The organism is Nocardioides sp. SR21 (assembly GCF_022761125.1).
GTDB lineage: Bacteria > Actinomycetota > Actinomycetes > Propionibacteriales > Nocardioidaceae > Nocardioides.
Window position 1 is genome coordinate 225,892 of the sequence record NZ_JAKWJR010000006.1, and the last position, 113,085, is coordinate 338,976.

Annotated in this window: 106 protein-coding genes, 1 tRNA gene, 1 pseudogene and 1 riboswitch (2 of these 109 cut by a window edge); of the genes and pseudogenes, 38 read left to right on the forward strand and 70 right to left on the reverse strand. The window is 72.1% G+C overall.

All coding sequences use genetic code 11. The features are described 5' to 3' along the window. Positions 1-212, forward strand: partial view of a hypothetical protein gene (locus tag MJ604_RS13295; RefSeq protein ID WP_243058939.1) — the 3' end only. 403 nt of this gene lie to the left of the window's left edge; the window shows 212 of its 615 coding nt (coding positions 404-615); the start codon falls outside the window, past its left edge; its stop codon occupies positions 210-212. 39 nt (positions 213-251) lie between these two features. Here the strand turns inward: MJ604_RS13295 and MJ604_RS13300 are convergent, their stop codons facing one another. Beyond that, positions 252-515 carry a DUF4031 domain-containing protein gene (locus MJ604_RS13300; protein WP_243058940.1) on the reverse strand — a complete coding sequence of 88 codons (264 nt, stop codon included), beginning with the start codon at positions 513-515 and terminating at the stop codon, positions 252-254. Then, the gene (locus tag MJ604_RS13305) at positions 512-1,219 is read right to left on the reverse strand and encodes a copper homeostasis protein CutC (protein WP_243058941.1); all 708 of its coding nucleotides are present in this window, start codon (positions 1,217-1,219) and stop codon (positions 512-514) included. The genes MJ604_RS13300 and MJ604_RS13305 overlap by 4 nt, the downstream gene beginning before the upstream one ends. A gap of 73 nt (positions 1,220-1,292) precedes the next feature. Here MJ604_RS13305 and MJ604_RS13310 point away from each other — a divergent pair, with 73 nt between their 5' ends. Further along, positions 1,293-1,637: a hypothetical protein gene (locus MJ604_RS13310; RefSeq protein WP_243058942.1), complete on the forward strand. Its 345-nt coding sequence runs from the start codon at positions 1,293-1,295 to the stop codon at positions 1,635-1,637. A 29-nt stretch (positions 1,638-1,666) separates the two neighbouring features. Here MJ604_RS13310 and MJ604_RS24275 read toward each other — a convergent pair whose 3' ends face one another. Both MJ604_RS24275 and MJ604_RS24280 read right to left on the reverse strand, forming a co-directional pair. Continuing rightward, a complete protein-coding gene (locus tag MJ604_RS24275; RefSeq protein ID WP_243059091.1) occupies positions 1,667-2,167 on the reverse strand; it encodes a GntR family transcriptional regulator in 501 nt (166 codons plus the stop codon). Between the two features lie 9 nt (positions 2,168-2,176). Next, positions 2,177-2,626 (reverse strand): annotated as a pseudogene (locus MJ604_RS24280) (GntR family transcriptional regulator); the annotation flags it as partial. Between MJ604_RS24280 and MJ604_RS13325 the strand changes: the two are divergent. Genes MJ604_RS13325 through MJ604_RS13340 form a run of 4 tightly spaced genes read left to right on the forward strand, consistent with a single transcriptional unit; the run spans position 2,583 to position 7,433 of the window. Next, positions 2,583-3,356: an ABC transporter ATP-binding protein gene (locus tag MJ604_RS13325; protein ID WP_243058943.1), complete on the forward strand. Its 774-nt coding sequence runs from the start codon at positions 2,583-2,585 to the stop codon at positions 3,354-3,356. The pseudogene MJ604_RS24280 and the gene MJ604_RS13325 sit on opposite strands and share 44 nt — an antisense overlap. Before the next feature lie 10 nt (positions 3,357-3,366). Further along, positions 3,367-5,907 carry an ABC transporter permease gene (locus MJ604_RS13330; RefSeq protein WP_243058944.1) on the forward strand — a complete coding sequence of 847 codons (2,541 nt, stop codon included), beginning with the start codon at positions 3,367-3,369 and terminating at the stop codon, positions 5,905-5,907. Between the two features lie 37 nt (positions 5,908-5,944). After that, positions 5,945-6,553 carry an alpha-ketoglutarate-dependent dioxygenase AlkB gene (locus MJ604_RS13335; RefSeq protein ID WP_243058945.1) on the forward strand — a complete coding sequence of 203 codons (609 nt, stop codon included), beginning with the start codon at positions 5,945-5,947 and terminating at the stop codon, positions 6,551-6,553. 22 nt (positions 6,554-6,575) lie between these two features. Continuing rightward, positions 6,576-7,433: an aldo/keto reductase gene (locus MJ604_RS13340; protein ID WP_243058946.1), complete on the forward strand. Its 858-nt coding sequence runs from the start codon at positions 6,576-6,578 to the stop codon at positions 7,431-7,433. A gap of 135 nt (positions 7,434-7,568) precedes the next feature. Here the strand turns inward: MJ604_RS13340 and MJ604_RS13345 are convergent, their stop codons facing one another. Further along, a complete protein-coding gene (locus tag MJ604_RS13345; protein ID WP_243058947.1) occupies positions 7,569-8,132 on the reverse strand; it encodes a LemA family protein in 564 nt (187 codons plus the stop codon). A 37-nt stretch (positions 8,133-8,169) separates the two neighbouring features. Next, positions 8,170-9,936: a DUF2207 domain-containing protein gene (locus MJ604_RS13350; protein ID WP_243058948.1), complete on the reverse strand. Its 1,767-nt coding sequence runs from the start codon at positions 9,934-9,936 to the stop codon at positions 8,170-8,172. 69 nt (positions 9,937-10,005) lie between these two features. Here MJ604_RS13350 and MJ604_RS13355 point away from each other — a divergent pair, with 69 nt between their 5' ends. Beyond that, complete coding sequence (locus tag MJ604_RS13355; RefSeq protein WP_243058949.1) at positions 10,006-11,349, forward strand: MFS transporter; 1,344 nt, start codon at positions 10,006-10,008, stop codon at positions 11,347-11,349. Here the strand turns inward: MJ604_RS13355 and MJ604_RS13360 are convergent. The 19 genes from MJ604_RS13360 to MJ604_RS13450 form a co-directional block, all read right to left on the reverse strand. Further along, positions 11,330-12,052, reverse strand: a complete 723-nt coding sequence (locus MJ604_RS13360; RefSeq protein ID WP_243058950.1) for an SRPBCC family protein — start codon at positions 12,050-12,052, stop codon at positions 11,330-11,332. The two genes, MJ604_RS13355 and MJ604_RS13360, sit on opposite strands and share 20 nt — an antisense overlap. Then, complete coding sequence (locus MJ604_RS13365; protein ID WP_243058951.1) at positions 12,052-12,906, reverse strand: xanthine dehydrogenase family protein subunit M; 855 nt, start codon at positions 12,904-12,906, stop codon at positions 12,052-12,054. The genes MJ604_RS13360 and MJ604_RS13365 overlap by 1 nt, the downstream gene beginning before the upstream one ends. Then, positions 12,903-15,335, reverse strand: a complete 2,433-nt coding sequence (locus MJ604_RS13370; RefSeq protein ID WP_243058952.1) for a xanthine dehydrogenase family protein molybdopterin-binding subunit — start codon at positions 15,333-15,335, stop codon at positions 12,903-12,905. The genes MJ604_RS13365 and MJ604_RS13370 overlap by 4 nt, the downstream gene beginning before the upstream one ends. Next, positions 15,332-15,817, reverse strand: a complete 486-nt coding sequence (locus tag MJ604_RS13375; RefSeq protein WP_243058953.1) for a (2Fe-2S)-binding protein — start codon at positions 15,815-15,817, stop codon at positions 15,332-15,334. Before MJ604_RS13375 ends, MJ604_RS13370 begins: the two co-directional genes overlap by 4 nt. A gap of 30 nt (positions 15,818-15,847) precedes the next feature. Then, on the reverse strand, positions 15,848-17,158 hold the full coding sequence (locus tag MJ604_RS13380) for an FAD/NAD(P)-binding protein (protein ID WP_243058954.1): 1,311 nt from the start codon (positions 17,156-17,158) through the stop codon (positions 15,848-15,850). 31 nt (positions 17,159-17,189) lie between these two features. Continuing rightward, entirely contained in the window at positions 17,190-18,419 is a 1,230-nt protein-coding gene (locus tag MJ604_RS13385) for a transcriptional regulator (protein ID WP_243058955.1), read from the reverse strand. Between the two features lie 34 nt (positions 18,420-18,453). Continuing rightward, entirely contained in the window at positions 18,454-19,506 is a 1,053-nt protein-coding gene (locus MJ604_RS13390) for a S9 family peptidase (RefSeq protein WP_243058956.1), read from the reverse strand. A 2-nt stretch (positions 19,507-19,508) separates the two neighbouring features. Next, entirely contained in the window at positions 19,509-19,838 is a 330-nt protein-coding gene (locus tag MJ604_RS13395) for a cupin domain-containing protein (protein WP_243058957.1), read from the reverse strand. Then, positions 19,835-20,962: an XdhC/CoxI family protein gene (locus tag MJ604_RS13400; protein ID WP_243058958.1), complete on the reverse strand. Its 1,128-nt coding sequence runs from the start codon at positions 20,960-20,962 to the stop codon at positions 19,835-19,837. The genes MJ604_RS13395 and MJ604_RS13400 overlap by 4 nt, the downstream gene beginning before the upstream one ends. Continuing rightward, on the reverse strand, positions 20,955-22,052 hold the full coding sequence (locus tag MJ604_RS13405) for a VWA domain-containing protein (protein WP_243058959.1): 1,098 nt from the start codon (positions 22,050-22,052) through the stop codon (positions 20,955-20,957). The genes MJ604_RS13400 and MJ604_RS13405 overlap by 8 nt, the downstream gene beginning before the upstream one ends. Next, a complete protein-coding gene (locus tag MJ604_RS13410; protein WP_243058960.1) occupies positions 22,049-22,921 on the reverse strand; it encodes a MoxR family ATPase in 873 nt (290 codons plus the stop codon). The genes MJ604_RS13405 and MJ604_RS13410 overlap by 4 nt, the downstream gene beginning before the upstream one ends. A 14-nt stretch (positions 22,922-22,935) precedes the next feature. Next, a complete protein-coding gene (locus MJ604_RS13415) occupies positions 22,936-23,478 on the reverse strand; it encodes an NTP transferase domain-containing protein (protein ID WP_243058961.1) in 543 nt (180 codons plus the stop codon). Further along, positions 23,475-24,110, reverse strand: a complete 636-nt coding sequence (locus MJ604_RS13420; protein ID WP_243058962.1) for a hypothetical protein — start codon at positions 24,108-24,110, stop codon at positions 23,475-23,477. The genes MJ604_RS13415 and MJ604_RS13420 overlap by 4 nt, the downstream gene beginning before the upstream one ends. Further along, positions 24,107-24,622, reverse strand: coding sequence for an RNA polymerase sigma factor (locus MJ604_RS13425; RefSeq protein ID WP_243058963.1), 516 nt, complete (start codon positions 24,620-24,622; stop codon positions 24,107-24,109). The genes MJ604_RS13420 and MJ604_RS13425 overlap by 4 nt, the downstream gene beginning before the upstream one ends. A 269-nt stretch (positions 24,623-24,891) precedes the next feature. After that, positions 24,892-26,517, reverse strand: a complete 1,626-nt coding sequence (gene groL, locus MJ604_RS13430; RefSeq protein WP_243058964.1) for a chaperonin GroEL — start codon at positions 26,515-26,517, stop codon at positions 24,892-24,894. A gap of 213 nt (positions 26,518-26,730) precedes the next feature. Continuing rightward, positions 26,731-27,609, reverse strand: a complete 879-nt coding sequence (locus MJ604_RS24285) for a RimK family alpha-L-glutamate ligase (RefSeq protein WP_243058965.1) — start codon at positions 27,607-27,609, stop codon at positions 26,731-26,733. Positions 27,610-27,632: 23 nt separating this feature from the next. Continuing rightward, the gene (locus MJ604_RS13440) at positions 27,633-28,655 is read right to left on the reverse strand and encodes a LacI family DNA-binding transcriptional regulator (protein WP_243058966.1); all 1,023 of its coding nucleotides are present in this window, start codon (positions 28,653-28,655) and stop codon (positions 27,633-27,635) included. A gap of 224 nt (positions 28,656-28,879) precedes the next feature. Next, the gene (locus tag MJ604_RS13445) at positions 28,880-29,692 is read right to left on the reverse strand and encodes an SGNH/GDSL hydrolase family protein (protein ID WP_243058967.1); all 813 of its coding nucleotides are present in this window, start codon (positions 29,690-29,692) and stop codon (positions 28,880-28,882) included. Positions 29,693-29,770: 78 nt separating this feature from the next. Next, entirely contained in the window at positions 29,771-37,960 is an 8,190-nt protein-coding gene (locus tag MJ604_RS13450; RefSeq protein ID WP_243058968.1) for a carboxypeptidase regulatory-like domain-containing protein, read from the reverse strand. A gap of 168 nt (positions 37,961-38,128) precedes the next feature. Here MJ604_RS13450 and MJ604_RS13455 point away from each other — a divergent pair, with 168 nt between their 5' ends. The 3 genes from MJ604_RS13455 to MJ604_RS13465 are packed head-to-tail and all read left to right on the forward strand — an operon-like array spanning position 38,129 to position 40,010. Beyond that, on the forward strand, positions 38,129-38,473 hold the full coding sequence (locus MJ604_RS13455; protein WP_243058969.1) for a YciI family protein: 345 nt from the start codon (positions 38,129-38,131) through the stop codon (positions 38,471-38,473). After that, on the forward strand, positions 38,470-38,820 hold the full coding sequence (locus tag MJ604_RS13460) for a YciI family protein (protein ID WP_243058970.1): 351 nt from the start codon (positions 38,470-38,472) through the stop codon (positions 38,818-38,820). The genes MJ604_RS13455 and MJ604_RS13460 overlap by 4 nt, the downstream gene beginning before the upstream one ends. Positions 38,821-38,858: 38 nt before the next feature. Continuing rightward, positions 38,859-40,010: an RNA polymerase sigma factor gene (locus MJ604_RS13465; protein ID WP_243058971.1), complete on the forward strand. Its 1,152-nt coding sequence runs from the start codon at positions 38,859-38,861 to the stop codon at positions 40,008-40,010. A 74-nt stretch (positions 40,011-40,084) separates the two neighbouring features. Here the strand turns inward: MJ604_RS13465 and MJ604_RS13470 are convergent, their stop codons facing one another. From MJ604_RS13470 to MJ604_RS13495, 6 genes are all read right to left on the reverse strand, one after another. Then, the gene (locus tag MJ604_RS13470) at positions 40,085-40,363 is read right to left on the reverse strand and encodes a MoaD/ThiS family protein (RefSeq protein WP_243058972.1); all 279 of its coding nucleotides are present in this window, start codon (positions 40,361-40,363) and stop codon (positions 40,085-40,087) included. A gap of 14 nt (positions 40,364-40,377) precedes the next feature. Then, positions 40,378-41,652 carry a threonine synthase gene (thrC, locus tag MJ604_RS13475; RefSeq protein ID WP_243058973.1) on the reverse strand — a complete coding sequence of 425 codons (1,275 nt, stop codon included), beginning with the start codon at positions 41,650-41,652 and terminating at the stop codon, positions 40,378-40,380. 11 nt (positions 41,653-41,663) lie between these two features. Next, positions 41,664-41,813: riboswitch (SAM riboswitch) on the reverse strand. Between the two features lie 103 nt (positions 41,814-41,916). Then, positions 41,917-44,238: an endopeptidase La gene (gene lon, locus MJ604_RS13480; RefSeq protein WP_243058974.1), complete on the reverse strand. Its 2,322-nt coding sequence runs from the start codon at positions 44,236-44,238 to the stop codon at positions 41,917-41,919. Between the two features lie 54 nt (positions 44,239-44,292). Next, the gene (gene otsB / locus MJ604_RS13485; protein ID WP_243058975.1) at positions 44,293-45,132 is read right to left on the reverse strand and encodes a trehalose-phosphatase; all 840 of its coding nucleotides are present in this window, start codon (positions 45,130-45,132) and stop codon (positions 44,293-44,295) included. Between the two features lie 28 nt (positions 45,133-45,160). Continuing rightward, a complete protein-coding gene (locus MJ604_RS13490; RefSeq protein WP_243058976.1) occupies positions 45,161-45,649 on the reverse strand; it encodes a LytR C-terminal domain-containing protein in 489 nt (162 codons plus the stop codon). A gap of 1 nt (position 45,650) precedes the next feature. Beyond that, positions 45,651-45,944 (reverse strand): DUF3263 domain-containing protein, encoded by a 294-nt coding sequence (locus tag MJ604_RS13495; RefSeq protein ID WP_243058977.1) that lies wholly within the window; start codon positions 45,942-45,944, stop codon positions 45,651-45,653. 69 nt (positions 45,945-46,013) lie between these two features. Between MJ604_RS13495 and MJ604_RS13500 the strand changes: the two genes are divergently transcribed. Beyond that, positions 46,014-47,027 (forward strand): Gfo/Idh/MocA family protein, encoded by a 1,014-nt coding sequence (locus MJ604_RS13500; protein WP_243058978.1) that lies wholly within the window; start codon positions 46,014-46,016, stop codon positions 47,025-47,027. Between the two features lie 5 nt (positions 47,028-47,032). Here the strand turns inward: MJ604_RS13500 and MJ604_RS23915 are convergent, their stop codons facing one another. The 4 genes from MJ604_RS23915 to MJ604_RS13520 all read right to left on the reverse strand — a co-directional run bounded on the left by MJ604_RS23915 (position 47,033) and on the right by MJ604_RS13520 (position 51,580). Further along, positions 47,033-48,787: a hypothetical protein gene (locus tag MJ604_RS23915; RefSeq protein WP_279235923.1), complete on the reverse strand. Its 1,755-nt coding sequence runs from the start codon at positions 48,785-48,787 to the stop codon at positions 47,033-47,035. A gap of 38 nt (positions 48,788-48,825) precedes the next feature. Next, on the reverse strand, positions 48,826-49,470 hold the full coding sequence (locus MJ604_RS13510) for a response regulator transcription factor (protein WP_243058979.1): 645 nt from the start codon (positions 49,468-49,470) through the stop codon (positions 48,826-48,828). Then, positions 49,467-50,768: a sensor histidine kinase gene (locus MJ604_RS13515; protein ID WP_243058980.1), complete on the reverse strand. Its 1,302-nt coding sequence runs from the start codon at positions 50,766-50,768 to the stop codon at positions 49,467-49,469. The genes MJ604_RS13510 and MJ604_RS13515 overlap by 4 nt, the downstream gene beginning before the upstream one ends. Positions 50,769-50,860: 92 nt before the next feature. Beyond that, positions 50,861-51,580, reverse strand: a complete 720-nt coding sequence (locus tag MJ604_RS13520) for an SDR family NAD(P)-dependent oxidoreductase (protein ID WP_243058981.1) — start codon at positions 51,578-51,580, stop codon at positions 50,861-50,863. A 102-nt stretch (positions 51,581-51,682) separates the two neighbouring features. Between MJ604_RS13520 and MJ604_RS13525 the strand changes: the two genes are divergently transcribed. The 6 genes from MJ604_RS13525 (at position 51,683) to MJ604_RS13550 (ending at position 57,911) form a co-directional block, all read left to right on the forward strand. Further along, the gene (locus MJ604_RS13525) at positions 51,683-52,126 is read left to right on the forward strand and encodes a nuclear transport factor 2 family protein (RefSeq protein WP_243058982.1); all 444 of its coding nucleotides are present in this window, start codon (positions 51,683-51,685) and stop codon (positions 52,124-52,126) included. A gap of 14 nt (positions 52,127-52,140) precedes the next feature. Continuing rightward, positions 52,141-53,577 (forward strand): trehalose-6-phosphate synthase, encoded by a 1,437-nt coding sequence (locus tag MJ604_RS13530; RefSeq protein ID WP_243058983.1) that lies wholly within the window; start codon positions 52,141-52,143, stop codon positions 53,575-53,577. 9 nt (positions 53,578-53,586) lie between these two features. Continuing rightward, positions 53,587-54,792, forward strand: a complete 1,206-nt coding sequence (locus MJ604_RS13535; protein ID WP_243058984.1) for an alpha/beta fold hydrolase — start codon at positions 53,587-53,589, stop codon at positions 54,790-54,792. 112 nt (positions 54,793-54,904) lie between these two features. After that, entirely contained in the window at positions 54,905-56,239 is a 1,335-nt protein-coding gene (locus tag MJ604_RS13540; protein ID WP_243058985.1) for an MFS transporter, read from the forward strand. Then, positions 56,236-57,663 carry an aminotransferase class V-fold PLP-dependent enzyme gene (locus tag MJ604_RS13545; RefSeq protein WP_243058986.1) on the forward strand — a complete coding sequence of 476 codons (1,428 nt, stop codon included), beginning with the start codon at positions 56,236-56,238 and terminating at the stop codon, positions 57,661-57,663. Before MJ604_RS13540 ends, MJ604_RS13545 begins: the two co-directional genes overlap by 4 nt. Further along, complete coding sequence (locus MJ604_RS13550) at positions 57,660-57,911, forward strand: hypothetical protein (protein WP_243058987.1); 252 nt, start codon at positions 57,660-57,662, stop codon at positions 57,909-57,911. The genes MJ604_RS13545 and MJ604_RS13550 overlap by 4 nt, the downstream gene beginning before the upstream one ends. Here MJ604_RS13550 and MJ604_RS13555 read toward each other — a convergent pair. Genes MJ604_RS13555 through MJ604_RS13565 form a run of 3 tightly spaced genes read right to left on the reverse strand, consistent with a single transcriptional unit; the run spans position 57,908 to position 60,098 of the window. Then, a complete protein-coding gene (locus MJ604_RS13555) occupies positions 57,908-58,819 on the reverse strand; it encodes a carbohydrate kinase family protein (protein ID WP_243058988.1) in 912 nt (303 codons plus the stop codon). The genes MJ604_RS13550 and MJ604_RS13555 overlap by 4 nt on opposite strands. Next, positions 58,816-59,457: a class II aldolase/adducin family protein gene (locus tag MJ604_RS13560; protein WP_243058989.1), complete on the reverse strand. Its 642-nt coding sequence runs from the start codon at positions 59,455-59,457 to the stop codon at positions 58,816-58,818. Before MJ604_RS13560 ends, MJ604_RS13555 begins: the two co-directional genes overlap by 4 nt. Next, the gene (locus tag MJ604_RS13565) at positions 59,454-60,098 is read right to left on the reverse strand and encodes a TetR/AcrR family transcriptional regulator (protein WP_243058990.1); all 645 of its coding nucleotides are present in this window, start codon (positions 60,096-60,098) and stop codon (positions 59,454-59,456) included. The genes MJ604_RS13560 and MJ604_RS13565 overlap by 4 nt, the downstream gene beginning before the upstream one ends. Positions 60,099-60,155: 57 nt before the next feature. Here MJ604_RS13565 and MJ604_RS13570 point away from each other — a divergent pair, with 57 nt between their 5' ends. Both MJ604_RS13570 and MJ604_RS13575 read left to right on the forward strand, forming a co-directional pair. After that, entirely contained in the window at positions 60,156-61,622 is a 1,467-nt protein-coding gene (locus MJ604_RS13570) for an FAD-dependent oxidoreductase (protein WP_243058991.1), read from the forward strand. Next, positions 61,619-62,635: an SMP-30/gluconolactonase/LRE family protein gene (locus MJ604_RS13575; RefSeq protein WP_243058992.1), complete on the forward strand. Its 1,017-nt coding sequence runs from the start codon at positions 61,619-61,621 to the stop codon at positions 62,633-62,635. Before MJ604_RS13570 ends, MJ604_RS13575 begins: the two co-directional genes overlap by 4 nt. An 81-nt stretch (positions 62,636-62,716) precedes the next feature. On the opposite strand, the gene MJ604_RS13580 is transcribed toward MJ604_RS13575, so the two are convergent. Together MJ604_RS13580 and MJ604_RS13585 are read right to left on the reverse strand one after the other, a co-directional pair. Then, on the reverse strand, positions 62,717-63,082 hold the full coding sequence (locus tag MJ604_RS13580; RefSeq protein WP_243058993.1) for a hypothetical protein: 366 nt from the start codon (positions 63,080-63,082) through the stop codon (positions 62,717-62,719). Positions 63,083-63,163: 81 nt separating this feature from the next. Then, entirely contained in the window at positions 63,164-63,676 is a 513-nt protein-coding gene (locus MJ604_RS13585) for a helix-turn-helix domain-containing protein (RefSeq protein ID WP_243058994.1), read from the reverse strand. Positions 63,677-63,741: 65 nt separating this feature from the next. Between MJ604_RS13585 and MJ604_RS13590 the strand changes: the two genes are divergently transcribed. Genes MJ604_RS13590 through MJ604_RS13600 form a run of 3 tightly spaced genes read left to right on the forward strand, consistent with a single transcriptional unit; the run spans position 63,742 to position 65,711 of the window. Further along, entirely contained in the window at positions 63,742-64,194 is a 453-nt protein-coding gene (locus tag MJ604_RS13590; RefSeq protein ID WP_243058995.1) for a PaaI family thioesterase, read from the forward strand. Between the two features lie 10 nt (positions 64,195-64,204). Then, positions 64,205-64,897 (forward strand): uracil-DNA glycosylase, encoded by a 693-nt coding sequence (locus tag MJ604_RS13595; RefSeq protein WP_243058996.1) that lies wholly within the window; start codon positions 64,205-64,207, stop codon positions 64,895-64,897. A 37-nt stretch (positions 64,898-64,934) separates the two neighbouring features. Further along, a complete protein-coding gene (locus MJ604_RS13600) occupies positions 64,935-65,711 on the forward strand; it encodes a dioxygenase (RefSeq protein WP_243058997.1) in 777 nt (258 codons plus the stop codon). A gap of 291 nt (positions 65,712-66,002) precedes the next feature. Here the strand turns inward: MJ604_RS13600 and MJ604_RS13605 are convergent, their stop codons facing one another. The 4 genes from MJ604_RS13605 to MJ604_RS13620 are packed head-to-tail and all read right to left on the reverse strand — an operon-like array spanning position 66,003 to position 71,188. Next, a complete protein-coding gene (locus MJ604_RS13605) occupies positions 66,003-66,953 on the reverse strand; it encodes an aldo/keto reductase (RefSeq protein ID WP_243059092.1) in 951 nt (316 codons plus the stop codon). A gap of 28 nt (positions 66,954-66,981) precedes the next feature. Further along, the gene (locus tag MJ604_RS13610; protein WP_243058998.1) at positions 66,982-67,923 is read right to left on the reverse strand and encodes a DUF1214 domain-containing protein; all 942 of its coding nucleotides are present in this window, start codon (positions 67,921-67,923) and stop codon (positions 66,982-66,984) included. 58 nt (positions 67,924-67,981) lie between these two features. Next, positions 67,982-69,541, reverse strand: coding sequence for a succinic semialdehyde dehydrogenase (locus MJ604_RS13615; RefSeq protein ID WP_243058999.1), 1,560 nt, complete (start codon positions 69,539-69,541; stop codon positions 67,982-67,984). Positions 69,542-69,559: 18 nt separating this feature from the next. Further along, a complete protein-coding gene (locus tag MJ604_RS13620; protein WP_243059000.1) occupies positions 69,560-71,188 on the reverse strand; it encodes a GMC family oxidoreductase in 1,629 nt (542 codons plus the stop codon). A gap of 102 nt (positions 71,189-71,290) precedes the next feature. Here MJ604_RS13620 and pdxY point away from each other — a divergent pair, with 102 nt between their 5' ends. After that, positions 71,291-72,142 carry a pyridoxal kinase PdxY gene (gene pdxY, locus MJ604_RS13625; RefSeq protein ID WP_243059001.1) on the forward strand — a complete coding sequence of 284 codons (852 nt, stop codon included), beginning with the start codon at positions 71,291-71,293 and terminating at the stop codon, positions 72,140-72,142. Positions 72,143-72,176: 34 nt separating this feature from the next. Here the strand turns inward: pdxY and MJ604_RS13630 are convergent, their stop codons facing one another. From MJ604_RS13630 to MJ604_RS13640, 3 genes are all read right to left on the reverse strand, one after another. Beyond that, complete coding sequence (locus MJ604_RS13630; RefSeq protein WP_243059002.1) at positions 72,177-72,932, reverse strand: sulfotransferase; 756 nt, start codon at positions 72,930-72,932, stop codon at positions 72,177-72,179. A gap of 1 nt (position 72,933) precedes the next feature. Then, a tRNA-Thr gene (locus MJ604_RS13635) sits at positions 72,934-73,006 on the reverse strand. 30 nt (positions 73,007-73,036) lie between these two features. Then, the gene (locus tag MJ604_RS13640; protein ID WP_243059003.1) at positions 73,037-73,759 is read right to left on the reverse strand and encodes an SDR family NAD(P)-dependent oxidoreductase; all 723 of its coding nucleotides are present in this window, start codon (positions 73,757-73,759) and stop codon (positions 73,037-73,039) included. Positions 73,760-73,916: 157 nt separating this feature from the next. On the opposite strand from MJ604_RS13640, the gene soxR reads away from it, so the two are divergent. The 3 genes from soxR to MJ604_RS13655 are packed head-to-tail and all read left to right on the forward strand — an operon-like array spanning position 73,917 to position 77,359. Next, positions 73,917-74,366, forward strand: coding sequence for a redox-sensitive transcriptional activator SoxR (gene soxR / locus MJ604_RS13645; RefSeq protein WP_243059004.1), 450 nt, complete (start codon positions 73,917-73,919; stop codon positions 74,364-74,366). After that, entirely contained in the window at positions 74,363-76,147 is a 1,785-nt protein-coding gene (locus MJ604_RS13650) for a glycoside hydrolase family 13 protein (RefSeq protein ID WP_243059005.1), read from the forward strand. The genes soxR and MJ604_RS13650 overlap by 4 nt, the downstream gene beginning before the upstream one ends. A gap of 9 nt (positions 76,148-76,156) precedes the next feature. Then, a complete protein-coding gene (locus tag MJ604_RS13655) occupies positions 76,157-77,359 on the forward strand; it encodes a DUF4032 domain-containing protein (protein ID WP_243059006.1) in 1,203 nt (400 codons plus the stop codon). Here the strand turns inward: MJ604_RS13655 and MJ604_RS13660 are convergent. From MJ604_RS13660 to cysS, 10 genes are all read right to left on the reverse strand, one after another. Beyond that, positions 77,356-77,895: a hypothetical protein gene (locus tag MJ604_RS13660; protein ID WP_243059007.1), complete on the reverse strand. Its 540-nt coding sequence runs from the start codon at positions 77,893-77,895 to the stop codon at positions 77,356-77,358. The genes MJ604_RS13655 and MJ604_RS13660 overlap by 4 nt on opposite strands. Positions 77,896-77,906: 11 nt before the next feature. Further along, entirely contained in the window at positions 77,907-79,463 is a 1,557-nt protein-coding gene (locus MJ604_RS13665; protein WP_243059008.1) for a choice-of-anchor P family protein, read from the reverse strand. Continuing rightward, the gene (locus MJ604_RS13670) at positions 79,460-80,170 is read right to left on the reverse strand and encodes an ABC transporter ATP-binding protein (protein WP_243059009.1); all 711 of its coding nucleotides are present in this window, start codon (positions 80,168-80,170) and stop codon (positions 79,460-79,462) included. Before MJ604_RS13670 ends, MJ604_RS13665 begins: the two co-directional genes overlap by 4 nt. Next, the gene (locus MJ604_RS13675) at positions 80,167-80,934 is read right to left on the reverse strand and encodes an ABC transporter ATP-binding protein (protein ID WP_243059010.1); all 768 of its coding nucleotides are present in this window, start codon (positions 80,932-80,934) and stop codon (positions 80,167-80,169) included. The genes MJ604_RS13670 and MJ604_RS13675 overlap by 4 nt, the downstream gene beginning before the upstream one ends. Further along, positions 80,915-82,870 (reverse strand): ABC transporter permease, encoded by a 1,956-nt coding sequence (locus MJ604_RS13680; RefSeq protein ID WP_243059011.1) that lies wholly within the window; start codon positions 82,868-82,870, stop codon positions 80,915-80,917. The genes MJ604_RS13675 and MJ604_RS13680 overlap by 20 nt, the downstream gene beginning before the upstream one ends. Before the next feature lie 4 nt (positions 82,871-82,874). Next, positions 82,875-84,314: an ABC transporter substrate-binding protein gene (locus MJ604_RS13685; RefSeq protein ID WP_243059012.1), complete on the reverse strand. Its 1,440-nt coding sequence runs from the start codon at positions 84,312-84,314 to the stop codon at positions 82,875-82,877. Between the two features lie 90 nt (positions 84,315-84,404). Next, entirely contained in the window at positions 84,405-85,841 is a 1,437-nt protein-coding gene (locus MJ604_RS13690) for an ABC transporter substrate-binding protein (RefSeq protein ID WP_243059013.1), read from the reverse strand. A gap of 77 nt (positions 85,842-85,918) precedes the next feature. Beyond that, positions 85,919-87,418, reverse strand: a complete 1,500-nt coding sequence (locus MJ604_RS13695; protein ID WP_243059014.1) for a metallophosphoesterase — start codon at positions 87,416-87,418, stop codon at positions 85,919-85,921. Positions 87,419-87,420: 2 nt separating this feature from the next. After that, on the reverse strand, positions 87,421-88,365 hold the full coding sequence (rlmB, locus tag MJ604_RS13700) for a 23S rRNA (guanosine(2251)-2'-O)-methyltransferase RlmB (RefSeq protein WP_243059015.1): 945 nt from the start codon (positions 88,363-88,365) through the stop codon (positions 87,421-87,423). A gap of 69 nt (positions 88,366-88,434) precedes the next feature. Further along, on the reverse strand, positions 88,435-89,811 hold the full coding sequence (gene cysS, locus MJ604_RS13705) for a cysteine--tRNA ligase (protein WP_243059016.1): 1,377 nt from the start codon (positions 89,809-89,811) through the stop codon (positions 88,435-88,437). A gap of 22 nt (positions 89,812-89,833) precedes the next feature. On the opposite strand from cysS, the gene MJ604_RS13710 reads away from it, so the two are divergent. Continuing rightward, positions 89,834-90,976 carry a C39 family peptidase gene (locus tag MJ604_RS13710; RefSeq protein ID WP_243059017.1) on the forward strand — a complete coding sequence of 381 codons (1,143 nt, stop codon included), beginning with the start codon at positions 89,834-89,836 and terminating at the stop codon, positions 90,974-90,976. Positions 90,977-90,991: 15 nt separating this feature from the next. Here the strand turns inward: MJ604_RS13710 and MJ604_RS13715 are convergent, their stop codons facing one another. From MJ604_RS13715 to MJ604_RS13725, 3 genes are all read right to left on the reverse strand, one after another. Next, positions 90,992-92,029 carry a hypothetical protein gene (locus MJ604_RS13715; RefSeq protein WP_243059018.1) on the reverse strand — a complete coding sequence of 346 codons (1,038 nt, stop codon included), beginning with the start codon at positions 92,027-92,029 and terminating at the stop codon, positions 90,992-90,994. A 154-nt stretch (positions 92,030-92,183) separates the two neighbouring features. Beyond that, positions 92,184-92,912 (reverse strand): SDR family NAD(P)-dependent oxidoreductase, encoded by a 729-nt coding sequence (locus tag MJ604_RS13720; protein WP_243059019.1) that lies wholly within the window; start codon positions 92,910-92,912, stop codon positions 92,184-92,186. Further along, complete coding sequence (locus MJ604_RS13725; RefSeq protein ID WP_243059020.1) at positions 92,912-94,480, reverse strand: molybdopterin-dependent oxidoreductase; 1,569 nt, start codon at positions 94,478-94,480, stop codon at positions 92,912-92,914. Before MJ604_RS13725 ends, MJ604_RS13720 begins: the two co-directional genes overlap by 1 nt. Before the next feature lie 31 nt (positions 94,481-94,511). On the opposite strand from MJ604_RS13725, the gene ispF reads away from it, so the two are divergent. Then, positions 94,512-94,985, forward strand: a complete 474-nt coding sequence (gene ispF, locus MJ604_RS13730; RefSeq protein ID WP_243059021.1) for a 2-C-methyl-D-erythritol 2,4-cyclodiphosphate synthase — start codon at positions 94,512-94,514, stop codon at positions 94,983-94,985. Positions 94,986-95,089: 104 nt separating this feature from the next. Here ispF and nirD read toward each other — a convergent pair whose 3' ends face one another. After that, the gene (gene nirD, locus MJ604_RS13735) at positions 95,090-95,416 is read right to left on the reverse strand and encodes a nitrite reductase small subunit NirD (protein ID WP_243059022.1); all 327 of its coding nucleotides are present in this window, start codon (positions 95,414-95,416) and stop codon (positions 95,090-95,092) included. A gap of 68 nt (positions 95,417-95,484) precedes the next feature. Between nirD and MJ604_RS13740 the strand changes: the two genes are divergently transcribed. Further along, on the forward strand, positions 95,485-96,156 hold the full coding sequence (locus MJ604_RS13740; RefSeq protein WP_243059023.1) for a 2-C-methyl-D-erythritol 4-phosphate cytidylyltransferase: 672 nt from the start codon (positions 95,485-95,487) through the stop codon (positions 96,154-96,156). Here the strand turns inward: MJ604_RS13740 and MJ604_RS13745 are convergent. Beyond that, entirely contained in the window at positions 96,143-96,697 is a 555-nt protein-coding gene (locus tag MJ604_RS13745; protein WP_243059024.1) for a 2-C-methyl-D-erythritol 4-phosphate cytidylyltransferase, read from the reverse strand. The genes MJ604_RS13740 and MJ604_RS13745 overlap by 14 nt on opposite strands. A 72-nt stretch (positions 96,698-96,769) precedes the next feature. Next, positions 96,770-97,255, reverse strand: a complete 486-nt coding sequence (locus tag MJ604_RS13750; RefSeq protein ID WP_243059025.1) for a CarD family transcriptional regulator — start codon at positions 97,253-97,255, stop codon at positions 96,770-96,772. A gap of 146 nt (positions 97,256-97,401) precedes the next feature. Here MJ604_RS13750 and MJ604_RS13755 point away from each other — a divergent pair, with 146 nt between their 5' ends. The 3 genes from MJ604_RS13755 (at position 97,402) to MJ604_RS13765 (ending at position 99,624) form a co-directional block, all read left to right on the forward strand. Continuing rightward, positions 97,402-98,184: a UbiA family prenyltransferase gene (locus MJ604_RS13755; protein WP_243059026.1), complete on the forward strand. Its 783-nt coding sequence runs from the start codon at positions 97,402-97,404 to the stop codon at positions 98,182-98,184. 116 nt (positions 98,185-98,300) lie between these two features. Continuing rightward, entirely contained in the window at positions 98,301-98,861 is a 561-nt protein-coding gene (locus MJ604_RS13760; RefSeq protein WP_243059027.1) for a hypothetical protein, read from the forward strand. A gap of 19 nt (positions 98,862-98,880) precedes the next feature. Then, positions 98,881-99,624 carry a phosphoglyceromutase gene (locus MJ604_RS13765; protein ID WP_243059028.1) on the forward strand — a complete coding sequence of 248 codons (744 nt, stop codon included), beginning with the start codon at positions 98,881-98,883 and terminating at the stop codon, positions 99,622-99,624. Positions 99,625-99,706: 82 nt separating this feature from the next. Here the strand turns inward: MJ604_RS13765 and phoU are convergent, their stop codons facing one another. Beyond that, on the reverse strand, positions 99,707-100,363 hold the full coding sequence (gene phoU / locus MJ604_RS13770; RefSeq protein WP_243059029.1) for a phosphate signaling complex protein PhoU: 657 nt from the start codon (positions 100,361-100,363) through the stop codon (positions 99,707-99,709). A 120-nt stretch (positions 100,364-100,483) separates the two neighbouring features. Between phoU and MJ604_RS13775 the strand changes: the two genes are divergently transcribed. The 4 genes from MJ604_RS13775 to MJ604_RS13790 all read left to right on the forward strand — a co-directional run bounded on the left by MJ604_RS13775 (position 100,484) and on the right by MJ604_RS13790 (position 103,939). Next, positions 100,484-101,629, forward strand: a complete 1,146-nt coding sequence (locus MJ604_RS13775; protein WP_243059030.1) for a cell wall metabolism sensor histidine kinase WalK — start codon at positions 100,484-100,486, stop codon at positions 101,627-101,629. After that, entirely contained in the window at positions 101,626-102,303 is a 678-nt protein-coding gene (locus MJ604_RS13780) for a response regulator transcription factor (protein WP_243059031.1), read from the forward strand. Before MJ604_RS13775 ends, MJ604_RS13780 begins: the two co-directional genes overlap by 4 nt. 326 nt (positions 102,304-102,629) lie before the next feature. Beyond that, the gene (locus MJ604_RS13785) at positions 102,630-103,571 is read left to right on the forward strand and encodes a DMT family transporter (protein WP_243059032.1); all 942 of its coding nucleotides are present in this window, start codon (positions 102,630-102,632) and stop codon (positions 103,569-103,571) included. 17 nt (positions 103,572-103,588) lie between these two features. Next, entirely contained in the window at positions 103,589-103,939 is a 351-nt protein-coding gene (locus MJ604_RS13790; RefSeq protein WP_243059033.1) for a DUF1304 domain-containing protein, read from the forward strand. On the opposite strand, the gene MJ604_RS13795 is transcribed toward MJ604_RS13790, so the two are convergent. The 3 genes from MJ604_RS13795 to MJ604_RS13805 form a co-directional block, all read right to left on the reverse strand. Further along, on the reverse strand, positions 103,907-104,416 hold the full coding sequence (locus MJ604_RS13795; RefSeq protein ID WP_243059034.1) for a YbjN domain-containing protein: 510 nt from the start codon (positions 104,414-104,416) through the stop codon (positions 103,907-103,909). The genes MJ604_RS13790 and MJ604_RS13795 overlap by 33 nt on opposite strands. Then, positions 104,413-105,645, reverse strand: a complete 1,233-nt coding sequence (gene mshA, locus MJ604_RS13800) for a D-inositol-3-phosphate glycosyltransferase (RefSeq protein ID WP_243059093.1) — start codon at positions 105,643-105,645, stop codon at positions 104,413-104,415. The genes MJ604_RS13795 and mshA overlap by 4 nt, the downstream gene beginning before the upstream one ends. 96 nt (positions 105,646-105,741) lie before the next feature. After that, the gene (locus MJ604_RS13805; protein ID WP_243059035.1) at positions 105,742-106,104 is read right to left on the reverse strand and encodes a hypothetical protein; all 363 of its coding nucleotides are present in this window, start codon (positions 106,102-106,104) and stop codon (positions 105,742-105,744) included. A gap of 36 nt (positions 106,105-106,140) precedes the next feature. Between MJ604_RS13805 and MJ604_RS13810 the strand changes: the two genes are divergently transcribed. Continuing rightward, a complete protein-coding gene (locus tag MJ604_RS13810; protein WP_243059036.1) occupies positions 106,141-106,890 on the forward strand; it encodes an SDR family oxidoreductase in 750 nt (249 codons plus the stop codon). Between the two features lie 13 nt (positions 106,891-106,903). Beyond that, positions 106,904-107,593: an aspartate/glutamate racemase family protein gene (locus MJ604_RS13815; protein ID WP_243059037.1), complete on the forward strand. Its 690-nt coding sequence runs from the start codon at positions 106,904-106,906 to the stop codon at positions 107,591-107,593. Between the two features lie 108 nt (positions 107,594-107,701). On the opposite strand, the gene MJ604_RS13820 is transcribed toward MJ604_RS13815, so the two are convergent. The 3 genes from MJ604_RS13820 to MJ604_RS13830 form a co-directional block, all read right to left on the reverse strand. Further along, on the reverse strand, positions 107,702-111,619 hold the full coding sequence (locus MJ604_RS13820) for a hypothetical protein (protein ID WP_243059038.1): 3,918 nt from the start codon (positions 111,617-111,619) through the stop codon (positions 107,702-107,704). 143 nt (positions 111,620-111,762) lie between these two features. Further along, positions 111,763-112,236: a PPOX class F420-dependent oxidoreductase gene (locus MJ604_RS13825; RefSeq protein WP_243059039.1), complete on the reverse strand. Its 474-nt coding sequence runs from the start codon at positions 112,234-112,236 to the stop codon at positions 111,763-111,765. Between the two features lie 30 nt (positions 112,237-112,266). Beyond that, positions 112,267-113,085: the end of a hypothetical protein gene (locus MJ604_RS13830; RefSeq protein WP_243059040.1), read on the reverse strand. The gene runs 996 nt beyond the window's last position; the window shows 819 of its 1,815 coding nt (coding positions 997-1,815); its start codon lies off the right edge, out of view; the stop codon is at positions 112,267-112,269.

Below are 113,085 nucleotides of genomic sequence, written 5' to 3' on the forward strand. Positions count from 1 at the left end.
CGGCACAGCGGTACGCGGAGTACGTCGCCGCCGTGCGCGAGGAGTACGCCCACGTCCCCGACGACCTCTTCGCCCTCGGCCGCTCGGCGGTCCTCCGCGACCTGCTCGCCAAGCCACACCTGTTCCACACGGCGTACGCCCGGGCCTCCTGGGAGGACGCGGCGCGGGCGAACGTGGCGGCGGAGCTGGCGACCCTGGCGGATACTCCCTGACGTTTCCGGGGTTCCACGCGCGATCTCACCCCGGAAACGTCAGGGAGTACCCGACTTGCGGCGCCGCAGACCGGCCGCGACCAGGCGTGAGACGAGCTCGCGGGACCTCACCGGGACCGCGCCGGCGGCGACCATGTCGTCGTAGTACTCGGCCGGCACGTCGTAGTGGTCGCGGTCGAAGCCGCGCTCGGGGATGCCGAGGCGGGCGGCGAACGCGTGCAGCTCGTCGTACGACGTGTCGCTGGCCAGGTGCGACCACAGGCGTCCCCGCGAGGGCACCTGCGGCGGGTCGATGAGGATCATCCAGCGGTGCGCGCCGCGCGCTCTACCGACGAGTCGAGGAGCAGCCGCCACGACCGCACGTGACCCGCGTCGACGTAGGCCTTGTACGACGATCCCGGGCGCGCCTGGCGCCCGAGGTGGAACTGCCGCACCCCGGCGCGCACGAACCACGGCACCTGCTCGGCGAGCAGGCCGCCCCCGGGCATCAGCCGGCGCGCGACGGCCGGGTCGGCGGCCAGCGCGAGCAGCTCGTCGTACCCGACGTCGAGGCCGCGCGGCGAGCCGGCGGAGCAGACCGCCAGCAGGTCGGGCAGGCCGGCGAGGTAGCGCCACGAGCGGCGCAGGTCGAGGGTGTCGTCGACGGCGCGGCCGAACGTCCAGGGCACGCCCGGGAGCTGCCCGGCGAGGTAGGCGCACGTGTCCGTGTCGACCTCGAGGTCGGCGTCGAGGAAGCCGAAGGAGACGCCGGCGGCCCCGGAGCCGAGGTAGTCCTCGGCGAGCCCGACCAGCCGCGTCATCTCGCCGCCCGTCGTGCTCCAGGTGTCGTTCAGCCGCAGTGTGACGAACACCGGCAGGTCGGTGTCGCGACAGACCCCGGAGACGAGCGCAGGCTCGGGCGAGAGGCCCTCGGGCGTGGAGAGGTGCAGACGGTCAGCGCCGCCCTCCTCCGCGCCGGGGGCGTCGCGCGGGTCGAGGACGGCGACCTCGAGGAGCGCCGGACCCATACCAGCACTGTAGGACCGGGGGCGCGTCGTACGACGGCGGCGCGCCACTTGTCCCGGGGGCCATGATGGGGGAATGGACAACGGCCTGCTGTTCGACGCGCGCGCTCGCGTGCTCGCCGACCTCCAGGCCCGACAGCACGCCACGGCCGCCGCGGTGTCCGCGTTGGAGGACGCCGTCGCCCAGCGCAAGTGGTGGGCCGAGCAGTGGCCCGAGGGCGAGGCGTACGTCGCCGGCCTGGTCGCCCAGGACGTCCAGGACGCGCTCTTCGAGACCGTGGGCCGATGGCCGCTGTGCACCGACTGCGGTGCGGACGCGCCGGTGCACACGCTCTACATCCAGCCCGACCTCGGCGGCCCCGACCCCGTGTGGGTGTGCGAGGAGTCCGGGGACGTCGTGGCGCCCCTGGGTGGACTGTGAACGCTGACGCGTCTCAGCGATCAGTACAGCTAGCCCTCTGCTCCGACCTGGAGCCACATCGTGTACCGATCGGCCCGGTAGACCGTCCGCGAGACCTCGATGATCTTCTCGCCCACCAGGCCGCGGCGCGAGTGCCGCAGCACCGGTACGCCGGGGTCGGTCTCGAGCAGCTGCGCCTCGTCGGCGGTGGCCACGTCGGCGTTGATCGAGTCCTCGGCCCACGACGGGCGCAGCCCCCGGACCTCGAGCGCGTCGTACAGGCTCGTGGGCATCCCGCTCTGCAGGAAGCCGGGGATCAGGACCTCGTTGAGGTACGCGTCCTCGAGGCACATCGGCACCCCGTCGGCCCGGCGCAGCCGGCGCCAGTGGATGACGGCGTCGCCCTCGGTCAGGTTCAGCGCCCGGGCGACGCCGGGACCTGCCTGCTCCCGACGCGCGAGGAGGGTCTGCGACTCGGCCAGCAGGCCGCGGCGCGCCATCTCCTCGGTGAAGCTCGTCAACCTGCTCGCGGCGCGCCGCGGGCGGGCCACGAAAGTGCCCCGCCCGGGAATCCGTTCCAACAGCCCTTCAACCACCAGGGCATCCATCGCTTGCCTCACCGTCATGCGGGCGACCCCAAAACGATGCACCAGCTCACGCTCAGAAGGTGCAGGTGAACCGGGTGCCGCCCCCGTGACGAGAGTGCGCACGTATTCACGCACCTGAACGTGCTTCAGCGCACGCCCCTCAGTCACCAGCAACTCGTCCACAGAGCGAACTCTAGGCAGGATTAGACCAGCGCGTCCCCAAATCGGACGGAACGTTGACGTACTGAGGAAATCCTCAGTTCGGCAACGACGCAATTCAACGTCGAATTCGGGACCATTTCGGACCATTTCGAGCCAATTCGGGGCCTCAGGGGTGTCCCCGATGGCGGCCGTCGGTGACCTCCGGCAGGCTTGCCCCATGACCAGCGAGACGTCCTCCCCCGCCCCGGCCGCGCGCGCCATCGACCTGCGCAAGACCTACGGCTCCGGCGACTCCGCCGTGCACGCCCTGGCCGGCGTGACCCTCGACCTGGAGGCCGGCCGGTTCACGGCGATCATGGGCCCGTCCGGCTCGGGCAAGTCCACGCTGATGCACTGCATGGCGGCCCTCGACACCCCGTCGTCGGGCGCGGTCGAGGTGGGCGGCACAGACCTGGGCCGGCTCAAGGACAAGGACCTCACGGCGCTGCGCCGCGAGCGGATCGGGTTCGTCTTCCAGGCGTTCAACCTGATCCCGACGCTCACCGCGTCGGAGAACATCCTGCTCCCGCTCAACCTCGCCGGGCACAAGCCCGACCAGGAGTGGCTCGACACCGTGATCGAGGCCGTCGGCCTGCGTGACCGTCTCGGCCACCGGCCCACCGAGCTGTCCGGTGGGCAGCAGCAGCGCGTCGCCTGCGCCCGGGCGCTGGCGAGCAAGCCCTCGATCGTGTTCGCCGACGAGCCGACCGGCAACCTCGACAGCACGTCGGGCGCCGAGGTGCTCTCGTTCCTGCGTCGCAGCGTGGACGACTTCGGCCAGACGGTCGTGATGGTCACCCACGACGCGGTCGCCGCGTCGTACTGCGACCGCGTCGTGTTCCTCGCCGACGGCCTGGTCGTCGACGAGATCCGCAACCCCAAGCGCGAGCAGATCCTGGAGCACATGACACGCCTGCAGGACCTCGCCGCCGCCCGCACCACGCAGGCCTGAGGGGCGCGACGTGCTCAAGCTGACCCTGCGCAACCTGCTCGCCCGCAAGGTGCGGCTGGTGATGAGCGGCCTGGCGATCGTGCTGGGCGTGGCGTTCCTGTCGGGCGTCCTCGTCTTCAGCAACGGCCTGTCGTCGACGTTCGACAGCATCATCTACAGCTCCACCCCCGACGGCGTCGTGCGCGCGGAGCAGACCGCGTCCTTCGAGGCCGGGCCGACGCAGACCACCCAGACCCTCTCCCCCGAGGTCGTGGCCGAGCTCGAGGAGCTGCCCGAGGTGGCCCGGGCCGACGGTGACGTCGTCGGCATCGGGATGAGCCTGCTCGCCTCCGACGGCACGCTCGTCGGCGGCACCGGCGCCCCCACCTTGGCGTTCAACCACACCGACGGCCCGAACATGGCCGGTGAGCCGCCGATGCTGCTCAGCAGCGGGCGCTGGCCGGCCGCGGCCGACGAGATCGTGCTCGACGACGCGGCCGCCGACAACGGCGACTACGACCTGGGCGACGAGGTGAAGCTGCTCGCGCCGTTCGGGGACTCCGAGCGCACGGCGACGCTGGTCGGCACCGCGGAGTTCAACGGCGGCGGTACGGCCGGCGCGACCCTGCTGGTGTTCAGCACCGAGGGCGCGCAGGACCTCTTCCTCGACGGCGCCGACGCGTTCCACCAGGTCTCCCTCACCGCCGCCGACGGCGTCACCCAGGAGCAGCTCGCCGAGGCCGCCGACACCGTCGCCCCCTCCGGCTTCGAGGCGGTCACCGGCGACCAGGTCGCGGAGGAGTCCCAGGACGCCGTCGGCCAGTTCCTCGACGTGATCTCCACGTTCCTGCTGGTGTTCGCGATCATCGCGGTCATCGTCGGCGGCTTCATCATCGTCAACACGTTCACGATCCTGGTCGCGCAGCGCAGCCGTGAGCTCGCACTGCTGCGCGCCCTCGGCGCATCGCGCCGCCAGGTGACGCAGTCGGTGCTGCTCGAGGCGGTCGTCATGTCGGCGGTCGCCGCGACCGTCGGCATCGGGCTCGGCTGGCTGCTGGCGCGCGGCCTGGCCGCGCTCTTCCGCGCGGTCGGGCTCGACATCGCGAGCGACGCGCTGACGCTCGACGCCGGCTCGGTCATCATCAGCTACGTCGTCGGCGTCGGCGTCACGCTGGTCGCCGCCTTCCTGCCGGCCCGCCGCGCCGGCAAGGTCGCCCCCGTCGCGGCGATGCGGGCCGACTCGGCGCCGGCGCGCGACTCGCTGCGCCGCCGCACGATCATCGGCGGCGTCCTGATCGCGGTCGGCATCGTGTTCGCGGTCATCGGCATCACCGGCGGCCCGGGGCCCGACTCGCTCTGGGTCGGCATCGCCGCCGGGATCTGGATCCTGACCGCAGCGGCGATCAGCTCGGTGATCGGCCGACCCGTCCTGGTCCTGTGCCGCGGCCTGTTCGGCCGGCTGTTCGGCACCACCGGCAGGCTCGCGGGGGAGAACGCGCTGCGCGATCCCCGGCGTACCGGCGCCACGGCGTCGGCGCTGATGATCGGGCTGGCCCTGGTCTCCACGATCGGGGTGCTCGCCACCTCGCTCAACGCCTCGGTCGACGACGTCGTGGACGAGGAGTTCACCTCCGACTTCCTGGTGCAGAGCACGAACTTCCTGCCGTTCTCGACCTCGGTCGGCGACGACCTGGAGGCGGTCGACGGGGTGGCCACAGTCAGCCGGCAGCAGTGGACCGGCGCGCAGGTGGACGACTCGACGGTCTTCGTGACGGGCAACGACGCGGCGTTCGACGACATCTACGAGCTCGACATGGTCGAGGGCCGCCAGCAGCTGCAGGGCAACCAGGCTCTGGTGACCACCGGCTTCGCCGACGACCACGACCTCGAGGTCGGCTCGCCGCTGACGCTGACGTTCCTCGCCGGCAAGTCGCTCGACCTCGAGGTGGCCGGGATCTTCGAGGGCAGCGAGACCACCGGCGACGTCAGCCTCCCGCTCGACCTGCTCGCCGACGCCGGGGTGCCCCGCCAGGACACCAGCCTGAGCATCATGCTCGAGCCGGGCGCCGACGCGGTCGCGGTCGGCAACGCGCTGGACGAGGCGGCCGAGGCGACCCCGATCGTGGCGGTCTACGACAAGCAGGAGTTCGCCGAGTCGATCCGTGACCAGATCAACCAGCTGCTCTACATGATCTACGGCCTGCTCGCGCTGGCGATCGTGATCGCGGTGATCGGCATCGTGAACACGCTCGGCCTCTCGGTCATCGAGCGCACCCGCGAGATCGGCCTGCTCCGGGCGATCGGCATGAGCCGCACCCGGCTGCGCCGGATGATCACCCTGGAGTCGGTGGCGATCGCGGTCCTCGGCGCGGTGCTCGGCATGGTCATCGGGGTGATCATCGGCGTGCTGCTGCGACAGGCGCTCAAGGACGACCTGACCAGCCTCGGCCTGCCGCTGGGCCAGCTGCTCGTGTTCCTCGTGATCGCCGTGGTGGTCGGCGTGCTCGCCGCGATCCTGCCGGCGATCCGCGCCTCGCGGCTCAACGTGCTGGAGGCCATCGCCACGGAATGACCTTCCGGTCGAACATCTGTTCGATTATGATCCGTGCATGGACTTCCAGGGCACGCTGTTCGAGGCGCCGCCGGCGCCCGAGGTCGGATCCGTCGAGCGCACGACGCTCAGTCGGGGCGCCTGGATCGACGTCGCGCGCTCGTGGCTGCCGGAGGCCGACGACGTGTTCGAGACGCTGGTCCGCGACGTCCCGTGGCGCGCCGAGCGGCGCCAGATGTACGACCGCGAGGTCGACGTGCCCCGACTCCTGCACACGTACGGCGTCGGCGACCCGCTCCCCCACCCCGCCCTGGCGCGGGCCCGGGGAGCGCTGACCGCGCACTACCGCCCGGAGCTCGGGGAGCCGTTCGTGACCGCGGGCTGCTGCTACTACCGCGACGGCCGCGACAGCGTGGCCTGGCACGGTGACACGATCGGCCGCGGCAAGACGCAGGACACGATGGTCGCGATCGTGTCGCTCGGCGACCCACGCCGGCTGGCGCTGCGGCCGCGGATCGGCGGCGCCTCGATGTCGGTCGAGATGGGCCACGGCGACCTGCTGGTGATGGGCGGTTCCTGCCAGCGCACCTGGGAGCACGCGGTGCCCAAGGTGGCGCACGCCGGGCCGCGGATCTCGGTGCAGTTCAGGCCGCTCAATGTCTTTTGACGGGGACTGCTAGGCATGGGGCATGACAACTGCACACGCATCCGGCACCTTCGCGATCGCCGGCGACCTCCCCGTCGTCCGGCTCGGGTACGGCGCCATGCAGCTCACCGGCCCCGGTATCTGGGGTGAGCCCCGCGACGCCGACGAGGCGATCCGAGTCCTGCGCCGAGCCCTCGAGCTCGGCATCACGTTCATCGACACCGCCGACTCCTACGGCCCCGAGGTCTCGGAGCGGCTGATCGGGGAGGCGCTGGCGCCGTACGCCGACGACGTGGTCATCGCCACCAAGGCCGGGCTGACCCGGCAGGGTCCGGACATCTGGACCCAGCTCGGCCAGCCGGCGTACCTGCGCCAGCAGTGCGAGATGAGCCTGCGCCGGCTGAAGCTCGAGCGGATCGACCTGTTCCAGCTGCACCGCATCGACGCGAACTTCCCGCTGGAGGACCAGATCGGGCTGTTGCTCGAGCTCCAGCAGGAGGGCAAGATCCGCCACATCGGGCTGTCCGAGGTCAGCGTCGACGAGATCGAGGCGGCCCGGAAGATCGCGCCGATCGCGACCGTGCAGAACCTCTACAACCTCGCCGAGCGTCGCTCCGAGGACGTGCTCGACCACTGCGAGCGGGAGGGCATCGGCTTCATGCCGTGGTTCCCGCTGGCGACCGGGCAGCTCTCGAAGGAGGACGGTCCGCTCGCGAAGGCGTCGGCCGAGCACGGCGCCACGCCGTCGCAGCTGGCTCTCGCGTGGCTGCTCCGCCGCTCGCCGGTGATGCTCCCGATCCCGGGTACGTCGCGGGTCGCGCACCTCGAGCAGAACACCGCGGCCGCGGAGATCGAGCTGACCGACGCGGAGTTCGACGCGCTCACCTCGTCGGTCGGGTAGCGAGCGCCAGCGAGGCTACCGAGACCGCGACCGAGGTCTCGATACGCCGGTCGCGAGCCGTGCCTCGCTCGCGCGGCTACTCGACCTGGCTGCTGCGTCCCGGTCTCCCGAGCAGGCTCGGGAGACCGGGGCAGCTCAGAACTCCACGGACGGGGCGACGTCCTGGCCCTCGGGGGCCTCGTAGAAGTCGCGCTTGTGCACGTTGGCGATGCCGGTGAGGAACATCCACGGGATCGTCTGGGTCAGCTTGTTCAGGGTCGCGACCGCGTCGTTGTAGTACTGGCGGGCGAACGAGATCTGGTTCTCGGTGTCGGCGAGCTGCTTCTGCAGGTCCAGGAAGTTCGTGTTCGCCTTGAGGTCCGGGTAGGCCTCGGCGACCGCGTTGACCTTCACCAGCGCCTGGCTGAGCTCGGCGTCGGCGGCGGCCTTGGCCGGGACGTCGTCGCCCTTGGCCGCGGCGGCGACGGCGGCGCGTGCCTTGGTGACCTCCTCGAACACGCCCTTCTCGTGGGCGGCGTACCCCTTGACGGTCTCGACCAGGTTCGGGATCAGGTCGGCGCGGCGGGTGAGCTGCACGTCGATGCCACCGAGCGCCTCCTGGGCGCCGATGTCGGTGGTGCGGAGCTTGTTGAAGCCGACGATCACGAACGCCACCAGGGCGATGATCACGACGACGACGACGATGATTCCGACGATCATGTGGACCTCTCAGTTGGGTTGACGCAAGTCTGGGGGACTACCAGGAGCCGCCGCCACCGCCGCCACCGCCGCCACCGCCGGAGAACCCGCCGCCCCCGCTGGAGGAGGACGACGACTTCTGGGTGGCCTCGTAGGACGAGATGGCCGAGCTGACGGTCGACTCGAACGAGTCGACCATCGAGGAGACCGCGCTGCCGGCGTACGCACCGGTGTAGGCGTGGCCGAAGTACGTCGGGACCGGCGGCTCCTCGCCGACCTCGATGCGGTACTTGCCCGCCCACTCGTCGGCGCAGCCGAAGGCCACGGCCCACGGGATGTAGGCGGTGTAGAGCTCCTTGCGGCCGGAGAAGTCGAAGCGCTCCTCCGCCGACGGCGTGGAGAGGATCCGGCGGAAGCCGCCGGCCTTCGACCACACGTCGCGCCCGGCGCGGGTGCGCCGGGTGGCGGCCGTCGCCCGGGCCATGCCGGCACCGAACACCGCGAACAGGCCGGGGATCAGGGCGATCGCGCTCATGTTCAGCGGGTTCCAGAACGCGATGACCGGGACCAGGATGAAGGCGCCGATGATGACCAGGGTGCCCTTGCCGCCGAGGCCGCTGGTCTCCATCAGCCCGGCGCCGGACGCCCAGGACCGGGTGTCGCTCTCGAAGCTGGCGATCTCGTTCTTGAGCCGCTTGCCGCCCTCGACGTCGTTCGGCCGGGCGGCGAAGGACGTGCCCGGGCCGCCGAGCAGGTGCGCGACGCCGGAGGTGACCTCGTCGAGGCCGGCCCAGCCCTGGGCGCCGTTCTTGTCCGTGATCGTCCACCCCGCGCCGTCGTGGTCGAGGTCGATGGCGCCCTTGTCGGCGGCGTACATCAGCGTGGCGACGTACTGCTGGGTGTCGACCTCCTCGGTGACGAGGTACGCCGCCTGCGCGGGCCCGATGCCCTCGGGCGGCGTGTACATCAGCGGGAACTGCGGGTCGGACTCGTCGGTGCGACGCACCAGCACGAAGCCGAGGAGGCCGGCCCCGACCGACAGCACCAGCACCAGGCCGAGCAGGAACACGTTGGTGCCGAGCACCGGGTCGAGCTCGGCGCGCCACGGCAGCTCCTTGCCGGGTGCCGGCGTACTCATGTCGAGCCCGACCTTGATCGTCACCGGGGTGTTCGGCGAGAGCGCACCGGTCTGCACGTGCAGCGTGTCGGTGCCCGCACCCTCGGCCTTGCAGCCGCCCCGCTGACCGGCCCCGACGGCGCACTGGATCGGCTTCTCGGCGGGCACCGGGAGGTGCACGGTGAGGTCGCTCTGCTGGATCGGCTGCAGCCAACCACTGGGGATCAGGTTCCAGTAGAACTGGGTGTCGGCGCCGGTGGTGCCCTCCTCGAGCACCCCGTCGATCTCGTAGCTGATCTCGTAGACGTGCTCACCGGTGGACACCGTCGAGTTCGGATCACCGATCCGCACGAGGACGTAGCGACCGCCTCGATCGTTCTTGCTGATCTCGACGGGGACGTCGCCGCCGTCCATCGTGACCGCGATGTCGCGCGGGATCCGGCGCGCGTTGAGAGCGCTCGCGTCCGACTTGTCGAAGAACCGGAAGATCCCGTGCCGGCCACCGATCGGGAAGTCGACGGTCAGCGTCTCGACGACGCTCATGTCCCCCTCGTCGTCGATGTCGAAGTCCGCGACGTACGACGTGATCGACGTCGGTTCGCTGACCGGCTCGTCCTCCTCGAGGCTCTCGCCCCACAGCATCGCCGGGATGAGCACGACGAACGCGACGAGGAGGAGGGCGACGATCGTGCCCACGAGACGCTTCATGGTGCGGAGCCTAGGGCCTGCCGGATATCGACGTGCGGCCCGTCGGTGGCGCTTGGGACACTGGTCCAGATGTCCTCGCAGCCTGCCGCCAAGCCCACCCTCCGCTCCTTCTGGCACGACCTCCCCCGCGAGGGGAAGCTGCTGCTCTCGGTGGTGGTGTTCGAGTTCATCGGCACCGGCCTGGTGCTGCCGTTCCACGTGGTCTACCTGCACGAGATGCGCGGGTTCGACCTGGGCGTGGTCGGCCTGATGCTGGGCCTCTCACCGCTGATCGGCTTCCTGGTCACCGGGCCCGGCGGCTGGGCGATCGACCACTACGGCGCGCGCCGGATCCTGATGGCGGCGCTGGCGCTGCAGGTCGTGTCCAACACGCTGCTGGCGTTCGCGGCGACCGAGGCGACCGTGGTGATCGCGCTGATGCTCGCGGGCGCCGCGTTCGGCGTGACCTGGCCCGGGTTCCAGTCGCTGATCGCGACCGTCGTACCGGTCGAGCTGCGGCAGCGCTACTTCGGCGTGAACTTCACCCTGCTCAACCTCGGCATCGGGATCGGCGGCATCGTCGGCGGGATGTTCATCGACGTCGAGCGGCTCGCGACGTTCCAGGCGATCTACCTCGCCGACGCGGTCAGCTACGTGCCCGCGCTGATCCTCATGGCGGTGCCGCTGCGGCACGTCGCCGGCCGGGTCGTGCACGACCACGAGGACGGTCCGCCCGAGAAGGTCTCCTACCTCGCCGTGGCCCGCCGCCCCGCGGTCGCGACCCTGATGCTGCTGAGCTTCGTGTCGTCGTACGTCGGCTACTCCCAGCTCAACGCCGGGATGCCGGCGTTCGCCCGCGCGGTCGGCGAGGTGTCGACCCGCGGCCTCGGGCTGGCGTTCGCGGCGAACACCCTGGTGATCGTGGTGCTCCAGCTGTTCGTGCTGCAGCGCATCGAGGGCCGACGCCGCACGCGCGTGATCGCGGTGATGGGCGTCGTGTGGGCGGGCTCGTGGATGCTGCTCGGCGCGACCGGGCTGGTGTCCGGCACCATCGGCGCGACGCTGCTCGTCGCCGCGTGCGCGTCCGTCTTCGCGTTCGGCGAGACGCTGCTCCAGCCGACGATCCCGGCGCTGGTCAACGAGCTCGCGCCCGACCACCTGCGCGGGCGCTACAACGCGCTCAGCTCCGGCACGTTCCAGCTCGCCGCGATCATCGCCCCGCCGATCGCCGGGCTGATGGTGGACCACGGCCTCAGCGCGCTCTACATCGCCACGCTCGTCGCCGGCTGCCTGCTCTGCGGCGCGATCGCGATCTTCCGTCTCGAGCCGCAGCTCAGCCCCGAGGTCAACGGCGTGCGCAAGCGCCCGGCCGAGCCGGGGCCGGGCGAGTTGCCGCCCGAGGCCGCGAAGACGATCAGCGCCGCGACCGACTGACCACCCACCACAGCACGAGCAGCCCGGCCACGACACCCGCCGCCGGCTTCCAGTAGCTCCTGGCGAGCACCGGCAGCACCGTCGCGCCCAGGTCCAGCGAGTCGTCGGCCGACGGTGGCGGTGAGGCCGGTGGGGCCGGTGGGGCCGGTGGCGGATCCGCGAGGTGCTTCGGGGCCGGCGGTTTTTCGGGTACTCCCTGACGTTCCCGGGGTTCCGAGGACGTTTTCGGCCCGCTTTCGTCAGGGACTACCGCCTCAGACCCACTGGCGAGACGCTGCTCGAGGCACTGCACGAACTGCCCGAGCAGCTTGTCGGAGACGTCCTGCATGACACCGCGGCCGAACTGGGCGGGCTTGCCGGTGATCGACAGGTCGGTGACCACCTCGACGTCGGTGCCGGTGCCGGCGGCCGCCATGGTCAGGGTGACCTTGGCGCCCGCCGTGCCGTTCCCGCGCTTGTCCTTGCCCTTGGCGTCGACCACGAAGCGGTGCGCGGCGTCGTCCTTCTCGACGAACGTCCCGGAGCCGTTGTAGACCAGGGCGATCGGGCCGAGCTTGACCTTCACCGATCCCGAGAACGTGTCCCCCTCGACCGACGTGACCGCGGCGCCCGGGAAGCACTCGGCGACCGACGCGATGTCGGCGAAGTGCGCCCAGGTCTCGTCGACCGAGGTGGGGACCGTGAAGCGGTGCGTGAGGTCCATCAGCTACCCGCAGCCGCCAGCAGCGCCCGCCGGGTCAGCACGCCGACCACGTGGTTCTTGTACTCCGCGTCGCCGTTGAGGTCCGAGGGCGGGTTGGTGCCCTCCGCGGCCCGCGCCGCGGCCGTGCGTACGGCGTCCTCGCTCGCGGGCTGGCCCGCGATCGCCTCCTCGACGCCGCGGGCCCGCAGCGCCGTCGAGCCCATGTTGGCGAACCCGACCCGGGCCTCGGCGATCGTGCCGCCGTCCATCCGGACAGTCGCGGCGACCGACACGATCGGCCACTGGTGCGCGACCCGGACCATCTTCTCGTAGTGCGCTCCCCAGCCGGTGTGCTTGGGGATCCGCACCTCCGTCAGGATCTCGTCGTCGCCGATCGCGGTCTCGAAGAGGTCGATGAAGAAGTCGTCGGCCGCCACCGTCCGGGTGCCACCGGACCCGGCGATCACGAACTCCGCGCCGAGGCAGAGCACCGGAGCGCCGAGGTCACCCGCGGGGTCGGCGTGGGCGAGCGCGCCGCCGAACGTGCCGCGGTGCCGGATCTGCGCGTCGGCGAGGTGCCCGACCGCCTTGCTGATCAGCGCCGCGTGCTCCTGGACCAGCGGGTCGGATCCGACCACCGAGTGGGGGGTCATCGCGCCGATCACGATCGCGTCGCCGTCGTCGCGGATCCCGCGCAGCGACTCGATCTTCCTGAGGTCGATGATCCACTCCGGCGCGTTGAGCCGCATCCGGAGCACCGGGAGCAGGCTCTGCCCACCGGCGATGATCTTGGCCTCGTCGCCGTACTGCGCGAGGGCCGCCAGCGCCTCCTCGACCGAGCTCGGCGCCACGTAGTCGAACGCTGCGGGGATCATGCGCCCTCTCCTTCCGCCTCGAAGTGCGGCATCGCCGCTTCTGTCGTCGCGCCGCCCTTGCCGCCGGTCCGGATCGCCCGCCACACCCGCTCCGGCGTGCACGGCATCTGGATGTCGTTGACCCCGAAGTGGCGTACGGCGTCGACGACCGCGTTGACGACGGCCGGTGTCGAGGCGATGGTCCCGGCCTCGCCGACGCCCTTGGTCCCGAGCGAGTTCGTGGTGCTCGGCGACGTCGTGTGGTCGATGTCGAAGGTGATCGTGTCGGCCGCGGTGGGCAGCAGGTAGTCGACGAACGAGCCCGACACCAGCGTGCCGGAGTCGTCGTACACCGCCTCCTCCCACAGCGCCTGCGCGATGCCCTGCACCAGGCCGCCGTGCACCTGCCCGGCGACGATCAGCGGGTTGATGATGGTGCCGATGTCGTCGACGCAGACGTACTTCCGCATCGTCAGCGCACCCGTCTCGGTGTCGACCTCCATCGCGCACAGGTGGGTGCCGTGCGGGAACGAGAAGTTCACCGGGTCGTACGCCGCGTCCGAGTCGAGCGTCGGCTCCACGCCGTCGGGCAGGTTGTGCGCCGCGAACACCGCGGTCGCGATCTCGGCGATGCCCAGCCCCTGGTCGGTGCCGCGCACCGAGAACCGGCCGGCCGCGAAGTCGATGTCGTCGATCGACGCCTCGAGCAGGTGCGCCGCGATCGGCTTGGCCTTCTCGATCACCTTGTCGGCCGCGCGGACCACCGCCTCGCCACCGACGACCAGCGACCGCGACCCGTAGGTGTCCAACCCACGGGGTGCGACCTGGGTGTCGCCGTGCAGCACCTCGACGTCCTCGAACGGGACGCCGAGCCGGTCCGCCACGATCTGGCTGAACGCCGTCTCGTGGCCCTGGCCGTGCGCGGACGCGCCGGTCACCACCTCGACCTTGCCGAGCGGTGTCATCCGCACGTTCGCGTGCTCCCAGCCGCCCGCGCCGTAGTCGAGGGTCCCGAGCACCCGGCTGGGCGCCAGGCCGCACATCTCGGTGAACGTCGAGATGCCGATGCCGAGCTGCACCGGGTCGCCGGAGTCGCGACGCTGCTGCTGCTCGGCGCGCAACGCGTCGTACCCGAACATCTCCTTGGCCTTCGCGGTCGCGGCCTCGTAGTTGCCGGTGTCGTACTCGAGCCCGCACACCGTGGTGAACGGGAACTCCTCGTGCTTGATCCAGTTCTTCTCCCGGATCTCGAGCGGGTCGACGCCGACCTCGACGGCGAGCTCGTCCATGATCCGCTCGATCGCGTACGTCGCCTCCGGGCGGCCGGCGCCACGGTAGGCGTCGGTCCAGGTCTTGTTCGTGAGGACCGTCTGCACCGCGAAGTGGTACGCCGGGAACTTGTAGATCGCGTTGAACATGAACGCGCCGAGCACCGGCACGCCACCGCCGACGATCGCGACGTACGCGCCGAGGTCGGCGAGGAGCTCGACCTTGAAGCCGGTGACGGTCCCGTCCTTCTCGGCCGAGAGCGTGAGCTTCTGCCACTGGTCACGACCGTGGTGGCCGCTGAGCAAGGACTCGGAGCGGGTCTCGGTGTACTTCACCGGCTTGCCGAGCCGGCGCCCGACCGCCCACGCGATCCACTCCTCCGGAGTGACCTGGAGCTTGCCGCCGAAACCGCCGCCGACGTCCGGCGCGATCACCCGGATCTTCGACTCCGGCACGCCGGTGGTCGCGGCCAGCGCGAAGCGCACGATGTGTGGGATCTGGGTCGCGGAGTACATGACGTACTGCTCGCCGGTCGGGTCGACCACGACGGAGCGCGGCTCCATGAACGCGGGGATCAGCCGCTGCTGGCGGTACTCCCGCTCGATCACGATGCCGTCGGTGCGGGCCTTGGCGATCGCCTCGTCGGCGCTGCCGCCGGTGCCCGCCTCGGCGGAGTCGAACACCCAGTACGCCGACTTGTTCGTGCCGAGGTCGGGGTGGGCGATGGTCTCGTCGGCTGCGGCCTTCTTGAGGTCGAGCGCGGCCGGCAGCTCGTCGTACTCGACGTCGACGAGCTCGGCCGCGTCGCGCGCCTCCGCGGCGCTGCGGGCCACGACGACGGCGACGATCTCGCCGGCGAACGCGACCCGGTCGCTGGGCATCGGCGAGTGCCCGGGCGTCACCTGGTCGGGCGTGATCGGCCAGGCGTTGATGCAGACGCCGAGCTCCTCACCGAAGTCGGACCCGGTGAGCACGGTGACGACGTTCGGCGCGGCCTTCGCGGCGCTGGTGTCGATCGACGTGATGTTCGCGTGGGCGAACGGGCTGCGCACCATCGCGAGGTGCAGCATCCCGGGGAGCACGATGTTGTCGGTCCACCTGGTGCGCCCGGTGATCAGCCGCTGGTCCTCCTTGCGGCGCCGGTCCCGGCCGATCTCGTTCTCGACCTCGGTGGCGGTCATGACGTCGCCCCCGCAGTGCTGGATCCGTGGGAAGCCGCGTGCTGAACCGCGCGCACGATGTTGTGGTAGCCGGTGCAGCGGCAGAGGTTGCCCTCGAGCCCCTCGCGGATCTCGTCCTCGGACGGGCTCGGGTTGGTGTTCAGCAGGTCGATGCTCTGCATGATCATCCCGGGCGTGCAGAAGCCGCACTGCAGGCCGTGGCACTCGCGGAACGCCTCCTGCACCGGGTGCAGCCGGCCGTCCTGCGCGAGGCCCTCCACGGTGGTGACCTCACCGCCGTCGGCCTGCACAGCAAGGACGTTGCACGACTTCACGCTCGTGCCGTTGAGGTGGACCGTGCACGCGCCACAGTTGCTGGTGTCGCAACCGATGACGGTGCCGGTCTTGCCGAGGCGCTCCCGCAGGTACTGCACCAGCAGCAGGCGGGGTTCGACGTCGTCGGAGACCTGGGCTCCGTCGACCGTGAGGGTGATCCGGGTCATGCACCCGCACGCTAGAAGCGTGCGGGTTGGCTACACGTTGGCCCGGAGCACCAACCGGGCGACCTCGGCCGCCTGGGTGCGGATCTCCGGGATCGCGGTGGACTCCCAGAGGATGCCCTTGCGCGGCGGGCCGACGGCGAAGAGACCGGGGACGACGGCGCCGTCCGCGCCGATCACCTCGCCCTCCGGGGTCGCGTCGAGACCGAGACGCAGCGGGTCCGGCGCGACCAGGCCGCGGGCCTGGAGGGCCTGCAGCAGCGGGTCCGCGGAGCGGCTGATGTCGGTGAGCGGTCCGGTGCAGTTCACGACCGCGTGGGCGGTGTCGACGTCGACGCTGCCGATCCCGCCGTCGGCGACCGTGAGCCGGCCGTCGCGCTGGTAGCCGCGGATCCGCTCACCGACCTCCGGCGCCATCCGGTGCCGGCGTACCTCCCAGTCGCGGGCGTACGTCGCGAGGAACCGCTGCCGCTCGGCGTGGTCGAGCCGGCGCCAGACCGACTGGGTCTGCGGCCGCAGGCCGTCGACCACGTTGCGCCAGTCGACGCCGTGCGCGCGGGCCGCGTCGATCTGGCCGCGCACGAGGGCGGCCATCGCGTCGGCGGTCAGCGGGCCGTCGGGGACGTCGGTGACCCACGCGGTGGACTGCTGCTCGATGTGGGCGAACGGGAGCAGGCCGTGCCGGCTGACCATCACCGCGCGCCGCCGCGGCTCGTCCTCGAGCAGCGTGATCACGGTGTCGATCGCGGTGAGGCCGGTGCCGACCAGCACCACGGTCGCGTCGCCGGGGAGGGCGCGGATCGCGGCGAGGTCCCACGGGTTCGCGATGTAGCCGGGGTGCCCGACGAGCTCGCCGAGCTCCTGCGGGGTCTGGTTGCCGTACGCGAGCACCACGGTCGCCGCGGTGGTGACCCGGTCGCGGGTGCGCACCTCGAAGCCGCCCGGCACCGGCACGATGTCGTCGACCCGGCCGGCGGTCATCGAGAGCCGGTGGTCGGCGACGTCGGCGAGGGTGTCCTGCAGGTAGTGGGCGTACTCCATGCGCGGCAGGAACCCCAGCGGGTCGGGGTCGCGGCCCGCGCGGACGGTCCAGTCGAGCAGGTCGGACGGGACGTCGGCGTAGGCGCTCATGTGCCGCGCGCGCACGTTGAGCAGGTGCCGCGGGTCGGAGGTGCCGTAGGCGATGCCGCGCCCGAGCACGCCGGTCGCCTCGTGCACCGTGACGCTCAGCCCGTCGTCGGGGTCCTTGAGCAGCTGGAACGCCGTGAGGACGCCGCTGGCGCCACCGCCGACGATCGCGATGGACTCGCGGCGGGCGGTGGGGACCTGTTCGACAACCGACATGAGGTAAGTCTAGAGAACAACTCCGCTTATCTCACTGTCGGGCCGCAGCGAGCCTCCCCTTGAGCAGCGGTACGGCGGGGTGGGGGGTGCCCGCGAGCCGCGCCAGGCAGACCTCGACGACCTCGGTGTCGTACGGCGCCAGCTCGACGTAGCGGACCACGGCGTCCGGCTGGGGGTCGGCGAGCAGCGCCTCGCGGACCGCGACCGCGACGTACTCGGCGAGCTCGGTGAGCGCCGGGGAGTTGGTGCCCGGGAGCAGGTCGCCGCCGTACGCGTCGACGGCCGCGGCGACCCGGCCGCTGCGCAGCAGGCCGAGCACCAGGTCGACGTCGGTGGTGACCGGCATCATCAGCCGGTAGGGGCGCGAGCTGAGCTGGCCGCCGAGCGCCGAGCGCAGGTGGGAGACCTCGGCCTTCAGCGTGGAGAGCGTGACGGCCTGGTCGCCGTAGACCAGCGCGTGCAGGTGCTCCAGCGACAGGCCCTCCGGGTGCAGGGCGAGCAGCGCGAGCACCTCGGTCTGGCGCCGGTTGAGCAGCAGCCGCTGGCCGTCGAGCCAGGTCTCGGCGGTGCCGAGCAGCCGCATCGCCAGGCCCGGCTCGGCGGCCTCGTCGAGCAGGCCGGCGCCGTGGTGGGAGGTGGGCATCGCGGCCTCGATCAGGCGGGCCATCACCCGCGCGGTCGCCAGCCCGATCGGGTGGGTGCGGTCCCAGGTCGTCGACAGGTCGATGACGCCGAGCTGCGCGCCGGTGACCGGGTCGTGCACGGGCGCGGCCCAGCAGACCCAGTTGTGCACGATCGGCGCGTAGTGCTCGGCGCTGAACACCATCGCGGGCGCGTCCAGCCGGTTGGCGAGGTCGAGCGCGTTGGTGCCGACGCTCTGGTCGTCCCAGCGCCCGCCGGCCACGAAGTTCACGGTCTCGGCCTTGCGGCGCATCACGCGGCCGCCGTACGTCCAGAGGATCCGGGTCTGCGGGTCGGTCACCGCGACGACGAGGTCGCCGTCCTCGGCGGTACGACGGAGCTCGGCCTCGACCCGCTCGACCGCGGTCTCGAGCGGGGAGCCGCGCCAGTACGCCGCGGTCTCGGACTCGTCGGCCAGCGGCGCCTCGCGGACGTCGGTGGAGATCGCGGCCTCGGAGCGGGTCCAGCTGGTCAGGATCTCCGGGCGGACCAGCGCCTCGGCGTCGTCGCCGTGCTCGACGAACGTGCTCCACGCCCGGACGGCGTCCATCCGGCGGGCTTGGAGCTCGCTGCGGGCCATGCCGACGAAGGTAGCACCGGGGGCGTGACGCGGATCACACGTCGAGCTGGGCGCGGAGGAACCGCACGGTCCGGACGATCGAGTCCTGCCAGCGCGCGTAGAACGTGTGGTCCTCGCCCGGGTACTCCAGCAGGGTGCTGTCGACGCCGGCCTCGTCCAGCAGCCGCTGGGTGGTGCGCGACCAGGCCGGTGGGCAGGTGCCGTCGACCTCGCCGTGGTGGATGAGGACCGGCTCGGTGATCCGGTCGAAGTAGGTGCGCGAGGACAGCTGCGTGTAGACCGCCTGCGGTGGGCGGCCGAACCGGTCGTACAGCGAGGCGACCGCCTCGGGCCGGTTCGGCTCGGTGAAGTGCCGCAGGTTGTCGAGGTAGCGCGAGCTCACACTGGCGTAGATCACCGCCGCATCGACCAGCCCGGGCGCCGCGACCAGCGCGTTGAGGGTGACCCCGCCGCCCATCGACCGGCCGACCATCGCGGTCTTGTCGTCGTCGACGTACGGCAGCTTCTCCAGGGCCAGGACGGCGTTGATGCTGTCCTGCGCGTACGCCAGCCGCAGCTCGCGCTCGAGGTCGGTGGCCGCGTCGCCGGCGGCGTGCCCGCGGTAGTCGGTGTGGAGCACCACGAACCCGGCGCGCGCCAGCCAGTCCTGCTCCCGCGCCATGCCCTGGCCGGTCACGTAGATCGACGGCTCGAAGTAGCCGTGGTTGAGCACGACGGCCGGGAACGGTCCCTTCCCGCGTGGGCGGAGCAGCACGCCGGAGACCACCGTGCCGTTGCTGCGGTACGTCACCTGGTAGCGCGTGTAGGCGTCGGTGGCGTACTCCGTGCGCAGGATCCGCAGCCCGCGGCCGTCGAAGTCGGCGCGCATCAGGTTCGGCAACGACGGACTGTCGGTGCGCGGTGGCAGCGTCGTCTCCTGCTCGGTGGGGGTGGGGGGCTGGGTGGGGCCCGAGGAGGGCTCGGCCGACGACGGACTGACCGACGACGGACTGACCGGCGGCGCCGGGTCTGCGGTCGGCTCGGCCGGGTCGGACGACGAGCACGCGGACAGCACGAGCACCAGCACGAGCGCCGGTGCGAGCCGCATCGTCAGTCCGCGAGCCGGTTCGCGACGGTGAGCAGGACCGCCGCGTCCTCGAGCGCCTCGAGGTCGTGGCGATGCGGCGGGATCAGCAGGAAGTCGCCGGCGCCGCCCTCCCAGGTGTCGTCGCCGGCGTGCAGCCGCACCCGGCCGCGCAGCACCTGGAGCGTCGCCTCGCCCGGGCTCTCGTGCTCGCCGAGCGACCGGCCGCCGGCCAGGGCGATCAGGGTCTGGCGCAGGTGGTGCTCGCGCCCGCCGTGCACGGTGACCGCGCTGCGTCCGCTGCTGTGCTCGCGGGCGATCGCGAGGTGGTCGTCGACGAGGTTCGAGAGGTTCATGCGAGGTCCTTGTGGATGCGTCCTGGAAGGGTGCCGAGCCGTTCACCGGTGCCGCCCCAGCGGCCGGCGATGATCTCCGCGGCGATGCTGATCGCGGTCTCCTCAGGCGTGCGTGCGCCGAGGTCGAGACCGATCGGGCTGGAGAGCCGCTCGATCTCCTTGTCGTCGACGCCGGCCTCGCGCAGCCGCGCCAGCCGGTCGTCGTGGGTGCGGCGCGAGCCCATCGCGCCGACGTACGCCACCTCGGGCAGTCGTAGGGCCACCTCCAGCAGGGGTACGTCGAACTTGGGGTCGTGGGTCAGCACGGTGATGACCGTTCGACCGTCCACGCGGCCGGCTTGTGACTCCGCGGTGAGGTAGCGGTGCGGCCAGTCGACGACGACCTCGTCGGCCTCCGGGAACCGGCTGTTCGTCGCGAACACCGGCCGGGCGTCGCACACGGTCACGTGGTAGCCGAGGAAGCTGCCGACCCGGGCCACCGCGGCCGCGAAGTCGATCGCGCCGAACACCAGCATCCGCGGCTTGGGCGCGAACGCCCACACGAACACCCGCATCCCCTCACCGCGGCGCTCGCCGTCCGGGCCGTACGTCAGCGTCGCGTTCGACCCCGACGCCAGCAGCCCGAGCGCGTCGTCATGGACAGCGTCGTCGGTGCGAGACGAACCGAGCGACCCGGCGATCGGCTGGTCCGGACGCACGACGAGCCGCCGCCCCAGCCAGGCCGGGTCCGGGTGCTCGATCACCGTGGCCAGCGCGACGGGCCGGCCGGCGTCGATGTCGTCGGCGATCCCACCGAGCTCGGGGAACGTCTCGCGGCTGACCTTCTCGACGTACACGTCGAGGATGCCGCCGCAGGTCAGCCCGACGGCGAACGCGTCATCGTCGGAGACGCCGTACCTCTCCAGGACCGGTACGCCGGACCCGACCACGGACTCCGCCAGGTCGTAGACCGCGCCCTCGACGCAGCCGCCGGACACCGAGCCGACGGCGGTGCCCTCGGGCCCGACCAGCATCGAGGCGCCGGCCGGACGGGGCGCGGACTGGAACGTCGCGACCACGGTGCCGACGCCGACGGTCTCCCCGGCCCGCCACCACGCGATCAGCTCGGGCAGCACGTCACGCACGTGAGATCACCTCCGACAGCTCGGCGAACGTCGCCAGCGAGTGGCCGGCGACGAAGTCGTCGCAGTACGGCAGCGCAGCGAGCACGCCCTGCTGCACCGGCTCGTAGCCGCTCTTGCCGCGGTGCGGGTTCACCCACACGACGCGGTGCGCGATCCGCTGCAGGCGCGCCATCTGCTCGCCGAGCAGCACCGGGTCGCCGCGCTCCCAGCCGTCGCTGAACACCACGACGACCGCGCCACGCGCCATCCCGCGCTGGCCCCAGCGGTCGAGGAAGAAGCGCAGCGTCTCACCGAGCCGGGTGCCGCCCGACCAGTCGGGCACGGTCTCTCCCGCGGCGATCAGCGCCCGCTCGGCGTCCCGCATCCGCAGCGCGCGGGTCACGTGGGTGACTCGGGTGCCGACGGTGAACGTCTCGACGCCGGCGTACGCCTGCGTGAACCGGTGCGCGAGGCGCAGCAGCGCGTCGGCGTACCCGCTCATCGAGCCGGACACGTCGACCAGCAGCACCACCCGACGCGGTCGGACGCCGCGACGCCGCCACGCGATCTCGGCCGGCTCCCCCATCCGCCGCAGCGACGAGCGCAGGGTGCGCGACGCGTCGACCTGGCCGCGGTGCCAGCGCTGGTGGCGGGCGGTACGCCGCAGCGGCGGGCGCGGCCGCAGGGTCGCGAACATCGCCGCGAGCCGGTGCTTCTCCCCCGCGGTCAGCGACGCGACGTCGCGATGGCGCAGCACCTCGGTCTCGCTGGCCATCGCCCGCACGACCTCCTCGTCGCTCGCCTCGCCCTCCCCGGACTCGTCGGTCGCGGGCAGGCTCGACTGCACCGGCACCGCCGGCTGCGCGGGCCGCGAGCGCGGCAGCCCGTCGCGCGCGTTGAAGTAGGCGTGGAACACCTGGTCGTAGCGCGCCAGGTCGTCCGGTCCGGCGCACAGCGTCGCCCGGCCGGCGAGGTACGTCGCACGCGGGTCGTCGGCGCCGAGCTCGGCGACCGCCGCGAGGTAGCCCTGCGAGCGGTCCTGCGTGACCGGGACACCCGCGGCGCGCAGCGCGCGGGCGAATCCGAGGAGCACCTCGTCGGGCTGCCTCATGGCCGCAGCATCTGGTCCAGGGCGTGGCGGACCCGCTCGGAGTCCTCGCGGTACTTCACCAGCGCGCCGAGCGTCGCCGCCGCGGACGCGAGGTCGATCTCCGTGGTGCCGAGGTGGTGCAGCGAACGCGCCCAGTCGAGCGTCTCCGCGACCCCCGGCGGCTTCTGCAGGTCGTCGCGGGCGCGCAGCTGCTGCACGAGCTCGACGACCTGGCGGCGCAGCGTCTCGGACACCTCCGGCGCCCGCGAGCGCAGGATCTCGACCTCGCGCTCGAGGCCCGGGTGGTCGATCCAGTGGTAGAGGCAGCGCCGCTTCAGCGCGTCGTGCAGCTCGCGGGTGCGGTTGGACGTCAGCACCACGATCGGCGGCGTCGCGGCGCGCACGGTGCCGAGCTCGGGGATCGTCACCTGGTACGTCGACAGCACCTCGAGCAGGAACGCCTCGAACTCGTCGTCGGCCCGGTCGACCTCGTCGACCAGCAGCACCGCCGGGCTGTCCTGCAGCGCCTGGAGCACCGGACGCGCGAGCAGGAACCGGGCGTCGTACAGGCTCTTCTCGGCCTCCTCCACGTCGGCGCCACCGGTCGCCTCCAGCGCCCTTAGGTGCAGGATCTGGCGCGGGAAGTCCCAGTCGTACAGGGCCTGCGTCGCGTCGATGCCCTCGTAGCACTGCAGCCGCACCAGGGGCAGGTCGAGGCTCTCCGCGATCGCCTCGGCGAGCGCGGTCTTGCCGGTGCCGGGCTCACCCTCGAGCAGCAGCGGCCGCTGCATCCGCAGGGCCAGGAACGCCACCGTCGCCAGCGCGTCGTCGGCGAGGTAGCCGGTCTCGTCGAGGCGGGCGGCGACGTCGGCCGGTGACGCGAGGTCCATACGACCCAGGCTACTCAGGGGGTGTCGGCGTCCCGCCCCGTCGCGAGGTCGACACACTCGACCAGCTCGACGTCGCGGGCGGCGAGGTAGCCCTTCGCCCCCTCGTCACCGTCGGCCTCGGCGGCCACGGCCGCCCAGTGGTCGCGGCCGAGCACGACCGGGTGGCCGGGCCTCCCCGCGTACGTCGCGCGCCGCAGGGTGCTCGCGACCGGCGGCGGGTCGAGGAGGCGGCGTACGACGTCCGCCGTGACGTCCGGCAGGTCGACGAGCATCAGCAGGACGGCGTCGGCGTCGGAGGTCTCGGCCGCTGCCAGCCCCGCGCGGAGCGAGGCCGACATGCCGTCCTGCCAGTCCGCGGCGACGACCGCGCTCGCACCGGTGCCCTCGAGCAGCGGCAGCGCCTCCTCGGCGCGGGCACCGAGGACCACGGTCACCGGGGCGCAGCCGCCGTCGGTCAGCACCTGCACGCCGCGGACCAGCCAGCCGGGCACGAGCGCCTTCGGCATGCCCATCCGCGAGCCCGCGCCCGCGGCCAGGAGCAGCCCGTCGACCGTCACCCGGCGAACGCTCGGGCGTAGATGGTCGCGAGCTCGTCGGAGTACGCCGCGCTGAAGCCGCACAGCGTGACCCGTCCATCGGTCGCGGAGACCAGGTAGCGGCCGCCGTCCTCGAAGCTCACCGCGCTCAGCAGCAGCTGCATGTCGGCCGACGGCGCCTGCACCTCGACGGTGTCGGTGGGGTCGCCGGCGTACCAGGTGGTCGGCGTCAGCGTGACCGTGCTGCCGTCGATGCCGGTGACGGTGCCGTCGAAGGCGACGGTCTGCCCGGCGAGGACCTCGGCGCTCGGCACCATGCACTTGGCGGCGTACGCCGCTTCCTGCGGCGCCGACAGCACGGTGACCGTCGGGTCGCTCACTTGGACGGGGTCGACCGCGACCGGCGTGGTCGAGTCGTCGTTCAGCTGCAGGAACGCGAAGATCCCGACCCCGGCGATGATCACGGCCGCCGCGGCCGCCACCAGCCAGGTGAGCGGGCTGCGGTCGTGCGTGCCGGTCTCGCGGTTCTCGGTGGTGAGCTCGGTGCTCATGACGTCCTCCAGGAGTCGGGCCACCCGCTCGGGGTCGGCCGGCGGCAGGGAGGCAGCCGGGTCGGACGCCTGCAGGCGGTGCAGCAGCTCGTCGTCGTTCATGGCCTTCTCCCCTCTCTCGACTCCTCATGTCCGGCAGCGGCCCCACTCTTTCGCAGCCGGTCGGACAACTTCTGCTTCGCGCGGGTGAGCCGGATGCTCGCGGCGTTCGGCGTGATGTCGAGGACCACCGCGATCTCGGCGGGCGTCAGCTGCTCCCACGCCCAGAGCCGGAGCAGCTCGGCCTCCTCGGGCCGCAACGCGGCGAGCGCGTCGTGCAGCGCCTGGTCGTCGGGTGGTCCGGGATCCTGGGGCTGCGCCATGATCCGCGCCGCCACCCGGTCCTGACGGCGCGCGGACCGCTGGGCGTTGTGCAGGCAGTTGCGCGCCACGGCGTACACCCACGGCAGCGGCAGCTCCGGCACCTCCTCCACGCGGCGCCAGCAGACCAGCAGCGTCTCGGCCAGCACGTCCTCGGCGGTGTCGGGGTCGGTGCGGCGCGCGAGGTAGCGGCGGACCGGCTCGATCAGGGCGGGCGCGAGCTCCTCGAAGCGCTCGCGTCGTGACTCGTCCATGCCCACGCCGTAACCCTGCCACGGCGGGACTCATGCATCCGGGATCGGGTCGTCCGCCTCTCGCGGGGTCATACACCGGCCTCAGGCGGACAACCCAGATGCCGAACGGCCCCAGTCCCGGAGGACTGGGGCCGTTCTGATGATTCTGTTGCAAGGACTGGGTTTCGAGACGCGTCGCTCGTTCCGGACTTCGTCCGGCCCGAGCCGACGCTCCTCAACCTTGTCCCTGGCTTGGTCCTGGCCGGCTTCGCCGGCCCGGACCAGGGGGACTAAAAGTCCATGCCGCCCATGCCGCCGGACGGGTCGCCCATGGGGGCGGCCTTCTCCGGCTTGTCGGCCACGACGGCCTCGGTGGTGAGGAAGAGCGCCGCGATGGAGGCGGCGTTCTGCAGCGCGCTGCGGGTCACCTTGGCGGGGTCGATGATGCCGGAGGCGATCATGTCGACGTACTCGCCGGTGGCCGCGTTCAGGCCGTGACCGGCCGTCAGGTTGCGCACCTTCTCCGCCACGACGCCGCCCTCGAGACCGGCGTTGATCGCGATCTGCTTGAGCGGGGCCTCGGTGGCGAGGCGGACGATGTTCGCGCCGGTGGCCTCGTCGCCCGACAGGTCCAGCTTGTCGAACGCGGTGGCCGCAGCCTGCACCAGGGCGACGCCGCCGCCGGCGACGATGCCCTCCTCGACGGCCGCCTTCGCGTTGCGAACGGCGTCCTCGATGCGGTGCTTGCGCTCCTTGAGCTCGACCTCGGTGGCCGCGCCGACCTTGATCACCGCAACACCGCCGGCCAGCTTGGCCAGGCGCTCCTGCAGCTTCTCGCGGTCGTAGTCGGAGTCCGACTTCTCGATCTCGGCACGGATCTGGTTGACGCGACCAGCGATCTGGTCGGCGTCGCCCGCGCCCTCGACGATGGTGGTCTCGTCCTTGGTGATGACGACCTTGCGGGCCTGGCCGAGCAGCTCGATGCCGGTCGACTCGAGCTTGAGGCCGACCTCCTCCGAGATGACCTGGCCGCCGGTCAGGATCGCGATGTCCTGCAGCATGGCCTTGCGGCGGTCACCGAAGCCCGGGGCCTTGACGGCGACGGACTTGAAGGTGCCACGGATCTTGTTGACGACCAGGGTCGACAGCGCCTCGCCGTCGGTGTCCTCGGCGAGGATCAGCAGCGGCTTGCCGGACTGCATGACCTTCTCGAGGAGCGGCAGCAGGTCCTTGACCGACGAGATCTTCTGGTTCGCGATCAGGATGTACGGGTCCTCGAGGACCGTCTCCATGCGCTCCGGGTCGGTGACGAAGTACGCCGAGATGTAGCCCTTGTCGAAGCGCATGCCCTCGGTGAGCTCGAGGTCGAGGCCGAAGGTGTTCGACTCCTCGACGGTGATGACACCTTCCTTGCCGACCTTGTCCATCGCCTCGGCGATGATCTCGCCGACGGTGGTGTCAGCGGCGGAGATCGACGCGGTCGCGGCGATCTGCTCCTTGGTCTCGATGTCGATCGCCATGTTCGACAGCTGCTCCGACACGGCGGAGACAGCGGCCTCGATGCCGCGCTTCAGACCCATCGGGTTCGCACCCGCGGCGACGTTGCGCAGACCCTCGCGGACCATCGCCTGGGCGAGGACCGTGGCGGTGGTGGTGCCGTCACCCGCGACGTCGTCGGTCTTCTTCGCGACCTCCTTGACGAGCTCGGCACCGATCTTCTCGTACGGGTCCTCGAGCTCGATCTCCTTGGCGATGGACACACCATCGTTGGTGATCGTGGGGGCGCCCCACTTCTTCTCGAGCACGACGTTGCGGCCCTTGGGGCCGAGGGTGACCTTGACGGCGTCGGCGAGCGTGTTCATGCCACGCTCCAGGCCGCGCCGGGCCTCCTCGTTGAAAGCAATCAGCTTCGGCATAACTCCTGCGATTCCTCACGCTTAGAGTTCGTGGATCCGGCTCGATGGGTTGCCCGCGACGGACGACCCTGCTGACCCGGCGAACCCTTTCTCGCCGGCGCGGAGGGCCTCAACTGGCACCGATCCGGTTGTCACTCTCATGACGAGAGTGCCAGCGTCATGTTTAGCACTCGACCCTGGCGAGTGCAAGCGGCGGGGTGGGCCCCACGGGCCTCACCAGGTCCGCGGGACCGCCCGATTCGCGATCGCCTCGGCGAAGGGCAGCGCGTTGAGCGGGAGGACGTCGAGGTAGAGGCCGGGCTCGGTCAGCTCGACCTCGCTCACCACCAGCTTCCCGTGGTGGCGCATCATGTCGACGCGGCCGTAGACGACCTCCGCGCCGAGCAGGTCGACGACGGTCGCGATCGCGTCGGCCGCGAGCAGCGCCGCCTCCGAGCTCAGTTCGACCGAGCGCGCCGTACCCCCGAACTGCTCGTGCACCCGGATGTCGGTGGTGCTCGGCAGCTTCTCGACCTGGCTGACCGGGTGGCCGCCGATCACGAACACCGAGGTCTCGCCGTCGTGGTGGATGGACTCGACGAGGGGCTGCACGATCCACGGACCCTGGTGGCCGTCGGGCTGCGGCAGCCAGACCCGGCCGTCGGAGACGACCTCGATGTGGCGGCCGCCGGCGCCGACGCGCGGCTTCACCACCGACAGCCCGAACCGGTCGGCCGCGGCGCGGACGTCGAAGACGGTCTCCGCGGCGACCGTCGGCACGACCGGCAGTCCGGCGTCCTGGAGCTCGACCAGGTACTGCTTGTCGGTGTTCCAGCGGAACACGTGCGCGCCGTTGAGCAGCGCCGGGCCGACCCCGGAGGCCCAGCCGAGGAACTCGCCGAGGCGGGTGTCGTAGTCCCACGTGGACCGTACGGCGATCACGTCGGCCGCGCCCCAGTCGACGGACAGGTCGTCCCAGACGACCCAGCGGCCCTCCAGCCCGTTCGCCTCGAGGGCGCGGTCGAGCGCCGCGTGCCCGGGCTCGCCCTCGGCCCACTCCTTGCTGGTGACGAGCAGCACGAGGGGTGCCGTCGCCTCGACGTTCTGCTCCACGGGCACGACCCTAGGGGCCCGGCTCAGCTGCTGTCGCGGACGACCAGATAGGTGGGCAGCATCCGCCCGGGCCGGTCGGCCTCGGGATCGGTCATCGTCTCGAGCAGCAGCGCGACCATCTCGCGGCCCATCTGCTCCGGCGACTGGTGCACGGTGGTCAGCGGCGGGTGGGCCGAGAGCGCGACCGGCGCGTCCTCGAAGCCGACGACCGCGACCTCCTCGGGCACCTGGCGCCCGGCTTCGCGCAGCGTCTGCAGGGCCCCCAGCGCCATCAGGTCGTTGGCGCAGAAGACCGCGTCGACCGCCGGCTCCCGGTCGAGCAGGGCGCGCATCGCCGCGGCCCCGCTCTCCTGGCCGAAGTCACCGCGCTCGACGAGCCGCTCGTCGACCTCCCGGCCGGCCGCCGCGAGGGCGGCGGCGTACCCCTGGAAACGCGAGGAGCCGGCGACCATGTCGGCCGGCCCGGCGATGGTGGCGATCCGCGCACGGCCGCGGTCGACGAGGTGTGCGACCGCCAGCCCGGCGCCCTGCACGTTGTCGACGTCGACGAAGCCGCTCGTGACGTTCTCGTTCGCGCGACCGCCGACGACGACCGGCAGGCCGTGCGCGCGGATCCGGTCCGGCAGCTCGTCGTCGTCGTGCAGGGAGAGCAGCAGCACCCCGTCGACGTGCTGGCGGGTGAGGTACTCGTCGAGGGCGCCGCGCCGCTCGGAGGCCTGGGCGAGCAGCAGCACCAGCTGGCGGCCGGCGTCGCCCAGCGCGGCCCCGATGCCGCGGATGATGCCGGCGAAGAACGGCTCGCCGAAGACCCGCTCCTCGGACTCCGCGATCACCAGCGCGACGGCGTCGGTACGCCGGGTCACCAGCGCCCGGGCGTTCGCGTTGGGGACGTAGCCGAGCTCGGCGATCGCGTCCTCCACGGCCTGCCGGGCGCGCTCGGAGACCTTCTCCCCGCCGTTGATGACCCGGGACGCCGTCCCGCGGCCCACGCCCGCGCGCGCAGCGACCTCCTCGAGCGTCGGTCGGGGGCGCGGGGTGCGGTTCATGGGCGTCAGTATGCCGTCGGCGAGGGGGTTCGGAGATCGAACGACAGGCCCGGGACGTCGAGGAGTTCCCGGGCCTGCCGCACGGATGGGCCCGCCCACGAACCGCCGTTCAGGGCGGGTACTCCCGGACCCTCCGTCGAGACCATCGCGCGGTCCACTCCTCGTCGGAAGATCGGATGTGGGAGCGTTCCCACCGCTCACTCTGGGGCCTCCCGTGACCGCTGTCAAGCACCCGGCCGGCGATGTCCGTACGGCAGCTCGTCGCGCAGCCCGAGCGCAGCGAGCACCGACGGCAGCAGCGCCTTGGCGGTGCGCTTGTAGCCGACGCCGCTCGGGTGGAACCGGTCGAGGCTGAACATCTCGTCGGGGTTCGTGATGAAGAACGGCCCGACCACCTGCGCCAGCGAGACCGCGTGCGCGCCGGCCCGCACCGCGGCCGCCTCCTGGGCGATCGCGAGCTGGCGCGAGGCCCGCGACCCGAGCGCGCGCAGCGGCTGGGGCACCGGCGTCAGCGCGCCCAGGTCAGGGCACGTCCCGACTACGACGCCGGCCCCATGCGCGCGGAGCTCGGCCACCGCGGCCTCGAGGTGCTGCACCGACTCCGCGACCGGCACCCGGTGGGTGACGTCGTTCCCACCGACGACGATCACCGCGACGTCCGGGCGGTACGCCGGTGGCAGCAGCGCGAGCTGCCCGCCGAGCATCGACGACTCGGCGCCGACGCGCGCGACGGTCCGCAGCCGCACCGCACGGTGCGACTCCTTCGCGAGGCCGCGCGCGAGCCGCCCGCCGAGCGTGTCCTGGGGCCGGTCGGCGCCGAGCCCGGCCGCGATCGAGTCGCCGACCAGCAGCAGCTCGATCGGAGCGCCGTACTTCTTCTTCCAGGTGCGGTCGGCGTCCGGGGCGGTCTCGCCGTACGGCTTGCCGATCAGCGCCCGCGCGATCGCGGCCTGCCGGTGCAGCAGCAGCCGGACCGCCCCGGCGCCGGCCAGGGCGCCGGCCGCAGCCACCGCGATCGTGCTGCTCGTGCGCCTCATGCCTGCAGTTGAAGCAGAGACCGGTGAACGGCCGTCGCCCCGGCGCAGAAACCGGGGCGACGGCCGGACCAACGGGCGTCAGCCCGTGGCCACCGCGAGACCGTCGACCCGCACCACGGCGTGGCGCGAGACCACCACGATCCGCACCGTGCCCGACCTCGGGCTGTCGAACGCCCGCAGCGGGACCACCGGGCGCCGCCAGACCGTGGTGGCGAGGTTGACGGTCCCCACCCGGTCGCGGCCCAGGTAGACCGCGACCTTCCCGTGACCGAACCCGCGGGAGACGACCAGCGCCAGCGCGGTCGCGTCCTCGACGCGCGCGGTCAGGGTGGCGCCGCGGGCCGAGGTCTCCGTGAGGGTCCCCTGGAAGGAGCTGTCGCTGTGGCGACGCTTCCAGGCCTTGTTCCCGGCCAGCGCGCGGTCGTCCCGCGGCACCGTCCAGGTCGTCGTGGCGGGCGTCGGGTCCAGGTCGCCGTCCGCGTCGCGGGCCGCGACCGTGAACGTGTGCGTCCCCGACCGGAGCGCGGACAGGTTCGCGCCGGTCCCGTCGCAGGCACGGGTGACGCCGTCCAGCTCGCAGACGTACGACGCGCCGGTCGCCGCCCACGCCATCCGGGCGACCCGACTGGCGACGTACCCGGTCGGGGCCGTCATCAGCACGGTCTCCGGCGCGATCGCGGACGGGACCACCGCGTCGGACGGCGCGCTCGCCGGCCCGGTGCCCACCTCGTTGCGCGCGGTCACCGTGAACGTGTACGCCGTGCCCGGCGTCAGGCCGTCGACCTCCGTCTCCGTGCCGTCCACGGTCAGCTGCTGCCCGCTGGGCTGCACCGTCACCAGGTAGTCGAGGATCTCCGCGCCGTTGTCGTCCGGCTCGGACCACGAGACCGACGCCCTCCGCTCCCCCGCCTCGGCGGTGACCTCGGCCGGCGCGTCCGGCACCTCCTTCTCCGGGTCCTCCTGGTCGTCCGGGTCGCCCGGGCCGCCCGGGCCGCCACCGCCGCCGGTGACCGGCACCGTCAGCGTCGTGGCGTAGGGCTCACCCATCATCCGGCCGCTGTAGTCCGCGACCGCGTCCACGGTCACGGTGACCCGGCTGCCGCCCGGCAGCGTGGCCGCCGGCGTGAACCGCAGCCCCCGCTGGAGCGCGGCGTCGCCGTCCCCGGTGGTGGAGCCGAGAGCGGTCCACGTCCCCGGCACCTCGGCGCCGTCGGCGTCCACGACCGTCAGCGAGCGGTCGGCGGTGGCGCTGCGGACCAGCCGGTCGAAGGACACCTCGACCCGGCCGTCGCGCAGCACCGATCCGGTCACGTGCGGCAGCCCGTCCTTGACCATCGACACGTCGACGTCGAGGTGCGGCGGCAGCACGCGGAGCACCCGGCTGTACGCCGGCCGGTAGCCGTCCTTGGTGAAGGCGACCTTCCACCAGCCCTCCGGGACGTCCCATCCGTAGCGGCCGTCGTCGTCGGTGGTCTGCGGGTTGGTCTGGCCGAACCACTCGGCGTCCCAGGCCGTCCACGGCCCGTCCTCGGACGGAGCGGTGAGCAGGGTCGCGGTGACGCCGGGGATCCGGACCGACCGGGCGCCCTCGTAGACGTAGCCGCTCGGGTCGTAGATCCAGACCGGGTCGGCGACCGGCGGCCGCGGCGGGTCGGGGCGGACCCACTTCTCCTTGTCGCGGCAGTCCGGGTCGGTCTCGATGTCGAGCGCAAGCGCGTTGATCGCCTTGTCGATCTGCGCGCCGATGACCTTGTCGAGCACGACGCCGAGCACGCCCAGGGCGACCGTGCCGAGGCCGAACGTCGCGGGGCCGAACACCACCGAGCCGACGTTGAACAGCGCGCCACCGACGTCCGCCGCGACCGCCGCCGCGAGGATGTTCTGGGCGCGGTCGTCGTACGCCTTGATCTTCTCGACCGAGCACTGGCTGGTGAGCTTCAGCGCGTTGGCGAGCTTCTCGTACTTGTCGCCGGCGCCGAGGGCCGAGAGCAGGGAGTCCAGCGTCGTGGTGCCGTTGAACGCGAGCTGGAAGCCGACCCGCGCCACGCCCACCGAGCCACCGGCGGCCGCCGTCGGCACCGCCTCCGGACCGACGGCGTCGCGCAGGATCTTCGCCAGCGCCTGACCGAAGTCCGAGTCGTCCTCGGCCGCGATCCGCGCGCCGACGCCCGGCAGGTCCGCGAGCGGGACGAGCATGCTGAAGCTCAGCGTGCTGCCCGACCGGGTCGACGTCACGCCGTACGCCGGTGCACCCGTGGCCTGCCGCAGCGCGACGTCCTCGGCCGTCGGGGTGTAGGTCTCGCGGGTGACGGTCAGCGTCGAGCGGACCGAGCCTCCCGCGATCGACGGGATGCTCATCCGGAACGAGCCGGTGCGCGGAGCGGTGTCGGTCTCGACCGGATGCTCGACCTCGCTCAGCTCGAAGCCGCTGAACGGCGCCGGGATCGAGTCGCGCACCTCGCGCTCGGTCTGCTCGGGATCGCGCAGGTCGACCGGCTTCGGGATGCCGTCGAAGTCGACGCTGATCGGCCCGGCCACCCGCGAGGAGCGGAGCGTGGCGACGAAGACGCCGTCGGTGCGACGGACACCCGGGACCCGGGTGGCGCCGATGAGCACGTCCGCGCGGGACACCCGGCTCGGGTCGTCGAAGGTCACCTCGACGCGCAGGTCCTGGTACGGCACGAACACGAACGGGAACCGGGCGACGCCGTCGATCGGGTCGAACGTGATCCGCCGGCCGTTCGGGAAGTCCCCGTCGAGCTGGTAGAGCGACACCTTCGTGATCGTCGGCAGCGTCACGTCGGCGATCACGTCGTGCTCGGCGAAGAACCGCTCGCCGTCGACGACGGTCTCGGCGACCAGCTGGTGCAGCGTCCGGGTGCGGGCCTGCTCGACCAGCGGGACGGTCGCGGACCAGTAGCCGCCCGGCCCGGCGACCGCGGTCCCCACTGGGACGCCACCATCGGAGATGGTCACGGTGCGACCGGCAGGAGCCCTTCCGTTGAGCGGGATCCGCGTCCCACCCGTCGTCGCCGGCCCGGTGATCGTCACCGAGACGACCGGCACCGTGGCCGGCTCGAGCGGCTCACCGATGACGCTCCCGGCAACGGGGTACCGCAGGTCGACCCGCCCCGGCAGCGCGGTGGCTGCGGACCCGGCACGCAGCCGGTACCGGAGCGACCCGGTGCCGTCGGCCGCGACCGCGCCGAGCTCGACGTCGACGTACCCGTCGCCGGCGGTGTTCGGGACCGGTCGGCCGTCGACCACGATGCTGTCGGGGACCAGCGTGGTGTCGGCGGGTACGGCGATCCGCGCGGTCACGTCGGAGAGCGCGGTGCCGCGGTTGCGCCACGAGGCGCGCATCTCGACGTCGCCGCCGGGCAGCACGTCGGAGCGGCTCGCGAGCACGACGTTCTCCGTGCCGGTGAAGTGCGTCCGGTTGCCCAGCGCCACCTCGCCGAGGTCGACGCTGTCGTCGTCGACCCCCACCGAGAACGTGCGGCTCGCGGTGAGGTCGCCCTTGCTCACCTCGAGCAGGTAGCTGCCCGCGGTGGGCACCCGCTCGGTCAGCACGGAGCGCGGTCGCAGACCACCGGCGACGTACATCCGGCCGGTCGGCAGCACCTGGTAGACCGCCACCTGGGCATCGGTCACAGGGGTCCCCGCGCCGTCGACGAGACGCATCGCGACGTCGACGCCCGGGCCGGCGTGCATCTCGACGGTCGGCGTCCTGTCGCCGGCGGTGAGGGTGTGCGCGACGCAGGTGCGCTGCAGCTTCGCCTCGTTGCCCTGGATGCACCAGTTGAGGACCTGGCCCGGCATCGCGTTCACCGTCACCGTCGCGGACTCGTCCTCGGTCCGCGGCTCCGCCGGGTGACCGAGCGAACGGCCCTGCAGGACGAGCGTCATGCCGTAGTGGACGGCCGTGCGCCAGTCGAGCGGGATCGGCCCGGTCTCCGAGCCGGCGCCCGCCGGGCGGGTGAACAGCCGCAGCGAGACCGTGAACTCGCGCGGACCGCTCAGGGTGAGGTCGCGCTCACGAGCGCCGCCGGACAGGTCGACCTCGGCCGTCTCGCGCAGCTGGCCCGAGCGGGCGACCAGGGACCCTGGAGCACGCAGTGCCTCGAGCTCGTAGCGCCCGTCGGCGCCGGCGGTCGTCGTGCGGGTGATCGGCGCCCCGTGGTGCGTCTGGGTCAGCACGACGGTCGCGCCGGGGGCGGGCTGGCCGTCGTCGTAGCGCACGACGCCGGTGAGGGCGGCGCGCGGCGCGGGGGTCGCGAGGACCTCCACGCGGTTCGCGCCCGCGGTCATCGTGAGCGTGCGGCGGACGTCGGCCTCCAGGAGGTCCTGCGCGTCGTACTCGACGTCCACGTGGACGCGCTGGCCCTCGTACACGTCGCGGAACTCGGTGGTCGCGTCGTACATCCGGCGCGCGCCGAGGTGGTCGCCGGTGTCGGCGTCGGTCAGCTGGACCAGGGAGCCCTTCGCCGCCACGACCGTGAGGGTCGCGGGCAGGACCGGCCGGAGGGTGACCGCGGTCGCGAGACCGTCGCGGACCTGCAGCGCCGAGCGCTCGGCGGCGGTGCGACCGCGGCCGTCGACGACCTGCACGGCGAGGTCGGTGGCCGGCCGGAGGTGCTCCAGCACGATCACCTCGCCACCGGCGACGACGTCGGCGTAGGACTGGCGGGTGGCCTCGCTGGACACCTGGACGTGGCCGCCTGCGAGCGAGCCGGCCGGAGCGTCGATCGTCAGGACGACCGGGGAGCTCACGGCGATCGGCGCGCGGTTGCTCGCCTTCTGCAGGCTGCCGCCGTGACCGTCGGACACGGTCGCGACCATGCCGACGATGCGCGAGACGCCGTCGACGAGCTCGAAGCCGCCGCGGTAGGTGCCGGGCGCGCCGCCGGCCTCGGTCAGCGGCACGACGGACGTGACCGTCCGCGGCTCGGTGAGCAGCTCGTGCTCCTCGTCGTACCAGGAGCGGTGCTCGACGGCGACGTTCACGAGCCGTCCGGGCTCGGCGGTCGCGGTGATCGCCGCGGTGCTGCCGCGGCGGGCGAGCTCGGTGCGGACCGACGGGACCGTCGGGACCGTCCAGGTCACCGACCCGAGGGTGAGCGCACCGGTGGTGACGGTCGCGCGCTCGGTGAACGGGCGGACGGTCTCGCCGGTGCGGGTCAGGAGCTGGAACGAGTACGCCGTGCCCGCGGCGAGGCCGCGCTCCTGCGCGGACGTCGCGGTCGCGGACAGGGCACGCTCGTCGACCTGCACGTCGCCCAGGTAGGTGCGCAGCAGCAGCTCGTCCGCGGCCGGTGCCGCCTCCCACGCCAGGTCGACGACGCCGCCGGGGCGCGCGGTGAGGTCGAGCGGGCGGAGCTCGGTCGACTCCTCGGGCAACGTGCGCACGGTGACCGACGGGCCGTCGGTCGACGCCGCCGCGCGGCCGTCGACGGCCTGCACGGTGAACGTGTACGACGTGTCCGGGCTCAGGTCGGAGACGCGCAGCTGCCGGGTGCCGGCGCCGGTGGCGCCGACGAGCGCGTCGCCGCGGAACACCCGGTAGCCCGTGACGCCGACGTTGTCGGTCGCCTGGGTCCAGTGCAGGCGCACCGAGGTCACGCCGATGTCGCCGGCGTCGGCGGTGAGCGCCGCGTCGTCGGGCCACTGGGGCGCGACGTTCTCACCGAGCGCGAGCACGACGGACGAGCCGGCGGTGCCGCTGAGGTCCTCGGAGCGGGTGCCGAGCGCGAGCACGGAGAAGTCCGAGGGCGCGCTGACCGACTCGACGCCCTCGCGGGCCGGGCCGCCGCTGGGGGCACGGGAGACCATCTCGGCGTCGTCGTCGGCCACGTCCACGACCCAGGCCTGCTCGTAGGTCTCCTCCGGCACGCCGCCGAGGCTGGTCATCAGCACCTCGGTGCCGGTGCCGCTGAGCTCGAAGACGCGACTGCTGGCCGACTCGGGGTCGTTGCCGAAGTCGAACGGGTCGAGAGCACGGTCGGTGCCGGCGGCGCGGTCGGCCACCCGCACGCGGGTCAGCCACTGGTCGTAGCTGCCCGGCTCGACGAGGTGCACGACGTCGGCGTACGCGACGACGCTGCCGTCGTCGCTGAGCGACGGTGCGCCGCCGGTGCCGTTCCACCCGTCGACGCCCTCGCTGAAGGGACGCAGCGGGTCCTCGGCACCGGTGGCCAGGTCCTGCACGTGCAGGTTCCAGGCGCCCTCGTCGAACTGGATCCACGCCAGCGTGCTGCCGTCGCGACTCAGGGCGTGCTCGGTGACCTCGGAGCTCTGCAGGCCGAGGAGCCGGCGCGAGGTCTCGGCGCCGCTGCTGTCGAGGTCGACGACCGCGACGTCACGCCAGTAGGTGTCGTCGGTGACGCCGGAGACGCCCAGGGCGAGCCGGCGTCCGTCGCCGGAGAGCGCGAGGTTCGCGCCCTCGAAGTAGCCGTCCGCGGGCGGGACCAGGCGGGTGAGGGTGTCCGAGGCGCGGTCGAGGACGAACGCGTCCGCCGAGCCGTCCTCGTCGCCCTCGACCAGGCCGTCCTGGCCGGTCACGAACGCGACGGTGCTGGCGTCGTCGTCGAGCGCGACCGTCCAGTCCGGGCTGATGACCGTGCCGCTCGGTGCGAGCAGCGGCTCGTCGGTGCCGGCGATCCGGTCGTGCAGCACGATGCCCTCGAAGTCACCGGCGAGGCACTCACAGCTCTCCGCGAGAGTGCGGCCCGCGACCACGGTGCCGTCGTGGCTGATCTCCGGGCTGTCCATACGACGGAGGGCGCTGCCGCCCACGGTGACCTCCAGGGGCACGACGTCGTACGACGAGGCCGGCGCGGTGTCGAGCACGATCTCGACGTTGTCGATCGCGCCCTCCCCGGGCACCTCGACGGACGCCGCCGTGCGGATCGCGTCGGGGCTGCTGACGTCGGGCTCGATCACGACGCGCTGGGTGGTGCCGGGCGAGAGGTGGAGGGCGAACCGGCCCTGCCGGTCCGTGGTGGCGTAGCGGGCGGAGGCACCGTCGGCCGGGCCGAACGTGCGGACCTGGGCGTTCACGACCGGCAGGCCCGTGGCCGTGACCGCGCGGCCCGTGACGTTCGGCCGCAGGAACACGAGGTCGAGCGTCGCCGGGACGTCGTCGATCTCGACCTGGAAGTCGTGGTCGAGATAGGCCTGGGTCGGGACCGGGGCGTTCAGCCGGACCTCGATCGGCCCGGGCGGCACCGACAGGCCGTAGTGGCCGGAGGCGTCGGCCCGCTGGCGGCTGTAGACGCCGTTGCTGTCCCAGACGTGCACCCAGGCGCGCGGCACCGGGTCGCCGCTCGGCGTGCGGACCACACCGGTCACGGTCGGGCCGCGGAGGTCGAAGTCGCGGACCAGCGGTGCGGCCGTGGTGTGCGCGTCGGTGAGCTCGAAGAGGCCGCTGCGGTAGCCGATCCAGCCGTCGGGGTTGACCTCGGGCGGCTCGACCTCGAACCGGTACCGACCCGTCGGCGCCGCGAAGCCGAAGGAGCCGTCGCCACGACTGGTCGTGGTGCCGCCCGCGACCAGGCGGTCGGCGGCGTCGTACAGCCTGATCCGGGCGCCGGCGACGGCGGTGGTGCCGTCGGGGGCGAGCATCGTGCCGCGCAGGTTGGGCCGGGCCAGGGCCACGTCGCCGTTCGCCACCGCGTCGACGACCGTCACGGTGCGCGAGGTCCCGACGTCGAGGGTCGGGTTCTCGACGGGCGGCAGCACCGCGAGCTCCCACTCGCCCTCGGGCAGGGCGAGGCGGTACGTGCCGTCGGGGTACGTCGTCGCCAGGTGGCGGCCGCGCGCGTAGACCTCGACCTCGGCGCCCGCTGCGGCGCTGCCGTCGGAGCGGCTCACCGTGCCCCGCACGTTGCTGACCTCGAGCGCGAGGTCGACGACCTCGTCGCCGCTCTCGACGTAGGCCGGGGCGGTCGCGGTCGCGAGCAGCAGCGGGTCGTCGGCGGCCGGGGTGGCGACCACGTCGTAGTCGCCCGGCTCGAGCTCGGCGACGCCGTACTCACCGTCCGCGTTCGTGGTCGCGGTGGCGACCACGGCACCCTCGCGGTCGAGGTCGCGGACCGCGACCTCGACCCCTGCGACGCCCGCGCCGGCCGTGGTCACCCGTCCGCTGAGCGGGAGTCCGGTGGTCGCCGCGGTCGCCGGCGCTGAGGTCGCCAGCACCGGCAGCCCCAGGCCGAGGACCAGCGCGATCGCGATGGTCCGGACGAGCAGGCGGAACGACAGGGGCGGCATCAGGCGTCTCCAAGCAGGGTGCGGTGGGCTGGGCCTGACGACCCTCACAGGCCTGCTGTCCCGGGCACCTGAGTCCGGCGTCCCGTCTGCGCGGGACATCTGTCGATTTCCTGGCTGCTCGCCCGTCATCGCGGTGTCAGACTCATCCGCACGACGAGAGGAACCACCATGACCACGTACGTCGTCCTGCTTCCAGGTGACGAGGCCGTCTGGGAGTCGGCCACCGAGGAGGAGCGCGCGTCGATGTACGCGCGGCACGGCGAGTTCGCCCGCCGGCTCGCCGAGCGCGGGCACACCGTGACCGCCGGCGCCGAGCTCACCCACTCCCGTCAGGCCAGGACCGTCCGCGTCGACGGCGTCACCGACGGGCCGTACGCCGAGACCGTCGAGCAGCTCGGTGGCTTCTACGTCATCGACAGCGACGACCTCGACGACCTGCTCGCGATCTGCGGCGTCCTCGTCGACGGCGTCGGCGGCGTCGAGGTGCGCACGACCGTGGACCACAGCTCATGAGGTTCGCGCTGCTGATGGCCGAGGCGGGCCACTTCGACAAGTGGGACGCCGCGGACGAGTCGCTGCGCGAGCGCGTGGTCGCAGACTTCCAGGCGTTCGACGCGGCGGTCACCGCACGCGGATCGATCGTGGCCGGCGACGCGCTCGGCCGGCCCGAGACCGCGCGCACCGTGCGGCCCGGGGCGGACCGGCCGGTGACCGACGGGCCGTTCGCGGAGACCGTCGAGCAGATCGGCGGCTTCTACGTCATCGACGTCGAGTCCATCGACGTCGCCGTCGAGCTCGCGGCCCTGCTGCCGCGGGAGTACTCCGTCGAGGTGCGGCCCGTCCTGGAGGTCGAGCTCTGACACCGCTCGAGTCGCTGCTGCGCGAGGAGTGGGGTCGGTTGCTCGCCCTGCTCGTCGCGCAGTACCGGCGGCTCGACCTGGCCGAGGACGGCCTCGCCGACGCGTTCGAGGCCGCCGCGCGGACGTGGCACGTCGTACCGGACAACCCGCCCGCGTGGCTGCTGACCGCCGCCCGCCGGCGGATCGTGGACCGGTTGCGGAGCGAAGCCGTGGCCGCGCGGAAGCTGCCGTTGCTGGCGGTCGAGGTCGCCGTGCAGGAGGAGGCGCAGGCGTTCATGGCCGATGCCGGGGAGCCCGTGGTCGACGAGCGGCTGCGGCTGGTGCTGCTCTGCGCGCACCCGTCGCTGGCGCCCGAGTCGGCGGCGGCGCTGACGCTGCGGCTGGTGATCGGCGTGCCGACCGAGGACATCGCGCGGCTGTTCCTCGTCCCGACGCCGACGATGGCGGCCCGGCTGACCCGCGCGCGCAAGAAGCTGGCCGGGGAGTCGTTCACGGTCCCCGCCGACCTGGCCCCGCGGCTGGCCGTCGTGGGCGACGTCGCCTACCTGGCGTTCACCGCGGGCTACGCGCCCGGCTCCGGTCCGGACGTCGTGCGAACGGAGCTCGCCGGCGAGGCGATCCGGCTCGCGCGGGTGCTGCGCTCGGTCGCCGGGTACGACGACGTCGAGTTGGACGCGCTGCTCGCGCTGATGCTGCTGCAGCACTCGCGCCGCGACGCCCGGGTCGTCGACGGACGGCTGGTGCTGCTGCCCGACCAGGACCGACGGTCGTGGCGGACGGACGAGATCACCGAGGCGCTGGCCCTGCTGCGCCCGTGGACCGGCGCGCCCGCCTCGCCGTACCTGCTCCAGGCGCTGATCGCCGCCGAGCACGCGATCGCGCCGACTCCGTCGGAGACCGCCTGGGACCGGATCGTGCTGCGCTACGCCGAGCTCGAGTCGCTCACCGGCTCACCGGTGGTGCGGCTCAACCGCGCTGTCGCGGTCGCCGAGGCGTCCGGTCCCGCGGCCGGCCTCGCGGTGCTCGACGGGCTGGCGCTGCCGGGACACCGGCTGCCCGCCACCCGCGCCGAGCTGCTGACCCGCTGCGGCCGGCTCGACGAGGCGCGTGCGTCGTACGACGAGGCGATCGGCCGCTGCGCCAACCTCGCCGAGCGGGCCTACCTGATCGAGCGCCGCGCCGGCTTGTAACGCGGGGTTTGACCCTCTGGCGACCCCGAAATTCCAGGGTTACCAGAGGTCATAACCCCGCGTTACAAGCGAGATCAGCAGCCGCCCGCGACCGCCGGGATGACCGAGATCTGGGTGCCGTCGGGCGTGGGGGTCGCCAGGTTGTCGAGGAACCGCACGTCGTCGTTGCCGACGTAGACGTTGACGAAGCGGCGCAGCTCGCCGGACTCGTCGAGGATCCGGCCCTTGATGCCGCTGTAGCTCCCGTCCAGGTCGTCGAGCACCTCGGCGAGCGTGGCGCCCGAGGCGGAGACCTCGGAGGCGCCCTCGGTGTAGGTGCGCAGGATGGTCGGGATCCGGACCGAGACGGACATGCGGGCTCCTTTGATCAGGCGATGCCGGTGGCGGCGAAGGCGGCGTACGTCGGGGCGATCGTGGCGACCGGGCCCACCCGGCCGGCGACGGCGTCGAGGGTCTTGAGGCCGTGACCGGTGTTGATCACGACGGTCTCGAGGGAGGTGTCGAGCTGGCCGGTCTCGACCAGCTTCCTGAGCACGGCGACGGTGGTGCCGCCGGCGGTCTCGGTGAAGATGCCCTCGGTGCGGGCCAGCAGCACGATGCCGTCGCGCACCTCGTCGTCGGTGACGTCCTCGACCGCGCCGCCGGTCTCGCGGCAGATGTCGAGCACGTAGATGCCGTCGGCGGGGTTGCCGATGGCCAGGCTCTTGGCGATGGTGTCCGGCTTGACCGGGCGGATCGCGTCGACGCCGGCCTTGTAGGCGACCGAGACCGGGGAGCAGCCCTCGGCCTGCGCGCCGAACACGCGGTAGGGCTTGTCCTCGACCAGGCCGAGCGTGATCAGCTCCTGGAACGCCTTGTGCACCTTGGTCAGCTGCGAGCCGCTCGCGACCGGGATCACGATCTGGTCGGGCAGCCGCCAGCCGAGCTGCTCGGCGATCTCGTAGCCCAGGGTCTTGGAGCCCTCGGCGTAGTACGGGCGGACGTTGACGTTCACGAACGCCCAGCCGTCCTCCTCGCCCGCGATCTCCGAGGCGAGCTTGTTCACGTCGTCGTAGTTGCCGTCGACGGCGACCAGGGACTCGGTGAAGATCGCCGAGTTCACCTGCTTCGGCTGCTCGAGGTTGCTCGGGATGAACACCACGGTCTTGATGCCGGCGCGAGCACCGGCCGCGGCCACGGCGTTGGCGAGGTTGCCGGTCGAGGGGCAGGCGAAGACCTTCGAGCCGAACTCGCGGGCGGCGCTCAGGGCGCACGCGACGACGCGGTCCTTGAAGGAGTTCGTCGGGTTGGTGGAGTCGTCCTTCACCCACAGGTTGTCGATGCCGAGCTCGGCGCCGAGGTTGTGGGCCTTGAGCAGCCGGGTGAAGCCGGGCTCGGTGTTGGGCGACGTCTCGATGTCGGTCGGGACCGGCAGCAGCGCCTTGTAGCGCCAGATGTTGCGCGGGCCGGCCTCGATCTCCTCGCGGGTCACCGCAGGGAAGTCGTAGGCGATCTCCAGCGGGCCGAAGCACTCCGGACACGCGTAGTGCGGCCCCAGCTCGACCAGGTGCCCGCACTCGCGGCACGACAGGTTGGTCGCGTTCCCGAACGCGCCCTCGCGCAGGGTGGCAACAGACGTCTTCTCGACAACAACAGCGCTCATGGAAGTCCTCCTCCTCATCTTCCCCGGGCGCGACGGTCGCCCCGGGCGGAATTGGCACCACTTCCGCGAGCCGCTTCCCTGGCTGGTTGCCGGGCGGCGGAGGTTCGCGGCGGTTGCCGGGACTTCACTGGGCCGTATCCCTCAGTCCCTCTTGATGAGCTGTTCGGAACTCTACGTGCACCGTCTCACCATGTGCACATCGAGTTCGTATCGTGGACATCGGCCGTCCGGAGGATGATCTGAGCCGGACGGCCGATGTTCCTGTCAGGCGGCCGCGCTGGCCTCCTCGGCAGGAGCCAACGCGCCGCGGAGGACGTCGAGGACGTCGCCGACCACGTGGACGCGGACCGACTCCAGGACGTCGGCGGGTACGTCGTCGAGGTCGGGCTCGTTGCGCAGCGGCACGAACACGTCGGTCAGGCCCGCCCGCTGGGCGGCGAGCAGCTTCTGCTTCAGGCCGCCGATCGGGAGCACCCGTCCGTTGAGCGTCACCTCGCCGGTCATGCCGACCTCGGACCGCACCGGGCGGCCGGTGAGCAGCGACGTCAGCGCGGTGACCATCGTGATGCCCGCGGACGGTCCGTCCTTCGGCGTCGCGCCGGCCGGCACGTGCACGTGGATGGCCCGGTCGAACGCGGTCGGCGCGATCCCGAGCTCGGCCGCGTGCGACCGCACGAACGACAGCGCGATCTGCGCCGACTCCTTCATCACGTCACCGAGCTGTCCGGTCAGGGTGAGGCTCGGGCCCTGGCCGGAGAGTCCGTCCGCAGCCGACGCCTCGATGAAGAGGACGTCGCCGCCGAGGCCGGTCACCGCGAGACCGGTCGCCACACCCGGGACCGACGTACGCTCCGCCGTCTCGGGCGTGAAGCGCGGCCGGCCGACGAGATCCTTGAGGTCGGGCTCGTCGATGTCCACGTGCTCGGCACCGGTCGCGAGCCGCGTCGCCGCCTTGCGCAGCGCCTTGGCGAGCAGCCGCTCGAGCTGGCGGACGCCGGCCTCGCGCGTGTAGTTCGCCGCGAGCTCCCGCAGCGCCGCGTCGGTCACCGTGACCTCCTCGGCGGTCAGCGCCGCCCGCTCCAGCTGCCGGGGCAGCAGGAAGTCGCGGGCGATCGCGACCTTGTCGTCCTCGGTGTAGCCGTCGAGGGTGACCAGCTCCATCCGGTCCAGGAGCGCCGACGGGATCTGCTCGACGACGTTCGCCGTCGCGATGAAGAGCACGTCGGACAGGTCCAGGTCGAGCTCGAGGTAGTGGTCGCGGAACGTGTGGTTCTGCGCCGGGTCGAGCACCTCGAGCAGCGCGGCCGCCGGGTCGCCCCGGTAGTCCGAGCCCACCTTGTCGACCTCGTCGAGCAGCACGACCGGGTTCATCGAGCCGGACTCCTTGATCGCCCGGACGATGCGGCCCGGCAGCGCGCCGACGTACGTACGCCGGTGGCCGCGGATCTCGGCCTCGTCGCGCACGCCGCCGAGGGCGACGCGGACGAACTTCCGGCCGAGCGAGCGCGCGACGGACTCGCCGAGCGATGTCTTGCCGACTCCGGGAGGCCCGGCGAGCAGCACCACGGCGCCGGATCCCCGGCCGCCGATCACCTGCAGGCCACGCTCGGCGCGGCGGGCGCGGACGGCGAGGTACTCGACGATCCGCTCCTTGACCTCGTCGAGGCCGTGGTGGTCGGCATCGAGCACGGCACGGGCCGCGGCGACGTCGTTCACGTCCGCGGTGGTCACGTTCCACGGCAGCTCGAGGACGGTGTCCAGCCAGGTGCGGATCCAGGCGGCCTCGGGGTTCTGCTCGCTGGAGCGCTCGAGCTTGTCGACCTCCTTGAGCGCGGCCTCGCGGACGTGCTCGGGCAGGTCGGCGGCCTCGACGCGGGACCGGTAGTCCTCGGCGCCCTCGGGCTCGCCCTCGCCGAGCTCCTTGCGGATCGCGGCGAGCTGCTGGCGCAGCAGGTACTCGCGCTGCTGCTTCTCCATCCCCTCGCGCACGTCCTCACCGATCTTGTCGGTGAGCTCGGACTCCGCGAGGTGGTCGCGGGTCCAGCCGATCAGGCGCAGCAGCCGGGACTCCACGTCGGGGTCCTCGAGCAGCTCGCGCTTGCGGTCGACGGAGAGGTACGGCGCGTAGCCGGCCGCGTCGGCGATCGCGCTGGGGTCGGTCATCTGGTGGACCTGGTCGATGACCTGCCACGCCTCGCGGCGCTGGAGCACGGCGACGACGAGTCGCTTGTACTCCTCGGCGAGCTCGCGAGCGCGCGGGGTCACGACGTCCTCCACCGGCTCGACCTCGACCCAGAGGGCCGCGCCGGGGCCGGTGACACCGCTGCCGATGGCGGCACGGGTGCCTGCCTTGAGGACGGCGGCCGGGGAGCCGCCGGAGAACCGGCCGACGCGCTCGATGGTCGCGACGACGCCGTACGACGCGTAGCGGTCGTCGAGCCGCGGGGCGACCAGGACCTGGGAATCACTACCGGTGCGGGCCGCGTCGATGGCGGCCTGCGACGACTCGTCCAGCTCCAGCGGCACCACCATGCCGGGGAGGACCACGACGTCGTTGACGAAGAGAACAGGGAGCTTGAGTGACATGCCTCCTGAACGTCCCGCAGCGGAGCGGTGTTCCGGAGAGACCCTCCTGTTCGCTCAGGACGAACGCACGTCGGCGATCAGCCGCCGCAGCAGCTCGAGCACGCCCTCGGGTCCGTGCACGACGACGTCGGACAGCGGGACCAGCGCGCTCTCCTCCGCCGACGCCGAGCAGACCAGCAGCGTGGGCAGGCCGTCCTTGGCCAGCCGCTGCACCGCCTCGAACGCCTCGACGTCGCCGAGGTCGTCGCCGGCGAACAGGAACCCGCCCGCGCCGATCTCGGCGGCCAGCTTCTCGACAGCCTTGCCCTTGTCCATGCCGGGCGCGCGCACCTCGATCACCTGGCGGCCGGGCTCGAGCACCAGCCCGTTGCGGTCGGCGAGGTCCCGCAGCACCGGCAGCAGCCGGGCGTACGCCGCGTCCGGGTCCGGCAGCCGGCGGGTGTGCACGGCGTGCGCGAGGCCCTTGTCCTCGACCCAGGCCTCGGCGGCGTCGGCCTGCCGCAGCGCCCGCGGGAGGTCGCGCAGGAACGTCGCCAGCCCGTGCGGCGGTCGCGGCGAGACGATCCGGTGCTGCGAGGAGCTCCAGCGCTCGTTGCCGTACTGCCCGAAGACGTAGAGCTCCTTGCCCGTGTCGCCGATCGCGTTCCCGACCTCCTCGAGCCCGCCGAGGTCGAGGGCCTGGCGGGCCGGGCGGCCGGTGATCACGGCGACGGCAGCGACCACGTCGGCGAGGTCGGCCAGCACGTCGCCGGCCTCGGGGTGGATGTGCGCTCGCTCCGGGTCGTCCACGATCGGGGAGAGGGTGCCGTCGAAGTCGAGCGCGACGACCGCGCTCCGCGCGGCGCGCACGAACGCGGCGTACTTCTGCTCCCCGTCAGCCGAGGTGAACTCCATGAGCCCACCCCATCACATGCGGGTGAGGTCAGCCGAGAGGTGCGGTGAGGATCACGGTGAGCACGTCGTTCTTCATCGGGTCCACGGACGGGGCGGTCCGCTTGATGCCGAGGTCGAGCGCGAGCTGCTTGCCGGCCTGCTTGAGCTTCGCCGGGTAGTACACGGTGTTGGCCGGGATGGTGCCGTACCAGTTGTCCGAGCCGACGACCTTCCAGCCCATGCCGGTGGCCTCCTCGGCCACGTCGCCGGCCAGGCCGGTGATGCCGGAGTTGTTGAAGACCTCGACGTGCACGCTGCCGCGGTCGACCGCGGGCGGCTTCGGCTTGGGCTTGGGGGTCTTGGTGGGCGCCGTCGCGCTCGGCGCCTGGCTGGGCTGCGAGACCGGCGTGACCTCGCGCTCGGTCGGCTCACCGCCACGGGTCGCGACGAACGCGATCGCGGCCATCGCCACGGCGATCACGCTGAGCATCACCACCGGGGAGGGGTACGCCGCACCCCGCTGGTCGCGCGCCCGCATCTCAGACCTCGAAGCCGAGACGACGCGCCGAGCGCTGCCGCTGTCGCGCGGAGCGCAGCCGGCGCAGCCGGCGGACCAGCAGCGGGTCGGCCTCGAGGGCCTCGGGACGGTCGATCAGCGCGTTGAGGACCTGGTAGTACCGCGTCGACGACATGTCGAACTTCTCGCGGACCGCGGTCTCCTTGGCGCCGGCGTACTTCCACCACTGGCGCTCGAAGTCGAGGATCTCGCGATCGCGATCGCTCAGGCTCGGCGTGGCCTCAGAGGCTGCACCAAGTGCGTTCGCGGCGTCCATGGACCTCATGGTAGGCGACGAACCACAACGATGTCATTCGGTTCCCGGGCGAGTCGCTAGCCTCCTGACATGACCGACGACATCCGCTGGGGGATTCTCGCGACCGGCAAGATCGCGCACTCGTTCGCCCGGGACCTCGCGCTGGTGCCCGGCGCCCGGTTGACCGCGGTCGGCTCCCGCCGCCTCGACAGCGCCCAGGCCTTCGCGCAGGAGTACGGCGCCGCCGCGGCGCACGGCTCCTACGAGGACCTGGTGAGCGACCCCGACGTCGACGTCATCTACATCGCGACGCCCCACGCGCTGCACCTCGAGAACGCCCGGATCGCGTTCGAGGCCGGCAAGCACGTGCTCTGCGAGAAGCCGCTGACGCTGCGCACCAGCGACGCCGAGGAGATGGTGCGGCTGGCGAAGCAGCACGACCGCTTCCTGATGGAGGCCATGTGGATGGCCTGCCACCCGGTGATCCGCGAGCTCAAGGACCGGCTGGCCTCGGGCGAGTTCGGCACCCCCAGCCACGTGCACGCCGAGCTCGGCTTCAAGGTGCAGGCCGGCCCCGACGACCGGATGTTCGACCCGGCGCTCGGCGCGTCCGCGCTGCTCGACATGGGCATCTACCCGTTGACGTTCGCGCACCTCATGCTCGGCGAGGCCGAGGCGCTGACCGCCATGGCGGTGCTGTCCGACCGGGGCATCGACCAGGACGTCGCGGTCGCCGGCCGCTACCCCGGGGGTGCGCTGGCGACGATGACCGCCTCGCTGACGGCGTACTCCTCACGCAAGGCCGAGATCGCCACCAGCCTGGGCCGGATCGATCTCGCGGACTTCCACCACCCGGCGAAGGCCGTCTTCGTCCCGCAGGTGCCCGGCGAGGGCAGCTGGGTGCTGGTGCCGGGCGAGCCGGTCGAGATCCTCGGTCGCGAGCCGGTCATCGGCCAGGGCTACGGCAACGAGGCGGCCGAGGTCGGGCGCTGCCTGCGCGAGGGGCTGCGCGAGAGCCCGCTGGTGCCGCACGACCAGACGCTGACGCTGATGCGGCAGATGGACGAGCTATGCGCCCGGGCGGGCGTCACCTTCCCTGCCTGACCGGGTCACCCCTCGCATCCTGTGACCGGGGCGTCGGTCGGGTCGCCGCCACAGGTGTCCGCGCCGGCACCGCCGTCGAGCGAGTCGACCCCGGCGCCGCCGCTGAGCAGGTCGTTGCCGTCGCCGCCGAGCAGGGCGTCGCGACCCGCGTAGCCGTAGAGCTTGTCGTTGCCGGCGCCTCCGTCGAGGAGGTCGTCGCCGCCCAGTCCGCTGATCGCGTCCGCTCCGGCGAGCCCGAGGAACCGGTCCGGTCCCGCCGTTCCCCTCAGCTTGTCGTTGAACCGCGAGCCCTCGACGCCCTCGACGCTCAGGAACGTGTCGGCGCCCTGGCCGGTCGCGGTCGCCAGCGCCAGGTCGACCTCGACCGCCGCGGGGGCGTCCAGGTACGTCGCCGTGTCCGACCCGGACCCGCCGCACAGGACGTCGTCGCCCGCCAGGCCGTTGAAGGTGTCGTCGCCGGCGAGGCCGACGAACACGTCGGGCCCGGTGGTACCGCGGAGCCAGTCGGCGCCGTACGTGCCGACGACGGCGTTCGTGGCGCTCGCGCACACGGACGGGACCAGGTGCCGGGCGAACACGTCGATCTGGCCGTTGCCGTCGCCGGGCACCAGGTCGGTCGCCCGTGAGTGGAAGGCGAGGATCGAACCGTCCCCGCTGATGGCCGGGCGCAGGCTCTCCCCGCTACCGGGGGTGCCGTCCGTGGCCACGCTGACCATCCGGGTGGTGCCGGCCGCCAGGTCGCGGACGAACACGTCCGCGGTCGATCCGTCGCCGGGCACCAGGTTCGTGGCCGTCGACGCGAACGCGACCAGCCGCCCGTTGCCGTTGATCACCGGCCCGGCGTCGACCAGGCCGTAGACACCGTTGCCGGGCGTGCCGTCGTCAGCGACGTCGACCCGCTCGGCGATGCCGGTCGCCACGTCGACCGCGATCATGCCGCGGATGCTCGCCGTCGCGGAGAGGGACGCGAACGCGACCACGTCACCGTTGCCGCTGATCACGGCGTCGACGCCGCAGCCGGTGGGCGCCGAGACGCCGCTGGTGCGCTGCACGACGTTCAGGGCGTAGCCGCAGCCCTCGGGGCCGGCCGACATCGCGAGCACGGCACTGGCGTCCCCGCTGAGCCGCGCGTCGAGCACGCACCGCTGGACGACCCTGGTCTGCCCGGTGGTCAGGTCGCGCACCGAGACCCGGTCGTTCTGGCAGCTGGCCGTCTGCACCGTCCGGGTCACGAACGCGACGTACCGACCGTCGGTGCTGATCCCGGCCGACGTGCTGGTGCCGGCGGGGAACTGGGCGCCGGCGGAGTCCACGCTCACCCGCGTCGTCGTGCCCGCAGCGACGTCGTGGACGAACACGTCGCGCCTGCCGTTGGTGTCGCCAGGCACCAGGTCGGCGCGGGCGCTGTCGAAGACGACCTTGCTGCCGTCACCGGTGAGGCTGGGGTGGCCGACGTCCTGCCCGAGCGGCAGGGCTGTCGTCACCCCGGTCGTCAGGTCGCGGAGGTAGCTCAGGGCACCAGGTCCGTCTACGAGGTCGGTCGCGGTCGAGTTGAACAGGACGACGCCGCCGTCGGCGCTGATCACCGGGTACATGCTCAGGTTGTCCGCGTCCGCGCCGTCGACGTCGACGCTCACCCGCTCGGTGGAGTCGGGCGGTGGAGTCGCACCGGCGCCGGGCGGCGGCGCCCACAGGGCGAACGACGCCACGGTGGCTCCGAGGGTGAGCAGGGCGGTGACGCGCGAGCCTCGTCGGAGCATCGCTCCACTCTCGGCGAAGTCGCCGCGACCCACATGCCCTAACTTCGGTACAGGAACTGCAGCACCGCGGCCACGCGCCGGTGCGCGGCATCGTCGTCGGGCCGCAGCCCGAGCTTCGCGAAGATCCGCTGGGTGTGCTTCTCGACGCCGGCGATCGAGACCGACAGCGCGTCGGCGATCGCGGCGTTCGACCTCCCCTCCGCCATCAGCGACAGCACCTCATGCTCGCGCGGGGTCAGGTCGGCGAGCGGGTCGCGGTTGCGGCCCATCAGCTGGCGCACGACCAGCGGGTCGAGCACGGTGCCGCCGGCGGCGACCGCCGCGAGCGCCCCGAGGAAGTCGTCGAGGTCGCTGACGCGGTCCTTGAGCAGGTAGCCGACGCCGCCGTCGCCGGTCGCCAGCAGGTCGTCGGCGTACGAGACCTCGACGTACTGCGAGAGGACCATCAGCCGCGCCTCCGGCCAGGAGCGGCGTACGGCGACCGCTGCCCGCAGACCCTCGTCGGTGTTGCTCGGTGGCATCCGGACGTCGACGATCCCGATGCCGGGGCGGTGCTCGGCCATCGCCTCGACGAACGACGGCCCGTCGCCCACCGACGCCACCACCTCGTGGCCGGCCTCGGCGAGCAGCAGCTGCAGGCCCTCGCGCAGCAGCATCGAGTCGTCGGCGACCACCACCCTCATGCAGGGATCCTCGCCACGACGGTCGTGCCGTTCCACTCCGGGGAGGTGACCTCGAGGGTGCCGTCGACGGCGGCGAGACGCTGCCGGAGCCCGGTGAGGCCGAGGCCCTTCGACGGGTGGGCACCCCCGACCCCGTCGTCCACCACCCGCACCTCGACCACGCCGTCTCGGGTGACGACGACCACGGACGCGGACTTCGCGGCGCTGTGCTTGGCGATGTTGGTCAGCGCCTCGGCGACCACGAAGTAGACCGCGGTCTCGACGTGCGGCGGCAGGTCGTCGGACACCTCGACCGTCGACGTCAGGGGTACGACGCTCTGGGTCAGCATCTCGTCGAGCGCGGCGGCGAGACCGCGGTCGACCAGCAGCGGAGGCGCGATGCCCCGCGACAGGGAGCGCAGCTCGGCGACGGTCTCCCGGGTCTGGGCGAGCGCCTCGTCGATCGTGGCGGCGGCCCGCTCGGGATCCTGGTCGAGCTGCTTGCGGGCCCGGCCGAGGTCCATGCTCAGCCGCACCAGCCGCTGCTGCGGGCCGTCGTGGATGTCGCGCTCGAGGCGGCGCAGCGACTCGGCCTCGGCCATCCGGGCCGCGTCGCGGCTGCCCTGGACACGCGCCACCTCGGTCTGCAGCTCGGCGCGGCTGCACAGCAGCACCTGCGCGAGGCTCGCGTGGATCGTCGCCGCCAGCCGCACCGCGAAGGGCAGCGTGAGCAGGAACGCCAGCCCGATGCCGAGCTGGAGGAGGCTCTCGGCCATCCGCCCGTCGCCGAGACCGATCAGCTCGGCCAGCGTCTTGCCGTCCGGGTCGTCCGGGATCCACTGCTGCCAGAACCAGTAGGTCAGGCCGGTCGCGGCCGCCGCCCACCACACGAGCGTGATTGCGAAGGCGACGGTCCCGGTGACGAGCCCGACGATCGCCCAGACGACCTCCAGCCACGACTGCGGGTCACGCAGCGGCGTCAGCGACCGGCGCCAGAAGCCGGAGCCCTCGGGCGCGCAGACGTAGGTGGGCGTGGGAGCGGTGCGGCCGAGCATCCCGCGCATCCGGATCCGCTCGAAGCGGGCGAACCCGCGCGCCACCATCACGCCGACGCTGATCAGCAGCACGCCGCCGATGAAGATCGCCAGCGCGACACCGAGCGTGATGTCGATGATCACGACGAGGAACGCACACAGCGCGATCGGGAACGCCGACAGCGCGTAGCCGCTCTCGAGCAGCACACGCCGCAGGCCGCGCGGGCGCGCGGGCGCCGCGACCGGAAGCACGTCGTTGGTGGGCACGATCAGGGTCTCCGTCATGACGTCAACGCTAGGAATCTCAGGCGTCGAGCACGATCCTGCCAGCACGACAGTCGTTGTCGGGCCAGCCCGACTCCCCCGGGTCACGACGGCTAGCAGGCGGTGCCGCGGTCGACGCTCAGGACCGCACCGGTGACGTTGGCGGCGGCGTCGGACGCGAGGTAGGCCACCGCCTCGGCGATCTCGCGCGGCGGCATGAAGCCGTACCGACCGCCCGCGGTCTCGCTCAGCAGACCCCAGTCGAGGTCGGAGCTCGCGTGCTCCGCGGCCGATCTCATCGGCAGGTCGGTCTCGACGCCACCGGGGCAGACGGTGTTGGCCCGCACGCCGTCGGCCCAGAGCTCGAGGGCCAGCGACTTCATCAGCATGATCACGCCGCCCTTGGAGGCGCAGTACGCCGCTTGGTACGGCTGGGCGCGCAGCCCGGCGACCGAGGCGATCGTGACGATGTTCCCGCGGCTGGCCCGCAGGTGCGGGAGCGCGGCCTGGCTCATCAGCATCGGGCCGGTCAGGTTCACGCCCAGGTGCCGTTGCCAGGTCGCGAGGTCGAGCTCCTCGAAGCGGCGAAACTGGTCGATGCCGGCGACGTTGACCAGCACGTCGAGGCCACCCAGCTCCTCGGCCGCGGCACCGACGGCGGTCGTCACCGAGTCCGCGTCGCTCACGTCGCAGCCGCGCACGCCCTCGGCCTCGCGCAGGTCGACGCCGACGACCGCGGCGCCCTCGTCGGTCAGCAGGTCGACGACCGCACGGCCGATCCCACCCGCCGCCCCGGTCACCAGTGCGCGCCTGCCCTCGAACCGTCCCGCCATGTCGTGCTCCGTTCGTCAGCGCGTCCCGGCCGGACGGCGCGGGCATCCTCGCAGGCGTCGCGGCCCGAGGTCGCCCGAATCGCGCGAACCTATGCTGTCGCCGTGGACAGCGCCCGCCAGATCGAGAACCTGCTCTACACCTACGCCGAGCGCATCGACGCCGGCGACTTCGACGGAGTGGCCGACCTGTTCACGCACGGCCGGATCCTCGGCATGGAGGACGGGCCGCCCGAGTCGGTGTTCGAGGGGCGCGACCGGGTGCGGTGGCTGTACGGCCGCACCACGCGCATCCACGAGGACACCGGCACCCCGCGCACCAAGCACCTCACGACGAACTGCCGGATCGAGGTCGACGACGAGGCCGGCACGGCGACCGCGCGTTCGTCGTACCTCGTCACCCAGGCGACGCCCGTGCTCCCGCTGCAGGTGATCATCACCGGCCACTACCTCGACACGTTCCACCGCGTCGACGGCGCGTGGTCGTTCGAGAGCCGCACGATGTTCGTCGACCAGACCGGCGACCTCTCGCAGCACCTTTTGCCGTGACATAGGTTGACGTCGTGGCTCACCCTGGCTCGGCAGACCTGGTCATCGTCGCGAACAGGCTGCCCGTCGACCGGGTGACCAACCCCGACGGCTCGTCCGGCTGGCGGCGCTCCCCCGGCGGTCTCGTCACCGCTGTCGAGCCGGTGATGCGCGCCAACGACGGCATCTGGATCGGCTGGCCGGGCGGCACCGACGCCGACCTCGAGCCGTTCGAGGACGAGGGGATGAAGCTGGTCCCGATCGCGCTGAGCGCCGACGAGGTCGAGGAGTTCTACGAGGGCTTCTCGAACGGGACCCTGTGGCCGCTGTACCACGACGTCGTCGCGAAGCCGGAGTTCCACCGTGAGTGGTGGGACGCCTACGTGCGGGTCAACCGGCGCTTCGCCGAGCAGGCCTCGACGTGCGCGTCCGAGAACGCGACCGTGTGGGTGCACGACTACCAGCTCCAGCTGGTGCCGCAGATGCTCCGCGAGCTGCGCCCCGACCTGCGCATCGGGTTCTTCCTGCACATCCCGTTCCCGCCGGCCGAGCTGTTCCAGCAGCTGCCGTGGCGCCGCCAGCTCCTCGAGGGCCTGCTCGGCGCGGACCTGGTCGGCTTCCAGCTGCCGGGCGCGGCACAGAACTTCGTGCGCCTGGTGCGCCAGCGGGTCGGCCACAAGACCCACCGTGACCTGGTCTACCTGCCCGACGGCCGGACCGTCCGGGCCAAGGCGTTCCCGATCTCGATCGACTCCGCCGGCTTCGAGGAGCTGGCCCGTTCCGAGGTGGTCGAGAGGCGGGCGGTCGAGATCCGCGAGGCGCTCGGGAGCCCCAGCCGGGTCTTCCTCGGCGTCGACCGGCTCGACTACACCAAGGGCATCTACGCCCGGCTGCGCGCGTACGCCGAGCTGGTCGCCGAGGGCGAGCTCGACGTCGACCACGCCGTGTTCGTCCAGGTCGCGACGCCGTCGCGCGAGGAGGTCGAGCAGTACAAGATCCTCCGCGACGAGATCGACCGGCTGGTCGGGCGGATCAACGGCGACCTGGGCCGGATCGGGCGCCCGGCGATCAGCTACCTCCACTCGTCGTATCCCCGCGAGGAGATGGCGGCGCTCTACCGCTGCGCCGACGTGATGGTCGTGACGCCGTACCGCGACGGGATGAACCTCGTCGCGAAGGAGTACGTCGCCTGCCGCTTCGACAACGACGGCGCCCTGGTGCTGTCGGAGTTCGCCGGCGCCGCCGACGAGCTCCGCCAGGCCTGGCTGGTGAATCCGTACGACATCAACGGCATGAAGGCCGCGCTGATGGAGGCGAGCCGCGCCGAGGGCAAGGACGTCACGCGGCGGATGAAGGCGATGCGCAAGCAGGTGATGGAGCACGACGTGGCCGCGTGGGCGGACTCGTTCCTCGCCGAGCTCGCCGCCGTCAGCCCCGACCACGGGAAGACCGTCCGACCGGTCAAGCAGTAGCGTCGCCGCATGGACCTCGTGCCGAAGCCGGACCAGGTGGTCTCGGCGGCCGGCAACGCCGCGCACCTGCTGCTGTACGGCGGGCTCGCGGACCTGCGCCCGATGCCGCGGACGCTGATCGACGAGGACACGCTGCGCGAGGTCTACCACTACCGCGAGGTGCCCGACGTCGGCAGCAGCGGCGACCCCGTCCTGCTGGTGACGCCACTGGCCGCGCCCGCGATCTGCTTCGACCTGCGCCGCGGCTGCTCGCTGGCCGAGCACCTGGTGACCTCCGGGCGGCCGACATACCTCGTGGAGTACGGCAACGTCTCGTTCCGCGACCGCAACCTCGGCATCGAGCACTGGGTGGAGGAGGTCGTGCCGGCCGCGGTGCGCGCCGTGTCGGAGCACGCCGGCGGCAGGCCGGTGCACGTGGTCGGCTGGAGCCTGGGCGGGATCTTCGCGCTGCTCGCTGCCGCCGCCTACCCGAAGCTGCCGATCGCGTCGCTGTCGGTGATCGGGTCGCCCGTCGACGTGGCGCGGGTGCCGCTGGTCGCGCCGCTGCGGCCGTTGCTCGACCTCACCCGCGGGCACGGCCTGGTGACCCGCGCCTACCGGGCGGCCGGCGGCGCGCCGACGCCGCTGGTGCGCTGGGCGTTCCAGCTCTCGTCGTTCCAGAAGCTGGTGACCAAGCCGCTGGCCATCGCCACCCGCCTCGACGACATCGACTTCCTGGCCCAGCTCGAGGCCGTGGACCGGTTCACCGCCGGGATGACGGCGTACCCGGGCCGCAGCTTCGGGCAGCTCTACCACCGCTTCGCCAAGGGCAACGCGCTCGCCGGCGGGTCCCTCGAGGTCGACGGCCGCGAGGTGTCGCTCGCTGCGATCACCGCGCCGGTGCTGGTCTTCGCCGGCGCCACCGACGGCATCGCCCCGGTCGAGTCCGTGCGCGCCGTCGTCCCCCTGCTGAGCGGCTCGCCCGAGGTGCAGTTCGAGATCGTGCCCGGCGGCCACCTCGGCATGCTGACCGGCCGCGCCGCCCGGGACACGACGTGGCGGGCGCTCGACGAGTGGTTCGACCGATGGAAGAGCAAGCCGAAGCGGGCGGCTCGGAAGCGGGCGCCGGCGAAGAAGGCGACGGCGAAGAAGGCCAGCCCTGCCGACAAGATCGGCACCAACCCGAACCGTCGGCACAGCTCGGCGAGCTCGCGAGCCCTGTCACCCCCAGGCTGAGACGCCGGACCTTTCAAGCAAAGCCTGACGTTCTGGGCCGAGACTTCGCCCCACAAGGTCAGGTCTCCCCGGCCCACCGGGGAAACCGACGCCAACCGCTAGCCTCCCGGCTATGCCCGCCACCGACCGCCTCCCCCGCAGCGTCCGCATCGGCTACGGGTCCGGGTCCGTCGCGACCGGGGCGTTCGGGACCGTCCCGGGCCTGATGCTGCTGCCGTACCTCACCGACAGCCTCGGCATCGCCGCGCTGGCGGCCGGCTTCATCGTGTTCCTGCCGAAGGCGTGGGACGTGATCCTCAACCCGATCGCGGGCCGCATCAGCGACCGCACCGAGGACCCGCGCGGCCCGCGCCGGCCGTGGCTGCTCAAGGCCGGGATCGCGCTGTCGGCCACGTTCGCGCTGCTGTTCGCGGCGCCGGAGATGGCGACCGGCCTCGAGGCGCTCTGGGTGCTGGTGCTGTTCCTGGCCTGCGCGTCGGCGTACGCGTTCTTCCAGGTGCCGTACGTCGCGATGCCCGCGGAGCTGACCTCGTCGTACGACGAGCGCACCCGGCTGATGACGTGGCGGGTGGCGCTGCTGGCATTCACGATCATGCTCGCCGGGGCGACCGCGCCCGCGATCCGCGACGCTGTCGGTGGCCGCGACGGCTACCGCGTGATGGGCGTGGTGATGGCCGCGATCATCCTGGTCGGGGTCCTCGGCGCCTACTTCGGCACCCGACGCGCACCCGTGAACGCGCCGCTGCCGGGCGCCGGCAGCCTGCGCGACCAGCTGCGCATCGTCGCGACCGCGCACGACTTCCGCTGGCTGCTGACCTGCTTCGTGATCCAGGCGCTGGCGACCGGCTGCATCCTGGCCGGCGTCGACTACCTGGCCTCCGACGTGCTCGGCAAGGACGGCGCCACCACGATCCTGTTCGTCTGCTTCGTCGGCCCCGCGCTGGTGCTGACCCCGGCCTGGGCCGCGATCGGCACCCGGATCGGCAAGAAGCGCGGCTACACCTACTCCTCGCTGATCCTCGCCGCGGGCGCGCTGCTGATCGTGTCCGCGCAGTCGGTGCCGGCCGCCGCGGTCTACCTCGCCGTCGGCCTGGTCGGGGTCGGGTACGCCGGCTGCCAGGTGTTCCCGATGGCGATGCTCCCCGACGCGGCGGCCGTGGACGCGCGGCGTACCGGCTCGAACCGCGCCGGCGTCTACACCGGGGTGTGGACCGCGGCCGAGACCCTCGGGCTGGCGCTCGGACCTGCGATCTTCGCGCTGGTGCTCGCGATCGGCGGGTACAGGTCGTCCACCGACAACGACGACGTGATCCAGCCGGACTCCGCTCTGAACGCGATCACGCTCGGCATCTCGGTGCTGCCCGCGGTGCTGATCCTGCTCAGCCTGATCTGGCTGCGGCGGTACACACTCGACGCGGCCGAGGTGGATGAGACAGTTTCCGCATGACTGACGCGCTCGACCGCCTGCGGACCATGCAGGAAGCCGACCTGCCCGTGCACGGGGGCCGCACCCTCGCCTACGTGTTCGACTCCGGGCTCGACGAGGTCGACCGGGCCGGCCGGGAGGCGGTCGCGGCGTACGCCGGCTCGAACGGGCTGGACCCGACGTCGTTCCCGAGCCTGCTGCAGATGGAGAACGACCTGATCGGCTTCGCCGCCGACCTGGTCGACGCGCCGGCCGAGGCGGTCGGCACGATCACCTCCGGCGGCACCGAGTCCTGCCTGCTCGCCGTGCAGGGTGCCCGCGACAGCCGCCCGGACGTGGAGCGGCCGCGGATCGTGGTGCCGTCGACCGTGCACGCGGCGTTCCTCAAGGCCGCCAAGTACTTCCGCGTCGAGGCCGTGGTCGTCCCCGTCGGACCGGACTTCCGCGCCGACCCGGCCGCGATGATCGCCGCGATCGACGAGGACCCGGACCGCACCGTGCTGGTCGTCGTGTCGGCGCCGTCGTACGCGCACGGCGTGATCGACCCCGTCCCGCCGGTCGCGGCGGCCGCCGCCGAGCGCGGGATCCGCTGCCACGTGGACGCCTGCATCGGCGGCTGGGTGCTGCCGTTCGCGAAGCGGATCGGCCGCGACGTGCCGCCGTGGACGTTCGCCGTCGACGGCGTCACCTCGATCTCCGCGGACCTGCACAAGTACGGCTACGCGCCGAAGGGCACGTCGGTGCTGCTGCACCGCTCGCCCGCGCTGCGCCGGCCGCAGTACTTCGCGTACGCCGACTGGCCGGGCTACACGATGATCAACACCACGCTGCAGTCCACGAAGTCCGGCGGGCCGCTGGCCGGTGCGTGGGCGGTCGTCGAGACGATCGGACTCGACGGCTACGACCGGCTGGCCCGCGACGTGTTCGAGGCGACCGACCGGATCGTCGAGGCGATCGGCAAGATCCCGGCGCTGTCCGTGGTCGCCGCCCCGGACTCGACGCTGATCGCGTTCGCCACCGACGGCAGCTGCGACGCGTTCACGCTCGCCGACGAGATGAGCGCCCGCGGCTGGCACATCCAGCCGCAGATGTCGTACGACGACCAGCCGGTCACGATCCACCTCTCGGTCAGCGCGGGGACCCTCGCCCACCTCGACGAGTTCGTCGCCGCGCTCACCGAGGCCGTCGCCGCCGCCGTCGCCGCCGGCCCGGTCGTCGTGGACCCGGAGATCGCGGCGTTCATCGGCGCCCTCGACCCGGCCGCCCTGAGTGACGACGACTTCGACGGCCTGCTGGCCGCCGCCGGCCTGGCCGGCGGTGACGGGCTCGCCGTTCCCGAGCGGATGGCCCCGGTCAACGCGATGATCGACCTCGCCTCGCCGCGGATGCGCGAGGCGCTGCTGACGGCCTTCATGGATCGCCTGCAGCGTCCCCACCGGTCGTGACCGGACGCCGGATCGCCCGGCTGCCGTGGTGGCTGGTCACCGCCGCCTGCCTGGTGGTCGCCGTCCTCTACGTGGTCGTCTGGCCCGCGGACCAGGCGTTCGGCTGGCTGCACCCGGCGGCGTGGCTGCTGTTCGCGGCCGCTGCGACCTGCCACGGCCTCGGCGGCCCGCCACGTGTCGTGCAGGCGTGCGTGACGGCGGCCGGCCTCTGCTACGGCGCGTTCGCCGTGGGGCTCGTGCTCGGCTAGCCCGCGAGGGCCACCACCGCGTCGAGGTCGTACGACCCCGCGTCGGTGCCGAGGCCCTGCGCCACCTGCGCAGCGGTCGCGCAGCCGAGCCGGGCCGCGCCGCGCAGGTCGCGGCCGAGCGACAGCCCGCGGAGGAAGCCGGCGGAGAACGCGTCGCCGCAGCCGGTGGTGTCGACGACGTCGATCGGGTACGCCGGCACCTCGATCACCTCGTCGGCGGTGACCACGAGCGCACCCTTGGCGCCCTGGGTCACTGCGACGCAGCCCGCGCCGGCGTCGACCAGCGCCCGGGCGCCGTCGGCGAGCGACGAGGCGCCGGTGAAGCCCAGCACCTGCTCGTCGTTGGGCAGCAGGTAGTCGGTGTGCGGCAGCGCGTCGGCGATCCACGCCAGCATGTCCGGGTCGCCCGGCGCGAGGATGTCGACCGACGTGGTCGCGCCGATCGACCGGGCGTGGGCGAGCAGCGTGCCGGCGGCCTCGCCGCCGAGGAACTCCGGGCCGCCCAGGTGCAGGTGGGTGATGCCGTCGAGCGCCGCGAGATCGAGGTCGTCGAGGGTGAACGCGCCGTTCGCGCCGATGCAGTGCCAGGCGGGCCGATCGCCGTTCGGGCGGACCGGGATCACCGACGCCGAGGTCTGGTGGTCGTCCTTGCGCACCAAGCCAGAGGTGTCGATGCCCTCGCGGCCGAGGAGGGAGAGGAGCGTGTCAGCGATCGGGTCCGTGCCAACGGCGCCGAAGGACAGCACCTCCGCGCCGATCCGGCTGAGGACGAGCGCCGTACCCCCGGCCGTACCGGCAGCCGACATCCGGATCGTCTCGACGAGCTGGCCGTCGGACCCACCCGGGATCGAGTCGATCCCGATCACGTGCGTGTCGAGGACGTGCACCCCGACGGTGGCGATCTTCATTCATGCTCCTGCGTGCTTCCGTAGTTGGTGGCGAGTGCCTGGGTGATCACGTCGAGCTGCTGCGCCTCGGTGAGCGCGCGCGGAGTGCCGAGCGCGCTGGCCCGGTGGTGGAGAGCGGCGAGCCACTCGAGCAGCAGCGCGTTCTCCACGGCCTTGTCGAGCGACGGCCCGACGGCGACCGAGCCGTGGTTGGCCATCAGCGCGGCCTGCCGCCCGTCGAGCGCGGCCACGGTCGCCGCGGCGAGCTCGGGCGTGCCGAAGGTGGCGTACGTCGCCACGCGCACGGTGCCGCCGAGCGAGAGCTGCTGGTAGTGCAGCACCGGCAGCTCGTCGAGGACGCACGCGACCGCAGTGGAGTACGGCGCGTGCGTGTGCACGACCGCAGCGGCGAAGGACCCGGAGTACACGCCGAGGTGGAGGCCGAGCTCGGACGTCGGCACCAGGGCACCCTCCAGCACGCGGCCGTCGAGCGACACCACCGTCACGTCCTCGGGCGAGCAGTCGCCGAGGACGACCCCGGTGCCGGTGACCGCGACCCGGTCGCCGTCGCGGGCGGAGACGTTGCCGGCCGTGCCGATCAGGAGTCCCTCGGCCGCCAGCCGGCGCGACGCGGCGGCGACGTCGTCGCGGATGCTCATCGGCGGATCCCCCGCAGCCCCTCGGGGGTGGCGTACCGCTCGAGGTAGGCGGCGACCATCACCATGCCCTCCTCGACGATCTTCCGGTTCCCGGACCGGTCGTGCTCGTAGGCGAGCTGGAAGACCCGGTCGCCGGTCTCGACGGCGAGCAGCGCGACGTCCGGGCGCAGGTCCGGCGGGGCGATCCCGGCCTCGACGGCGAACTCCCGCAGCATGGTGGCCGTGCGCGCGTTGTGCTCGCGGCCGAACCGGTGCACGGCGACGTTGGTGCGCCCGCGCAGGTAGATCTCCACGAACGCGGGCCGCCGCCGGTAGACCTCGACGTACGCCGACATCGTCGTGCGCACCAGGGTCCACATGGACAGCATCTCGAGGGTGGCGAGGTCGGCGGCGACCTGCGTGTCCATCTCGTCCATGTCTCGTTGAGCGAGGGCGAGGAGGACGTCCTCCTTGTCGGCGAAGTACTGGTAGAGCCCGGCGACCGGGACCTCCGCGGCGAGCGCGATGTCGCGGGTGGTGAGCGCCTCGACGCCGCGCTCGACCACCAGCCGAGCGGCCGCGTCGAGGAGGTCCTCGACCCGGCGGCGACTGCGCTCCTGGCGCGGGACCCGTCGCGTCGGGGCGGTGGCGGTGGCGGGCACGGGAGAAGCGTAGGCCAGAAACCCGAATCTGACACAGATTCAGATATGGAGACGAGAATGCAGCTGACTCGACGTACCCTGCTGGGCGCGACCGGCCTCACCCTCGGCACCGGCGCCCTGCACGACGCGGTGGCCGCCGGGTCCCGCCAGGGACGGCTGCCGCGACGGGTCGACACCGTGGTCGTCGGCGCCGGCATCTCCGGCCTCGTCGCCGCCCGCGAGCTGGCCGACGCCGGGCAGGACGTGCTGGTGCTGGAGGCGCGTGACCGGGTCGGCGGCCGGGTGCTCAACCACCGCCTCGCGCCGGGCGCGACCATCGAGTCCGGCGGTGCGTTCATCGGGCCGACCCAGGACCACATCGCGGCGCTCGCCGAGGAGCTGAAGGTCCCGACGTTCCTCGAGTACAACGAGGGCAACAGCGTCTACATCTCGTCGCTGACCGGGCGGACGGAGTACTCCGGAACGGTCCCGCCGGACCCGACCATCCTCCCGGACGCCGCCCTGCTCCTCCAACGGATCGACTCGATGGCGGCCGAGATCGACGTCGCGGCGCCGTGGGACCACCCGAGCGCCTCCGCGTGGGACGCCCAGACGCTCGGCGAGTGGATCCGCGCCAACGCGATCAACGCCGACGGCGTCGAGAACCTCATCGAGAGCTGGACCCAGCCCGGCTTCGGAGCCGACCCGAACGAGCTCTCGCTGCTCTACGTGCTCTGGTACGTCGCCTGCTCGGGCGACGAGCAGAACGTCGGCACGTTCGCCCGCAACTCCGACACCGCGAACGGCGCCCAGGAGCGCCGCTTCGTCGGCGGCTCCCAGCTCATCCCGCTCCGGCTCGCGCGCTGGCTCGGCGACATCGTGACGCTGGGCGCACCGGTCCGCCGGATCGTGCAGCAGGACGGCCACGTCGTCGTGCACAGCGGCCGCGGCTCCGTCCGGGCGAAGCGCGTGATCGTCGCCGCTCCCCCGCCACTGGTGCTCGACATCGAGTGGTTCCCGCGGCTGCCGTCCCGGCGCCTGCAGCTGCTGCGGCACCTCGACATGGGCCAGCTGATGAAGTGCGACGCGGTCTACGAGACCCCGTTCTGGCGCGAGGCCGGGCTCAACGGCTTCGGCATCAACGACAGCGGTGCGGCCCGCGCGGTCTTCGACAACAGCCCGAAGAACGGCGAGCCGGGCGTCCTGCTGGCGTTCGTCGGCGGCTCGACGTGGCGGCGGTACGGCGTGCTCCCCCAGGCGGCCCGCAGGACGGCGGTGCTCGAGGGGTTCGCCGCGATGTTCGGCGAGCAGGCGCTGCACCCGATCGACTACGTCGAGCACGACTGGACGCACGAGCGCTGGACGACCGGGGGCCCGACCGCGATCTACGCCCCCGGCACGATGGTGGAGTTCGGCTCGGCCATCCGGAAGCCGTTCGGCCGGGTGCACTGGGCCGGCACCGAGACGTCGACGTACTGGACCGGCTACATGGACGGCGCCGTCCGTGCCGGCCAGCGCGCGGCCATCGAGGTGAGCGAGCGGTGAAGCGCCTGCTGGCGGTCGTGCTCGCGACGCTCCTCCTCGCCCCACCCGCCGCCGCGGAGCCCCGCACGACCTGGGACACCGAGGTCTTCTCGCTGGTGCCGGCTCCGGGGTACCCGGCGTACGTCCACGCGCACACGAACGGGCGCGTGTACGCCGGCACCTACATCGCGTCGGGCAGCACGGTGCCGTCACGGGTGTTCGAGTGGACCGGCGACGGGACGCTGCTGCGGTCGTGGCGGGTGCCCGGCCAGCTCCTCGACGAGGACCACGGTGTGCAGGTCGCGAACCAGACGCGAGACGGGCACCTGGTGCTGCTCGAGACGTCGACGCGGTCGATCCTGACCCTCGACGTCAGGACCGGGCGGTTCCGCCGGGTCGCGACGTTCCCCGACGGCGCGGTCCCCAACTACGCGTCGTGGGGCCCGGGTGGCGAGCTCTACGTGACCGACTACGCCGACGGGGTGATCTGGCGGCTGCCGCACGGCTCGCGGACGCCGCAGCGGTGGTTCGAGTCACCGGCTCTCACGGGCGCGCTCGAGTTCGGCACGACCGGCATCCGCTACCGCCCCGGCCGGCGCGACTTCCTCATCACCCAGCAGACCGTCAGCGACGGCAGCGTCCTGCCGACCAACGGCGCTCTCTACCGGCTCTCCGTCGACCGCGAGCTCGAGACGCTCTGGACCTCGCAGCCCGGCGACCTCCCCGACGGCTTCGGCATCGGCCGGTCGGGCCACGTGTACGTCGCGCTCGCCGGCCTCTCGAACCAGCTGGTCGAGCTCACCGCGGACGGCGAGGAGGTGGCGCGGTTCCCGGAGACGCCGGTGACCGGCGCCAACGGCTCGCCGATCCCGTTCGACACCCCGTGCAGCGCGACGTTCCTCGGAAAGCGGATCCTCGTGGCGAACCAGTCCGCGATCGCGGGGGACGCGTCCCACCAGGCGATCCTCGACGTGTACGTCGGCGAGGCCGGGCGGGCGCCGTACCTCCCGAGGAGGGCCGGCTTCCGGCGATGAGCCGGACGCCGGGGCCGGGTCGCACGCCGTCGCCCGCCCGGCCGGGCTCTCCGTCAGCGCCCTCCGTCAGCCGACGAGCGCTCAGCTGGCCTCGGGGTCCTCCGGCATCTCCGGCAGGTCCATGCCCTCGGTGATGCAATCGGTCATCTCGCCGGACTGCACCGACTCGATGGCCTTCTCGTCGTCCTCGCTCGGCTCGTAGTCCTCGTCCTGGTCGACGATGGCCTGCAGCGCCTCGTCGGACAGGTCGGAGTCGTGGAACGCCTCGGCGACGCAGTCCGCAACCTTCGCGTCGACCTCACCGCCCATCATCTCGCTGTCCTGCAGGCTCTCCGAGATGTCGTCGACGGACGGGCGGCCACCGTCGCCACCGCCACACGCACTGAGAGTGAGGAGGAGGGCGGACGACGCGGCCACGGCGGACAGGGTGCGCTTGGTGAGGGTCATGTCGCCATCCCTTCCCGCCGCCACGTGTCCGTAACCACGCGATCCGGTGGTCGAGACGGATCGGCGCACGCGGTCGGCCCGTCAGCGCGCGGCGGAGGAGGATTCCTGCCGGGGCTTGACGCCTGGCCCCGGACGCGGCGCGACGTCGCGGCGCTCGGGGACCAGGTGGCCCTCCTCGCAGACGAGCTCGGCGTGGACGACCGCTCCGCAGCCCCGGTGGGCGACCTCGACCGGCGGCCCCTCGGGGTCGGCGACGTACTTCGCGCCCCAGTCGGCGATGGCGACGAAGACCGGGTAGAGGTCGAAGCCCTTCGGCGTCAGGCGGTACTCGTACCGCTCCCGCTGACCCTCGGGCCGGTACGGCACGCGCACCAGGATGCCGTGCTCGACGAGCAGCGCGAGCCGGTCGCTGAGCACCTGGCGCGGGATGCCGCCGTGGTCGCGGATGTCCTCGAAGCGGCGGACACCGTTGAACACCTCGCGCAGCACCACGAGGACCCAGCGCTCGCCGAGGATCGCCATCGACCGGCCGACCGTGCAGTTGTCGGTCGACCACGCCAGCGCCGGCACTCCGTCGGCTCGTGGGGAGCTCATCCCTCCAGCCTAGGGGAGGCTGAGTCCGGTTGACAGACCCAGCGCGAACGCGCCACGCTGAGTCCGTGACCCAGACCCAGCCCCTCGACCCGGCCGCGATGAGCGGCTTCGACCAGCTGATGGCGATGCGCGACGGCCTGATCCCGCCGGCGCCGATCGCGGACACGCTCGGCATGGTGAACTTCGACGGCGAGCCGGGATCGATCTCCGTCGAGCTCGACCCGGAGCTGCGGCACTACAACCCGCTCGGCACGGTCCACGGAGGCGTGATCTCCACGCTCCTCGACACCGCGGCCGGGTGCTCGGTGCACTCCACGCTCGCTGCGGGCGAGATGTACACCTCGCTCGACCTCACGGTGAAGTTCCTGCGGCCCGCGACCGTCGACTCCGGGCGACTGCGCGCTGTCGGCAAGGTGATCCAGCGTGGGCGACGTACGGCACTGGCGGAGGCGCAGCTGTTCGACGGCAGCGGGAAGCTCGTCGCGCACGCGACGTCGAGCTGCATGATCTTCTCGTAGTCTCCTGCCCGTGAGCGCGCTCGCGGGACTCGTCGACAGGGGCCTGATGGCCGAGGACTGGGCGGCGGCGCTGGCGCCGATGGACGACCAGGTCGCGGCGATGGGGCAGTTCCTGCGCGCGGAGCTCGCGGCCGGGCGGGACTACCTGCCGGCCGGCGACCAGGTGTTCCGCGCGTTCCAGCGCCCGCTGGCCGACGTACGCGTGCTGGTCGTCGGGCAGGACCCGTACCCGACGCCGGGCAACCCGATCGGACTGTCGTTCGCGGTCGGCAAGCACGTGCGGCCGCTGCCGCCGAGCCTGGTGAACATCTACCAGGAGCTGGCCAGCGACGTCGGCGTCACGCCTCCCCCGCACGGCGACCTGACCGCCTGGGCGGACCAGGGCGTGATGCTGCTGAACCGCACGCTGACCGTGCAGCCGCGCAGCTCCGGGTCGCACCACGGCAAGGGCTGGGAGCCGGTCACCCAGTGCGCGATCGAGGCGCTGGTGCGCCGCGGTGGTCCGTGCGTGGCGATCCTGTGGGGCAGCCACGCCCAGAAGCTCAGGCCGATGCTCGGCTCGGTGCCGTCCGTCGAGTCTCCGCACCCGTCGCCGCTCTCGGCGTACCGCGGCTTCTTCGGCTCGCGCCCGTTCAGCCGGGTCAACGCGCTGCTCGCGGAGCAGGGCGGCGTGGCGGTGGACTGGGCGCTCCCGATGGAATAAAGTTTAAGTATCAACCATTGGAATGAGCGTGAATGAGATGTCGACCGGCCGCATGCCCGCGCTGTACATCGGCCACGGCGCCCCGCCGCTCCTCGACGACCCGCTGTGGTCGGGGCAGCTGGCGAGCTGGGCGCAGGACCTGCCGCGCCCGAAGGCGATCCTGATCGTCAGCGCCCACTGGGAGTCCGCGCCGGTCTGCCTCAGCGCCAGCCGCGCCCCGCTGGTCTACGACTTCGGCGGCTTCGACCCGAAGTACTACGCGATGACCTACGAGACGCCGGACGCCACCGCGCTGGCGCACCAGGTCGCGGCGATGATGCCGTCGTCGGAGCCGGTCCACCAGCACGCCTCGCGCGGCCTCGACCACGGCGCCTGGGTGCCGCTGTCGATCATGTACCCCGACGCCGACATCCCGGTGCTGCAGATGTCGCTGCCCACCCACGACCCGGTCCGGCTGCTCAAGCTCGGCGAGCGGCTGCGCCCGCTGCGCGACGAGGGCGTGCTGGTCATCGGCTCCGGGTTCCTCACCCACGGCCTGCCGTTCCTCAACGACTGGCGCATCGACGCCGACGTCCCCGGCTGGTCCGGCGACTTCGACGCCTGGGCCGGCGAGGCGCTGGCCCGCGGCGACGTCGACGAGCTGGCGAACTACCGCTCGAAGGCGCCCGGTATGCCGTACGCCCACCCGACCGTCGAGCACTACTCCCCGCTCTTCGTCACCCTCGGCGCGGCCACGACTCCCGACGAGCCCGGCGTCCAGGTCATCGACGGGTTCTGGATGGGGCTGTCGAAGCGGTCGCTGCAGGTCGCCTGAGGCGTTGTCGGAATCACCGGTTCACCGGTGATTCCTGCACTTATCGGGGGTTGCAACCCCTGAGAAGTGCCAGTTTCACCGGTGAACCGGTGATTCCTGCACTTATCGGGGGTTGCAACCCCTGAGAAGTGCCAGTTTCACCGGTGAACCGGTGATTCCTGCACTTATCGGGGGTTGCAACCCCTGAGAAGTGCCAGTTTCACCGGTGAACCGGTGATTCCTGCACTTATCGGGGGTTGCAACCCCTGAGAAGTGCCAGTTTCACCGGTGAACCGGTGAAACCGACCGACGTCAGCCAGCGGTGACCGCGTCCAGCTCGGCCAGGTCCTCGGCGGTCGGCACCCAACGCAGCGCGGCGGCGTTCGCCCGCACCTGGTCGCCGGAGGTCGCGCCGGAGATCACCGATGCCACCGCGGGCTGGGCGGCGAGCCCGGCGATCGCCACGTCGAGCGGCGAGAGGTCGCGGGCGGCGGCGTACTTCTCGAACACCTCGATCCGGTCCCAGTCGGCGTTCGCGAGCCACGACGAGCGGGTGGGATCCAGCGCTGCACGCGAGCCCTCCGGAGCCGACTCCCCGCGACGGTACTTGCCGGTGAGCAGGCCGTACTCCAGCGGGAAGAACGGCAGGATGCCGAGCCCGAACTGCTCGCAGGCCGGCGTGACCTCGGCCTCGACGGTCCGGTCGAGCAGCGAGTAGCGGTTCTGCACCGACACGAACGCCTCCAGGCCGGCGGTGCGAGCCGTCCACGCGGCGTCGGCGACCTGCCAGCCGTCGAAGTTCGAGCAGCCGACGTACCGGACCTTGCCCTCGCGGACCAGGTCGGTCAGCGCCGACAGCGTCTCCTCGATCGGCGTGACGCCGTCCGGCTCGTGCAGCTGGTAGAGGTCGATGTGGTCGGTGCCGAGCCGCTGCAGCGACGCCTCCACCGCACGCCGCACGTAGCGTCGCGAGGCGCGGGCGCCGAAGTCGTTGCCGAGTGTGCCCTGCATGTCCATGCCGAACTTCGTGGCCACGACGAACTCGTCACGCTGGCCACGCAGGGCCTCGCCGAGCAGCCGCTCGCTCTCGCCCGGAGGAGCGCCGTAGATGTCCGCGGTGTCGAGCAGCGTCACGCCGGTGTCGCGCGCGGCCGCGAGGATGTCGCGCACGCCGTCGAGGTCGACGCGTCGGCCGAACGCGTTGCAGCCGATCCCGACCGCGCTCACCATCAGTCCCGAGTCGCCCAGCGGGCGGTACGTCATCGTCACGGGTCAGACAGTACGACGGCCCTCACCGCAGCCCGGGGAACGTCCACGTCCCGTTGAGGATCTCCGGTCGCGGGCGGTACAGGCGCACGAGGTAGTTCCACCCGTCGACGATCGGGATCGAGTTGCGCGCGGGGTCGCCGTCACCGCCGAAGCGCACCGTCACGCCCCGGTCGTCGTCGCGTGCAGCGGTGATGCTGTTGACGCTGTACGCCCCCGCGGCGTTCGGCTCGAAGAACCCCGCGGCGTTGTAGACCGAGATCGACCAGAAGCCGTCGACGGGGACGTCGGCCGGCACCCTGAGCTCGTACTCCCCGACCGGCAGACCCGGGTCGACTCCGACGTACGTCGCTTCTGCGTCGGGCAGACCGCCCCAGCCGGCCGCCGTACCGATCAGGTGCTTGACGGGGTCGACGTCCTCCGCGCGGCCGAAGCTGTGCTCGAACGACGTCATGTCGCGGGCCAGATCGAGCAGCGCGGTGCGGGTGCGGTCGAAGCTCGTCGCGTCGTACTCGGGCATCTCGAACGGCCGCGCGCTCGCCGCCTGGATCACGACCTGGTCCTGCAGCGCGGCCACCGCCGCCAGGTCGGCCGGGTCCCGCGGATCGGCCAGGGTGCGCACGGCGACGGTGACGTGGCCGCTGCCGAGGTCGGCGGCGCTGAGCTCGTGGCGGCCGGGCTCGTGGATGACCTGGTTGATGTAGTGGTCCTCGTTGACGACCATCGCCGACAGGTAGCGCTCGCCGGCGTCGGGCAGCGTCAGCGTCGCCCCGCCCGAGACGTCGACGACCGCGAAGCTGTAGAGCGTGTCCCGGTTCAGCCGGATCACCGTCTGCCGCTCGATCGCGGCCGGTTCCCGGTTGTGCAGGAACGTGTTCACGCCTCCGGCGTCGCGCTGCAGCCCGGCGAACATCCGGTGCGTCTCGGCGCGCGCGAAGTTCTGGACGTTGACCCGTTGACTCCCCATGCGGGCAACCCTTCCGGCCCGCGAGCGTCGTTCGGTTCACCCTGACCGGGTGAACCCGTCAGCGGATGCCGGTCTTGCGCATCATCCGCAGCCCGCTGAGCATCCCCTTGACGTACTTGTCGTAGTCCTGGCCGGGCTTCGCGCCCATCACCTGCTTCTTGAGCACCGCGAGGTTCTGCACGTCGGTGTACTTCAGCAGGCCCTGGTCGCCGTGCCGAGCGCCCACACCCGACTGCTTCACGCCACCGGAGGGCGTGCCCTTCGAGGCGAACGCCGTGGCCAGGATGTCGTTGACGTTGACGTTGCCGGACTCGATCCGCTTGCCGACCTGGCAGGCGTTCGCGACGTCTCCGCCCCACACGGAGGCGTTGAGGCCGTAGTCGGTGTCGTTCGCCAGCGCCACGGCCTCGTCGACGGTCCGGTACTTGTGCAGCGCCACGACCGGGCCGAACGTCTCGGTGACCCCGGCGAGCATGTCCTTGGTGACACCCTCCAGGATCGTCGGCTCGAAGAACGCCGGGCCGAGGTCGGGCCGGGCCCTGCCACCGGTCAGCACGGTCGCACCCTTCGCGACGGCGTCCTCGACGTGCGACTGCACGCGGTCCTTGTGGCCGGGCGAGACCAACGAGCCCATGTCCGGACCGAAGTCGTACGCCGCCCCGACGTTCAAGGCCTTCGTCGCCGCGACGAACCTGTCGCGGAAGTCGTCGTACCGCGACTCCGGGATGTACATCCGCTCGATGTGCATGCAGATCTGTCCGGTGTTGCCGAACGCGCCGAAGATCGCGCCCTGGACGACCTCGTCGAGGTTCGCGTCCTCGAGCACGATCATCGGGTTCTTGCCACCGAGCTCGAGGCAGGCGCCGATCAGGTTCCGGCCGGCGCGCTCGCCGACGACGCGGCCGGTCGCGGTCGAGCCGGTGAACATGACGTAGTTGGCGTTGTCGATCAGCGTCGGGCCGACGTCCGGGCCCTCGCCGCAGACGACCTGGAACAGGCCCTTCGGGAGCCCGGCCTCCTCGAGCATCTGGATGCCGTACAGCGGCGACAGCGCGGTCTTGTTGTCCGGCTTCAGCACGATCGCGTTGCCGGCCATCAGCGCCGCGATGGAGTCGGAGATGCCGGTCGCGAACGGGAAGTTCCAGGGCGCGATGATGCCGACGACGCCCTTGGGATGGCGGATCTCGGTCGACGTCGTGAGCATCGGGACCGGGCCGCCGCGCTTCACCGGGGCCAGCAGCTTCGGCGCGCGCTTGAGGTAGTGGCTCATCACCATCACCGGGTCGCAGGTCTCCTCGATCGCCATCCGCCGGTTCTTGCCGCTCTCGACCTGGATCAGGTCGGTCGTGGTCTCGGCGTTGTCGAGGAACAGCGCGTGCGCGCGCTTGAACACCTCGAGCCGCTGCTTGAGCGGGCGCGCGGCCCACTCGCGCTGCGCGGTCCGCGCCGTACGGAACGCCTGCTCGATGTCCTCCGGCGTCGACTGTGGCAGCTCCACCAGCACCTCGCCGGTGTAGACCTCGGTGAGCTTCCAGGTGCCGCCACTGGTCGACGGCACGCGGGCGACGAGCTTCTCGAGGAACGCGTCGGTGATCGAGGCGGGGCGCTGCAGCGTCATGGGATCAATGCCCCTTCATCAGGCTCGGTCGAGCACGAGGTCGGCGCCGCGCTCACCGATCATGATCGCGGGCGCGTTGGTGTTGCCGCCGGTGATGGTCGGCATGATCGAGGCGTCGCAGACGCGAAGCCCCTCGACGCCGCGGACCTTGAGGTCCGGCGTGACGACCGACAGCTCGTCGACGCCCATCCGGCAGGTACCGACGCCGTGGTAGACCGACGTCGCGCGGTTGAGGATCGCGTCGCGCAGCTCCTGGCCCTTGAGGCTCGCGCCGGGGTGCAGCTCGCCCTTCACAGAGCCGCCGAAGGCCGCGCCGGCCATGATCTCGCGGGTCATCTCGGAGCCCTCCGCGAGCACCTCGAGGTCGCCCGGGTCGGCGAGGTACTGGAAGTCGATCAGCGGCGCCTTCGTCGGGTCGCTGGACGCCAGCCGCAGCGTGCCGCGGCTGCGTGGGTAGATCAGCGTCGAGAGGATCGTGATCGCGGGGTTCGGGTCGACGTCGTGACGGATCGGCTCGTCCTGGTTCGGCGAGACGTACGACCACGGCAGCAGGTGCAGCTGCAGGTCGGGGATGTCGGTCGCCTGCGAGGTCTTCAGGAAGGCGACCGCCTCGAACACGGAGTTCGCGAGGAAGCTCTTGCCCGGCCGCACGAGCTCCTTGGCGACGCCCTTGGCGAAGAACGACGCCTTCCCGCGCATCTTCGACGAGGTGGCATGGAAGGTCAGCGCGTGGAACATGTGGTCGTGCAGGTTGTCGCCGACCGGCAGGTCCGCGACCACCTCGATGCCGTGGTCTCGCAGGTGCTGCGCGTGCCCGACACCGGAGAGCATCAGGATCTGGGCGGACCCGACGAATCCGGCGGAGAGGATGACCTCCTTGGCCGCCCGGACCGTGCGCCTCGAGCCGTCCTTGTCGGTGACCTCGACGCCGGTCGCCCGGCCGTTCTCGATGTTCACCTTCCGGACGAGGACCTCGGTCTGCAGCTGCAGGGTGGGGACGTCGAGGTGGTGGATGTAGCCGCGGGAGGCGGAGTAGCGCAGGCCGCCGGCGGCGTTCTGCTGCATCCGGCTGACGCCCTCCTGCTCCCCGGCGTTGTAGTCGTCGAGGACCTTCGCGCCGAGGGTGTCGGACGCGGCCTGGATGAACTGCAGCGACCCCTCCTGCGGGGTCTTGTTGCGGGTGACCTTGATCGGTCCGCCGGCACCGCGGAACTCGTTCGCGCCGTCCTCGAAGTCCTCCATGCGCTTGTACGCCGCGTTGACCTCGTCGGCCGACCAGCCGGCGCAGCCCTCGGCCGCCCAGGAGTCGTAGTTGGCACGGTTGCCGCGCACGTAGACCATGCCGTTGATCGAGCTCGAGCCGCCGACGACCTTGCCGCGCGGGACCGGCATCTTGCGGTCGAGGATGTGCTTCTGGGGCGTGGAGTACAGCCCCCAGTCGACCCGCTTCTTGATCTCGGGCACCGAGTGCATCGGCCCGATCATGCCGGGCTTCTTGACCAGGAACTGCTCGTCGCTCTTGCCGGCCTCGAGCACGATCACGCTCGCCCCGGACTGCGCCAGCCGGCCCGCGATCGCTGCACCCGAGCTGCCGGACCCGACCACCACGTAGTCGGCCTCGTTCTTGTACGGCAGGTTCTTCGCCATCTGTGATCCTCGCTCGAGACATACCGCTGGAATGTGTGCGCGGCCACAACTGTAACAAGTTCTAGTTTGCCCGCAAAGAGATCCGTCGGGAGGATGCCGAGAGTGAAGATCCTGTCCATCCAGTCCTCGGTGGCCTACGGCCACGTCGGCAACTCGGCGGCGGTGTTCCCGCTGCAGCGCCTCGGCCACGAGGTCTGGCCGGTGCTGACCGTGCACTTCTCCAACCACACCGGGTACGGCGCCTGGCGCGGGCCGTTGCTCGCGCCCGAGGACGTGCGCGAGGTGATCGCGGGGATCGGCGACCGCGGCGTGCTCGGCGAGGCCGATGCGGTGCTGTCGGGATACCAGGGCGACCCGGCCGTCGGCGGGATCATCCTCGACACCGTCGCGCAGGTGAAGGAGCTCAACCCGGAGGCGGTCTACTGCTGCGACCCGGTGATGGGCGACGTCGGCCGCGGCATGTTCGTGCGGCCGGGGATCCCGGAGTTCATGCGCGACACCGTCGTACCGCAGGCCGACGTCCTGACGCCCAACCACTTCGAGCTGGACTTCCTGGTCGGGCGGGAGACCTCGACGCTCGCCGAGATCCTCGACGCGGTCGACGAGGTGCGCGAGCGCGGCCCGCGCGACGTGCTGGTGACCAGCGTGATCCACGGCGAGGTGCCCGAGGGTCGCCTCGACGTCGTCGCGGTCTCCGACGACGGCGCCTGGGCGGTCGAGACGCCGCTGCTGCCGATCACGCCCAACGGGTGCGGTGACGTCACCGCCGCGCTGTACCTCGCGCACCTGCTGTCGACCGGCTCCGCCGCGACCGCGCTGTCGCGCACCACGTCGTCGGTGTTCGCGATCCTCGAGGAGACGATCGCCGCAGGCACCCGCGAGATCCAGCTCGTCGCCGCGCAGGACGCGATCGCGGACCCGCCGGAGTCGTTCGAGGTGCGAAGGCTCCGCTAGCGCGCGAAGCGCGTACGGACCCTGATCCAGGACGCTAGACCGCGAGCCGGTTGACCTGCCGCCACAGGCCGCGGTCGGCGAGCTCGTCGACGAACGCGCGGACGTCGTCCGACAGCTGCCGGTCGCGTCCGGCGACGCTGTCGACGTACTCGTTGTGGACCCGCGCGAACTCGTCGGCCACCTCGAGCGTCCACGGGAGCCCGAGGGAGTCGAGCACCGCCCTGAGGCTGGTCGCCTCCGGGTCGCCGAAGAACCGGGCGTACTCCACCACGGTGGTGAGCTCCGGATACTGGCGCGCCGCGCGCCGGATCCGCCGCAGCGACCGGTTCCACCGCTCGACCGACGCGCGTGCGTCCGACCGCTCCGGCCAGTTCACGTCGGTGTCGTCCTGCGCGCGACGGTCCCAGGACGACGCGACCTGGTCGATGTCGCGGACGATGAACACGAAGCGCGCCTCCGGCAGCCGCTCGTGCACCGCGCCGAAGCGGATCGTGGTCATCTTGTCGCCGACGTACGTCGCTGCGGCGTACTTCTTCTCGATCGCGGCGTAGTCGACGCCCCAGCGCGCCGCCTCCTCGGGATCCTGGTTGGTGAGCCCGTCGGAGAAGTCGAAGAACCGCTCCTGGTCGAAGAGCTCGGGGCGCAGCAGGTCGATCTGGCCGTTGAGCAGCCGCTTGTAGCGCTCCATCCCGATCGCGACCTCGGGGTGCGCGTTCAGGACGTGCAGCAGCGCGGTCGTGCCTGAGCGGGCGAGACCGGCGAGGAACAACAGGCGCTGCGACGACTCCACGAGCCGGTGACAGGAGTCGAACCCGCGACATCCTCTTTACAAGAGAGGCGCTCTACCAACTGAGCTACACCGGCGGCGCGGACATGTTACGTGCCGCGCAACGCTCAGCTCATACCGCCGTCGTGGGCGATGACCGCGCCGGTGATCATCCGCGCGGCCGGCGAGGCCAGCCAGACGATGGTCTGGCCGATCTCGGCCGGCGCGATGGCGCCGCCCGGGAGCATCATCATCAGCCGGTCGGCGACGCGGGTGTTCAGGTCGTCGGTGAGCTTGTGGAACACCTGCTCGACGATCGGGGTGTCCACGGTGCCCGGGCAGATCGCGTTGACGCGGATCCCCTCCGGCGACAGCTCCAGCGCGAGCGCCTTGGTGAGCTGGGTCAGCCCGCCCTTGGCGGCGGCGTACGCCGTGGCGTACGGCTGCGCGACGTTGCCGGCCACCGACGAGACGTTGACGATGTTGCCCTTGGCGGCGCGGATGTGCGGGAGCGCGGCCTGGATCAGGAAGAACGGGCCCCTGAGGTCGACCGCGTGCACGCGGTCCCACTCGGCCTCGGTGACGGTCTCGATGCGGCCGAACTGCACGATGCCCGCGACGTTGGCGAGCACGTCGATGCGGCCGTGCTCGGAGCACCGCTCGATCGCGGCGTCGACCGCAGCCTTGTCCCCGACGTTGCACTCGACGTACGTCACGCCCTCGGGGACCGTCGGGTTGATGTCGAGGCCGTAGACGATGTCGCCGGCATCGCGGAACAGCTCGGCGGTGGCGTAGCCGATGCCGGAGGCGGCTCCGGTGATGACGACGACGCGGGCAGAGGAATCGGTCACAGCGCGGACGGTATCAGCGATCTAGAACACGTTCTAGATCTTCGTTTGGGGTAGTCCCTGACGTTTCCGGGGTCGACACGCCGGACGTGACCCCGGAAACGTCAGGGACTACCCCAAAAAACTTGAAGGGGAGTTCAACTCAGGAAAGGCTGGGCCCATGACCCTGCTGACCATCGGCCAGCTCGCCGAGCGCGCGGGCGTGGCGACGTCGGCGATCCGGTTCTACGAGGCGGAGGGGCTGCTGGTGTCCACGCGGACGGCGGGCAACCAACGCCGCTACGAGCAGTCGACGCTGCGCCGGATCGCGTTCATCCGGACGGCGCAGCGCGTCGGGCTCAGCCTCGAGGAGATCGGCGAGGCACTGTCGACGCTGCCGAACGGCCGGGTGCCGACCAAGGCGGACTGGACCCGGCTCAGCCAGACCTGGCGTCCACGCCTCGACGAGCAGATCGAGCGGATCCAGCGACTGCGCGACCGGTTGGACAGCTGCATCGGCTGTGGTTGCCTGAGTCTCAAGACCTGCGCGCTGAGCAACCCGGGCGACGAGGCGGCGGCGTACGGACCCGGCCCGGTGTTCCTCGAGCCGCACGGAAGGCGACCGCGATGACCCTGCTGCACGAGCCCCACCACGACGGCTCCCCGCTGTACGTGGACGACGAGGCCCCCGCGACCGGCTGGCCGGTGCAGGTCCGCGTGCGCACCAGCATCGACGACCCGGTGGACCAGGTCTGGGTGCGCACGACGTACGACGCGGAGCCGACGTACCACCCCTGCATCGAGATCGCGCGCGACGAGCAGGCCGTGTGGTGGCAGGGCGACCTGCCCGTGCACAACCCGGTCACCCACTACCGGTTCCTGCTGGTCGCCGGGGCGACCCAGCGCTGGCTCACCGGCGCCGGCGTCGTCGACCACGACCCGCCGGACGCGTTCGACTTCCGGCTCAGCTCCCACCCGGCGGCGCCGGACTGGGCGCGCGACGCCGTGGTGTACCAGGTGTTCCCGGACCGCTTCGCCCGGTCCGGCGCGGCCGACGAGCGCGAGACGCCGCACTGGGCGGTGCCGGCCGGGTGGGACGACACGGTCGCGTTCGAGCCGCACGACCCGCACACGCCGCTGCAGTTCTTCGGCGGCGACCTCGACGGCGTCACCGAGCACCTCGACCACGTCGCGGGGATCGGGGTCACGGTCGTGTACACGACGCCGGTGTTCCCCGGCGAGAGCAACCACCGCTACAACGCCTCCACCTTCGACCGGGTCGACGACCTGCTCGGTGGCGACGATGCGTACGTCCGGCTGGCGACCGCGGTGCACGAGCGCGGCTGGCGGATCCTCGGCGACCTGACCACCAACCACACCGGCGACACCCACGAGTGGTTCAAGAACCCGGACACGCAGGACTTCTACTGCTTCCGGCCAGACGGCACCTACGAGTGCTGGATGGGCCACCACACGCTGCCGAAGCTCGACCACACCAACACGGAGCTGCGCGCCGCGATGGTCGAGGGACCCGACTCCGTGGTCGCGCGGTGGCTGCGGCCGCCGTTCGACCTCGACGGCTGGCGCGTGGACGTCGCCAACATGACCGGCCGCCTCGGCGCCGTCGACGTCAACCACGACGTCGCCCGGGCGGTACGCCGCACCGCGCTGGCCGAGCGCGCCGACGCGTTCGTGATCGGCGAGCACAACCACGACGCGTCCACCGACCTCGACGGGGACGGCTGGCACGGCACCATGAACTACTCGGGCTTCTCGTGGCCGGTCTGGTCGTGGCTGCGCGACCCCGACTCGCCCGCGCGGGCGTTCGGGCGCCCGGTCCCCGTGTCGCGCCGGCCGGGCGCGAGCGTCGTGCAGAGCCTGCGTGAGTGGCAGGGCCGCTACGGCTGGCGCGCGACCACGTCGTCCTGGAACATCCTCGGCTCGCACGACAGCGCGCGGATCCGCACGCTCACCGGCTCCGGCGCGGTGCACCGCGTTGCGGCCGGCCTGCAGTTCACGCTTCCCGGCGTGCCGATGCTGTTCGCCGGCGACGAGATCGGCATGGAGGGCGTCCTCGGCGAGGACTCGCGCCGGCCGTTCCCCTGGCACCGCCGAGAGGCCTGGGACGAGGACACGTTGGCGACGTACGCCGGACTCGCACGGCTGCGCCACGAGCACCCGGCCCTGCGCCGCGGCGGCCTCCGCTGGGCGCACGTCGCCGACGACACCCTGGTGTTCCTCCGCGAGCACCCGGCGGGCTCGGTGCTGGTCGCGGCCCGACGGGCGGCCGCGCCCGAGGTCGTGATCGCGCTCGGCGACGCGACGCTGCTGCTGACGACCGGGACCGACGGGGACGTCAGCGGCACGATCCCGGCCGTGGACGGGCCGACCTTCTCCGTCTGGAGCATCTAGCCTCGACACATGGCACTCCGCATCGTGTCCGGCCGGCCGGACCCGGCGCTGCTCGGGCTGCCGTGGCACCTGCCACTGGAGGAGTGGACCGAGCACGTCGTCCCGCTCCCCCGCGGTCTCTCGAGGCACGTGGTGCGGATCGTGCGGCCGGGCACCAACACCTACGCGGTCAAGGAGACCGTCGAGGAGATCGCGTTCCGCGAGCACCGGATGCTCCGCGACCTGCAGCGGATCGGTCTGCCCGCGGTGCTGCCGCAGGGCGTGGTCACCGGCCGCGTCGACGCGAACGGCGAACCACTGCCCGCCGCCCTGCTGACCCAGCACCTGCAGTTCTCGCTGCCGTACCGCAGCCTGTTCTCCCACGGGCTGACGGCGGAGAACGTGCCGTCGCTGGTCGACGCGATGGTGGTGCTGCTGGTCCGGCTGCACCTCGCCGACTTCTACTGGGGCGACGTGTCGCTGTCGAACGTGCTGTTCCGGCGCAGTGCCGGCGGGTTCGCGGCGTACCTCGTCGACGCCGAGACCGGTGAGCTCAAGCCGAGCCTCTCCAACCAGCTGCGCGAGCACGACCTGACCATCGCCACCGAGAACGTGTTCGCCGAGCTGCTCGACCTCCAGGCCAGCCAGTCACTGGACTACGAGGTGCAGGCGCACGAGATCGTCGAGCTCCTCCGCGAGCGCTACGACGCGCTGTGGAACGAGCTGACCGCCGCCGAGGAGTTCTCGACCGCGGAGATGTGGCGCATCGAGAAGCGCGTGGAGCGGCTCAACGACTTGGGTTTCGACGTCGACGAGCTCGACATCGTCACCGACTGGGACGGCGACCAGGTGCGGATCCAACCCAAGGTCGTCGAGCTCGGCCACCACCGCCGCGAGCTGCAGGCGCTGACCGGCCTCGATGTCGAGGACGCCCAGGCCCGGCGGATGCTCAACGACATCGCGTCGTTCTCGGCGTACTGGGACCTCGGCCGCGAGGACCGCTCCCTGGTCGCCGCGAAGTGGCTCACCCAGACCTACGAGCCGGTGCTCGCGATGATCCCGACGGACCGCAAGCTCGAGCCGGCCGAGATCTTCCACGAGATCCTCGAGCACCGGTGGTACCTCTCCGAGAACGCCGGCCACGAGGTCGACTTCCTCGAGGCGGCGCGCAGCTACATGGACACCGTGCTTCCGGCGAAGCCCGACGAGAAGGTCGCCACCGAGGACGACTAGGGCCTGCACACCCGGCAGGTGGTGAGCGCGCCGTTGTTCTCGCCGACCGGGTGCAGGTCGGTGCGGTGTGCGATCAGCGCGCAGTCGCGGCGGTGGATAGTGGTGCCGTCGCCGGCGGTCACCGGCAGCGCCGAGACGTCCACGCCGTCGTCGCGGGTGGCCGCGGCTCGCGACGTGACGTCCGCGAGCACGAGCAGCGTGTCCGCGAGCCGGCGCGAGGACTCCTTGCCGTCGGCCGCGATCCGCGCCAGCCAGGCACCGAAGTACAGGAAGCCGCCGGTGAACGTCAGGCCCAGCCCGAGCAGGCCGCCGGACACGAGGTAGGACAGCTGGTCGTACTGGTACGGCGTGTTCGCGGCGCCGTACCAGCCCAGCACGATGACCACGAGCCCGAGCGGCAGCAGGATCGCGCCGGCCCAGAACAGCACCAGCTGGAGGAGCTGGTAGTGGTTGTCCTTCAACGGCGCGGCACCGGAGGTGCTGCCCCGGCTCCCGGCCTTCGGGAGTCCGACCGTGAGCTGGTCGTTGGTCGTCATCGCGGTCATCGTCAGGCCTTTCTGAGATCGGGGAGGCCGCTGTCGAGGCCGTGGGAACAGGAGCCGGCACCACCGAGGGCGAGAACGCCGGCCTTGCGCAACCAGGTGCCGCCGACGGCGGCGAGAGCGATGCCGGCGACCAGGATCGCGGCCGGGATCGAGTACAGCGGGGGCAGGCCGGAGCCGGTCAGCTCGGCCGGGGGCAGGTCACCGGCGGCCGCGGCAGGGGCGTCGCCGGCCGCAGCCGCGGGTGCGCCGGCCGCAGGAGCGGTGCCGGACGACGCCACGCCGCCGGAACCGCCCGCACCACCGCCGGCATCCGTGCCACCGGGGTCGTTGTCAGGCACCTCGGTCGGGATCTCGATCCCCTGCACGGTGTCGACCTGGGTGCTCGCGACCCCCAGCGTGACCACGACGCGCGGCGCCAGGCCGGTGAGCGCCTGCAGCGTGCTCTTCAGCTCCGGCGGGTCGTTGGGCAGCGCACCGATGATGTCGTCGAGTGGCAGGGCGTCGAGCTGCTTGCGCAGCACCGAGGTGTCGATGTCGAGGACGAGCCCGGAGACGTCGTACGCCGCCTGGTCGCCCTTCACCTTCCGCACCGGCTCGACGAGCTCGATCCTCACGCCGAGCTGGGCGAGCGCGTCGGTCAGCTGGGGCGGCAGCGGCGGGACCTCGCCGGCCTGCCCGGCGGCGACGAAGCCGTCGGGGCCGAACGAGAACTCCTGGCCGGCGATCGTGACGCCGCCGAGCACGGTCCGGCCGGACGTCGTGCCCTTCGTGCCGTTGCTGGTGCTGGTGCTCGTCGAGACGAGCCCCTCGAGGGTGACGATGCCGCCGAGGAGCGACACGTCGCCGAGCGCGGACCGGGCCGTGGTGACCACCCTGCCGTCGGAGACGACGTTCTGGCTGGACGACGTGTAGCCCTCGAGGTCGACGAGCCCGGCGAGCTCGGGCGGCAGGCCGGGCGTGCCGCCGGGTGCCGGCTCCTCGTCGGGCTCCTCCGCGGCGGTCGTGAGCCCGCCGGTGATCGCCTGGCCGAACTGCTCGAGCGGGTTCGGGGCCTCCTCGGCCTCCTCGTCGCCGCTCTCGGTGCCGTCACCGACCTGGCCGTCGGGGGAGAAGCCCGCCTGCGCGACGGTCTTCGTCGCGGTCGCGCTGGTCCGCATCACCATGCCGGGGAACGGCTCGTCGGCCTGCCTCTCCTCACCGGAGGGCTGTCCGGAGTTCACCTGCACCGGGTAGCCGTTCTCGCCCAGCTGCGGGGGCAGGCCGAGCTGCTCGACGAACGTCTTCATGCCCTCGCCGACCGGGTCGCCGGGCCACAGCCAGCTGGCGCGACCCAGCGAGCTGCCGGAGTCGGCTTCGACCGTGGTGTAGCCGAGCTCGACCTCCAGCTGCGGGTTCGCCGGGATCGGGATGGTCGGCTCGTAGATCTCGATCTTCACCGGCGCCGCGACGGCGACCGCGCGGTAGCCGCTGAACGCCGGATCCTCGCTGGCGCCTGCCGACACCGGCAGCGCGGCGCCGACGAGGGCGGCGGCCGCGAGCGGGAACAGGATCTTCTTCATGCTGCGCCTCCGAGGATGACGTCGGACATCGTGTCCATGATTTCGGCGGGCTCACCGGTGGCGACGATCCGGCCGCCGGTCATCACCGCCGCGTAGTCGGACACCCGCAGGGCGGTGCGGGCGAACTGCTCGATGCACAGGATCGAGACGCCGCTCCGGGCGATCTGGGCGACGGTCTCGTAGAGCTCGTCGACGATCAGCGGCGCCAGGCCCATCGACAGCTCGTCGAGCAGCAGCAGCGCCGGGTCGGACGCCAGCGCCCGCGACATCGCGAGCATCTGCTGCTCACCGCCGGACATCGTCCCCGCGAGCTGGTGGCGCCGATCGTGCAGCCGGGGGAAGTAGGAGTACGCCGTGTCGAGGACCGCCTCGGCCCGGACCCCGGCGTACGACATCAGCGTGAGGTTCTCCTCGACGGTGAGGTTCGGGAACACCGAGCGGCCCTCGGGCACCGTGCACAGCCCGAGCCGCGCGAGCTCCTCGGTCGAGGCGTCCTGCACGTGCACGCCGCCGAGGTGGATGTCGCCGGAGGTCTGCCTCTTCTGCCCGCTGATGACCTTCACCAGCGTGCTCTTGCCGCCGCCGTTCGGGCCGAGCAGTGCCATGACCGCGCCCTTGGGGACGGTCAGGTCGACGCCGCGCAGGACCTCGATCCGGCCGTACGCCGCGTGCAGGTCGACGATCTCGAGGATGGGGACGCCCGTCATCGGACTGCCTCCAGCTCTTGGGTGAGGTCGGCGTCCGGGACGTCGGAGTAGCCGAGGTAGGCCCTCTGCACGTTCGGGTCGGCGCGGATCAGGGCCGGCGGACCGGACGCGATCACCCGGCCGAAGTCGAGGACGTGCAGCTCGTCGCACACCGACATCACGAGGTCCATGTCGTGCTCGACCATCACGATGGCCCGCCCCTCGGCGGCGAGCGCCGCGAGCAGCTCGCCGAACGCCTGGGTCTCGGTCTCGTCGAGTCCGGACGAGGGCTCGTCGAGCAGCAGCAGCTGGGGCTGGCCGGCCAGGCAGCGCGCCAGCTCGAGCAGCCGGGCGACGCCGGTGGGGATCGAGTCGGCGCGCTCGTCGGCGTACGCCGCGATCCCGACCCGCTCGAGCAGCCCGTCGACGTCGGCGGACGCCGGGCGGACCAGGCCGGCCAGGCCGCGGTGGATGTCGCGGGCGACGCGCACGTTGTCGCGCACCGTCAGGGACCCGAACGCCTCCAGCCGCTGGAACGTGCGGCCCATGCCGCGACGCGAACGGCGGTGGACCGGCAACCGGGTGATGGTGCGGCCGTCGAACCGGATCCTGCCCTCGTTGGGCTTCTGCAGCCCGGTGATCACGTTGAAGCAGGTGGTCTTGCCCGCACCGTTCGGCCCGATCAGGCCGGTGATGCGGCCCGCCTCGGCGGTGAACCCGGCGTGGTCGACGGCGGTCACGCCACCGAACCGGACGACGACGTCCTCAACTTCGAGCAGCGACATGAGCGCCCTCCTTGAGCGGGATGTTGGTGTCGCTGTCGTCCTCGGCCCGAGGGCGGGGCAGCGGCAGCACCGGGACGGCGGCGCGGACCTTGTCGCCGAAGCGCGCCTCGAGCCGGCGGCCGAGGCCGAACAGCAGGTTCGCCAGGCCGTTCGGGTCGCGGCCCAGGGCGACCGCGCCGAACCCGAGGACGGCGAACACGAGACCCGCGAGCTCGGGCCGCGAGCTCTGCAGCACCGGGAGCAGCATCAGGCCGATGCCGCCGAGCGTCGCGCCGGTCACCGAGGTGACGCCGCAGACGACCGCGAGCAGCAGCAGCGGGAGGCTGTTGAAGAGCTGGAAGTCGGCGGCGCCGATGGTACCGCGCAGGCCGGCGAACAGGCCGCCGGCGAGACCGGCCATGCCGGCGGAGAGACCGAACAGCGCGACGCGGAACCAGCGCATGTCGAGCCCGAGGGTGCCGCAGGCGGCCGGGCTGTCGCGCATCGCGATCAGCAGCCGGCCGAGGACGCCGCGCCGCAGCAGCAGCAGGGCGAGCGCCATCAGCACGAAGAAGACCGCCATCACCAGCACGTAGCCGCCGGTCGACGAGAACTCGTGGCCGAGCACCGTCAGTCGCTGGGCGCTCAGGGTGCCGTTGAAGCCGAACGCGAACTCGGCCTGGAACACCAGCTTGTCCATCAGCACGCCGAACGCGAGCGTCGAGAGGGCGAGGTACAGCCCGGTCAGCCGCAGCACCGGCAGCGCCACGAGCGCGCCCACCCCCGCCGCGATCAGGGCGGACATGAACAGCCCGTAGAGGTTGGGCTCGTCGAGCTTCGCGTACGCCAGCGCGCCGACGCCGGCGAAGGTGAACTGCGCGAGCGAGACGTGGCCGCCGTACCCCGTCAGGAGCACCAGCGAGAGCATCGCCATCGCGTACGTCGCCGCCGTGCCGACGAGCAGCAGGTCGGCGTCCGACATCGAGGCCGCCAGCAGCGCGACCAGGCCGAGCAGTCCCGCTCCCCACCCGACGGACTTGCGCATCGACGGCAGCGGCGCGGTGACGATGCCCTTGACCTGGCCGATCCGCAGCTGGGCCTGGGGCATCGCGATGATCACGACGAACAGGAAGAGCGCCGGGACGACCGCGCGCAGGCCGGCGAGGCTGCCTTCGCTCGGGAGGTAGGCGACCGCGAACGACTGCAGCACGCCGAGGCCCATCGCGCCGACGAACGTCAGCGGCAGGCTCTTGAGCCGGCCGAACATCGCCGCGGCGTACGCGTTGATCACGAGCAGCGTCAGGTCGAAGTAGGACAGCCCGACCACCGGGCTGAGCAGGATGCCGGCCAGGGCGGCGAGCGAGATCCCGATCGCCCAGGACAGCGAGGCGACCCGGTCGGGCTTGCCGCCGAAGAGCTGCAGCAGCACCGGGTTGTCCACCGACGCCCGCATCGCGGTGCCGACGCGGGTGCGGTTGAGCAGCGCGTAGAGCATGGCGGCGACGACCGCAGAGAGGACGATCGTGATGATCTGGTGCGCGGTGACGTAGGTGTCGCCGATCTGGAGGCCCTTGTCCGGCAGGAACGGCGGCACCGTGCGCGGCTCGGGCGGCCAGATGTACTGCGCCAACCCGATCAGGCCGACGAACAGCCCGACGGTGACGACCAGCGAGACGCTGACCGGCCCCTCTCCGAGGCCCCGGGTGACGAACCGCTGCACCAGCCACCCGGTGCCGGGAGCGACCACGCCGAGCACCAGGAACAGCGCCAGCCAGGTGGGCATCCCCTGCCGCTGGCTGAAGTCCCAGAACGTGAAGGCCATGACCATGCCGAACGCGCCGTGGGCGATGTTGAAGACCCGGGTCGTCGTGTAGGTCAGCACCAGGCCGCTCGCCGCGATGGCGTACGCCGCTCCGGTGAAGAGGCCGAGGATGGTGAACGAGATGATCGTGGACATGGGGTCACTCGCCGTTCAGGAGCGGGCCGCAGGCGAAGCCGCCGGGTGAGACCTGGCGCCACTTGCCGTCGTTGAGCTGGAGGACGGAGCCGCAGTTCGACGTGACCTTCGAGCCGACCTGCTGGGGAACGTGGAGACCGTTGCCGGTCCAGCCCTTGACGTTCTTGAGCGCGGCCACGAGCGAGGCGCGGCTGAGCTTTCCGCCGAGCTGGACCGCCTGCTCGACGAAGAGCCTCGCCGCGGACCAGGCGTAGAGCCCGAAGTAGTTCGGCGTCGCGCCGGGCTTCACCTGCTCGAGCCAGGACCGGTAGAGCTGCATCTCCTTGACGGAATAGTCGTCGAACAGCCTCGTCGTCGACCAGGCGTAGACGCCGTTGCCGTTGTCGCCGGCCTGCTCGACGAAGTTCTGGTCGTAGATCGTGGAGTCCTGGACGAACGCCTCGGGCTCGAAACCCTGCTGCTGCATGGCGTCCAGCAGCTTCACGGTGTTCTGGTACGGACCCGTGTAGGTCACCAGCTCGATGCCCTTCGACTTCATCTCCTGGACGTACGGCGCGTAGTTGAACTCCGATACGTCGATGCCCTTGAAGTAGTCGACCTTCCAGCCGGCCCGGTTGTAGGCATTGCGGAAGTTCGCGGCGTTGACCGCAGCCGCGCCCGCGTTGATGTAGACGACCGCGGCGTGCTGGGTGGCGTCCTTGTACTTCGAGAGGAAGTAGCGCGGCATCGAGCCGTTCACGACGCCGGGGTCGACGGCCTGGGCCGCGAAGCAGGTCGCGCAGTCGCGCCGCTCCGGCGTGGTCGTGGTCGAGCGGATGTCCGGGAGACCGCAGTCCTGCGCCGGCCCCGCGCCGCCGGAGTCGAAGGCCGACATCGAGCCGACCGCGGCGAACGCCTCGTCACAGGCCTTCGTGTAGGCCTGCTGGTCGGCGCCGGCGTCGGCGCGGCTGTCGAGGAGCTGCACGTCGAGCTTGCGGCCGCAGATGTCGTTGGTGGCGTTGAAGTACGCCGCGTACGCACGCGTCGCCTCCTGCGCGGACTCGAAGATGCCGGGCACGGGGCCGGAGATGTCGGAGACGTTGGCGATCGTGATCGTCTGGTCGGTGATGCCGGTCTGGTTCTTGAAGCCGTCGCAGCTGCCGGCCTTGCCGGCACCGGCGGCCGCGTTGGCGCCGGTGCCCTCGGTCGCGGAGCCACCGGCGGTGCCCCCGGACCCGCCGGTCGAGCCCGTGCTCCCGCCCGCGCCGCCCGTCGTACCCGCGGTGCCGCCGTCGGCCGTGAGACCCGAACCGCCGTCGACGCCGCCGGCCGTGGTCCCGTCGGCCCCGCCGACCGTGGTGCCGTTGACCGCGGCGACCGTGTCGGGGTCGAGCTGCGAGCCGCAGCCGGCCAGCGCGCACGCCACCGCGACGGCGGCGACGGTGAGCAGTCGGACCCTACGCATGGATCCCTCCCTGGAGACCGAACGTGACGCCCGTCTCAACGAGGTCTCCACGCGAAGGTGACGGCGCCGGTCTGGACATGTCGCTGCCCATCAGGACGACGTGGTTCCGCTGCACTGGTACCGGGACCCGCCGACCGGGACCCACGTGCCGCCCTTGAGCTGGATGAACCGCCAGCACTCGCCGGTGCGCCGCGGTCCCACGTGCTGCGGGGAGTGCATGCCGTTCGCGGTCCAGTCGTCGACCCGGGCGACGTCGGCCAGCAGGCTCTGCCGGCTCAGCTTCCCGCCGAGCGCGATCGACCGTTCGACGAACAGCCGGGCCGCGGACCAGGAGAACAGCCCGAAGAAGCTGGGCTCCGCTCCGGGCTTCACCTGCTGGAGCCAGCTCAGGTAGAGCTGGAGCTCCTTGTTGCTGCCCGCCTCCTCGAACGGCGTGAAGTTGATGAAGAGCGTGGTGCCCTCCACCGCGTCGCCACCGTTCTGCACGAACTCGCTGGTGTACGCCGTCGGGTCGAGCATGAACACCTCGGGCTTGAACCCCTGCTGCTTCATCGCGTCGGCGAGCCGGACGAACTGGGCGGACGCCCCGATCATCTGGACGTACTCGATACCCTTGGACTTCATCTCCTGGACGTACGGCGCGTAGTTGAACTCCGAGATGTCGATGCCCTGCACGTACCCGAAGCGCATCCCGCGGTTCTCCATCGCGTCGACCTGGGTCTGGGCGTTCTCCGCGGCCGCGCCCGCGTTGATGTAGAGCATCGCGGCGTGCGAGGCGGCGTCCGGGTGGTTCTTCTTCACGTAGTCGGGGACGGCGTTCTGGAACTCCGTCGCCACCGTCGACTGCGCGCCGTAGCAGGTCGTGCAGTCCTGCCGGTCGAACGTGACCGAGGCGGACCGGAGGTCGGGCAGCCCGCAGTCCTGGGCGGTCTTCGCACCGCCGGAGTCGAAGGCCGACATCGAGCCGACCATCGCGAACGTCTCATCGCAGCCCTTGGCGTACGCCTGCTGGTCGGCGGCGGCGTCGGTGCGGCTGTCGTACGCCTTCAGCTCGAGCTTGCGGCCGCAGATGTCGCTGGTCGCGTTGAAGTAGGCGACGTAAGCGCGCACCGCGTCCTGGCTCGCCTCGAACAGTCCCGGCACGGGCCCGGAGACGTCGGAGGCGTTGCCGATGACGATCGTCTTGTCGGTGACGCCGGTCTGGTTCTTGAACCCGTTGCAGCTGCCGGCCTTGGCGCCGCCGGTCGCGGAGTTCACGCCGGTCCCCTCGGGGGCGTCCCCGGTGCTCGCGCCGGTCGAGCCCCCGGAGCCACCATCGGCGCTCGTGGTGCCGCCACCGGTGCTGCCCGGGACCGACCCGTCGAGAGCCGCGCCGTCGCCGGAGCCGGTCGAGACCCCGGAGCCGCCCACGCCGCTCCCGCTCACCTGGGCGACGGTGTCGGGGTCGAGCTGGGAGCCGCACGCGGCGAGGCTGAGCGCCACGAGCGCGCAGACGGGCGCCATCACGGCTTGTCGGACGAGGGGCACCGGGGCCTCCACAGAGCTAGAACACGTATCAGTTCTGGCTCAACGAGGGGGCCGCCCAGAGGTGACGGCCGCCACTCTCACTGCACGGTGAGGGGCGGATACACCAGCTCGACGTACTCCCCGACCTCGAAGACGCCGTTGGTCGCGATGTCGACCCACTGGATGCCGGCCGGGTGCCCGTCGCGGTAGGTCACCAGGCTGATCTCGGCCTCGTGCTTCGGCTTGCTCCCCAGCGCGATGGCGTACGCCGCTCCGCCCGCGGTGCCGGTCGTGTAGCGGTACCCCGTGGACCCGTTCTCGCCGACGGTCGCCTCGGGGCCGACCCGGTTGTGCAGGTGGCCGCCGAGAACCAGCTGCACGCAGCCGCGGTTGAGGGCCTCGCGGCCGAGGTTCGCGTCGTGGACGAGCATGGTCACCAGCCCGCCCTCGACGGCGCACGCGGCGTCGGCCATCCGGTCCTCGACCTCGGCGAACGACAGGCCGGTCTCGTCGCGCCAGCTGCCGAGGCCGCTGGAGCGCGGGTCGTCGACGCCCAGCAAGGTGGTGCCGGCGGGGCCGTCGACCACCTCACCGTCGAGCATCGTCCAGCCGTGGTCGGCCATGTAGTCGTGCACGAAGTCCCCGTGGTCGTGGTTGCCGGCGACGCCCCAGCGGTCGAGGCCCTTGAACGCCTCACTCACCGAGTCCAGCGAGAACGCCTCCCAGCTGCTGCCGGTCGAGGTGTCGTCGCCACCGTCGAACACCGCGGTCGCGCCGGCGGCGTCGGCGATCGCCCGGGCGACCGGGTCCATGCCGATGTTGTCGTGCCGGTCGGACACGAACACCACCACGGTGTCGCCCTCCTCCGGCACCCGGAGGTCGAGCGTGGCGGCGTGCTCGGCAGCCGCGGCGTAGAACTCCTTGCTGGTGTCGTAGGTGTCGACCGCGCTCTCGACCAGACGACGCGTCTGCGACGTGGTGACGTCGCCGCGTACCTGGACGTCGTCGAGCTCCTCGGGGATCGGGACGCCCGGGCCGAGGAAGTCCTGCAGCGACACCCAGTCCCCGCCGCCCACGGTGGCGGCGGACTCGCGCCACGGCTGCCAGACGGCGATGCCGAGCACCACGAGCACCACCACCGCGACCACACCGGTGCGGAGCTCGAACCGTCCGGCCAGCTCCCGCCGGCGGGCCGGTCCGATGAGCAGCCACACCACCAGGGGGACCAGGCCGAGCACGGCGCCGCGCACGAGGGCGTCGACCGCCATCGACTCGACGGCATGGCCGACCTTGGCCAGCTGGCCCTCCGGCTGACTGGCGAGCAGGGCGTAGCGCTGGACGAGCTCGTCGGTCGACTTCGCGTCGGTCTTGCCGAGCTGGACGTCGACTCCGACGACCCCGCCGGTGTCCACGCGCACGTCAGGCAGGATCGGCCCGGCGTCCAGCACGGCCGTGCCGGAGAGGTCGGGCGAGACCGACGCGTCGTGGCTCGCGAGCTCGACGGTGCGGCTGCTGGTCAGGAACAGGACCAGCCCGATGAGGACGGCGCACAGCAGCCAGACCCCGGCGTACACCAGGATCCGAGCAGTCCGGCGCACGGTCAGCGGCGCGCCTCGGAGATGGCGTAGAGGGCGACCGAGGCCGCGACTCCCGCGTTGAGCGACTCGAGCCGGTTGGCCATGGGGATCGACACCAGCTGGTCGCAGGTCTCCGACACCAGCCGCGAGAGGCCCTCGCCCTCGGAGCCGACCACGACCACGAGCGGGCCGTCGGCCAGGTCGAGGTCCGGCAGGCTCACGTCGCCCTCGGCGGCCAGGCCGACGACCATGCAGCCGGCGTCCTGGTAGGCCTTCAGCTGGCGCGTGAGGTTCACGGTCTGCGCGACCGGCATCCGCGCGGCGGCTCCGGCACTCGTCTTCCACGCCGCCGCCGTCATGCCGGCCGCCCGACGCTCGGGGATCACCACGCCGTGCGCGCCGAACCCGGCAGCGCTGCGGATGATCGCGCCGAGGTTGCGCGGGTCGGTGATGTGGTCGACCGCGACGATGAGCGGCTTCTCCGCGTTCTTCGCGGCCAGGTCGAGGAGGTCGTCCGGGTGGGCGTACTCGTACGCCGGGATCCGCGCGGCCAGCCCCTGGTGGACCCCACCGCCGACCATCCGGTCCATCTCGGTCTTGGTGACCTCGAGCAGCTTGATGCCCTTGTCGGACGCGAGCTGGAACGCCTCACGCAGCCGGCCGTCGCGCTCGGCGCCCTCGGCGACGTACAGCGCGTTGATCGGCACGCCCTCGCGCAGCGACTCGACGACCGGGTTGCGGCCGATGATCCACTCGGCGTCGCCCGTCGTACGCCGCTTCGGCTTGGTCGCGGCGGCCTTCTCGGCACGCTTCGCGACCTTGTGGGCCTTGTGGTACTCGCGGTCCTTGGCCTTGGGCGTCGGACCGCGGCCCTCGAGGCCGCGCTTCACGCGGCCGCCGGATCCGGCGGTCGGGTTGCCCTTGCCGGACTTCTTGATCGCGCCCTTGCGCTGCGAATTGCCTGCCACGTCAGTGTCCTTGCTTCCGGTGGTCGAGTAGGTCGCGACGAAGGAGCGGCCGTGTCGAGACCCCGGCCATCACGAGATGCTCCACTTCGGCCCATGGGGTGTGTCCTCGACCTCGATGCCCGCTGCCTTGATCCGGTCGCGGATCGCGTCGGCGGCGGCGAAGTCCTTGTCGGCGCGGGCCTGCGCGCGCTGCTCGAGCAGCCCGGCGACCAGCGCGTCGACGGCGTCGGTGAGCTTCTGGTCGTCACCGCCGCTCGTGCCCCAGGCCGGGTCGGCCGGGTTGATGCCGAGCACGTCGAGCATCGCCACCACCTCCGCGGCGTACGGCCTGGGGTCGTCGGCCTTGTTCCCCTCGCGCACGGTGTCGTAGATGACCGCGACCGCGGCGGGCGTCCCGAGGTCGTCGTCCAGCGCCGCGACGAACGCGTCCGGCAGGGCGCCGGCCTCGACGTCGCCGGCGCGCTCGAGGAAGCTCTCGATCCGCCGGAAGCCCACGGCCGCCTCGTCGAGAGCCTCGAAGGAGAACTCGACGTGGCTGCGGTAGTGCGCGGCCACGATGTAGAACCGCAGCTCGATGCCGCGGTAGCGCTGCAGCACCGAGGGGATCGTCAGCGAGTTGCCGAGCGACTTGCTCATCTTCTCGCCGGCGGTGGTGATCCACGCGTTGTGCATCCAGTACGACGCGAACGGGTGGCCGGCCGCGCGCGACTGGGCCTGCTCGTTCTCGTGGTGCGGGAAGCGCAGGTCGACGCCGCCGCCGTGGATGTCGAACGCGGGGCCGAGGTACTTGCCCGCCATCGCGGAGCACTCGATGTGCCAGCCCGGGCGGCCGCGGCCCCACGGGCTCGGCCACGACGCGGTCTCCGGCTCGGACTCCTTGCGGCCCTTCCAGAGCGCGAAGTCGCGGGGGTCGCGCTTGCCACGGGGGTCGGCGTCCTCGGCCGCCTCCATGTCGTCGATGCCCTGGCGGGTCAGCTCGCCGTACTGCGGCCACGAGCGGACGTCGAAGTAGACGTCGCCGGAGCCGTCGGCCGCGGGGTACGCGTGCCCCTTCTCGATCAGCGTCTCGATCAGCTCGAGCATCTCGGGGATGTGCCCGGTGGCCAGCGGCTCGTACGTCGGCGGCGCGACGTTGAGGGCGGCGTACGCCTTGTCCAGCTCGCGCTTCATCGCGGCGGCGTGCGAGTACCACGGCCGGCCGAAGCCGTCGGCCTTGGCGATGATCTTGTCGTCGATGTCGGTGACGTTGCGGATGAACGTCACGTCGTAGCCGCGGAGACGCAGCCAGCGCTGGAGCACGTCGAAGTTCACGGCCGAGCGCACGTGCCCGACGTGCGGCTCGGACTGCACGGTGAGACCACAGACGTACAGACCCGCCTTCCCCTCCTCGAGGGGAACGAAGTCACGGACGTCGCGGGTCGCGGTGTCGTACAGCCTGAAGGTCACCGGCCAAGTCTAGGGTTTGTGGGTGCGCCGCCTGACATTCGCGATCCTCGCCGCCCTCGTCACGCCGCTGCTGGCTCCGGCCGCCGCGACCGCGGCCCCCGCCCGGCAGATCGTCTACACCGAGTGGGACTCCCCCGCGGCGCTCCAGGCGCTGCCGACCGGCGTGGACCGGAGCGCGTGGGTCACGCCGTGGACCTCGCCCGGCTTCGCGCTGACCCGGCTGATCCCGTCCTGGTCGGCACGCACCCCCGGCGACAGCCGGGTCCGCATCGAGGTGCGCGGCCGCACGGCCACGACCACCTCGTCCTGGGACACCATCGCGACCTGGGCATCGGGCGACCAGCACCTGAAGCGCACGACGTACGGATCACAGGACGACGACCTCGCCTCGGTGAACGTCGACACCTGGGTCGTGCCGAACGGCGTGACGTCGTACCAGCTGCGGGTGACGATGGCCCGCGCCGCCGGCCAGAAGGCGTCGCCGCGCGTCGACATGGTCGGCGCCATGGCGTCGCTCCTGCCGGCGGTCGACTCGGTGAGGACGTCGCGACCCGGACCCGGCCGCGGGATCGTCCTCGACGTGCCGCGCTACTCGCAGATGGTGCACACCGGCCACTACCCGCAGTACGGCAGCGGCGGCGAGGCCTGGTGCTCCCCGACGTCGACGTCGATGGTGCTCGGGTACTACGACGCACTGCCCGAGCCGAAGGCCTACCGCTGGGTGCCGGCCGGGCACGTCGACCCCTGGGTCGACCACGCCGCGCGGATGACGTACGACTACGAGTACGACGGCACCGGCAACTGGCCGTTCAACACGGCGTACGCCGCGAGCCTCGCCGGCCACGCCTACGTCACGCGGCTGCGCAGCCTGCGCGAGGCCGAGACCTACATCGCGGACGGGATCCCGCTGGTCGCCTCGATCGCGTTCGGCCAGGGCGAGCTGGACGGCGCGCCGATCTCGTCGACGAACGGGCACCTGCTGGTGATCGTCGGCTTCACGCAGTCCGGCGACGTGGTCGTCAACGACCCGGCCGCCGCGAGCCGCGCGGGCGTGCGCCGTACCTACGACCGCGGCCAGTTCGAGAACGCCTGGATCCCCAAGTCCGGCGGCACGGTGTACGTGATCACGGACGCCGCCCACCGGCCCCCGATCGGGAGCCGGTAGGCGGCGTACCGGGACTCAGCTCCGGCGAACGCGCAGCGCGCCGGCCGCGACGAGTGCGCCACCGGCGGCCAGGAGCAGCAGCGCCGGGTCACGGGAGTCGCGGACCGGCTTCGTGGAGCCTGCAACCGGCGCCAGGGCCGCCGCTCCGGTGCTGCCCGCGTCGACGGAGGTCGGCACCAGGGCCGATCCGGCCTGGCTGCTCGCGCCGACGTGGCTCGCGCTGACGCCACGGTCGCACGCGCCGGGCTGGGCGGGCTGCTCCTCGTGCGAGGTGTGCTCAGTCGCGTGGCCGGGGACCCAGGTGTTCTCCGACGCCACGTAGACGTAGGGCGTCGTCGAGGCCACGGTGGTGGTGACCTCCACGTTGTCGGCGCAGTCGAGGTGGATGCTCTGCTGGCTCGCCTGCAGCGCCTCCGGCTGGGGCGCGCGCTCGACGCAGTCGCGCTGGACCTGCTGCGCGACGTCCCACGGCGTGAAGACGACGTCGGAGATCGTCGGCTCGGTGTCGGTGACCAGGTCCCACGCGTTGGTGGTCTCGTTGAAGACGTAGGTGTCGGTGTACTCCTCGTCGTACGTCAGCTCGCCCGCGTCGTACGTCGTCCCGGCCAGGGTCACCTCGCAGTCGGCGAGCTGCCCGGCGCCGCTGCGCGTCACGTCCGGCGGCGGCGTGCAGGGAGTGCCGGCCGGCTGGGTGCCGGTCAGGTCGGTGCAGGCGTCCGCGGGCGGCGCGCCACACGGGCCGACCTCGCCGGACTCGCCGCCGTGGTACGAACCGTCGGCAGCCTCCACGAACGCCGACCACGTGCTGGTCGCGCCGTCCTGCGGCACCGGGAAGGTCTGGTCGACGGACGCGCCGAACGTGCCGGTCTGCGTCACGCCGTTGATGGTCACCGACCACCGGTTGGCCTGGTCGGCGTCGTACGCCGTGGCGCCGACGTGCACGCCGGCGCAGCTCGCGCTGATGTCGGGTGTGTGGGCCGAGGCCGGCGCTGCGAGCAGCACTCCGAACCCGGTCGCCACGACAGCGGCGAGTGGAGCAGCAATCAGTCTCATGTGTCTCGTTCCCCCAGGGTGAGTGACACGGCCGCCCCCAGCGGCCGTCGGTCTGGACCTCTGTCACCGGCCACCGGGGTCGCCAAACAGAGGTCCAGACGGGTCGACGCCGCCGGGTGTGCGCGGCCGCGGGAGCGGGTACGACCCGCCGGGCTCAGACCCCGTAGCCGCCGTCGACGTCCAGCTTCTGCCCGGAGATGAAGCCGGCACGGTCAGAGGCCAGGAAGCACACGGCTTCCGCGACATCGGACGCCGTGCCGAACCTGCGCAGCGGGATGTTGCGGCGCGTGATCGCGAGCGCCTCGTCGGACAGCTCGCCGGACGAGATCAGCCGCTCGGCCATCCCGTCGGTGAGCATCCCCGGACCGACGGCGTTGACGCGCACGCCGTAGCGCCCCTCCTCGGCGGCCAGGGCCCGCACCATCGCCTCCACGGCGGCCTTGGGCGCGGACGACAGCCCGTCGCGGACCGGGAAGCGCGCGGTCGCCGCAGTCGTCACCGCGACGATCGAGCCCCGCGCGGTGCGCAGGTGCGGGAGCGCGGGCTGCACGACGGCGAAGAACCCGGCGGCGTCCGCGGCGAGCTGCGCGGCCATCGCGGCCGGCTCGACGTTCGACAGGTGGGTCATCGGGACGTGCGGGCCGGCGGCGTACACCAGCGTGTGCAGGCCGCCGTGGTCCTCGACCACCGACGCGACCACCGACGCCGCGTCCTCGGCGACCGTCAGGTCCAGGGCGTAGGACGAGCCCTCCGGCCGATTCGTGCGGTACGTCATCGCCACGGTCGCGCCGCGCTCGGCCAGCATCCGCGCGATCGCCGCGCCGAGACCGCCGCTGCCACCGATCACCAGGGCCGCGCCGTCGCGACCGTCGAAGTCCGCCATCACTCGTCGTCCTGCTCCGTCGCCGTGAAGTCGATCGTGTGCCAGCCGGTCGCGCCGTCGGGCACGGGCTCGGCCTCCTCGCTGGTCTGCACCTCGCCATTCGCGTCGATGGCACGGACGGCCACGCTGTGGTCCCCCGGCTCGAGGTCGACGTACGCGACCCACTGCACCCAGGTGTCGGTGCTCGGCACCTCCGCGAGGGTCGCGGCCTGCCACTCGCCGTCGTCGACGGAGATCTCGACGCCCTTGATGCCGGTGTGCTGCGACCACGCGACGCCGGCGATCGGCGCGCCACCCGCAGCGATCTCACCGCCACCGTCGGGCACGTCGATGCGCGACGCGAGCTTCACCGGCCCGAGCTCGGACCAGCCGCGGTCGGTCCAGTACGCCGAGATGTCGGCGAACCTGGTCACCTTCATCTCGACGACCCACTTGCACGCCGACACGTAGCCGTAGAGGCCGGGCACGATCGTGCGCACCGGGAAGCCGTGGTCGATCGGCAGCGGCCGGCCGTTCATCGCGACCGCGAGCATCGCGTCACGGTCGTCGGTCAGCACCGACAGCGGCGTACCGCACGTCCAGCCGTCGTCGGAGGTCTGCAGCACCGCGTCCGCCCCCGGCTGCACACCGGCCTCGCGGAGCAGGTCGGCGATCCGCACCCCGCTCCACCAGGCGTTGCCGATCAGGTCGCCGCCGACCTCGTTCGACACGCAGTTCAAGGTCACCCACGCCTCGGTCAGCGACCGCGCGATCAGCTGCTGGTAGTTGATGACGACCTCGCGGTCGACCATCCCGTGGATGCGCAGCTCCCAGTCGGTGGGCTCGATCGCGGGCACCGCGAAGGCCGTGTCGATCCGGTAGAAGTCGTCGTTCGGCGTCGCCCACGCCGTCATGCCGGGCACGTCCACACGCGCGCCCTTGGGCACGTCCGGTGTCGTGACGCCGGGCAGCCGGAGCAGCCGCCGGGTCTCCTCCACGTGCCGGCGACCGCGGCCGACCGCGCGGCCGACGACGCCGAGGCCGATGCCGACCGCAGCCATCGTGCCCGCGCGCAGCAGGAACGTGCGGCGGGTGTGGTCGGGGTGCGTGGGATCGGCGGCGTCGAGCCCGGGCTCGGCCCCCTCCACCGCGAGCTCGTGGCGGCGCAGCGGCTCGGTCAGCAGCGACAGGCAGACCAGCCAGGTCGCGAACCCGGCCGCCACCGGCAGCAGGTCCAGCGTGGTCGCGCCGCGCTGCGCGAAGACCGCGATCCCGCCGATCACGGCGAGCACGCCGAACACGATCGTCGGCGCCCACCACGTCGTCCGCGCCAGCCGCCCGGCCCATGCGAACAGCAGCCCGCACAGCACCAGGATCATCAGCATCAGGAACGGCTTGTCGTTGTGACCCAGGATCTTGATCGCCCGCTCCACCACCGGCCCGGGCGTCAGCCGGATCACGAGCTCGGCGACGGCGACGTTCGGGGCGTCGCGGATCGTGGTCACCATCGCCAGGCAGTACGCCGTGGCCAGGCCGGCGAAGCCGGCCACCAGACCGGCGACCGACCACGCGCGTCGGGAGGTGCTCACGCGGCGATTCTCGCTCAGGCATGATCGGCGCGTGGACAGACTCCCCCGTGTCGGCATCGGTACCGACGTACACCGCCTCGTCGACGGCGTACCCCTGCACCTCGCCGGCCTGTCCTGGCCCGACGAGCCACAGGGCCTCGAGGGTCACTCGGACGCCGACGTCGCCGCCCACGCGGCGTGCGACGCGCTGCTCTCCGCGACCGGTCTCGGCGACCTCGGATCGAACTTCGGTACGTCGGATCCGCAGTGGGCCGGCGCCTCCGGCGCGGCGCTCCTGGGCGAGACCGCCCGCCGGGTGCGGGACGCCGGCTTCGAGATCGGCAACGTCGCCGTCCAGGTCATCGGCAACCGGCCCCGCCTGGGTCCGCGCCGCGCCGAGGCCGAGGCCACGCTGTCCGCGGCCGCCGGCGCACCGGTGACGGTCTCGGCCACCACGACGGACGGCCTCGGCCTGACCGGCCGGGGCGAAGGCATCGCCGCCATCGCGACCGCACTGGTCTACTAGGGCCTGCCTGATCTCGATACGCCGGTCGCGGCCTCCTGCGTCGGCCGCGCGACTACTCGATCCAGCGCGTGCTCCCGGCCCGGAGCAAGCTCCGCGCCGGCGCCCTAGTCCTTGCGCTGACCCACCTGGACGACCCCGTCGACGACGCGGACGTCGTACGCCGGCACCGACACGTGGTCGTCGTCGAGGCACTTGCCGCTGCGCAGGTCGAACGCATGCCGGTGCGCGGGCGAGGCGACGAAGGGCACGCCACCGCGGACCCCGACGATGCCGCGCGCGATGACCGACGCCTTGGCGAACGGATCGTGGTTGCCGAGCGCGTAGACCGTGTCGTCCTGCGTGCGGAAGATCGCCAGCGCCTGGCCGTGCACAAGGGCGGTCGCGCCGCGCTCGACCTCGAGCTCGACGACCCGGCACACCGGTTGCCACATACCCGCAACGTAGAGGCGCTGTGTGACGCCCCTGTTTCGCCGGATCACAGCCATGAAAAACTCCGGGCGTGCCCGCCGCCGTCGTGATCCTCGCCGCCGGTGCCGGCGCCCGTGTCGGCGCCGGCTCCAACAAGGTGCTGCTGCCGCTCGGCACGGTGCCGGTGCTGGCGTGGTCGGTGCGCGACGCGATCGCCCTGGCGGACGTACGCCGGGTGCTGGTGGTGGTCAGGCCGGGCGAGGCCGACGACGTGGCGGCGGCCCTCGCTCCGCACCTGGGCGACGGCGAGGTCGGCATCGTCGAGGGGGGCGCGTCCCGGCACGGCTCGGAGTGGAACGCGCTGCAGGCGCTGCGTCCCGAGATCGAGGCCGGCGAGGTCGACGTGGTCGCGATCCACGACGGCGCGCGACCGCTCGCCGGGCGGTCGCTGTTCGCCGCCACCATCGCGGCTGCGCGGGAGCGCGGCGGCGCGATCCCGTGCGTGCACCTGACCGGGTTGCTCGCGCTCGACGGGCGCGAGCTGCCGCCGGAGCTGGACGGGGTGCAGACGCCTCAGGCGTTCCGAGCGGCCGAGCTGCTCACGGCGTACTCCCACGCCGACGCCGACGGCTTCGACGGCACCGACACCGCGGCCTGCTGGACGCGCTACACCGACCTCCCGGTCGTGGCGGTGCCGAGCACCCCGCGGAACCTGAAGATCACGTTCCCCGAGGACCTCGAGCTCGCGCTCAGCCTCTCGTGAGGGCTTCGAGCACGCGCACGTCGTCCTCGGAGCCGACGCGCCGCGCGGCCGCCGGGGCCTCGACCAGCTCGACCGGGTAGCGGCGGCGCAGCTCGGCCACCAGCGCCACGAAGTCCACGGCCGGCAGCCCCTCGAGCGAGGCGACCACCTCGGTCGGCAGCACGACCGGGGACGCGACGGCGACCAGCCCGTCGCGGTCGAGGGTCGCGCCGACCAACCCGTCCTCGACGACCTTGACGGTGTCGGTGACCGGGCGGACGCCGACCACCACGCAGCCCCGCTCGACGGCCCGGGCGACGCACGCGGCGACGAACGCCGGCGGTGTCATCGGGCAGAGCGGGTCGTGCAGCACGAACGGCTCGCCGGACTCGGCCAGCGCCGACCACGGCACGGTCTCGTCGACCGGCGTCACGCCCGCCTCGCCCAGCGCCCAGGCGGCGCAGGCGACCAGCGCCTCACCGTGGATCAGGGCGTACGGCAGGGTGCCGCGGCCATCGGTGACCACGGCGCCGAGCGCGGGCGGGACCTCGTCGTACTCCACGCTGCGACCCTAGAGCCCCTCAGACACGACGAGGCCCCCGGGATCATCCCGGGGGCCTCGTCACAACGTGATTCAGGAAGCGAGCACCTCGTCGAGGAGGGCCTCCGCCTTGTCCTCGTTGGTGTGCTCGGCCAGAGCCAGCTCGGAGACGAGGATCTGGCGGGCCTTCGCCAGCATCCGCTTCTCGCCGGCCGACAGGCCGCGGTCACGCTCACGGCGCCACAGGTCGCGGACGACCTCGGCCACCTTCATGACGTCGCCACTGTGCAGCTTCTCGAGGTTCGCCTTGTAACGACGCGACCAGTTGGTCGGCTCCTCGACGTGCGCGGCACGGAGGACGTCGAACACGCGGTCGAGGCCCTCCTTGTCGACGACGTCACGAACTCCGACCAGATCGAGGTTGCACGCGGGTACCCGGACAACCAGGTCCTGCTGGGCGACGATACGGAGTACGAGGTACTGCCTGTCTTCTCCCTTGATGGTCCGCATCTCGATGTCTTCGATGACTGCGGCTCCGTGATTCGGGTAAACAACCGTTTCGCCGACGGTGAAAGTCATATGTCAGGTACCCCTTCCTAGGTGTTCATTCTAACACGTGTTCGAAGGGGCTCCAGCAACGTTTCTGCAGGTCAGGGGCCCAATGCGGGCTTGACAGATCGCAAGGTCATGTGTTGGCGGAGCTTCTGCGGGTGATACTGCGGGGTATGTCGCCGACCCTGCGCCAACGCCAGCCTGACACGGCCGACCCGGGTCAGCCGCGCCTCCCCGAGCGGCGCCGGTCCCTCGCGCACACCACCCCGGTGCTGCTCGTGCGGGCCGCGCACCCCCGTCAGGCGGTGCTCACCGCCACCGGCCTCGCGGTGGCCGCCGCGCTCAGCGGGCGGCCGGGCCGCGAGGTCCTCCTGGTGCTCGCCACGGTGCTCGCCGGGCAGGCGGTCCTGGGCTGGCACAACGACCTGGTCGACCGGATCCGCGACGCCCGGCGGCTGCCCAGCGGCAAGCCGATCGCCGACGGCTACCTCGAGCCCGGAACGGCGTGGTTCGCGCTCACGTGCGCCGTGCTGCTGCTGGTCCCGCTGGCCGTCATGAACGGGATCACGGCCGCGTGCTTCTACCTCGGCTCCGTCGCGGTGGGGCTGATCGGCAACGTGATGCTGCGGGGCAGCGTGCTCTCGTGGCTGCCCTGGGCGGTGTCGTTCGGGCTGTACCCCGCGTTCCTGTCGTACGGCGGCTGGGGCGGCCAGACGGTCGGCGTACCGCCGGAGCCCGCGATGGTCGCGCTCGCGGCGGCGCTCGGCGTCGGGGCGCACGTGCTGTGCGCCTTGCCCGGGCTGGTCGCCGACCACGAGGACGGGCTGCGGCACCTGCCGCTGCGGATCGCGCTCAGGACGGGGGCCACGAAGCTGCTGGTCCTGGCGCTCACCTGGACCGTCCTGACCGTGGTCGGGATGCTCCTCGTGGGCAACTCCGTCGGCCTCGGCAGGTAGCCCGGCGCGGACCGCTGGTGCTCGACGCCGCGAGGTGCGTGCCCGGAGTGCGGGGCACCTGACGAACTTCCGGTGTTGACCACTAGGCTGTGGCCAGCACCAGTCGCAGTCGACCCGTGAAGGCCATCACCATGCACCTCCGCCCGCCCGCTGCTCGCCTGCTCGCCGCAGGCGGCGCGCTCGCGCTCGCCACCGTGCTGTCCTCGTGTGGCTTCAACTACGCCACCGACCGGGTCTACACCCCTGCTGAGGGCACCAACGACCGTTCCACCGACGTCGACGTCCTCGGCGCCGTGATCGTCTCCGGCCAGGACGGCTCGGGCACGTTCATCGCGACGTTCTCGAACAACCTCCAGGACAAGTCGTCGTCGGTCGACTCCCTCGAGGGCGCCGGCGACGACACGCTCGAGGTCGACGAGTTCGAGCCGATCGAGCTCCAGCCGGGCGACATGGTGAACCTCGCCGACGAGGGCGGCATCGTCGTGCGCGGCGACTTCGGCCCGGGCGACTTCGTCCACGTCCTGCTCACGTTCGGCGACGGCGAGTCCATCGAGATGGACGTCCCGGCCACCCCGCCGTGCGACGAGTACGTCGGCCTCGACGACTCGGCCGAGGGCTCCAGCGAGCCCTACGACTGCGAGATCGGCGAGCCGGTCGGCGAGCACGCCGAGCACTGATTCCCCGAGGAGTCCACGCATGACCCACACCCTCGTCCTGCTCCGCCACGGCGAGAGCGAGTGGAACGCCAAGAACCTCTTCACGGGGTGGGTCGACGTCCCGCTCAACGACAAGGGCCGCGCCGAGGGCGCGCGCGCCGGTGAGCTGATCCGCGAGTCCGGCCTGCTGCCGGACGTCGTGCACACCTCGCTGCTGCGCCGCGCGATCAACACCGCCAACCTCGCGCTCGACGTGGCGGACCGCCACTGGATCCCGGTGCGCCGCTCCTGGCGCCTCAACGAGCGCCACTACGGCGACCTCCAGGGCAAGAACAAGAAGGAGACGCTCGAGCAGTACGGCGAGGAGCAGTTCATGCTCTGGCGCCGCTCCTTCGACGTCCCCCCGCCGCCGATATCCGACGACAACGAGTGGTCGCAGGCCGGCCAGCCGCAGTACGCCGACCTCGGCGACGAGCTGCCCCGCACCGAGTGCCTCAAGGACGTCATCGTGCGGTTCCTGCCGTACTGGGAGTCCTCGATCGTCCCCGACCTGCGCGCCGGCAAGACGGTGCTCGTCGCCGCCCACGGCAACAGCCTGCGCGCCCTGGTGAAGCACCTCGACGGCATCAGCGACGACGACATCGCCGGCCTCAACATCCCGACCGGCATGCCCCTGGTCTACGAGCTCGACGACTCCCTGGCGCCGACCGTCCGCGGCGGCACCTACCTCGACCCCGAGGCCGCTGCTGCCGCTGCCGCTGCGGTCGCCAACCAGGGCCGCTGACGTTCTTCTGGGGTAGTCCCTGACGTTTCCGGGGTGTGGGAACGATCCCAGACCCCGGAAACGTCAGGGACTACCGCAACACTCAGGCGCCGACGGTGCGCGGGTTCTCGCCGGTGACGACGAAGACGACGCGGTTGGCGACCGAGACCGCGTGGTCGGCGATCCGCTCGTAGTAGCGGCCGAGCAGGGCGATGTCGACGGCCGCCTCGACGCCGTGCGCCCAGTCGGAGGAGAGCAGCTCGGCGAAGCTGGTACGCCGCAGCTGGTCCATCTCCTCGTCGGCGTGGGCCAGGGCGAGGGCGTCGTCGATGTCGCGGTCGGTGATGATCCGGGAGACCCGGCCGACCATGTCCTCGGCGACCTCGGCCATCCGCTCGATGATCGGGCGCACCGGCTCCGGCACGGCGAGGTTCGGCACCCGGAGCCGGGCGATCTTCGCGACGTGGACCGACAGGTCGCCCATCCGCTCGAGCTCGCTGACCATCCGCAGCGCGGCGACGACCGTGCGCAGGTCGCTGGCGACCGGCTGCTGCAGCGTGAGCAGCAGGAACGCCGAGTCCTCGACGCGCTCGCGGTCGCGGTCGATGTCCTCGTCCGCGGTGATCACCCGCTCGGCGATCGCGGGGTCGCCGGTGAGCAGCGCCTCGGTCGCCAGGCGGACGGCGGTCTCGACGCTCTCGCAGATACCGGCAAGGTCACGGAACATCCGATCGAGCTGATCGTGGAAGGCCTCTCGCATGACGGGGAGCCTAGGTGGGCCAGATGTACGACCGGGGTGAATGAATGAACGCGGGGTGAACGTTGCGAAGCCCGGCCTCCTCGGGCGAACTCCTGGTGAAATGGCTCGTACGATTCACGTGTGGATGCGACGACGCAGGCGTTTCTCGCCGCGCTCATCGGAGCCGTCGTCGCGGGCGGCGCGGTGCTTGCGTGGCACCTCAGCGACCGCCAGCAGCACCAGACGCCCGTCGCCGAGGAGCCCGTCGTCCCCGTCGGCGTCGCCGCGGTGCTCTCGGTGCTGCGCAGCAGCGCGGTCGTGGTCGACGACGACGACGTCGTGCTCAAGGCGTCCGCGCCGGCGTACTCCATGGGCCTGGTGCGCGGTACGGCGCTGCACTCCGCCGAGCTCGCCGACCTCGTCCACCAGGTACGCCGCGACGGGCAGATCCGCGAGACCGAGCTGCTGATGGCGCGGCCCGGCGTACCCGCCCGGCACGTGACCGCGCGCGTCGCGCCGCTCGGCGCGCGCCTGGTTCTCGCGCTCGTCGAGGACCGCACCCGCGAGCGCCGCGTCGAGGCGGTCCGCCGCGACTTCGTGGCCAACGTGAGCCACGAGCTGAAGACCCCGGTCGGCGCGATCCGGCTGCTCTCGGAGGCCGTCCACGACGCTGCCGGCGACCCGGAGGCCGTGAAGCGCTTCTCGAACCGGATGCTCACCGAGAGCGACCGGCTGTCGCGGCTGGTGCAGCAGGTGATCGAGCTGTCGCGCCTGCAGGGTGACGAGCCGCTCGAGCAGCCGATGCCGGTCCAGCTCGACGAGGTCATCAAGGTCGCGGTCGACACCAGCGCGATCGACGCCGACTCGAAGCGGATCTCGATCGTGGTCGGCGGCGCGCCGCACCTGTCGGTGTTCGGCAACGAGGAGCAGGTCACCGCGGCGGTCGCCAACCTGGTTGCGAACGCGGTGTCATACTCCGAGTGCGACGCCACCGTGCTGGTCTCGACGAAGGCCGACGACGACATGGTGGAGATCTCGGTCGTCGACCAGGGGATCGGGATCCCGGCCGGCGAGATCGACCGCATCTTCGAGCGGTTCTACCGGGTCGACCCGGCCCGGCACCGATCGACAGGTGGCACAGGGCTCGGCCTGTCCATCGTGAAGCACGTGGCGGCCACGCACGGCGGAGAGGTCCGTGTGTGGTCCGTCGAGGGACAGGGATCGACGTTCACCCTGACCCTCCCCCGCTACTTTCCGGCCCGAGGAATCCAGGAGGATGGCCGATGACCCGCGTACTCGTCGTCGAGGACGAAGAGAGCTACAGCGACGCGCTCGCGTACATGCTGCGCAAGGAGGGCTACGAGGTCGCGATCGCCGCGAACGGCAACGACGCCCTGACGGAGTTCGACCGCAACGGCGCCGACATCGTGCTGCTCGACCTGATGCTGCCCGGCCTGCCCGGCACCGAGGTGTGCCGCCAGATCCGGCAGACCTCGAGCGTGCCGGTGATCATGGTCAGCGCGAAGGACGACGAGGTCGACAAGGTGGTCGGCCTCGAGCTCGGCGCCGACGACTACGTGACGAAGCCGTACTCCCCGCGCGAGCTGGTCGCCCGCATCCGCGCCGTACTCCGGCGTGGCCAGGAGCCCGACCTCGCGCCGCCGACCCTCGAGGCCGGCCCGGTGCGGATGGACGTCGAGCGGCACGTCGTGACCGTCGGCGGCGAGACGCAGCGGCTGCCACTGAAGGAGTTCGAGCTCCTCGAGCTGTTCCTGCGCAACCCCGGCCGGGTGCTCACCCGCGGTCAGCTCATCGACCGCGTGTGGGGCTCGGACTACGTCGGCGACACCAAGACGCTGGATGTCCACGTGAAGCGGCTGCGCGCCAAGATCGAGCCGGACCCCAGCGAGCCGAAGTACCTCGTCACCGTGCGCGGGTTGGGTTACAAGCTGGATCTCTGATCCGCAGGATCAGAGGTCCAGCGCGCCGACGACCCAGCCACGCGCGAGGTACGAGCGCGGGGCGTGGGGTCGTCGGATCGAGCAGTCCCGCCGCTGAGGGACGAAGCGGCGACGGACGTGTCGAGTTCGATCTCTGATCCGCAGGCTGTGTTGGGATCCCCGGTCGACCGGGGATTCCGACGGTTGTAGGGGTTTGCAACGGCCGTCAAGCGCAAGTTTCCCCGGTCAACCGGGGAATCCTGGGACGGATGAGACTGGCGGGAAGTCGCGCATAGACGTCCGAAACCCGCGTGTCAGGCGTCGGTGGCGATCCCTACGCTTGCTCCGTGACGAGTACGACGACACCGGCGAGCCCTGCTGAGACCACCGAGCCGGCCTCCTGGCTGCCGCTCGCGGCGGTCGGGGTGACGCTGGTGTTCTGGGCGTCGGCGTTCGTCGCGATCCGCTACCTCGGCGAGGACTTCTCCCCCGGCGCGCTGTCGCTGGGCCGGACCCTGGTCGGGTCGGCGTGCCTCGGCGTCGTCGCCCTGGCCACGCAAGGGATCCCGCGCCCGACCGGCCGTCAGTGGGTCTCGATCATCACGATCGGCGTGCTGTGGTTCGGCGTCTACAACGTCGCGCTCAACGCGGGCGAGCGCCGGGTCGACGCGGGCACCGCCGCGATGCTGATCCAGGTCTCGCCGGTGCTCGTCGCTGTGCTGGCCGCGATCTTCCTCAACGAGAAGTTCACGGTGTACATCGGCCTCGGCCTCGCGCTCGCGTTCACCGGTGTCGGGCTGATCTCCATGTCGTCGTCCGAGTCCAGCGACCACGACGTGATCGGCGTGCTGCTCTGCCTGCTCTCGGCGGTCGTGTACTCGATCAGCCTGATCCTGCAGAAGCCGCTCGTCGCGAAGCTCCCCGCCATCCACGTGACCTGGCTGGCCTGCACGGTCGGCGCGATCGCGTGCCTCCCGTTCCTCGGCCAGCTCGTCGACCAGACCGCGGACGCCCCGACCTCCTCGGTGCTCTGGGTGCTGTACCTCGGCGTCTTCCCGACCGCGATCGCGTTCACGACGTACGCCTACGCGCTGCAGCACATGAGCGCCAGCAACCTCGCGATCACGACGTACCTGGTCCCGCCGATCACGATCGTGATGGGCGTCGTGTTCCTCGACGAGGCGCCGCCCGCGATGGCGTACGTCGGTGGCGCGCTGGCGCTCGTCGGCGTGGCGGTCGCCCGGCGCAAGCCGAGGACGATCGCCGACGAGGTCCCGCCGCCGGCCTGACCTGCCATGATGCGCGGGTGGACGTCGTCGCCTCCGTGCTGGTCGCGCTGGTCGCTGCCCTGCACCTCTACTTCCTGGTCCTCGAGATGTTCCTCTGGACCAAGCCGGCCGGCCGCGCGGCGTTCGGGCTCGACGCGGACTTCGCCGAGCAGACGAAGGTGCTCGCGGCGAACCAGGGGCTCTACAACGGGTTCCTCGTCGCGGGCCTGGTCTGGGGGCTCATCGCGCAGGACGACGCCGTGATGGCGTTCTTCCTGCTGTGCGTCGTGGCGGCGGGCGTGTTCGGTGCCGCGACCGTCAGCCGGAAGATCCTGTTCGTGCAGGCGGTTCCGGCGCTACTCGCCCTCGGGGCTCTCGCCCTCGCCTGACTCCAGCCAGCCGCGGAACGCCTCGAGGTTCGCGGTCGACTCGCCGCGCAGGTTCCGCCACTCCCACTCCTTGCGGATGGCGGACCCGAAGCCGAGCTCGAGGATCGTGTTGAACGACTCGTCGGCGTAGGTGAGCACCGCGCCGAGCAGCCGGTCCAGCTCGTCGGGCGTGACGGCGATCAGCGGAAGTCGCGCGTCGAGGTAGATGTCGCCGAGCCGGTCGATCGCGAACGCGACGGCGTACATCCGCAGGTTCTTCTGCAGCAGCCACTCGTAGACGCGCTCGTGGTTCTCGTCGGGCTTGCGGCAGACGAAGGCGTGCACGCCGAGCGCGTGCGGGCCGACGTCGAGGCGGACGGCGGTCTGCAGCTTCTTCTCCCCGGGCAGGGAGAACGAGAAGACCCCGTCGGAGAGCTCGTCGTACGCGATGTCGTTCTCGGCGAGGTGGTCGCGGACGACCTGGGCGGCGTCGGTCACACCGGCGCCTTGAGGTCGGCACGAGCGCGCTCGTAGACCTCGAGCGTCCGCTCGGCGGTGCGGTCCCACGAGAACGCGCGCGCCTGCTCGAGGGCGCCGGCCTCGAGGCGCACCCGCAGGTCGTCGTCCGCGACGACGCGGCCGAGCGCGTCGGCCCACTCCTGTGGGTCGTGGCCGTCGACCAGCAGCCCGCTGTGCCCGTCCCGGACGACGGTGGTGAGACCGCCGACGGCCGCGGCGACGACGGGGGTGCCGGTGGCCTGCGCCTCCACGGCGACGAGGCCGAACGACTCGTTGTACGACGGCACCGCGACCAGGGTCGCGGCCGCGGCCCAGCGCGCGAGCTCGTCCTGGGCGACGGGCGGGACGAACCGCACCACGTCGTCGAGGCGCAGCTCGCTCGCCAGCTGGGCCAGGGACTCCGGGTGCTCGAGGCCGCTGCCGGACGGGCCGCCGACGATCGGGACGACCAGCCGCGAGCGCAGGTCGGAGCGTCGCTCGAGCAGCACGGCGACCGCGCGCAGCAGCACGTCGGGCGCCTTCAGGGGCTGGATGCGACCGGCGAACAGCAGCACCGAGGCGTCGGCGGGCAGGCCCAGCTCGGCGCGCACCTCGCCCTTGTCACGCGGGCGGAACACGTCGAGGTCGACGCCGGGGTGCACGACCTCGACGCGCGCGGGCTCGGCGTCGTACAGGTTGATCAGCTGCTTGGCCTCGAGGTCGGTGTTCGCGATCAGCATGTCCGCGGCCTCGACGACCTGCTCCTCGCCGATGATCCGCGCGGCCGGCTCGGGGGTGTCGCCCTCGGCGAGCGCGTCGTTCTTGACCTTGGCCATCGTGTGCATCGAGTGCACCAGCGGGACGCCCCAGCGGTCACGGGCCAGGGCGCCGACCTGACCGGAGAGCCAGTAGTGCGAGTGCACGACGTCGTAGTGGCCGAGCGGCTGGCCGGCCTCGGCCCGCAGCACCTCGCGGGCGAACACGCACAGCTGGCCGGGGAGCTCGTCCTTGGCCAACCCCTCGAACGGGCCGGCGTGGATGTGCCGCACCTGGACGCCGTCGTACGCCCCCACCACCGGGTCGAGGGAGGAGGAGGTCGCGCGGGTGAAGATGTCGACCTCGACGCCGCGGGCGGCGAGCCGCTTGGCGAGCTCGATGACGTAGACGTTCATGCCGCCGGCGTCGCCGGTGCCCGGCTGGTCGAGCGGGGACGTGTGCAGGCTGATCATCGCCAACCGCCGGATGGGGTCCACTCGCCGCGCTCCTCTCGCTCGTCAGGTCCAACCTGGGTCAACACCGCAGTGCCCGGTCTGATTCCCGCTTGGTCAGCGCGCGTGCGATCCGGTAGGTGCCCGCTCCACCCGGAGCAGCACCGTGACCGAGACGACCAGGGCCACCGCGCCGAAGGCGGCGTACACGACGAGGTCCTCCACGGAGTCCGACAGCAGGGCGAGCACGGACCCGACGAGCACGGCGAAGCAGCACGCGACCAGGATCTTGAGCCAGAACGCACTGCTGCTGACCAGGCTCGCGCCGGCGCTGACCGTGGCCACACCGAGCAGGAACATGCCCGTCCACGTGAGCACGTCGACGATCGTGCCGCCGGTCGCGCGGTCGAAGATCAACGCACTGATCCAGGCCAGTCCACCTACGAGTCCGCACAGAGCGGCCGCTACACGCAGTCCCACGCGAGGCAGTGTGACACGGTCGCGCAGAATGGGCCCGTGACCTCCACCTCCATCGCCGTCGTGACCGGAGCCAGCAGCGGGATCGGAGCCGCGACCGCGCGGCACCTCGCGAAGGCCGGCTACCACGTGTTCTGTGCCGCCCGGCGAGCCGACCGGATCGAGCAGCTCGCCGCCGAGATCGGGGGTACGCCGGTCGCGTGCGACGTCACCGACGAGCAGGCGGTCGCGGCACTGGCGGCCCGGGTGGGCGACCGGCTCGACCTGCTGGTGAACAACGCCGGCGGGGCGTTCGGCGGGGCGGCCCCCGTCGGCGAGGCCGACAGCGACGCGTGGCGGCGGATGTACGACGTCAACGTGATCGGCCTGATGCAGGTGACCCGGGCGCTGCTGCCCGCGCTCGTCGCCAGCGGCGACGGCGTCATCGTGAACGTCGGCTCGACCGCCGGCCGGATTGCCTACGAGGGCGGCGCGGGCTACACCGCGGCGAAGCACGGCACCCAGGTCGTCAACGAGACGCTGCGCCTCGAGCTCGTCGAGCAGCCGGTGCGGGTCATGGAGATCGCGCCGGGCATGGTGAAGACCGAGGAGTTCGGGCTGGTCCGCTTCGACGGGGACGAGGAGAAGGCCGCCGCGGCGTACGCCGGGGTCGCGGAGCCCCTGGTCGCCGACGACATCGCCGAGGCGATCGTCTGGATGGCGACCCGGCCATCGCACGTCAGCGTCGACGAGCTGGTGATCCGTCCCAAGGCGCAAGCGGCCCAGCATCGCGTGCACCGGGTTCTCTGAGAGAGTGACCGGCATGCAGACCATCGGACTCGTCGGCGGGATGAGCTGGGAGAGCAGCGCCGCCTACTACGAAGGACTCAACCAGGGCGTCGAGCAGCGCGTGGGCGGGCTCGCGTCGGCGAAGACCGTGATGGCGTCGGTCGACTTCGCCGAGGTCACGGCGCTGCAGCAGGAGGAGCGCTGGGACGACGTCGCGTCGATCCTGGTCGGCGCGGCCCGCGCGGTCGAGGCCGGCGGCGCGGACTTCCTCGTGCTCTGCACCACGACGTTCCACCTGGTCGCCGACCAGGTCGCGGACGCGATCGACATCCCGCTGCTGCACCTCGCCGACGTGGTCGCCGACGCGTGCAAGGCGCAGGAGCTCACCGAGGTCGGCCTCCTGGGCACGACGTTCGCGATGTCCCGGTCGTTCTTCACCGACCGGATCGCCCAGCACGGCCTGACCGTGCACGTCCCGGACGCGCAGCACCACGAGACCGTCAACCGCGTGATCTACGACGAGCTTGTCCACGGCAAGGTCCTCGACGGCTCGCGGCGCACCATGGTCGGCCTGATCGACGAGCTGTGGGACGCCGGCGCGGGTGGCGTGATCCTCGGCTGCACCGAGCTCGAGCTGCTCGTGCGCCAGGCCGACGCCGACATCCCGGTGTTCCCGTGCACCACGCTGCACGTCGCGGCCGCGCTCGACCGCGCGCTCGCCTGATCTCAGGGGGTAGTCCCTGACGTTCTCGGGGTGAGACGGCGCGACCGACCCCGGAAACGTCAGGGACTACCGCCCCAGAAGCAGCTCCGCGGCCGGACAGCCGGCTCGTCAGCCGCCCACGCCGAGGACGGGCGAGGACACCGCCGTGGTGGCGCCGTACGCGTTGGAGGCCCGTACGGCACACGTCAGCGCCATGCCGACGTCCGCGCCGGACACGGTGTACGTCGACGACGTCGCGCCGGCGATCGGCGAGCCCGCACGCCGCCACTGGTAGTCGTAGTTCACGCCCACGCCGCTCCACGACCAGGTGCCCGGGTGGCAGGTCAGCGGCTGGCCGGTCATCACCAGGCCGGAGATCACCGGGCTGGTCAGGTTGACCGGAGCGCCCTCGCCGCCACCGCTCCCACCACCGCCGACCAGGACCGAGGCGGAGGCCGCGTCGGTGCTGCCGGCCGTGTTGGACGCCCGCACGACGCAGGAGAGCGAGGCGCCGGCGTCGGCCGCCGTCACCGTGTACGCCGTCCCCGTGGCCGAGCCGATCTGCGCGCCCGAGCGCAGCCACTGGTAGCTGTAGCTCAGGCCCACGCCGCTCCACGACCACGTGCCCGGGTTGCAGGTCAGCAGGCCACCCACGGCCACGGTGCCGGTGATCGTCGGCGGCGTGACGTTGACCGGGATCGTCGCACCGCCACCACCGCCCACCAGGACCGCGGACGAGACGGCGTCGGTGCTGCCGGCCGTGTTGGACGCCCGGACGAGGCACGACAGGGCGACGCCGCTGTCGGTTCCGGGCACGGTGTACGTCGCCGCCGTCGCCGACCCGATCGGTGCCCCGGCGCGCAGCCACTGGAAGGCGTAGCTGATGCCGACCCCGCTGAACGACCAGCTGCCCGGGTTGCAGGTCAGCACCTGCCCGACCGCCGCCGTCCCGGTGACCGACGGCGGCACGACGTTCACCGGCACCGTGGTGCCACCGCCGCCTCCGCCGACGGTGACCGCCGCCGACACGGCGTCGGTGCTCCCACCGGTGTTCGACGCCCGCACCGCGCACAGCAGCGCCGAGCCGCTGTCGGCGGCGCTGACGACGTACGTCGACGAGGTCGCGGTCCCGACCGGCGCGCCGGCGCGGTACCACTGGAAGCCGTAGGTGACGCCGACGCCGGTCCACGACCAGGTGCCCGGGTTGCAGGTCAGCACCTGCCCGACGGCGGCGGTCCCGGTGATCGTGGGCGGCGTGACGTTGACCGGCGCGGTCGAGCCGCTGCCACCACCGCCGACCGTCACGGACGCGGACACCGCGTCGGTGCTGCCGGAGGTGTTGGAGGCGCGGACGACGCATGCGAGCGCGGCACCGCTGTCGGCCGCGGTGACGACGTACGTCGAGGACGTGGCTTGCGAGACCTGGGCGCCGGCGCGGTACCACTGGAAGCCGTAGCCGACCACGGTCCCGCTCCAGGTGCCCGGGCTGCAGGTCAGCACCTGCCCGACCGCGGCCGTGCCGGTGATCGCCGGGGCCGTGACGTTGACCGGCGCGGTGACAGCACCACCGCCACCACCGATCGCGACGGCTGCGGAGACGGCGTCGGTGCTGCCGGAGGTGTTGGTCGCGCGCACCGAGCAGGAGAGCGCGGCGCCGCTGTCGGCCACGGTCACGACGTACGTCGAGGACGTGGCCGCCGAGATCTGCGCGCCCGCGCGCAGCCACTGGAAGCCGTAGCCCGTCACCGACCCGCTCCAGGTGCCCGGGCTGCAGGTCAGCACCTGCCCGACCGCCGCCGTCCCGGTGACCGACGGGGCGACCGTGTTGACCGGAGTGGTGGATCCGCCGCCGCCGCCGACCGTCACCGGAGGGGAGGCGACCTCGACGGCTCCCGCGCCGTTCGCGGCGCGCACGATGCACGACAGCGACGTGCCGCTGTCCGCCGCCGTCACGCGGTAGGTCGACGACGTGGCGCCCGCGATCGGCGCGCCCGCGCGCAGCCACTGGAAGGTGTAGCCGATGCCCGACCCGGTCCAGATGCCCGAGCTGCAGTTGAGGAGCTGGCCGACAGCCGGCGTGCCGAGCACGGCGGGCGCGACCGTGTTGACCGGGCCGCCGGCGCCGCCGACGGTGACCGCGGCCGAGGACACCTCGGAGGTGCCGGTGGTGCTGGTGGCCCGCACGACGCAGGCCAGCGACGTCCCGCTGTCCGCGGCGGTCACGGTGTACGTCGACGCGGTGGCGCCCGCGATCGCGACGCCGCTGCGGCGCCACTCGTAGGCGTAGCTGGTCGCACCGGTCCAGGTGCCCGAGGTGCAGACGAGGTTCTGGCCGACCGCCGCGGCCCCGACGATCGTCGGCGGGACCGTGTTGACCGGTCCGGTGCCGCCGGACCCGCCGCCACCGACGGTCACGGCCGGCGAGGACGCCTCGGCTCCCGCGGTGCCGAGGGTGCCGCGCACGAGGCAGCTCAGCGCGGCGCCGCTGTCGGCGGCCGTCACGGTGTACGTCGACGCGGTGGCCGACGCGATCGCCACCCCGGCGCGGCGCCACTGGAAGCCGAGGCTCACGCCGGTCGGGGTCCAGGTGCCCGGGTTGCAGGTGAGCACCTGCCCGACGGCGGCGGTCCCGGTGATCGAGGGCGCGGCGGTGTTGACCGGCGTCGTGCCGCCCGGGTTGCCGCTGCCGCCGCCGACGGTGACCGACGCCGAGGTCGCGGTGGTGTCGCCGTCCGCGTTGCTCGCGCGGACCGAGCAGGCCAGCTTCGCACCGCTGTCGGCCTCGACCACGGTGTAGTTGTTGGTGGTGGCCGACGTGATCGACGAGCCGTTGCGGAGCCACTGGAAGTAGTAGGAGTTCCCGCCGAACGGGCTGTCGGACCCGGACCAGGTGCCCTTGTCGCAGGTCAGCATGTTGCCGACCTCGGCGGTGCCGGAGATGCTCGGCTTGGTGAGGTTCTTCGGCCCGTCGCCGCCGTCCCCACCGCCGTCGCCACCACCGTCGCCGTCCCCGTCGCCGCCGCCGTCACCACCGCCGTCACCGCCGCCGTCGCCTCCACCGCGGCCGCCGGCGCCGGCGCGAACGCCCTTGCTCCAGTAGGTGTAGCCGCCGGTGTCCCAGCGCTGCACCCGGTGGTTGTCGGTGTCGGCGATGAACAGGTTGCCCGACAGGCTGCCGCCGTCCTGCTCGTGCTGGGCGATCGCGGTCGGCCCGTTGAGCCGGCCCGCCTCACGGCCGGCGCGCGGGCCGTGGCCCAGCGCGCGGTAGACCGAGAAGTGGTTGTTGGTGTCGGCCAGGTAGACGGCGTTGTTGGCGGCGTCCGTGACGGTCAGCTGGCCGTACTTGTCGACCGCGATGCCGCTCGGCTGCGGCGACTTCCCACCGCGCGGGCGGTGCAACTTGAACACGTCGGCGGGCTTGGAGCTCTTGCGCAGCGAGGAGGCGCGGTACGCGACGACCTGGCCACGGTCCGGGATCGCGACGTACAGCATCGCGGTGCGGCCGTTCTGGGCGTTGCCGTACGCGATGCCGCGCGGGAAGTCCTTCCCGGGCAGCTTGACCGTGGTCTCCAGCTCACCGCGGCGCGTGTAGACCGAGATCGAGGGGTGGCAGCGGTTCGCGACGTAGACCCGGCCGCCGGCCGAGGTGATGCCTCCGTAGCGGTGGGCCGGCGCGTTGCTGCCGCAGCTGCGCTGCGGCTTCTTGTCGTTGGTGAGGAGCCGGCGGCCACTGGTCGAGTACAGGGCGAACTCGGTCTCGAAGTCGACCCAGATCTCGTTGTCGACGGTGACGTAGATGCCGTCGACCGGCTCGTCCGAGTGGAGCGCAATCGACCCGCGGTTGCCGCCGCGCGCGGTCAGCCGCTGCAGCTTGCCGCCTCCGGCGAACCCGATGTACGTCGTCCCGTCGCGGGCGACGCCGATCGCCGTCGGCCGGTCCGCGGTGGCTGCGGCGGCTGGTTCCGGGGTCGCCAAAGTAACGGTCCCGAGCCCCGCGATGATCATGGCTAGGCCGAGCATGCGGCCCAGGGGGGCGTAGCCGCGCACGAGCAGAGGGTACGGCGGATCTTGCGAAAACCTTGAGGAAGCGCGAGGTGACTGGACCGGCTGGTCTAGCAGGGTCCCCGCGACGTTGCTCGGGGGAGCGCAGCGGAGGAGAGGAACCTCGTGGGGTGATCTAGCGGGGTGCTCTAGCGGACCGGCGCCCGGTCGGGTGGGAAGCCACCGGTCGCGACCGGGCCCCAGGAGTCGACCCGGATCCGGATCAGCGACTTGCCCTGCTTGCGCATCGCGTCGCGGTACTCGTCCCAGTCGGGGTGCTCGCCGGAGATGCAGCGGAAGTACTCGACCAGGCCGTCCTCGGCCTCGGGCGAGGGCATGTCGAGGACCTCGGCGGTCCCGTCGACCTGCACCCACGCGTCGTCCCACTCGTCGGAGAGGACGAGGACCGAGGCGGCCGGGTTGCGGCGCAGGTTCACGGCCTTCGCGCGGTCGGGGTACGTCGAGACGACGATCCGGCCGTCGGCGTCGACGCCGCCGGTGACCGGCGAGAGCTGCGGTCGGCCGTCCGCCCTCGTGGTCACCAGCACCAGGTGGTGCCGGGTGCGGACGAAGTCGAGCAGCTGCTCGCGCTCGACGCGGTCGGTGGTGGCGATCCGAGGCATGCCGCCACTGTACGAGCGTGCGCCGACCCGCTACCGGCGCGGCTTGACCGATCCCGAGCTCGCCTGGCGGGAGCCGGACGGGTTGGTCCCGGTGACCAGGCAGGTGAGCCGGTGCCCGAGGTCGTCGCCGAGCACCTGGTACTGGTCCTTCTCCGAGCCACCGAGTGCCGAGCCGTCGCGGCGCCACACGTAGGTGAACGTCGGTGCGTTGTCCCACGCCCCGGGGTCGCAGTAGAGGACCTTGCCGAGCTTCGCGGTGCCGATGATCCGCGGACGCTGCTTGTTGGCGGGCTGGCCGACGTGCCCGCCGGCGTGGCCCTCGACGAGGACCGGCTCGCTGAGCGCGACCTTGCCGGTGCCGTTGCGGTTCACGGCCGCCACGCGGCAGGTGAGCTCGTGGTAGATGTCGTTGTCGGTGACGAGGTACTCCGGGGCGTTGGTCCCCGGCAGCAGCTGTCCGTCGCGCAGCCAGCCACGGAGGTACCGCGTCGGCTCGGCGCCGGTCCACGTGCCGTTGGTGCACCGCACCACGGCGCCGGAGCCGACGTTGCCGCGGATCTCCGGACGCTGGAGGACGAACGGCGGGGAGCTCGGTCCCGCGATCGGGAACACCTCGCTGGTGGCGGGTGCCGAGCTGGCTCCCGAGGCGGCGTTCGCGGTGACCTGGCAGGCGAGCTCGGCCGCGACGTCCTTGGCGACCACCGTGTAGTCCGTGTCGGTGGCGCCGGGGATCGGCAGTCCGTCGCGCAGCCAGGAGACGTCGTACGACGCCGCGGCGCCCTCCCAGGTGCCGAGGTCGCAGGTGAGCGTCTTGCCGGCGTACGGCTGGCCGGTGATCCTCGGCAGCGT

Excerpts from the sequence above, each read along its gene's own strand:
- mshA (WP_243059093.1), bottom strand. The coding sequence starts at position 105,645 with ATGATCAGCCTGCACACGTCCCCGCTCGACCAGCCGGGCACCGGCGAC.
- MJ604_RS13440 (WP_243058966.1), bottom strand. The coding sequence starts at position 28,655 with ATGAACCGCACCCCGCGCCCCCGACCGACGCTCGAGGAGGTCGCTGCG.
- groL (WP_243058964.1), bottom strand. The coding sequence starts at position 26,517 with ATGCCGAAGCTGATTGCTTTCAACGAGGAGGCCCGGCGCGGCCTGGAG.
- MJ604_RS13540 (WP_243058985.1), top strand. The coding sequence starts at position 54,905 with ATGCCCGCCACCGACCGCCTCCCCCGCAGCGTCCGCATCGGCTACGGG.
- MJ604_RS13715 (WP_243059018.1), bottom strand. The coding sequence starts at position 92,029 with ATGAGACTGATTGCTGCTCCACTCGCCGCTGTCGTGGCGACCGGGTTC.
- MJ604_RS13395 (WP_243058957.1), bottom strand. The coding sequence starts at position 19,838 with ATGAACCTCTCGAACCTCGTCGACGACCACCTCGCGATCGCCCGCGAG.
- MJ604_RS13580 (WP_243058993.1), bottom strand. The coding sequence starts at position 63,082 with ATGACCCTCACCAAGCGCACCCTGTCCGCCGTGGCCGCGTCGTCCGCC.
- MJ604_RS13600 (WP_243058997.1), top strand. The coding sequence starts at position 64,935 with ATGTCGACCGGCCGCATGCCCGCGCTGTACATCGGCCACGGCGCCCCG.
- MJ604_RS13605 (WP_243059092.1), bottom strand. The coding sequence starts at position 66,953 with ATGACGTACCGCCCGCTGGGCGACTCGGGACTGATGGTGAGCGCGGTC.
- MJ604_RS13345 (WP_243058947.1), bottom strand. The coding sequence starts at position 8,132 with ATGATCGTCGGAATCATCGTCGTCGTCGTCGTGATCATCGCCCTGGTG.
- otsB (WP_243058975.1), bottom strand. The coding sequence starts at position 45,132 with ATGGAGTTCACCTCGGCTGACGGGGAGCAGAAGTACGCCGCGTTCGTG.
- MJ604_RS13665 (WP_243059008.1), bottom strand. The coding sequence starts at position 79,463 with ATGAAGAAGATCCTGTTCCCGCTCGCGGCCGCCGCCCTCGTCGGCGCC.
- MJ604_RS13405 (WP_243058959.1), bottom strand. The coding sequence starts at position 22,052 with ATGAGGCAGCCCGACGAGGTGCTCCTCGGATTCGCCCGCGCGCTGCGC.
- MJ604_RS13560 (WP_243058989.1), bottom strand. The coding sequence starts at position 59,457 with ATGAGCATCCGCGACGACGTCGCCGCCGCGTCGCGCCGGCTGGCGGCC.
- MJ604_RS13340 (WP_243058946.1), top strand. The coding sequence starts at position 6,576 with ATGACAACTGCACACGCATCCGGCACCTTCGCGATCGCCGGCGACCTC.
- MJ604_RS13390 (WP_243058956.1), bottom strand. The coding sequence starts at position 19,506 with ATGCGGCTCGCACCGGCGCTCGTGCTGGTGCTCGTGCTGTCCGCGTGC.
- MJ604_RS13755 (WP_243059026.1), top strand. The coding sequence starts at position 97,402 with ATGTCGCCGACCCTGCGCCAACGCCAGCCTGACACGGCCGACCCGGGT.
- MJ604_RS13360 (WP_243058950.1), bottom strand. The coding sequence starts at position 12,052 with ATGGACCTCACGCACCGCTTCACGGTCCCCACCTCGGTCGACGAGACC.
- MJ604_RS13720 (WP_243059019.1), bottom strand. The coding sequence starts at position 92,912 with ATGGCGGACTTCGACGGTCGCGACGGCGCGGCCCTGGTGATCGGTGGC.
- MJ604_RS13825 (WP_243059039.1), bottom strand. The coding sequence starts at position 112,236 with ATGCCTCGGATCGCCACCACCGACCGCGTCGAGCGCGAGCAGCTGCTC.
- MJ604_RS13500 (WP_243058978.1), top strand. The coding sequence starts at position 46,014 with ATGACCGACGACATCCGCTGGGGGATTCTCGCGACCGGCAAGATCGCG.
- MJ604_RS13535 (WP_243058984.1), top strand. The coding sequence starts at position 53,587 with ATGGACCTCGTGCCGAAGCCGGACCAGGTGGTCTCGGCGGCCGGCAAC.
- MJ604_RS13510 (WP_243058979.1), bottom strand. The coding sequence starts at position 49,470 with ATGAGGGTGGTGGTCGCCGACGACTCGATGCTGCTGCGCGAGGGCCTG.
- soxR (WP_243059004.1), top strand. The coding sequence starts at position 73,917 with ATGACCCTGCTGACCATCGGCCAGCTCGCCGAGCGCGCGGGCGTGGCG.
- MJ604_RS13615 (WP_243058999.1), bottom strand. The coding sequence starts at position 69,541 with ATGACGCTGCAGCGCCCCGCCTCGATCACCGACGCGTTCCTCGAGAAG.
- MJ604_RS13460 (WP_243058970.1), top strand. The coding sequence starts at position 38,470 with ATGAGGTTCGCGCTGCTGATGGCCGAGGCGGGCCACTTCGACAAGTGG.
- MJ604_RS13750 (WP_243059025.1), bottom strand. The coding sequence starts at position 97,255 with ATGACTTTCACCGTCGGCGAAACGGTTGTTTACCCGAATCACGGAGCC.
- MJ604_RS13470 (WP_243058972.1), bottom strand. The coding sequence starts at position 40,363 with ATGTCCGTCTCGGTCCGGATCCCGACCATCCTGCGCACCTACACCGAG.
- MJ604_RS13545 (WP_243058986.1), top strand. The coding sequence starts at position 56,236 with ATGACTGACGCGCTCGACCGCCTGCGGACCATGCAGGAAGCCGACCTG.
- MJ604_RS13655 (WP_243059006.1), top strand. The coding sequence starts at position 76,157 with ATGGCACTCCGCATCGTGTCCGGCCGGCCGGACCCGGCGCTGCTCGGG.
- MJ604_RS13680 (WP_243059011.1), bottom strand. The coding sequence starts at position 82,870 with ATGTCCACGATCATCTCGTTCACCATCCTCGGCCTCTTCACCGGAGCG.
- MJ604_RS13685 (WP_243059012.1), bottom strand. The coding sequence starts at position 84,314 with ATGCGTAGGGTCCGACTGCTCACCGTCGCCGCCGTCGCGGTGGCGTGC.
- MJ604_RS13765 (WP_243059028.1), top strand. The coding sequence starts at position 98,881 with ATGACCCACACCCTCGTCCTGCTCCGCCACGGCGAGAGCGAGTGGAAC.
- MJ604_RS13380 (WP_243058954.1), bottom strand. The coding sequence starts at position 17,158 with ATGTCGGTTGTCGAACAGGTCCCCACCGCCCGCCGCGAGTCCATCGCG.
- MJ604_RS13520 (WP_243058981.1), bottom strand. The coding sequence starts at position 51,580 with ATGGCGGGACGGTTCGAGGGCAGGCGCGCACTGGTGACCGGGGCGGCG.
- nirD (WP_243059022.1), bottom strand. The coding sequence starts at position 95,416 with ATGTGGCAACCGGTGTGCCGGGTCGTCGAGCTCGAGGTCGAGCGCGGC.
- MJ604_RS13420 (WP_243058962.1), bottom strand. The coding sequence starts at position 24,110 with ATGAACGACGACGAGCTGCTGCACCGCCTGCAGGCGTCCGACCCGGCT.
- MJ604_RS13555 (WP_243058988.1), bottom strand. The coding sequence starts at position 58,819 with ATGAAGATCGCCACCGTCGGGGTGCACGTCCTCGACACGCACGTGATC.
- MJ604_RS13455 (WP_243058969.1), top strand. The coding sequence starts at position 38,129 with ATGACCACGTACGTCGTCCTGCTTCCAGGTGACGAGGCCGTCTGGGAG.
- MJ604_RS13365 (WP_243058951.1), bottom strand. The coding sequence starts at position 12,906 with ATGATCCCCGCAGCGTTCGACTACGTGGCGCCGAGCTCGGTCGAGGAG.
- MJ604_RS13780 (WP_243059031.1), top strand. The coding sequence starts at position 101,626 with ATGACCCGCGTACTCGTCGTCGAGGACGAAGAGAGCTACAGCGACGCG.
- MJ604_RS13515 (WP_243058980.1), bottom strand. The coding sequence starts at position 50,768 with ATGACGGAGACCCTGATCGTGCCCACCAACGACGTGCTTCCGGTCGCG.
- MJ604_RS13610 (WP_243058998.1), bottom strand. The coding sequence starts at position 67,923 with ATGGGGAGTCAACGGGTCAACGTCCAGAACTTCGCGCGCGCCGAGACG.
- MJ604_RS13490 (WP_243058976.1), bottom strand. The coding sequence starts at position 45,649 with ATGCGGGCGCGCGACCAGCGGGGTGCGGCGTACCCCTCCCCGGTGGTG.
- lon (WP_243058974.1), bottom strand. The coding sequence starts at position 44,238 with ATGTCACTCAAGCTCCCTGTTCTCTTCGTCAACGACGTCGTGGTCCTC.
- MJ604_RS13650 (WP_243059005.1), top strand. The coding sequence starts at position 74,363 with ATGACCCTGCTGCACGAGCCCCACCACGACGGCTCCCCGCTGTACGTG.
- thrC (WP_243058973.1), bottom strand. The coding sequence starts at position 41,652 with ATGAGCGCTGTTGTTGTCGAGAAGACGTCTGTTGCCACCCTGCGCGAG.
- MJ604_RS13620 (WP_243059000.1), bottom strand. The coding sequence starts at position 71,188 with ATGGCGAAGAACCTGCCGTACAAGAACGAGGCCGACTACGTGGTGGTC.
- MJ604_RS13325 (WP_243058943.1), top strand. The coding sequence starts at position 2,583 with ATGACCAGCGAGACGTCCTCCCCCGCCCCGGCCGCGCGCGCCATCGAC.
- MJ604_RS13375 (WP_243058953.1), bottom strand. The coding sequence starts at position 15,817 with ATGACCCGGATCACCCTCACGGTCGACGGAGCCCAGGTCTCCGACGAC.
- MJ604_RS13660 (WP_243059007.1), bottom strand. The coding sequence starts at position 77,895 with ATGACGACCAACGACCAGCTCACGGTCGGACTCCCGAAGGCCGGGAGC.
- MJ604_RS13370 (WP_243058952.1), bottom strand. The coding sequence starts at position 15,335 with ATGACCGCCACCGAGGTCGAGAACGAGATCGGCCGGGACCGGCGCCGC.
- MJ604_RS13355 (WP_243058949.1), top strand. The coding sequence starts at position 10,006 with ATGTCCTCGCAGCCTGCCGCCAAGCCCACCCTCCGCTCCTTCTGGCAC.
- MJ604_RS23915 (WP_279235923.1), bottom strand. The coding sequence starts at position 48,787 with ATGCTCCGACGAGGCTCGCGCGTCACCGCCCTGCTCACCCTCGGAGCC.
- MJ604_RS13385 (WP_243058955.1), bottom strand. The coding sequence starts at position 18,419 with ATGGCCCGCAGCGAGCTCCAAGCCCGCCGGATGGACGCCGTCCGGGCG.
- MJ604_RS13815 (WP_243059037.1), top strand. The coding sequence starts at position 106,904 with ATGCAGACCATCGGACTCGTCGGCGGGATGAGCTGGGAGAGCAGCGCC.
- MJ604_RS13495 (WP_243058977.1), bottom strand. The coding sequence starts at position 45,944 with ATGGACGCCGCGAACGCACTTGGTGCAGCCTCTGAGGCCACGCCGAGC.
- MJ604_RS13335 (WP_243058945.1), top strand. The coding sequence starts at position 5,945 with ATGGACTTCCAGGGCACGCTGTTCGAGGCGCCGCCGGCGCCCGAGGTC.
- MJ604_RS13305 (WP_243058941.1), bottom strand. The coding sequence starts at position 1,219 with ATGGGTCCGGCGCTCCTCGAGGTCGCCGTCCTCGACCCGCGCGACGCC.
- MJ604_RS13350 (WP_243058948.1), bottom strand. The coding sequence starts at position 9,936 with ATGAAGCGTCTCGTGGGCACGATCGTCGCCCTCCTCCTCGTCGCGTTC.
- MJ604_RS13300 (WP_243058940.1), bottom strand. The coding sequence starts at position 515 with ATGATCCTCATCGACCCGCCGCAGGTGCCCTCGCGGGGACGCCTGTGG.
- MJ604_RS13310 (WP_243058942.1), top strand. The coding sequence starts at position 1,293 with ATGGACAACGGCCTGCTGTTCGACGCGCGCGCTCGCGTGCTCGCCGAC.
- MJ604_RS13410 (WP_243058960.1), bottom strand. The coding sequence starts at position 22,921 with ATGGACCTCGCGTCACCGGCCGACGTCGCCGCCCGCCTCGACGAGACC.
- MJ604_RS13570 (WP_243058991.1), top strand. The coding sequence starts at position 60,156 with ATGCAGCTGACTCGACGTACCCTGCTGGGCGCGACCGGCCTCACCCTC.
- phoU (WP_243059029.1), bottom strand. The coding sequence starts at position 100,363 with ATGCGAGAGGCCTTCCACGATCAGCTCGATCGGATGTTCCGTGACCTT.
- MJ604_RS13585 (WP_243058994.1), bottom strand. The coding sequence starts at position 63,676 with ATGAGCTCCCCACGAGCCGACGGAGTGCCGGCGCTGGCGTGGTCGACC.
- MJ604_RS13670 (WP_243059009.1), bottom strand. The coding sequence starts at position 80,170 with ATGACGGGCGTCCCCATCCTCGAGATCGTCGACCTGCACGCGGCGTAC.
- MJ604_RS13450 (WP_243058968.1), bottom strand. The coding sequence starts at position 37,960 with ATGCCGCCCCTGTCGTTCCGCCTGCTCGTCCGGACCATCGCGATCGCG.
- MJ604_RS13445 (WP_243058967.1), bottom strand. The coding sequence starts at position 29,692 with ATGAGGCGCACGAGCAGCACGATCGCGGTGGCTGCGGCCGGCGCCCTG.
- MJ604_RS13675 (WP_243059010.1), bottom strand. The coding sequence starts at position 80,934 with ATGTCGCTGCTCGAAGTTGAGGACGTCGTCGTCCGGTTCGGTGGCGTG.
- MJ604_RS13425 (WP_243058963.1), bottom strand. The coding sequence starts at position 24,622 with ATGGACGAGTCACGACGCGAGCGCTTCGAGGAGCTCGCGCCCGCCCTG.